The 114,575-nt window shown below is 66.2% G+C and carries 99 protein-coding genes (1 of these 99 running past the window's edge); 45 read left to right on the top strand and 54 right to left on the bottom strand.

Annotated features, from left to right (window positions below; genetic code table 11):
* Window positions 1-408 carry the 5' portion of an oxidoreductase gene (locus tag ACFTSF_RS32655; protein WP_380158360.1) on the bottom strand. Its footprint begins 582 nt before the window's first position, so only the first 408 of its 990 coding nucleotides appear in the window; it begins with the start codon at window positions 406-408; its stop codon lies beyond the left edge, outside the window.
* 158 nt (window positions 409-566) lie between these two features.
* Here ACFTSF_RS32655 and ACFTSF_RS32650 point away from each other — a divergent pair, with 158 nt between their 5' ends.
* Entirely contained in the window at window positions 567-878 is a 312-nt protein-coding gene (locus ACFTSF_RS32650) for a hypothetical protein (RefSeq protein WP_344162006.1), read from the top strand.
* 103 nt (window positions 879-981) lie between these two features.
* On the opposite strand, the gene ACFTSF_RS32645 is transcribed toward ACFTSF_RS32650, so the two are convergent.
* The 9 genes from ACFTSF_RS32645 to ACFTSF_RS32605 form a co-directional block, all read right to left on the bottom strand.
* The gene (locus tag ACFTSF_RS32645) at window positions 982-1,329 is read right to left on the bottom strand and encodes a hypothetical protein (RefSeq protein ID WP_344162003.1); all 348 of its coding nucleotides are present in this window, start codon (window positions 1,327-1,329) and stop codon (window positions 982-984) included.
* Window positions 1,330-1,373: 44 nt separating this feature from the next.
* Window positions 1,374-1,565, bottom strand: a complete 192-nt coding sequence (locus ACFTSF_RS32640) for a hypothetical protein (protein ID WP_344162000.1) — start codon at window positions 1,563-1,565, stop codon at window positions 1,374-1,376.
* A 353-nt stretch (window positions 1,566-1,918) separates the two neighbouring features.
* Window positions 1,919-2,404 carry a hypothetical protein gene (locus ACFTSF_RS32635; RefSeq protein WP_380158358.1) on the bottom strand — a complete coding sequence of 162 codons (486 nt, stop codon included), beginning with the start codon at window positions 2,402-2,404 and terminating at the stop codon, window positions 1,919-1,921.
* On the bottom strand, window positions 2,404-3,675 hold the full coding sequence (locus ACFTSF_RS32630) for a hypothetical protein (RefSeq protein WP_380158356.1): 1,272 nt from the start codon (window positions 3,673-3,675) through the stop codon (window positions 2,404-2,406). The genes ACFTSF_RS32635 and ACFTSF_RS32630 overlap by 1 nt, the downstream gene beginning before the upstream one ends.
* A 6-nt stretch (window positions 3,676-3,681) precedes the next feature.
* Window positions 3,682-3,942: a hypothetical protein gene (locus tag ACFTSF_RS32625; RefSeq protein ID WP_132414728.1), complete on the bottom strand. Its 261-nt coding sequence runs from the start codon at window positions 3,940-3,942 to the stop codon at window positions 3,682-3,684.
* 17 nt (window positions 3,943-3,959) lie between these two features.
* Entirely contained in the window at window positions 3,960-4,637 is a 678-nt protein-coding gene (locus ACFTSF_RS32620) for a hypothetical protein (RefSeq protein ID WP_344161988.1), read from the bottom strand.
* Window positions 4,634-7,426, bottom strand: coding sequence for an FtsK/SpoIIIE domain-containing protein (locus tag ACFTSF_RS32615; RefSeq protein ID WP_344161985.1), 2,793 nt, complete (start codon window positions 7,424-7,426; stop codon window positions 4,634-4,636). Before ACFTSF_RS32615 ends, ACFTSF_RS32620 begins: the two co-directional genes overlap by 4 nt.
* Before the next feature lie 117 nt (window positions 7,427-7,543).
* Window positions 7,544-7,939 carry a VOC family protein gene (locus ACFTSF_RS32610; RefSeq protein WP_380158353.1) on the bottom strand — a complete coding sequence of 132 codons (396 nt, stop codon included), beginning with the start codon at window positions 7,937-7,939 and terminating at the stop codon, window positions 7,544-7,546.
* Window positions 7,940-7,946: 7 nt separating this feature from the next.
* A complete protein-coding gene (locus ACFTSF_RS32605) occupies window positions 7,947-8,144 on the bottom strand; it encodes a hypothetical protein (protein ID WP_380158351.1) in 198 nt (65 codons plus the stop codon).
* 93 nt (window positions 8,145-8,237) lie between these two features.
* Here ACFTSF_RS32605 and ACFTSF_RS32600 point away from each other — a divergent pair, with 93 nt between their 5' ends.
* From ACFTSF_RS32600 to ACFTSF_RS32590, 3 genes are all read left to right on the top strand, one after another.
* Window positions 8,238-11,351, top strand: coding sequence for a PD-(D/E)XK nuclease family protein (locus tag ACFTSF_RS32600; RefSeq protein ID WP_380158349.1), 3,114 nt, complete (start codon window positions 8,238-8,240; stop codon window positions 11,349-11,351).
* Window positions 11,344-14,745 carry a UvrD-helicase domain-containing protein gene (locus ACFTSF_RS32595; RefSeq protein ID WP_380158347.1) on the top strand — a complete coding sequence of 1,134 codons (3,402 nt, stop codon included), beginning with the start codon at window positions 11,344-11,346 and terminating at the stop codon, window positions 14,743-14,745. The genes ACFTSF_RS32600 and ACFTSF_RS32595 overlap by 8 nt, the downstream gene beginning before the upstream one ends.
* A gap of 66 nt (window positions 14,746-14,811) precedes the next feature.
* Window positions 14,812-15,660: a serine/threonine-protein kinase gene (locus tag ACFTSF_RS32590; protein ID WP_380158345.1), complete on the top strand. Its 849-nt coding sequence runs from the start codon at window positions 14,812-14,814 to the stop codon at window positions 15,658-15,660.
* On the opposite strand, the gene ACFTSF_RS32585 is transcribed toward ACFTSF_RS32590, so the two are convergent.
* Window positions 15,657-16,262: a lysine transporter LysE gene (locus ACFTSF_RS32585; protein ID WP_380158522.1), complete on the bottom strand. Its 606-nt coding sequence runs from the start codon at window positions 16,260-16,262 to the stop codon at window positions 15,657-15,659. The genes ACFTSF_RS32590 and ACFTSF_RS32585 overlap by 4 nt on opposite strands.
* Before the next feature lie 171 nt (window positions 16,263-16,433).
* Between ACFTSF_RS32585 and ACFTSF_RS32580 the strand changes: the two genes are divergently transcribed.
* Entirely contained in the window at window positions 16,434-17,057 is a 624-nt protein-coding gene (locus ACFTSF_RS32580; protein WP_380158343.1) for a DUF4291 domain-containing protein, read from the top strand.
* A gap of 117 nt (window positions 17,058-17,174) precedes the next feature.
* On the opposite strand, the gene ACFTSF_RS32575 is transcribed toward ACFTSF_RS32580, so the two are convergent.
* From ACFTSF_RS32575 to ACFTSF_RS32555, 5 genes are read right to left on the bottom strand one after another with little or no spacing between them, the layout of a single operon-like run.
* A complete protein-coding gene (locus tag ACFTSF_RS32575) occupies window positions 17,175-17,573 on the bottom strand; it encodes a hypothetical protein (RefSeq protein WP_380158341.1) in 399 nt (132 codons plus the stop codon).
* Complete coding sequence (locus ACFTSF_RS32570) at window positions 17,563-18,057, bottom strand: hypothetical protein (RefSeq protein WP_380158339.1); 495 nt, start codon at window positions 18,055-18,057, stop codon at window positions 17,563-17,565. Before ACFTSF_RS32570 ends, ACFTSF_RS32575 begins: the two co-directional genes overlap by 11 nt.
* Window positions 18,058-18,074: 17 nt before the next feature.
* On the bottom strand, window positions 18,075-18,479 hold the full coding sequence (locus ACFTSF_RS32565; protein WP_380158337.1) for a hypothetical protein: 405 nt from the start codon (window positions 18,477-18,479) through the stop codon (window positions 18,075-18,077).
* Window positions 18,479-18,751: a hypothetical protein gene (locus ACFTSF_RS32560; protein WP_344161951.1), complete on the bottom strand. Its 273-nt coding sequence runs from the start codon at window positions 18,749-18,751 to the stop codon at window positions 18,479-18,481. The genes ACFTSF_RS32565 and ACFTSF_RS32560 overlap by 1 nt, the downstream gene beginning before the upstream one ends.
* A complete protein-coding gene (locus tag ACFTSF_RS32555) occupies window positions 18,752-22,912 on the bottom strand; it encodes a DUF6531 domain-containing protein (RefSeq protein WP_380158335.1) in 4,161 nt (1,386 codons plus the stop codon).
* 206 nt (window positions 22,913-23,118) lie between these two features.
* On the opposite strand from ACFTSF_RS32555, the gene ACFTSF_RS32550 reads away from it, so the two are divergent.
* Complete coding sequence (locus ACFTSF_RS32550; protein WP_380158333.1) at window positions 23,119-23,745, top strand: DUF6308 family protein; 627 nt, start codon at window positions 23,119-23,121, stop codon at window positions 23,743-23,745.
* Window positions 23,746-23,749: 4 nt separating this feature from the next.
* Here ACFTSF_RS32550 and ACFTSF_RS32545 read toward each other — a convergent pair whose 3' ends face one another.
* The gene (locus ACFTSF_RS32545; RefSeq protein ID WP_380158331.1) at window positions 23,750-25,261 is read right to left on the bottom strand and encodes an LLM class flavin-dependent oxidoreductase; all 1,512 of its coding nucleotides are present in this window, start codon (window positions 25,259-25,261) and stop codon (window positions 23,750-23,752) included.
* 35 nt (window positions 25,262-25,296) lie between these two features.
* A complete protein-coding gene (locus tag ACFTSF_RS32540) occupies window positions 25,297-28,332 on the bottom strand; it encodes a BTAD domain-containing putative transcriptional regulator (protein ID WP_380158329.1) in 3,036 nt (1,011 codons plus the stop codon).
* Between the two features lie 96 nt (window positions 28,333-28,428).
* Here ACFTSF_RS32540 and ACFTSF_RS32535 point away from each other — a divergent pair, with 96 nt between their 5' ends.
* The gene (locus tag ACFTSF_RS32535; protein ID WP_380158327.1) at window positions 28,429-28,992 is read left to right on the top strand and encodes an NADPH-dependent FMN reductase; all 564 of its coding nucleotides are present in this window, start codon (window positions 28,429-28,431) and stop codon (window positions 28,990-28,992) included.
* Window positions 28,993-29,007: 15 nt separating this feature from the next.
* Window positions 29,008-29,544: a dihydrofolate reductase family protein gene (locus ACFTSF_RS32530; RefSeq protein ID WP_380158326.1), complete on the top strand. Its 537-nt coding sequence runs from the start codon at window positions 29,008-29,010 to the stop codon at window positions 29,542-29,544.
* Between the two features lie 57 nt (window positions 29,545-29,601).
* On the opposite strand, the gene ACFTSF_RS32525 is transcribed toward ACFTSF_RS32530, so the two are convergent.
* On the bottom strand, window positions 29,602-30,966 hold the full coding sequence (locus tag ACFTSF_RS32525) for an FAD-binding oxidoreductase (protein WP_380158324.1): 1,365 nt from the start codon (window positions 30,964-30,966) through the stop codon (window positions 29,602-29,604).
* Window positions 30,967-31,250: 284 nt separating this feature from the next.
* On the opposite strand from ACFTSF_RS32525, the gene ACFTSF_RS32520 reads away from it, so the two are divergent.
* A complete protein-coding gene (locus ACFTSF_RS32520) occupies window positions 31,251-32,321 on the top strand; it encodes an alpha/beta hydrolase family protein (RefSeq protein ID WP_380158322.1) in 1,071 nt (356 codons plus the stop codon).
* Here ACFTSF_RS32520 and ACFTSF_RS32515 read toward each other — a convergent pair.
* From ACFTSF_RS32515 to ACFTSF_RS32505, 3 genes are all read right to left on the bottom strand, one after another.
* Window positions 32,302-33,138, bottom strand: coding sequence for a methyltransferase domain-containing protein (locus ACFTSF_RS32515; RefSeq protein ID WP_380158320.1), 837 nt, complete (start codon window positions 33,136-33,138; stop codon window positions 32,302-32,304). The genes ACFTSF_RS32520 and ACFTSF_RS32515 overlap by 20 nt on opposite strands.
* 67 nt (window positions 33,139-33,205) lie before the next feature.
* A complete protein-coding gene (locus ACFTSF_RS32510) occupies window positions 33,206-33,892 on the bottom strand; it encodes a hypothetical protein (RefSeq protein WP_380158318.1) in 687 nt (228 codons plus the stop codon).
* A complete protein-coding gene (locus ACFTSF_RS32505; RefSeq protein WP_380158316.1) occupies window positions 33,889-34,242 on the bottom strand; it encodes a hypothetical protein in 354 nt (117 codons plus the stop codon). Before ACFTSF_RS32505 ends, ACFTSF_RS32510 begins: the two co-directional genes overlap by 4 nt.
* Window positions 34,243-34,394: 152 nt before the next feature.
* Between ACFTSF_RS32505 and ACFTSF_RS32500 the strand changes: the two genes are divergently transcribed.
* A complete protein-coding gene (locus ACFTSF_RS32500) occupies window positions 34,395-36,380 on the top strand; it encodes a histidine kinase (protein ID WP_380158314.1) in 1,986 nt (661 codons plus the stop codon).
* Between the two features lie 40 nt (window positions 36,381-36,420).
* Window positions 36,421-37,068, top strand: coding sequence for a response regulator (locus ACFTSF_RS32495; RefSeq protein ID WP_380158312.1), 648 nt, complete (start codon window positions 36,421-36,423; stop codon window positions 37,066-37,068).
* Here the strand turns inward: ACFTSF_RS32495 and ACFTSF_RS32490 are convergent.
* A complete protein-coding gene (locus ACFTSF_RS32490) occupies window positions 37,065-38,060 on the bottom strand; it encodes a helix-turn-helix transcriptional regulator (protein ID WP_380158311.1) in 996 nt (331 codons plus the stop codon). The genes ACFTSF_RS32495 and ACFTSF_RS32490 overlap by 4 nt on opposite strands.
* Before the next feature lie 61 nt (window positions 38,061-38,121).
* Here ACFTSF_RS32490 and ACFTSF_RS32485 point away from each other — a divergent pair, with 61 nt between their 5' ends.
* Entirely contained in the window at window positions 38,122-39,252 is a 1,131-nt protein-coding gene (locus tag ACFTSF_RS32485) for an epoxide hydrolase family protein (RefSeq protein ID WP_380158309.1), read from the top strand.
* Between the two features lie 250 nt (window positions 39,253-39,502).
* Here ACFTSF_RS32485 and ACFTSF_RS32480 read toward each other — a convergent pair whose 3' ends face one another.
* The 5 genes from ACFTSF_RS32480 to ACFTSF_RS32460 form a co-directional block, all read right to left on the bottom strand.
* Window positions 39,503-39,859, bottom strand: coding sequence for a hypothetical protein (locus ACFTSF_RS32480; RefSeq protein ID WP_344161900.1), 357 nt, complete (start codon window positions 39,857-39,859; stop codon window positions 39,503-39,505).
* Window positions 39,860-39,869: 10 nt separating this feature from the next.
* Entirely contained in the window at window positions 39,870-40,943 is a 1,074-nt protein-coding gene (locus ACFTSF_RS32475) for a helix-turn-helix transcriptional regulator (protein ID WP_380158307.1), read from the bottom strand.
* A 378-nt stretch (window positions 40,944-41,321) separates the two neighbouring features.
* Complete coding sequence (locus ACFTSF_RS32470) at window positions 41,322-42,008, bottom strand: hypothetical protein (RefSeq protein WP_380158305.1); 687 nt, start codon at window positions 42,006-42,008, stop codon at window positions 41,322-41,324.
* 1 nt (window position 42,009) lies between these two features.
* Complete coding sequence (locus ACFTSF_RS32465; protein WP_380158303.1) at window positions 42,010-44,346, bottom strand: hypothetical protein; 2,337 nt, start codon at window positions 44,344-44,346, stop codon at window positions 42,010-42,012.
* Entirely contained in the window at window positions 44,343-45,368 is a 1,026-nt protein-coding gene (locus ACFTSF_RS32460) for a ribbon-helix-helix domain-containing protein (protein WP_380158301.1), read from the bottom strand. Before ACFTSF_RS32460 ends, ACFTSF_RS32465 begins: the two co-directional genes overlap by 4 nt.
* A 574-nt stretch (window positions 45,369-45,942) precedes the next feature.
* On the opposite strand from ACFTSF_RS32460, the gene ACFTSF_RS32455 reads away from it, so the two are divergent.
* The 3 genes from ACFTSF_RS32455 to ACFTSF_RS32445 are packed head-to-tail and all read left to right on the top strand — an operon-like array spanning window position 45,943 to window position 49,674.
* Entirely contained in the window at window positions 45,943-47,874 is a 1,932-nt protein-coding gene (locus ACFTSF_RS32455) for a hypothetical protein (RefSeq protein WP_380158300.1), read from the top strand.
* Window positions 47,871-48,824, top strand: coding sequence for a hypothetical protein (locus tag ACFTSF_RS32450; protein ID WP_380158298.1), 954 nt, complete (start codon window positions 47,871-47,873; stop codon window positions 48,822-48,824). Before ACFTSF_RS32455 ends, ACFTSF_RS32450 begins: the two co-directional genes overlap by 4 nt.
* Window positions 48,817-49,674 (top strand): DUF6339 family protein, encoded by an 858-nt coding sequence (locus tag ACFTSF_RS32445; protein WP_380158296.1) that lies wholly within the window; start codon window positions 48,817-48,819, stop codon window positions 49,672-49,674. Before ACFTSF_RS32450 ends, ACFTSF_RS32445 begins: the two co-directional genes overlap by 8 nt.
* Here the strand turns inward: ACFTSF_RS32445 and ACFTSF_RS32440 are convergent.
* Window positions 49,661-50,119 (bottom strand): very short patch repair endonuclease, encoded by a 459-nt coding sequence (locus ACFTSF_RS32440; protein ID WP_380158520.1) that lies wholly within the window; start codon window positions 50,117-50,119, stop codon window positions 49,661-49,663. The two genes, ACFTSF_RS32445 and ACFTSF_RS32440, sit on opposite strands and share 14 nt — an antisense overlap.
* A gap of 74 nt (window positions 50,120-50,193) precedes the next feature.
* Between ACFTSF_RS32440 and ACFTSF_RS32435 the strand changes: the two genes are divergently transcribed.
* Window positions 50,194-51,303, top strand: a complete 1,110-nt coding sequence (locus ACFTSF_RS32435; RefSeq protein ID WP_380158294.1) for a DNA cytosine methyltransferase — start codon at window positions 50,194-50,196, stop codon at window positions 51,301-51,303.
* Window positions 51,304-51,822: 519 nt separating this feature from the next.
* Here ACFTSF_RS32435 and ACFTSF_RS32430 read toward each other — a convergent pair.
* Genes ACFTSF_RS32430 through ACFTSF_RS32420 form a run of 3 tightly spaced genes read right to left on the bottom strand, consistent with a single transcriptional unit; the run spans window position 51,823 to window position 53,882 of the window.
* Window positions 51,823-52,272 carry a dCMP deaminase gene (locus ACFTSF_RS32430; RefSeq protein WP_380158292.1) on the bottom strand — a complete coding sequence of 150 codons (450 nt, stop codon included), beginning with the start codon at window positions 52,270-52,272 and terminating at the stop codon, window positions 51,823-51,825.
* Entirely contained in the window at window positions 52,265-52,954 is a 690-nt protein-coding gene (locus ACFTSF_RS32425; RefSeq protein ID WP_380158290.1) for a RibD family protein, read from the bottom strand. Before ACFTSF_RS32425 ends, ACFTSF_RS32430 begins: the two co-directional genes overlap by 8 nt.
* Window positions 52,947-53,882: a hypothetical protein gene (locus ACFTSF_RS32420; RefSeq protein ID WP_380158289.1), complete on the bottom strand. Its 936-nt coding sequence runs from the start codon at window positions 53,880-53,882 to the stop codon at window positions 52,947-52,949. The genes ACFTSF_RS32425 and ACFTSF_RS32420 overlap by 8 nt, the downstream gene beginning before the upstream one ends.
* A 243-nt stretch (window positions 53,883-54,125) precedes the next feature.
* On the opposite strand from ACFTSF_RS32420, the gene ACFTSF_RS32415 reads away from it, so the two are divergent.
* The 9 genes from ACFTSF_RS32415 (at window position 54,126) to ACFTSF_RS32375 (ending at window position 63,328) form a co-directional block, all read left to right on the top strand.
* Entirely contained in the window at window positions 54,126-55,265 is a 1,140-nt protein-coding gene (locus tag ACFTSF_RS32415) for a phosphotransferase family protein (RefSeq protein WP_380158287.1), read from the top strand.
* 50 nt (window positions 55,266-55,315) lie between these two features.
* Window positions 55,316-56,566, top strand: coding sequence for a methionine adenosyltransferase (locus ACFTSF_RS32410; protein ID WP_380158285.1), 1,251 nt, complete (start codon window positions 55,316-55,318; stop codon window positions 56,564-56,566).
* Window positions 56,566-57,492 (top strand): aminoglycoside phosphotransferase family protein, encoded by a 927-nt coding sequence (locus ACFTSF_RS32405; RefSeq protein ID WP_380158283.1) that lies wholly within the window; start codon window positions 56,566-56,568, stop codon window positions 57,490-57,492. The genes ACFTSF_RS32410 and ACFTSF_RS32405 overlap by 1 nt, the downstream gene beginning before the upstream one ends.
* Complete coding sequence (locus ACFTSF_RS32400; protein WP_380158281.1) at window positions 57,489-58,091, top strand: histidine phosphatase family protein; 603 nt, start codon at window positions 57,489-57,491, stop codon at window positions 58,089-58,091. Before ACFTSF_RS32405 ends, ACFTSF_RS32400 begins: the two co-directional genes overlap by 4 nt.
* Before the next feature lie 78 nt (window positions 58,092-58,169).
* Window positions 58,170-59,462, top strand: coding sequence for a serine--tRNA ligase (serS, locus tag ACFTSF_RS32395; RefSeq protein WP_380158279.1), 1,293 nt, complete (start codon window positions 58,170-58,172; stop codon window positions 59,460-59,462).
* 182 nt (window positions 59,463-59,644) lie between these two features.
* Window positions 59,645-60,484, top strand: coding sequence for a hypothetical protein (locus ACFTSF_RS32390; RefSeq protein WP_380158277.1), 840 nt, complete (start codon window positions 59,645-59,647; stop codon window positions 60,482-60,484).
* Window positions 60,485-60,570: 86 nt separating this feature from the next.
* Complete coding sequence (locus tag ACFTSF_RS32385) at window positions 60,571-61,455, top strand: hypothetical protein (protein WP_380158275.1); 885 nt, start codon at window positions 60,571-60,573, stop codon at window positions 61,453-61,455.
* A gap of 186 nt (window positions 61,456-61,641) precedes the next feature.
* Entirely contained in the window at window positions 61,642-62,847 is a 1,206-nt protein-coding gene (fxlM, locus tag ACFTSF_RS32380) for a methyltransferase, FxLD system (RefSeq protein WP_380158273.1), read from the top strand.
* A 70-nt stretch (window positions 62,848-62,917) separates the two neighbouring features.
* Window positions 62,918-63,328, top strand: coding sequence for an immunity protein YezG family protein (locus ACFTSF_RS32375; protein ID WP_380158271.1), 411 nt, complete (start codon window positions 62,918-62,920; stop codon window positions 63,326-63,328).
* 29 nt (window positions 63,329-63,357) lie between these two features.
* Here the strand turns inward: ACFTSF_RS32375 and ACFTSF_RS32370 are convergent, their stop codons facing one another.
* Window positions 63,358-64,101, bottom strand: coding sequence for an alpha/beta fold hydrolase (locus ACFTSF_RS32370; RefSeq protein WP_380158270.1), 744 nt, complete (start codon window positions 64,099-64,101; stop codon window positions 63,358-63,360).
* Window positions 64,102-64,237: 136 nt separating this feature from the next.
* Here ACFTSF_RS32370 and ACFTSF_RS32365 point away from each other — a divergent pair, with 136 nt between their 5' ends.
* Complete coding sequence (locus ACFTSF_RS32365) at window positions 64,238-65,212, top strand: aldo/keto reductase (protein WP_380158268.1); 975 nt, start codon at window positions 64,238-64,240, stop codon at window positions 65,210-65,212.
* A 73-nt stretch (window positions 65,213-65,285) separates the two neighbouring features.
* Here ACFTSF_RS32365 and ACFTSF_RS32360 read toward each other — a convergent pair whose 3' ends face one another.
* Both ACFTSF_RS32360 and ACFTSF_RS32355 read right to left on the bottom strand, forming a co-directional pair.
* Window positions 65,286-66,743, bottom strand: a complete 1,458-nt coding sequence (locus tag ACFTSF_RS32360; RefSeq protein ID WP_380158518.1) for a plasmid pRiA4b ORF-3 family protein — start codon at window positions 66,741-66,743, stop codon at window positions 65,286-65,288.
* 98 nt (window positions 66,744-66,841) lie between these two features.
* Window positions 66,842-67,729, bottom strand: a complete 888-nt coding sequence (locus ACFTSF_RS32355; RefSeq protein WP_344161848.1) for a LysR family transcriptional regulator — start codon at window positions 67,727-67,729, stop codon at window positions 66,842-66,844.
* A 141-nt stretch (window positions 67,730-67,870) separates the two neighbouring features.
* On the opposite strand from ACFTSF_RS32355, the gene ACFTSF_RS32350 reads away from it, so the two are divergent.
* The 4 genes from ACFTSF_RS32350 to ACFTSF_RS32335 all read left to right on the top strand — a co-directional run bounded on the left by ACFTSF_RS32350 (window position 67,871) and on the right by ACFTSF_RS32335 (window position 70,624).
* Window positions 67,871-68,476 (top strand): DUF6318 family protein, encoded by a 606-nt coding sequence (locus ACFTSF_RS32350; protein ID WP_380158267.1) that lies wholly within the window; start codon window positions 67,871-67,873, stop codon window positions 68,474-68,476.
* A 443-nt stretch (window positions 68,477-68,919) separates the two neighbouring features.
* Entirely contained in the window at window positions 68,920-69,381 is a 462-nt protein-coding gene (locus ACFTSF_RS32345; RefSeq protein WP_380158265.1) for a PKD domain-containing protein, read from the top strand.
* 62 nt (window positions 69,382-69,443) lie between these two features.
* A complete protein-coding gene (locus ACFTSF_RS32340) occupies window positions 69,444-70,208 on the top strand; it encodes an SEC-C domain-containing protein (protein WP_380158263.1) in 765 nt (254 codons plus the stop codon).
* Between the two features lie 2 nt (window positions 70,209-70,210).
* Complete coding sequence (locus ACFTSF_RS32335) at window positions 70,211-70,624, top strand: hypothetical protein (RefSeq protein WP_344161830.1); 414 nt, start codon at window positions 70,211-70,213, stop codon at window positions 70,622-70,624.
* Window positions 70,625-70,627: 3 nt separating this feature from the next.
* Here ACFTSF_RS32335 and ACFTSF_RS32330 read toward each other — a convergent pair whose 3' ends face one another.
* A complete protein-coding gene (locus tag ACFTSF_RS32330) occupies window positions 70,628-71,650 on the bottom strand; it encodes a hypothetical protein (protein ID WP_380158261.1) in 1,023 nt (340 codons plus the stop codon).
* Complete coding sequence (locus ACFTSF_RS32325) at window positions 71,620-73,584, bottom strand: BTAD domain-containing putative transcriptional regulator (RefSeq protein ID WP_380158259.1); 1,965 nt, start codon at window positions 73,582-73,584, stop codon at window positions 71,620-71,622. Before ACFTSF_RS32325 ends, ACFTSF_RS32330 begins: the two co-directional genes overlap by 31 nt.
* Before the next feature lie 173 nt (window positions 73,585-73,757).
* Between ACFTSF_RS32325 and ACFTSF_RS32320 the strand changes: the two genes are divergently transcribed.
* The gene (locus ACFTSF_RS32320; protein ID WP_380158257.1) at window positions 73,758-74,558 is read left to right on the top strand and encodes a L,D-transpeptidase; all 801 of its coding nucleotides are present in this window, start codon (window positions 73,758-73,760) and stop codon (window positions 74,556-74,558) included.
* Here the strand turns inward: ACFTSF_RS32320 and ACFTSF_RS32315 are convergent.
* Both ACFTSF_RS32315 and ACFTSF_RS32310 read right to left on the bottom strand, forming a co-directional pair.
* Window positions 74,534-76,402 (bottom strand): PQQ-binding-like beta-propeller repeat protein, encoded by a 1,869-nt coding sequence (locus ACFTSF_RS32315; RefSeq protein WP_380158256.1) that lies wholly within the window; start codon window positions 76,400-76,402, stop codon window positions 74,534-74,536. The genes ACFTSF_RS32320 and ACFTSF_RS32315 overlap by 25 nt on opposite strands.
* A 5-nt stretch (window positions 76,403-76,407) precedes the next feature.
* Window positions 76,408-76,788 (bottom strand): winged helix-turn-helix transcriptional regulator, encoded by a 381-nt coding sequence (locus tag ACFTSF_RS32310; protein WP_380158254.1) that lies wholly within the window; start codon window positions 76,786-76,788, stop codon window positions 76,408-76,410.
* Between the two features lie 110 nt (window positions 76,789-76,898).
* On the opposite strand from ACFTSF_RS32310, the gene ACFTSF_RS32305 reads away from it, so the two are divergent.
* A complete protein-coding gene (locus ACFTSF_RS32305) occupies window positions 76,899-77,780 on the top strand; it encodes an NAD(P)-dependent oxidoreductase (protein WP_380158252.1) in 882 nt (293 codons plus the stop codon).
* A gap of 84 nt (window positions 77,781-77,864) precedes the next feature.
* Here ACFTSF_RS32305 and ACFTSF_RS32300 read toward each other — a convergent pair whose 3' ends face one another.
* Genes ACFTSF_RS32300 through ACFTSF_RS32265 form a run of 8 tightly spaced genes read right to left on the bottom strand, consistent with a single transcriptional unit; the run spans window position 77,865 to window position 86,652 of the window.
* Window positions 77,865-79,265, bottom strand: coding sequence for an amidase (locus ACFTSF_RS32300; RefSeq protein ID WP_380158250.1), 1,401 nt, complete (start codon window positions 79,263-79,265; stop codon window positions 77,865-77,867).
* 48 nt (window positions 79,266-79,313) lie between these two features.
* Window positions 79,314-80,072 (bottom strand): SDR family NAD(P)-dependent oxidoreductase, encoded by a 759-nt coding sequence (locus ACFTSF_RS32295; RefSeq protein ID WP_380158248.1) that lies wholly within the window; start codon window positions 80,070-80,072, stop codon window positions 79,314-79,316.
* A gap of 14 nt (window positions 80,073-80,086) precedes the next feature.
* Window positions 80,087-81,520 carry an aldehyde dehydrogenase family protein gene (locus ACFTSF_RS32290; protein WP_380158247.1) on the bottom strand — a complete coding sequence of 478 codons (1,434 nt, stop codon included), beginning with the start codon at window positions 81,518-81,520 and terminating at the stop codon, window positions 80,087-80,089.
* Window positions 81,517-82,377, bottom strand: coding sequence for an ATP-binding cassette domain-containing protein (locus ACFTSF_RS32285; RefSeq protein WP_380158246.1), 861 nt, complete (start codon window positions 82,375-82,377; stop codon window positions 81,517-81,519). The genes ACFTSF_RS32290 and ACFTSF_RS32285 overlap by 4 nt, the downstream gene beginning before the upstream one ends.
* The gene (locus ACFTSF_RS32280) at window positions 82,370-83,374 is read right to left on the bottom strand and encodes an ABC transporter ATP-binding protein (protein WP_380158244.1); all 1,005 of its coding nucleotides are present in this window, start codon (window positions 83,372-83,374) and stop codon (window positions 82,370-82,372) included. The genes ACFTSF_RS32285 and ACFTSF_RS32280 overlap by 8 nt, the downstream gene beginning before the upstream one ends.
* Window positions 83,371-84,189, bottom strand: coding sequence for an ABC transporter permease (locus ACFTSF_RS32275; protein ID WP_380158242.1), 819 nt, complete (start codon window positions 84,187-84,189; stop codon window positions 83,371-83,373). Before ACFTSF_RS32275 ends, ACFTSF_RS32280 begins: the two co-directional genes overlap by 4 nt.
* Window positions 84,186-85,136, bottom strand: a complete 951-nt coding sequence (locus tag ACFTSF_RS32270; RefSeq protein WP_380158240.1) for an ABC transporter permease — start codon at window positions 85,134-85,136, stop codon at window positions 84,186-84,188. The genes ACFTSF_RS32275 and ACFTSF_RS32270 overlap by 4 nt, the downstream gene beginning before the upstream one ends.
* A gap of 4 nt (window positions 85,137-85,140) precedes the next feature.
* Window positions 85,141-86,652 (bottom strand): ABC transporter substrate-binding protein, encoded by a 1,512-nt coding sequence (locus ACFTSF_RS32265; RefSeq protein WP_380158238.1) that lies wholly within the window; start codon window positions 86,650-86,652, stop codon window positions 85,141-85,143.
* Between the two features lie 188 nt (window positions 86,653-86,840).
* Between ACFTSF_RS32265 and ACFTSF_RS32260 the strand changes: the two genes are divergently transcribed.
* Window positions 86,841-87,596: a FadR/GntR family transcriptional regulator gene (locus ACFTSF_RS32260; RefSeq protein WP_344161787.1), complete on the top strand. Its 756-nt coding sequence runs from the start codon at window positions 86,841-86,843 to the stop codon at window positions 87,594-87,596.
* Here ACFTSF_RS32260 and ACFTSF_RS32255 read toward each other — a convergent pair.
* Window positions 87,593-88,099: a hypothetical protein gene (locus ACFTSF_RS32255; protein ID WP_344161784.1), complete on the bottom strand. Its 507-nt coding sequence runs from the start codon at window positions 88,097-88,099 to the stop codon at window positions 87,593-87,595. The two genes, ACFTSF_RS32260 and ACFTSF_RS32255, sit on opposite strands and share 4 nt — an antisense overlap.
* A 105-nt stretch (window positions 88,100-88,204) precedes the next feature.
* Entirely contained in the window at window positions 88,205-90,757 is a 2,553-nt protein-coding gene (locus ACFTSF_RS32250) for an MXAN_6230/SCO0854 family RING domain-containing protein (protein WP_380158235.1), read from the bottom strand.
* Between the two features lie 393 nt (window positions 90,758-91,150).
* On the opposite strand from ACFTSF_RS32250, the gene ACFTSF_RS32245 reads away from it, so the two are divergent.
* Window positions 91,151-92,395, top strand: coding sequence for an MFS transporter (locus tag ACFTSF_RS32245; protein WP_344161778.1), 1,245 nt, complete (start codon window positions 91,151-91,153; stop codon window positions 92,393-92,395).
* Between the two features lie 113 nt (window positions 92,396-92,508).
* Here the strand turns inward: ACFTSF_RS32245 and ACFTSF_RS32240 are convergent, their stop codons facing one another.
* Window positions 92,509-92,706, bottom strand: coding sequence for a DEAD/DEAH box helicase (locus ACFTSF_RS32240; protein ID WP_344161775.1), 198 nt, complete (start codon window positions 92,704-92,706; stop codon window positions 92,509-92,511).
* 120 nt (window positions 92,707-92,826) lie between these two features.
* On the opposite strand from ACFTSF_RS32240, the gene ACFTSF_RS32235 reads away from it, so the two are divergent.
* On the top strand, window positions 92,827-94,158 hold the full coding sequence (locus ACFTSF_RS32235; protein ID WP_380158233.1) for a diguanylate cyclase: 1,332 nt from the start codon (window positions 92,827-92,829) through the stop codon (window positions 94,156-94,158).
* 3 nt (window positions 94,159-94,161) lie between these two features.
* Here the strand turns inward: ACFTSF_RS32235 and ACFTSF_RS32230 are convergent, their stop codons facing one another.
* Window positions 94,162-95,136, bottom strand: coding sequence for a zinc-binding dehydrogenase (locus ACFTSF_RS32230; RefSeq protein ID WP_380158231.1), 975 nt, complete (start codon window positions 95,134-95,136; stop codon window positions 94,162-94,164).
* 135 nt (window positions 95,137-95,271) lie between these two features.
* On the opposite strand from ACFTSF_RS32230, the gene ACFTSF_RS32225 reads away from it, so the two are divergent.
* The 3 genes from ACFTSF_RS32225 to ACFTSF_RS32215 are packed head-to-tail and all read left to right on the top strand — an operon-like array spanning window position 95,272 to window position 100,284.
* Entirely contained in the window at window positions 95,272-98,055 is a 2,784-nt protein-coding gene (locus ACFTSF_RS32225) for a DEAD/DEAH box helicase (RefSeq protein ID WP_380158230.1), read from the top strand.
* A complete protein-coding gene (locus ACFTSF_RS32220) occupies window positions 98,052-99,266 on the top strand; it encodes an SWIM zinc finger family protein (protein WP_380158228.1) in 1,215 nt (404 codons plus the stop codon). Before ACFTSF_RS32225 ends, ACFTSF_RS32220 begins: the two co-directional genes overlap by 4 nt.
* 10 nt (window positions 99,267-99,276) lie before the next feature.
* The gene (locus tag ACFTSF_RS32215; RefSeq protein WP_380158226.1) at window positions 99,277-100,284 is read left to right on the top strand and encodes a hypothetical protein; all 1,008 of its coding nucleotides are present in this window, start codon (window positions 99,277-99,279) and stop codon (window positions 100,282-100,284) included.
* A gap of 271 nt (window positions 100,285-100,555) precedes the next feature.
* On the opposite strand, the gene ACFTSF_RS32210 is transcribed toward ACFTSF_RS32215, so the two are convergent.
* Genes ACFTSF_RS32210 through ACFTSF_RS32200 form a run of 3 tightly spaced genes read right to left on the bottom strand, consistent with a single transcriptional unit; the run spans window position 100,556 to window position 103,062 of the window.
* Complete coding sequence (locus tag ACFTSF_RS32210) at window positions 100,556-101,248, bottom strand: hypothetical protein (RefSeq protein WP_380158225.1); 693 nt, start codon at window positions 101,246-101,248, stop codon at window positions 100,556-100,558.
* Window positions 101,245-102,225 carry a GDSL-type esterase/lipase family protein gene (locus ACFTSF_RS32205; RefSeq protein ID WP_380158223.1) on the bottom strand — a complete coding sequence of 327 codons (981 nt, stop codon included), beginning with the start codon at window positions 102,223-102,225 and terminating at the stop codon, window positions 101,245-101,247. Before ACFTSF_RS32205 ends, ACFTSF_RS32210 begins: the two co-directional genes overlap by 4 nt.
* Window positions 102,226-102,264: 39 nt before the next feature.
* The gene (locus ACFTSF_RS32200; RefSeq protein ID WP_380158221.1) at window positions 102,265-103,062 is read right to left on the bottom strand and encodes a TrmH family RNA methyltransferase; all 798 of its coding nucleotides are present in this window, start codon (window positions 103,060-103,062) and stop codon (window positions 102,265-102,267) included.
* Between the two features lie 265 nt (window positions 103,063-103,327).
* Here ACFTSF_RS32200 and ACFTSF_RS32195 point away from each other — a divergent pair, with 265 nt between their 5' ends.
* From ACFTSF_RS32195 to ACFTSF_RS32165, 7 genes are all read left to right on the top strand, one after another.
* Window positions 103,328-104,518 carry a hypothetical protein gene (locus ACFTSF_RS32195; protein ID WP_380158219.1) on the top strand — a complete coding sequence of 397 codons (1,191 nt, stop codon included), beginning with the start codon at window positions 103,328-103,330 and terminating at the stop codon, window positions 104,516-104,518.
* Window positions 104,515-105,132 (top strand): hypothetical protein, encoded by a 618-nt coding sequence (locus tag ACFTSF_RS32190; RefSeq protein ID WP_380158218.1) that lies wholly within the window; start codon window positions 104,515-104,517, stop codon window positions 105,130-105,132. The genes ACFTSF_RS32195 and ACFTSF_RS32190 overlap by 4 nt, the downstream gene beginning before the upstream one ends.
* Entirely contained in the window at window positions 105,125-105,802 is a 678-nt protein-coding gene (locus ACFTSF_RS32185) for a hypothetical protein (RefSeq protein ID WP_380158216.1), read from the top strand. Before ACFTSF_RS32190 ends, ACFTSF_RS32185 begins: the two co-directional genes overlap by 8 nt.
* The gene (locus ACFTSF_RS32180; protein WP_380158214.1) at window positions 105,799-108,915 is read left to right on the top strand and encodes a chromosome segregation ATPase; all 3,117 of its coding nucleotides are present in this window, start codon (window positions 105,799-105,801) and stop codon (window positions 108,913-108,915) included. Before ACFTSF_RS32185 ends, ACFTSF_RS32180 begins: the two co-directional genes overlap by 4 nt.
* A 108-nt stretch (window positions 108,916-109,023) precedes the next feature.
* Window positions 109,024-111,765 (top strand): AbfB domain-containing protein, encoded by a 2,742-nt coding sequence (locus ACFTSF_RS32175; protein WP_380158212.1) that lies wholly within the window; start codon window positions 109,024-109,026, stop codon window positions 111,763-111,765.
* A 1-nt stretch (window position 111,766) separates the two neighbouring features.
* Window positions 111,767-113,587 (top strand): glycoside hydrolase family 76 protein, encoded by a 1,821-nt coding sequence (locus ACFTSF_RS32170; protein ID WP_380158210.1) that lies wholly within the window; start codon window positions 111,767-111,769, stop codon window positions 113,585-113,587.
* A gap of 198 nt (window positions 113,588-113,785) precedes the next feature.
* The gene (locus ACFTSF_RS32165) at window positions 113,786-114,436 is read left to right on the top strand and encodes a hypothetical protein (RefSeq protein ID WP_344161734.1); all 651 of its coding nucleotides are present in this window, start codon (window positions 113,786-113,788) and stop codon (window positions 114,434-114,436) included.
* Window positions 114,437-114,575: the final 139 nt, after the last annotated feature.

Below are 114,575 nucleotides of genomic sequence, written 5' to 3'. Positions count from 1 at the left end.
GAGCTCGCAGGCCACCTTCGCTTCGCCGTACTGCTCCCGCTCGACGACGTCACTCTCGGAGGGCGCCCGTAATGCCGCGCTCTCATCTGCTCCCGGTGTATCGAACTTCTCGTACACGTTCACCGAGGACACATACGTCCAGTGCTTCGCCCGCGGCCCGAACGCCGCCAGCGCCCCGCGCACGAACCCCGGCTGCCAGGACACCTCGAAGACGGCATCCCACTCGCGCGCCGGCACCGCGTCGTACGCGTCCGGAAGGCTCCGGTCGACGGCCACCAACTCCGCCCCCTCGGCCACCCCGCCGCTCTCACCCCGTGCCACACAGGTCACCGAATGCCCACGCGCCAGCGCCTGCGTCGCGAGCTCACGCCCCAGCCATGCCGTCCCGCCAAGGATCAGAATCTCCATGCAGGTAAGCCAATCAGGCCCCGCCGACAATTCCCAAGTCCCTTAGCCGAGGGCAGAAAGCATGCCGTAAGGCCCGAACCCTTGCCGACGGCCCGATCCGGGCGCAGTGTCGGCAGTGAGCGGCATCCGAGAACGGGTGCCTTGGGCAAGGGGGAGACATGGCTGGTTTCGTTCAGATCATCGAGTACCGGACCTCGAAACCGGACGAGGTTGCGGCGCTGGCCGATGACTACCAGGCAAAGCGCGAAGCGGGCGGCGACGGTCCGCGCCCGATCCGCTCCATCATGTGTTCGGACCGCAACGAGTCCGGACGCTACTTCGCGGTCGTCGAGTTCGCGTCGTACGAGGAAGCGATGGAGAACTCGGCCCGTTCCGACACCGGCGAATTCGCCGCCGGCCTGATGGAGCTGTGCGACGGTCCGACGACGTTCTACGACCTCGACATCGTCCGCGACGCCAACTTCAGCTGAAGGGCTCGGGCCCAGCCGGACTCGCATTCGGCTGGGCCCGAGACTGGGGGCGGTGGTACCGGCCCGGATCCGCGGCGCCGGACCCGGACCTTGCTTTGTGGGTTCAGCGAAAGACTCGGTACGACGACCAGCTGCCCGGCGGCGCACCGCCGTACGAGCCCTGGTCGCGCTCGTGGTGCAAGGGGTCAGGGTCCTCAGGCTCAGGCGCCGAGTGCAGATCCGGCCAAGGTCGCGCCGCCAGCGTCTCCCGCGGCGGCAGCGCCGGCCCCGGATCAGGCCCCGACTCGTCATCAAGCCACTCGACCTCAGTAGCCCCGCCATGCCCGTGGATCGCGACAACGGACTCGATCCCGTCCCACACAGTCGTGGTCGGATAATCGCCGTACCACCGCAGCGCCACCGCCCCGTCGGTGAACTGCACCCCCTCGGCAACCGGCCCGGTCCCACTCACCCCGGAAACATCATGATGCCGAATCAGCCGAAACCGACGAGAGCTCATTTCGGCGCAACCTCCCACAACCGCTCCCCCGGCAACGCCCGGTACTTCCCCGGATCAGCCACCGGAATCGGATCGCTGGTCACCTTCAACCCAGCGAACCGCCGCGCCATAGCCTCCGCATACCGCTCGGCCAACTCGGCCTCGGCACTGTAATCCGCGACGACGTGGTCCCCGAACCACACCCGCACGCGACACCGTTGCGGACCAGGATCGCCGGCCATCTCAATGCACCCGGCGAGTCAAGGTCGTTCCCATCAGCGGCTTCCAAGACCTACGGTTCACGTCGATCACTTCCACTTCCCTGGAGGGATGGGTTCACAGGAAGTGACGGCCCCCACACAGCTTTATGACGCGATCCCCCAAATCTTTTTCAACCACCCCACCCGAACACCCCTTCGAACCCGCCCCGCCCGCGTCCTGCGGACCGCCCCCACTCACCAACCTCCGCCCCACCAACTCCCCCACGCTCACCAACCCGCCACCACCCGCCCCCAATCGGACTTGGTGAGTGGCACACGTCCGCCCCACCCCACCGAGGTCGCTAGCGCCCCTCGCGCCAGCCACGCACCCAAGGGCGCCAAGTCTCCAGGTGCGGGTAGTCGGGACTGATGGACTCCTTGAAGTCGTGGGTGCCCGCTCCAGGCAGGTGGGCCGCAGACAGTCTCGACAGGTTCTCGACGAGGAGCATGGGAACCTCGGGGTGAGCGGCTACGAGGCGGTCGAAGATCGCCCGGCACTCGCGGCGCTGGACGTCCTCATCCTTCGGCCCGACCAGCCGCACATGCAGGTCAGCGGCGTAGTCGTCGATCGCCGAGATGTCCTCGGGCTCCGGGTCGACGTCCCCGTAGTTGTTCGGCGCCAGCAGGAGCGCCAGCTGCCGATCCACCGTGACGGCGTCCACGACGAACAGTTGCTCCCCCGGGTCCAGCGACGAATCCTCGACCGGTGCCGCTCCGAGGGTCGAAGGCAGCCAGACCGCGACGTCCTCAACTGCGACGTCGAGAAAGACGTTGTCGTCGGATGACATCACTGCTCCTTTGTCCAGGTGACCATGCGACCGTCACCGAGAATGACATGGATAGGGCCCCAAACGGAGGTGCCGGGCTGACCACAGGCGCGCCGGAATCCCTGCTCGGCGATTGCCTCCCGCAGGTCGACTGCCCGGCCGTCGATGAACACCTCGCCACCGGAGTCGATGTCCTTGAGCTGCTTGAGCGCAGTATGGATGCTACGTTTCACGGCCGTCGTCGACGCCTCCCGCAGGGTCTTGAACTCGATGATGTGGCCTTCGTCGGCGCGATGGCGGCGAAGGGTGGCGTCGGGATTCGCCCTCCCCTTCACGGTGTAGTCCTCGGGACGGGCATCCACTCGCCACCCTTCTTCGACGAGCCGTTCGGCGAGGTAACGCTCCTTCGGCAGGAACTGCCCATGCCGATCGTGGACTCCCGGGGCGAAGTCGAACTCCAGGGGGCGGAGGTCGAAGGCTGGGTCGAAGTCGGGTACGTCGGGCTTGAGGGGCGGGAGGTTGATGTCTACGACTAGGGGTTGGGGCTTGTCGTGTTCGGGGTAGTCGAAGGTGGCTTCGATGGTGGTGGGGGTGATGGTGAAGGTGGCGTGGTCCCAGGACTGCTCAGCGGACTCGGCCATGGCTTCGAGGAGGCGTTTGACGGGTTCTTCGAGGTCGATCAGGAATTCGTGGTCGGCGAGGAGGCGTTCGTGGCGTTTCTCCTCTTCCTTTTTTTCCTTCTCGGTGCGTTCTTCGATCTCGAACTCGCCGGTTTCGGTGACGAGGATCTCGACCTCGAGGGGTTCTTCGGGGTTGGGGTTCTGCTCGTCGTCCTTCTCGTGGTCCTTGCGGAACTTCTCGAAGGCTTTGCGGGCGACCGCGATCAGGGGCGGTTCGTTGTCGTCGGCAACTTCTATGTCCTCGAAGGTTGCGGTGAGGCGTTTGGTGCGGCCGCGGGTGTCGCGTTCGACCACGTCACCAGTACCACCAGTCGCGCGATTGCGGTCCGCCGAGTCCGACGACGGCCGATCCGTACCCGACCCACCCCCGACCAACCGGTCAGCCCACACCCGCGCCTTGGGCGGCGCCATCGACAGGTAGTGCGCGGCCGCCTCACATGCACGCGCCGCAGCATCCAACTGATGCGCAGCCACAGTCGCACCACCCTGCGCCGCTACCGCCGCGTTCTCACGGCAACGGACAGCGACCCGCTGCAGATGCAGCAGCACCTGCGGTACTTCGTCCAGGCAGTCGACCAGCCCACGGGCTACCCGCTGCAGGTCCGAGGGCATGTGAGATCAGATCTGGTCGGCGTAGCTCTTGCATCCGGCCGAGGCGATCTCCAGCGCCTCCGCGGCCTGCTCCACGGCCTTGCCGGCGGCATCCAGGATCTCCGAGATGTCGCGGTCCACCCCGGTCGCCGTACCAGCGATCAGGCTCTCGACCTGCTGGCTGTGCTGGGTGAACCGCAGTTTGAACCCGGCCAGCCCGCCCGCTGCCTGCTTGGCCTCCATCGAGACCTGAAACAGCTGTTCCTTGAGCCGCTGTACGTCGGACACCTGAACCCACTCCTATGTCAGTTGCGCTTTTTCGGCAGCACGATCGCCGTACCGGCCACGACCACCGGTACCAGGATCGCAAGCCACCAGGGCAGCCCTGCCGCCATCGCGACCACGACCACGCCCGCACCGCCCCATCCCCACCATCGAGCACCTGGCAGCCTCGGCAGCCCCAGCACTCGTGATGCGGCCAGCATGGTGACCGCACCGATCGCCGCAGCCTCGACACCGGCCAGGAACGAGCCGGTGAGGATCCACACCAGCACGAACCCGACCAGCGTCAGGACGGCGCTGATCGTACGTCGTTTGCGTCGCTCCTGGAGCGCACGCCCCTGTGCTCGGACTTCCTCGAGCTGGTCGACCGCCTCGCCCAACTGCTTGGTCAGCCGAGCAGCTGCCGATTCCAGGTCAGTCAGACCGCGGATCTCCGGCGACGGGATGTTCACTCGCCGCCCGTCAGCAGGCAGCCCAGCGCGCTGCAGACTGACCGCAGCCTTCTCAGCTAGCGCATTGAGCCGCTCTTCGACCTGCCGCCCGCGCTCTGCCATCGCAGCGGCCTCGGCCTGCGCTGCGGCCTCGGCACGGGACTTGGTGGCGGTCAACCGGTCCTGCGCCTGCTGTGCGTCCGTACGGGCGCCTGCGACGATCCTGAGGGCGCGTGCGTACTCGGACCACTGCTGCTGTTCCGTCTTCATCGCCGCACCAACTCCACTGCACGCTCTACCTCGTCAGACCGCAGCGCGGCGAACGGTACGACGACCTGCGCCTCCGGATGCAGTCCGTCCCACAGCAACCCACGATGTGGTTCCGAAGCCCACCGGACCAGCGGACCGCACACCGCACGCACACCGTCCTGCGGATGCCGCAGGAACAGGTGCGTGGCGACGTTTGCCCGGCCGTAGCCGAGGTGTTCGGTGCAGACGTGCAGTCTGTTCCACCAGCCGAAGGTGATGAGCCCCTGCGCCGGACCGTCGCGCACGATGTCCTGCAGCGCGTTGGCCGGGCTCTCGAAGAACCCCTCCGCATGCAGCTGCATCCGCGGCACGCCATGGAAGCCAAAACCGAGCAGATACGTCTGACCGCTGACCTGCCCGTCCCGTAGCGCGTTCCGCAGTGTGAACAGCCGGGGCGCGATCTCGTCGTGCTTGTCGATCGTCTCCACGTCACAACCGAGCGACCGCAGCGCATGGATCAGCGCACCCTTGCCGTCCGCAACAGCCGGCGACGAGTCGGTCCCATCCATGAAGATGAACCGCGGCGGTTCCACCGCAGCCCCAGCCGTCGACAACGCCAGCCCGCTCAGTACGCCGAGCGCGTCTGCCGGACCGTCGCCCAGAACCAGTACGCCGGCTCCCGGCTCGGGCCGGACCTCGACCTGCACCGGCTCTTCGGTCACTGCGATCGGCAGACCGGTCCACGGTCGTCCGAGCTCCGGCTTCACCGCAGCGGCCGTGTCCGTCAACCGCGCCGGCTCCGCCAAGTGGAACACCCGCGGCGGATGCACCGCCGTACCGGCTCGTTGCCATAGCTCACGTCGCAGGTCGTCCAGCACGGACTTGTCCGCAAAGCTGACCAGCACGTGCTGGTTGTCATCTGGTGAGCCGAAGTTCGCGTTCAGCACCGCTTCACCGCGGAACTGCAGCTCTGCCGCCGCAGTGTTCCCACTGCGCAGAATCGCCTGCGAGTCCGCCGGAGTGGTCTTCAGAGCGATCCGGTACGGCACCTGTCCGAAGATCGAGTCGCGCCGCGTCGACAGCCGCTTGACCCCTTCGATCGTCTGAGTCGCCAGTACGACGTGGACGCCGTACGCGCGTCCTAGTCGCACCAACCGCTCCAGCAGCTTGGCCGCCTCGTCCGCCAGCTCGTCGTCGTCCTCCAGCAGCACCTGGAACTCGTCCAGCACCACGAGGATCCGTGGCGGCCGGTCCGGTCCGGGAGCCAGCTCAGCGATATCCGCCACGTTGCCGTGCGACTTGAAGATCTCGCTCCGCCGCGCGAGCTCATCCGACAGATGCCGTAGTACGGCGAGACCGAACGCGCGGTCACTGTGGATCCCTAGCACCCGCACGTGGGGCAGCCAGTGCTCACGCTCTCCGGCCGGGCCGAGCGCAGAGAACTCCACACCGTGCTTGAAGTCGAGCAGGTACATCTGCAGGTCGACCGGGTCGTACCGCGCGGCCAGTCCGTGGATCAGCACGAGCAGCAGGTTCGACTTGCCCTGACCGACCGCACCACCGACCAACACATGTGGCAGCGCTGGGTTGCCACTGCGCAACCGCACCAGCGCCGGCGTGCGATCGTCGTACCCAATGACTGTGCCGATCTCGTCTGTGACCGGCTGCCACCAGGTCGAGCGGTCTGGCAGCGTCCGGTCGAAGTCGATGGTCGGCAGGACTGCGATCTCCGCCAGCTCGGCCACGACGTCACAGATGCCAGCGGCAACGTTCGCATCGAAGGCCGGGTCCAGCTTGGCCGGTACACCCGGCAGCGTCGCAGCCTCGACCCTGTCGCCGGTGACCACCACTGCGTCGAGCAGGTCGAGCAACTGCTTCGTGTCGACGTCACTCTCGGCCGGAGACGACGGGTCGTGGTGGACGAGGAAACAGATGCCCCGCTCACCTGCCGTCGCAGCGAGCCGCAGCAGGTCGCGCTGCGCCAACTGATCGATCCCAGACGGGTAGTCGAAGAGGACGACGAGCCGGTACGGATCGGTCACGCGACCGGTCTCCCGGATCAGGTCCTCGAACCGCTTATGCCCGAGCTGCGCCTGCCTGCTGGCGCGCAGCGACGACACATCGACCAAGCCGGACAGCACCGAGTGCAACTGCTCCGCAGTGTGCGTTGCCCTGGGCACCAACTGCGGGTACTTGGTGGTCAGATGGCCGAGCAACCCCATGGTGCCGGTCAGCTTCGGGTCGAACGCGTCGATGCGCAGCCGGAACGGCTCGGCCGCCGCGACCAGCCGCAGTGCGACGCTTTGCAGCAGTCTGCGCGCGGACTCGTTGCGGTCCGCAGTCACCTTCCACCCGTTGGTCCGCAGCAGCGGTACGGCGACCGGTACGCCGCCGTCCAGCTCACCGACCCGGATGTACGGCGGTGCTCCCGCGCCCACGAGTTGCCGCGAACGCCAGCGCGCGTCGTTCGGCGGGATGGAGGCTAGTCCGGGCGCCAGGCGGTGTGCGAGCAGCCGTGCGGCCGGCTCGGCCTCAGTCAGCGCCTCGGCTGTCTTGGCATCGACCTGTGCCCGGGACTCGCGCCGCGCGATCGCAGTCTGCTCCTGGAGCTGCCGGTGCTGCTGCACAGCACGCTGGTGTTCGCCCTGGGTCAGCCGACGCGCATGCTCCAGCAACTGCCCCAATGCGTGCTGGAGACCACGGATACGCGCTTCCAGCAACTCCGGTGCCGGATCGTTCTGCCGTGCTGCTTCTGACTCTCGCGCCGAGGCCGGTCCGGGCGCACTTTCCCCGTCAGGCTTCTCCGTCACGAGCACCGTCCTTCCACCTCTGCCCCGCGACCCCTACTGCCTGGACCAACTGTGTCACACCAGTAGTCCCAGTGGTCACTCCAGGCATCAGTAGTCTCACGCATCAGTCACGCGGCCTCAGTTGGGGGCGACGAGCTCCAGCTCGTACCCGTCCTCGTTGTGCAGGAACGCGGCGTAATGCTGCGGCCCACCGGCATACGGATGCCGGTCCGCGAACATCAGCGTCCAGCCGTTCGCGGCTGACTCGGCGACGATCGCGTCCACCTCGGCGCGGGAGGCGGCGTTCAGCGCGAGGTGGTTCATCCCGGGGCGGAGCCGGTCGTGGACGTCGGCCGACATCGCGGGGCTCTGTTCGACCACGACGTAACTGCCGTCGGAGGCGATCCAGGTCATCCCGCCGGGCCAGCCGTCACCGTCCTTCCAGCCCAGCCGATTCAGGACCCAGCCCCAGCTGCTCTGGGCTCGTGTCAGGTCCGGGACCCAGATTTCGACGTGATGCACTGCAGCGACCATCGGAGCATTATCTGTGCTGCTCGAAATGGTTCGTCACGGCCATCGAGATCGACCCCGACACGATCAGCCAGACCAGCGCCGCGACCATCCACGGCCACCACTCCCGGCCCTGTGCGGCCTCGGCGACGCCCTTGCCGGACAGGCCGCCGGACGGTGCGAAGACAGCCACCATCAGCACCCGCGCGATCGCCGTCTGCCTGGTCATCTCTTCATTGTCGGAGCCTGCTGCGAACCCTGCAGAAACTCCTGCGTTTCGCGCCGTTTCGAAACTTGTCCGTGGCAGGGTCTACCGTCTGCGGTGACAGTCGAGAGATCGGGGGACGTGGTGAATACCACCCGGATCGAGAGTACGGCGTACGGCGCGGCCGCCCTGGACCGCCTGCATGCCGTCGTGACGCGGCTCAAGGCCGACGATCCGATGACCCCTGTCACCCTGCTCCTACCCAACAACCTGGCCGGTGTCGTCGCCCGCCGGCAGCTCGCCACGACCGGGATCGCGGGGTTGTTCCTGGCGACTCTCGAGCGGTTGGCCGAGCAGCTCGCGGCGAGTGTGTTGTCACCGCGCCGGCCGGCCACGCGCCCGATCGTCGCGGCGACCTGGCGGACCGCATTGTCCAAGGCACCGGGCATTTTCTCCGATGTCGCCGACCATCCGTCCACCATCCAAGCGCTTGCCTCAGCTCATCGTGAGCTGCGCGATCTGTCCGAGCCCGCGTTGAGCAAGGTCGCCGGCGCTTCGGTGCTCGGCCCGGATCTCGTTCGGCTACATCGCCAGATCAGGTCCGATCTCGGCACCGATTGGTACGACGAGACCGACCTGCTGCGGGCTGCGTCGGCACGCGTCGATGCGGAGCCGGCGATCGTCCGCGAGCTCGGCGCACTCGTGCTCTACCTCCCGCAGGAGCTCACTCAGGCCGAGGCCGCTTTCGTCGAGGCGCTCGGGGCCGCGGCGGCCGACCTAACGGTCATCGTCGGACTCACCGACGTACGGCGAGCCGACCGGGCCGTGCGTCGTTCGCTGGAGCGGATCGGGCTCGACCTGCCGATGTCGATCTCGCGGAACTATCCGGTCGCGACCGAAATCCTCAACGCATCCGACGCCGACGACGAGATCCGCTGTGTCGTGCGGGACGTGGTCGAGTCGCTGAAGAAGACTCCGGCCCACCGGATCGCCGTGCTGTATTCGGCCATCACGCCGTACGCGCGTTTGCTGCACGAGCACCTCGCGGCGGCGGGGATCGCCGTCAACGGGCCGGGGACCAGGCCAGTGCACGAGCGAGCGATCGCGCGGACCCTGCTCGAGGTGCTCGCGCTCGTCGACCAGGATTTGCCCCGAGCTGACGTGTTCCGCGCACTGGCGAACGCACCGACCCGGGACTTCACCGGCGAGCGCATCCCGGTGCCGCAGTGGGAGCGGATGTCGCGCGCGGCCGGTGTGGTGCGCGGGGACGACTGGGACACCCGGCTGGCGCGGTATGCGGAGTCGGAGCGCCGGACGGCCGATCAGGAGGAGGCGGCCGAGGATCCGCGACCTGCTGCGATCCGCCGTGCCATCGCCAACGCTGAGCGGGCTGAGCGGCTGCACGGCTTCGCCTCCGAGCTACGGCGTCGGCTGAAGGCGATTGCAGGCCTGGAGAGCTGGTCTGCGTTGGCCGCGGGAGTTCTCGAGCTCTTCCAGGATCTGCTCGGCGATGACTACTCGTCCCTGCCGATCGAGGAGCAGTACGCCGCCGCGGCCGTGGAAGGGTCGTTGCGCGGGCTGTCCACGTTGGACGAGCTCGGGACACCAGCGAGTTTGGCGGTGCTGCGCGACGTACTGGATCTGGAGTTGCAGCAGTCGTTGCCACGGGTCGGGACGTTCGGGACCGGCGTACTGGTTGCGCCTCTGTCGGCGAGTGTCGGGCTGGCGGCCGACATCGTGTACGTCGTTGGGCTGTCGGAGGACCTGTATCCGGGGCGCGTGCACGAGGATGCACTGCTACCGCACCGGGTTCGGGAGGCGGCGGCTCCGGAGTTGGCGTCGTTCCGGGATCGGCTGGACGAGAAGCAACGGCATCTCCTGGTCGCGTTCTCGGCCGGTGCAAAGAAGGTGGTGGCTTCCTTCCCGCGCGGCGACCTGCGGCGATCGTCGCGCCGGTTGCCGACTCGTTGGTTGCTCGGTTCGATGCGGGAGCTGAGTGGCGACCACGCGCTCGCCGCGACCGCCTGGGACCAGGGCGCGTACGGCGATCGGCTCCGCACCTCGGCGTCGTACGCGGGATCGTTGACGACGGCAACCATGCCGGCGAGTGAGCAGGAGTGGCAGGTGCGGTCCGCGGCGGCCGGTCTGTGGCTGAGTGACCGGGTGCTCGTGCGGGCCCGAGAGATGCTGCGGGGGCGCGGTTCGCCGGCGTTCACGCGGTTCGACGGCGACCTGTCCGGCGTACCGGGGCTGCCGGAGTATGCGGTGGAGGATCGGATCGCGTCCCCGACATCGTTGGAGGCGTATGCGACGTGCCCGCATGCGTACTTCGTCGAGCGGCTGCTTCAGGTGGAGCCGCTCGAGGCGCCGGAGGATCTGCTCGTCATCTCACCGATCCAGATCGGGAATCTGATCCACAACAGCCTCGATGCGTTCGTGTCCCGGTTGGCCGGGTCGCTGCCGTCATGGGGCGAGCCCTGGTCTGCTGAGCAGCGACAGCTGCTGCTGGCGATCGGTGCTGATCTGGCCGACCAGTTCCAGGCCGAGGGGCTGACTGGTCATCCACGATTGTGGCAGCGCGAGCGGCTGCGGATCCTAGGTGACCTGATGGTGCTGCTGGCCGACGATGACCGGTGGCGGGCGTCGCGAGACGCGTCGGTGGTCGCCAGCGAGCTGCGGTTCGGGTTCGACGGTGAGCCGCCGGTGGAGATTCCGGTGCCATCGGGGCGGGTGCTGCTGCGGGGTTCAGCCGACAAGGTGGATCTCGGGCACGACGGGACGATCTATGTCACCGATGTGAAGACAGGTGGGTTCTCGCGCTACGAAGGCATCGAGAGCGACCCGGTGGCAGGTGGGACCAAACTCCAGCTGCCGGTCTACGCCTATGCGGCGCGCGCCCGGCTGGGCGAACCGGATACCCCGGTCGAGGCGTCGTACTGGTTCGTCCGGCGCGGCGGCAAACGGATCCCGGTGCCGCTCACCCCCGAGGTCGAGGCCCGGTACGTCGAGACGTTGGACGTGATCGTGTCGTCGATCGCCGGTGGGTTGTTCCCGCCGAAGGCGCCCGAGATCCCGGACTTCTTGTGGGTGCAATGCCCGTACTGCAACCCGGATGGGCTCGGGCACAGCGAGGTGCGCGCGCGTTGGGATCGGAAGCGGCATGACCCGACGCTGGAGCGGCTGGTGCGACTGATCGACCCGGTGGTCTACGAGGAGGCGGGCGATGAGTGAGCAACTGCTCGACGGCCCTGCCCGCGAGCGCATCAAGACCGACACCGACGCGACACTGTTCGTGGAGGCCGGGGCCGGGTCCGGGAAGACGCATGCGCTGGTCGACCGCGTGACCACGCTCGTCCTGCGCGACGGCGTCCCGCTGCGGACGATCGCGGCCGTGACGTTCACCGAGAAGGCCGGCGCGGAGTTGCGAGACCGGTTGCGGGTCGAGTTCGAGAAGGCGCGGAAGGGACCGGCCGGACCGCTCGCGGACGAGGCACTCGACGATCTGGATTCGGCCTCGATCGGGACGCTGCATGCGTTCGCCCAGCAACTGCTGTTGGCCCATCCGATCGAGGCCGGGCTGCCGCCGCTGATCGACGTACTGGATGAGGTCGGGTCGTCGGTCGCGTTCGAGGAGCGATGGGCCGAGCTGCAGCAGCAACTCCTGGATGACGACTCGATCGCCGAGCCGCTGCTGCTCGCGATGGCGGTCGGGGTTGAGCTGAAACACCTGCGATCGCTCGCCAGGTTGTTCGGCAACGACTGGGACCTCATCGGCGAACGTGTCCTGATCGATCCGCCGGAGCTGGTCGCGATGCCGGATCTGACCGGGCTGGTCGCTGCCGCCGCCCAGCTTGGCGCGGCCTCCTCGTCGTGCCTGGATGCCGAGGATCGGTTGCTGCCGAAGCTGCACCAGATCCGCGAGCTGGGGCTGATGCTGGACGCGGCGACCGATCAGGAGACGCAGCTCGCCGTGCTGCAGACGCTGCGTGGGTTGAAGATCGGCCGGATCGGCCGCAAGGAGAACTGGCCCGACATCACCAAGGTGCGCGGTGACTGCACCGAGGTCGTCGAGGTGGCGGGGTCGCTCGTCGAGCTGCTCCTCGATGCTTGCCTTCGGCACCTTTCGCACTGGATCGCGGAGCGGGTGCTGGAGTCGGCCGAGGTACGGCGGGCCGAGGGGCGACTGGAGTTCCACGACCTGCTGGTGCTCGCGCGCAACCTGCTCCGGCGGGATGCCGCGGTTCGGTCGGCGCTGCACGAGCGGTATGAGCGGCTCCTGCTGGACGAGTTCCAGGACACCGATCCGATCCAGATCGAGCTCGCGGTGCGGATCGCGGCCGGCGCTGACGGCGACGCGTCGGATTGGCGGGACGTTGAGGTTCCGGACGGGCGGCTGTTCGTGGTAGGCGACCCCAAACAGTCGATCTACCGGTTCCGACGGGCCAACATCGCGACGTACCTGACCGCGCAGGACCTGCTCGGCGAGACCGTCACGCTGACCACCAACTTCCGCACGGTCCCGCCGGTCCTCGACTGGATCAACCACGTCTTCACGACGCTGATCCAGCCTCAGGATGCGGCCCAGCCGACGTACCACGCGCTGACGCCGCACCGCACGACCACGCCGACCACTGCCCCGCCTCCGCCACCCGGTCCGCTCCCTTCCAACGTCACCCGTGACGCCGACGACGAGCTCACTCTCTTCGACTTCCTGGACTCCTCGGAGCCGTCGGAGCCTGCGTTGGCCACGGTGCTGCCCTTCCGGCGCGCGGGCGACACCACGCCGGCCGAGCCCGAGCCGTACGACGACTCTGTCTCTGGTCCCGCGGTCACAGTCCTCGGTGCTGTCCCCCATGACGACCTGCCGCGCGCTCAGGCCTCGGTTCTGCGCGAGCGCGAGGCGTCCGATGTCGCGGCGACCGTCGAGCAGGCGCTCCGCGACGGCTGGCTCGTGTACGACGAGCGCACGTCGGCCTGGCGACCGGCGGCGGCCGGGGACATCGCCGTACTGGTTCCTGCGCGGACGTCGCTGCCGTTCCTCGAGGATGCGTTGGATCGCGCGGACATCCCTTATCGGGCTGAGGCCAGCTCGCTGGTCTATCAGACCGCCGAGGTCCGTGACCTGCTCGCTTGTGCCCGCGCGCTCGGCGATCCGAGCGATCAGCTCGCGCTGGTCACCACCTTGCGTTCGCCGCTCTTCGGTTGTGGCGACGACGACCTGTTCACCTGGAAGCGCTCAGGCGGTTCGTTCACGCTGACCGCGCCGGTTGCGGATGACTTGCTGGCCCATCCGATCGGCGAGGCGATGGAGTGGTTGCGCCGCACGTACTACGCGTCGCGCTGGCTCACACCGAGCGAAGTGCTCGCCAAGATCGTCGCCGACCGCCGCATGCTCGAGGTCGCGGCCATCGGGCCGCGCGCTCGCGACACGTGGCGACGGATCAGATTCGTCGTCGATCAGGCGCGCGCCTGGTCCGAGGTCGAGCACGGCGGTCTCCGCTCGTATCTCGCCTGGGCCGCGCACCAGGGCGAGGAGACCTCGCGCGTTGCCGAGGCCGTTCTGCCCGAGACCGATGCGGACGCCGTGCGGGTGATGACGATCCATGCCGCGAAGGGACTTGAGTTCCCGATCGTCATCCTGTCCGGCATGACCGCCGCGCCGAACCGTCAGCGCGGTGTGCAGGTGCTTTGGCCGCCGGACGGCGGTTATGCGGTGAAGCTCAAGGCGTCGGTGCAGACCGAGGACTTCGATCTCGTCCAGCCCGTCGACGAACAGATGGACGACTTCGAACGCCGCCGCCTCCTGTACGTCGCCGCGACCCGCGCCCGCGACCACCTGGTCATCTCGCTGCACCGGTCGGGCACGCGCCGTCACTCGAGCAACGCCGAGCTCTTCGCGTCCGCCGGTGCTGCGGAGGTCCCGGGCATCACGCTGTTCGACGGTCCGCCGGCGGCCGATCGCGACCCGCGGTCGACGTCGGAGATAACGCCGCCGATGACTCGCCGCGACTGGGACGAAAAGATCACCGCCGCCCGCCAAGCCAGTCGCCGACCCTCGGCCCGAAGCGCCTCCGGCCTCGAAGGCACCGGTCCCGCGTTGGCCGAGGCGGACCCCGGTACGACGAAGGCTCCGCGCGATCTCGAGCTACCACCTTGGTCGAAGGGCAGGTACGGAACCGCGATCGGACGTGCGGTCCACGGCGTACTGCAGGTCGTCGATCTGTCCACCGGTGCCGGTCTCGAGTCTGCTGTCGCGGCCCAGTGCCTCGCCGAAGGTGTCCTCGAGTACACCGATGTCGTGACTGCTTTGGTCCGGTCGGCCCTCGCCGCGGAGGTCGTACAACGAGCCGCGGCGCGTGACCACTGGCGCGAGTCGTACGTCGGCACCGTGCAGCCCGATGGCACGGTTCTCGAGGGATTCGTCGACCTGATCTACCGCGAGGACGACGGCCGACTCACGGTCGTGGATTACAAGACCGACGCCGTACCGGCGGCCGCGTTGGACAGCCGGGTCGCCTACTACGCCCCGCAATTGCAGGCGTACACAGAGATCCTGCCCAACACCGGCCCACCGGTCCTGCTGTTCCTCAACCCGGCCGGGGCGGTGGCCCGCATGTTGCCCTAGGCAACTGCGGGTTTGGCGGCGTACCGTGATGGGGTACTGGATGCGGATAGACCCCGGGAGCTGGCCATGCGCATCGCGGACAGGTACGAGCTGGAGGCGGTTGTCGGGCGCGGCGGCATGGGTGAGGTCTGGCGCGCGACGGACACCGTGCTGATGCGGCCGGTGGCGATCAAACTCCTCGCTGACCACCAAGCCGGCGCGCGGTTGCGGCGCGAGGCACAGGCCGGTGCCGTGATCAACAACCCGCATGTGGTCGACGTCCACGACTTCGGCGCGTACGACGACTCGCACTATCTGGTGATGGAGTTCGTCAACGGGACAACGGTCGCGGGCGAACTGCGTCGTACCAGCCCGCTGCCCGTGCCGACCATCGTGCGGATCGTCGCGCAGACAGCTGATGGCCTGCTCGCCGCGCACCACGAAGGCGTCGTCCACCGCGACATCAAACCGGCCAATCTCCTGCTCGGCGACGACGGCACCGTCAAGATTGCCGACTTCGGTATCGCACGCTTCCTCGACGACACAACCGACGACGGCGAAACCCGCGACCACCTCCTCGGCACCAGCTTCTACGTCGCGCCCGAACGCGCCCGCGCCTATCCCGCCGGCCCGGCCGCCGACATCTACTCACTGGGCTGCGTCCTCTATCAACTGCTCACCGGTGCCCCACCTTTCCTGGCCGACACCCCGACCGGCGTGCTCCGGTGCCACGTGAGCGGCGTGCCGACCGTCCCCTCAGGCGTGGAGCCCGCGGTCGGTCGCCAACTCATGCGCATGCTCGCCAAGGACCCTGACGACCGCCCCGACGCCCAGGAGATCATCACCTGGTGCGACCAGACCCGCTGGTCCGATTCGCCCTTGGCTTTCAGGCCGAGGGCAATGGAGTTGGCCGAGCGGACACAGGCGATCGCCTAGACAACCAGGCGCACCGCCAGCACCACGATCACCCCGCTCGACGCCAGCGCTGTCACCAGTCGCCCGACATTCCCGGTCAGCACGCGCCCAAGCAGTACCCCGCCACCAGCCAGCAACAGTTGCCAACTAGCCGACGCCAGGAACGCCGCCCCCACGAATAACGGCGCCGACCCAGTACCAGAGCCGCCAAGCACCAGCGCTGCGAAGTAGATCACCGTCATCGGACTGAGCAACGTCATCCCGAGCATCCCGAAGTACGCCGTACTGCCACGCACCGGCGCCTCCCGCGTAACCCCGGTCAGCCGCCGCGCCCGATACCGCCGTACTCCAGTAACCGCGCCCAGCACCGCCAGCCCAATCAGCACCACGACGGAAACCCACCGCAACGGCACCACCACCGGAACCAAAACCGGCGCCAACGCAGCCCCCGCAACAGCAGCCACCAACGCATAAATCCCGTCAGCCGACGCAATCCCCATCGCCGCACAAACCGCAACCCGCGCCGAACTCCGCGCACTCAACCCCACCAAATAGGTCCCCACAGGCCCAACCGGCACAGCAATCCCATACCCGGCCAGCACCCCGGCGACCACCACCTCCATCACGACCGGAAGCGGCTAGACCCCCACCAACGACCACCCTGCTGCTGAACCCCAGCCGCCACGTCGGCAACCGGTCTCGTCAGCAACACTCCAAAGGTCGTAGTCATACCCCCATCATCCGAACCACCCCCACCCACCTCAACCCATTTACCGCAGCCCTACCGTCCTCCCATGGAGTCAGCCCCGCGCCGCCAGATCCGCGCCCTCTACGACGACGACACCATCGCCGTCTACCAGGCCTACTCCCCCGAGATCGCCGTACCGGCCCTCGCAGCCCAAACCTTCGTCGCCCCCTTCGGCTTCTCCCGCATGACCTGGATCAAGCCGTCCTTCCTCTGGATGGCCTACCGCTCCGGCTGGGCCACCAAACCAGGCCAAACCCGCGTCCTCCGCATCCACCTCAAACGCCCCGGCTTCGAATGGGCCCTGGCCCACAGCACCCTCTCCCACTACGACCCCGCCCACCACACCACCGAAGAAACCTGGCGCACAGCCCTAGCCGCCTCCCTCGTCCGCATCCAATGGGACCCAGAACAAACGCTCTCCCTCAAGCCCCAGCCCACCGTCCGCTCGATCCAAATAGGCCTAGCCGCCCAGGCAGTCACCCACTACGTCAACGACTGGATCACCAAAATCGAAGACGTAACCCCCGTCATGCACCACATCCACACCCTCACAAAATCAGACCCCACCGCAGCCCAAGCCGCCCTCCCCGACGAACGCCCCTACCCCCTCCCGCCACCCCTAGCCACCCACATCGGCGCCACCCTCACCCCTCCAGCTCAAACTCGGTAGGGCACTCCACCGCCCGCCATAGCCACTCATAGAACGAAGGCAACGTCTCCCTCAGTTCGTACCCCGGGCTGGCGAAGTCATGAATGAGCAAAACCTCCGGCGTCCCGACGGTCCACCTCAGTCGTCGATCGCCACGCGAGCCGACGCCGCACGGACCCGCATCGAACCCCAGTCACCCGCCAGCGCATACACGCCATCCTGCAGCGTCATCGTGTCGACATGCCCGTAGTCGACATCACCACTGGCATCCGTCGCAGGCGGCGCACCCTGCCCTGCCCAATCCAACTCGGTGACCCCGTCGAACCTGAGCTCCCCAGGCCGGTAACACAGATAGACACCAGGGCCAGGCTCCTCATAGGCCGGATGCTCGGGCGTCAGTACAACCTCCAGCCGAAACCTCACGACACCAGGCTCCGCGTTCACGCCCAACACATACGACTCCTCAAGGACGTACGACCCAAACCCCGGCAACTCGTCGTACGACGCCCTCACCTGCTCCGGCTGCCTATTCGACATCAGCCAGCCCTCGCGAGTACCGCCTAAGCATCATCAGGTCCTCGTCATTCACCGGCGGCAACGGCGAGTCAGGATCCAGCGGACACGCAAAGTTTCCTTCGGCGGTCATCCACGCCAGAACACCACCCGACATGCACTCTGGGTCAAACAGCTCAGGCGGGTCACAGAACGGAAACCCCTCAGCAGCAACCCAGGCAACCCGACAACCCGCCGAGATCACTGCCTCGAGAGTCTTCCGAATGGCCAGCACGAACTGCTCTCCCGTTGGCCAAACAATCACCGGCAGATCCCAGTTCGGTACCTCCCACGCCATCCCATGCAGCATGTAGAGGTTGACCGCCGAACCGCCCAGCCACGCATCCGCCGGCAACACCAAGCTCCCGAGACCGCCGCGCTCGACCAGTCCGTAAAACGAAAGCCCAGGAACCTCGTCTCCATCAACGATCACGACCGCCGCATCCCGAGCCAGCCGATCGCTCCCCATCAGATCTGCCCAGACACTCAGTCCACGACCTGAACGTCAACGCCGTATCGCGCCGCGAGGTCACCAGCAAGCTCCGGCCCAGCCAGCCGAGGGATCCCCCGCTCCCACCACCCACCGTCGGCTCGACGCTCGAGGTCGACGAGCAACGCGGCATACCTTGCGTCAAGCGCCTCGATCTCCGCGCGCACCCAGCCCATCTGCTCATACCCCCGAAGCGTCGGACTCTGCAGAATCCGCTCGATCAACCCCCGCACCGAGAGGTCGTTGTCGAACTCCTCGATGTTGTCGTCATACCCTTCCTCGCACAGCTCCACAAAGAGCCGCCAACTGCCGACGACAACAGTTGGCGTCAGCCGGCGCCCGCTCCCCGACGACTCCGCCGTCTCCCGAAACGCCGCCAGAAAATCTCGCGTCGCCGCCATCAGCCCGGTCCCGCCTCGCGCACCGACCCATCACCCCACGGCTTCCCGTCGGCGACCCATTCAGTGCGATACTCCTCGAACGAAACAGGTCTCGCAGTCCCCGGGTTGTCGTCGTTCCCGAACTCGAACCCGCACCGAGGACAAACCTCGTACGACGGCGCGCCCAGCACCAGCTCATACGGAGGGTTCAGTTCAGCGCCCTCCGGCGGTGGCCACAGGGCGTAGGGCTTCACGGTGAGGTAGCTCTCTCCACACACCGGACATTCGTACATCTACCTATCCTGTCTGGTTAGAACCGTCACGAGGTCGAATGTTCCGTCTCCTCGCGGCGAGATCCGAATCCCCAACTGGAACGTCCCGGAGCCGTTTGCCTTCGGGAACGTGCCGACGATGTCCTCGATTCCATTGTTGAGCTGCGCCGTCGAGGGCCGACTCGCCAGTTCCTGCAGGTAGCCAACCCACTGATCGGTATTTCCCGCCGGATCAATCGTCTGCAGTGAGTGTCTCCCACTTCCGAACACATGCTTGTTCAGGTGCTGTCTCGTGAGCCCCCATCGGGGGTCTGCGGACTTCGGCCGGACGTTGATGGTTCGGGTGCCCGCGCCGGGCACAGATTCGAAGCCCGTGAAGGCTCGCACGGCCCTCGCGTTGGAGGCGGCATGACTTGCAGCGCCAAGCGCCGGCAGCCGACTGGCAAGGAGACCAACGGCGACATCCGCTGCGAAGGCTGAGCAGTTGCCTTTTACTACGCAGGCTTGGGAGTCGAGGATGCCGGCGGTGCCTGCGGAGAGGACGCCGGTGGCGGCGGAGACCTGCATGGCTACGGGGATGGCGGGGGCGCAGGCGCGGACGAAGGTGCAGGTGATGGCTACTGCCAGGGCGCCGGTGGAGACGTAGCCGGAGACGTGGGAGACGTCGGTGAGGGTGCCTTCGGCGTCTGAGAGCCCTTGGAGGTCCGTGGACTTGAGGGGGTTGCCGGAGGTGTAGGCGTAGGGGTTTGGGGAGCCGGCTTGGTCGGGGGTTAGGAAGGTGGCGGTGGTGGGGTTGTACTCGCGTTGGTTGAGGAGGTAGTTGCCTGAGGGGAGTTGGAGGGCACCGATGTAGCCGGGGGTGGGTTGGGCGGCGGGCTCGGTGGTGGTGCGTGGGAGGCCGTAGGGGTCGTAGGTGTGGTGGGTGGGACTTGCAGTGGCGGTGGTGGAGACGGAGCCGTCGGGGGTGGCGGTGACGGGGGTGGGGGTTCGGCCGGTCTGGTGGGCGAGGAGGCTGGCGCCGTAGAGGTAGCGGGTGGGTGGGGCTTTGGCGGTTGAGGTGTTGAGGATCTGGGGCGAGAGCGGGTCCCAGAGGTACCTCGTGGTCTGGGACCCGGTGGTGGAGGACGCACGGCGTCCGTCGCCGGTGTGGGTGTAGGTCGTCGTGGCGTTGCCGGTGGTTGAGGTGACGGGCTTGCCGGCAGCGGACCAGGTGTAGGAGGTGGTTCCGTCCGACGTGAGATTGCCGTCGGCGTCGTAGCTGTGGGCACGGAGTTTCGGTCGGCTTGCCGGGAACGCCGGTGTGGTCGTCAGCGAGCCGACTAGCTCGCTGGCCGGTCCGTACATCGACCAGGTAGTCGCCTGCGGGCGTTGTTCCCAGATGCGGTTGCCGATGCCGTCGTAGTCGTAGCGGATGTAGTCCTTGGCATTCGCCTCGCATTGGTCGACGTTGTAGCAGACGGCGGTGAGCCGGTTCAGAGCGTCGTAGCTGTACGACGACTTCCCGGCGACCGAGTCGTCCGTGCGGACCACGTTGTCGGCGCTGTCGTATGTCGAGGTGGCCGTGCGCAGCGGTCGACCGCTGCGCTGCACTGCCAGCGAGGTGGTGCGGCCGCGGACGTCCAGGGTGCGTGTCTCGACCAGGCCGCCGGGGCGAGTGCTGGTGATGTTCCCGCGCCGAAGGTCATATCGGTATGACGCCAGAGCCTTGCCGTCCACCGACGCTGAACTCAGCCGATCGCCGATGTCCCAGGTGTAGGTCTCGGTATGACCGGCCGCGGACCGTGCAGCGAGATTGCCCGCGGCGTCCCAGCGGTACGTGACGGTGCCACCCGGACCGACGACCGAGCTCAGCTGATCAAAGGCGTCGTACCCGAACCGTGTGGTCCCAAGTGCATCGGTCATCGACGTACGGCGGCCGACTGCGTCCCAGGTGAAGCCGACGGCAGGGGTCTTGTCCGAGTAGACGACCTTGGTCACCGCTCCGCGCGGATCCAGCGTGAAGGTCGCTGTCTTGCCCGAGGGCAACGTCGTTCGGGTCAGCCGGCCGGCCTTGTCATAGGCAAAGTGCCACGTGCGTCCGCCGTACGTCGTACTGGTTGTCCGGCCAGCGCCGTCGTACTCGAAGGTCTGGGCACGCCCACTGGCGTCAACCTTCTTGACCAGGCGCCCGGATAGGTCGAACTCCGACGTCGCTTCACGTAACGACGGTCTGGTGACGCCGACGAGCTCGCCTGCCTCGTTGTACCGCAAGTTGGTCGTACCGCCGCGGCTGTCGACCAGCGCCGAGAGGCGCCCCTGCCCGTCGTACGTCTGCCGCGTGGTGACGTCGAGAGGTCCGTGCTGCTCAACCGGTTGGTCGTCTGACGTGTAGGTGATGGTGCTGACAGCACCCCGGGGTGACGTGACCTTGATCGGTCTACCCCATCCATCGACCTCGTACTTCGTGACCAGCGCAGCCGGATCGGTGACGGACATCAGGTCGCCATCAGCGGAGTAGCTGTATCGGGTGGTCCTGCCGAGCGCGTCGCGTGATGCTGTCACGAGCCCGCGTGCGTCGTAGCTGACGGAGGAACCACGACCGGCATACGCAGCGCTGATCAGGTTGCCGCGCTGGTCGTAGTTGTACGTCGCTCTCCGCCCCAGCGGATCGGTCGTTGTCAGGAGATCGCTGGTGCCGTTGTAGGTCCGCCGAGTGATGTTGCCAGCCGCATCCTTCGAGGAGAGCACTCGCCCCGCCGCGTCATAGGTGTGCCGGGCGCCATGGCCGAGACTGTCCAAGACCCGGAGCAGATTGCCGTCGACGTCGTAATGGAACGACACCGACGCACCGGTCGGGTCGACTTGGCGCACGAGCCAGTTCCGCTCGTACTGGTTGATCCACTTCCCGCCCGTCGGATCCGTCATCGTCGACGTTCCCCGAATGCCGGCGCCCTCCCAGGACCACGTCGACTTCCCACCCTTGGCATCGGTCTGGGCGACCACTCGCCCGCCAGCGTCGTACTCCGTCAGAAAGGCCGGTTTGGCCGCGTCTCCGACAGTTTCCGATTTCAGGCGACCTTCGACGTACTCGTACCGCGTTGAAACTCCGCCGGGCGAGGTCACCCCGGCCAATCGGCCATCGGTGTACTCGTACCGAACCGTGCGCGGCTCGACTCCCGGCCCGGAGAGCCGGACAGCGCCGATCAGCCCGAGCTCGTTGTAGTCGTACGACAGTGACCGCCGCCCGTTCGTCACCGTGGCAACGCGACCTGCCACCCGCTCGATCACGACGCCTTGCCCGCTGCGGTCCTGGATCGAGCGCAGATCCCCCGCGGCCGTGAACCGCATTCGCAACTGATCGACGCTCGTCAGCATGAACTCGGCCCCGTCGCGGGCGAGTCTGAACCGCGCAGCGCCTTTCTCGATGACGAACGCCGTCCCCTGCCGCCGGAAGCCGATCTCGCGCCCATCGGACGCGAGGTAGCGCGCTCCCGCAGCGTCCAGTGCGAGGCGATCGGAGTACGACGGACGCCAGCCCGGGCCGAGCGGACCGGACGACTGGTCGCCGGAGTTGTACGTCCGGGCCACCGTGAGCGGAACACCCACACCGGCCACGGCAGCATCTGTCTCGGCAGCGACCATGGCTCCGGTGAGCGAGTTCACCGGGTCGGACTGGAGTGCGAAGGGGCCGAACAGGCCGCGTGCCTGTTTGTCGGGCAGCACGAAGCCAGGGGTTCCGGCATAGATCCGCACGTTGCCACTTGCTGCGGCCTTGCCGTTTGTCAGGGATGCGGTAAGCAGGCCTGGTGAGGCGACCACCTCGCAGCCGAGCGGGAGATTGACCGTGAAGCTCAGCGATTGCGTCCGGGAGGGCGGCGGCGCCGCCATGTTCTCGCAGGGCCAGACACTGACCTTCCACGACCGCGCATCGGTCACCGGGAACGCACAGATGTCGGAGGCCGCGGGAAATGTTCGGGCCTGGAAGGTGAAGGTCTGTCCGACCCCGGCGTGGCCGAAGCCACCGTCGTGAGAGATCTGTGGGCCCTTGCTGATGACCTCGCCGTCGACGCTCACCTGAACGTCGACGTGCAAGCACGAACCCGAATCCCGAGGTGGACCCGGAACACCAACGGCCGGGCCGATCGGAGCCAGCAACAGGACGCCGGACAGCAGGAGGGCGAGCAGTCGCCTGGGTCGGGTCATGTGCGCCTCCGTTCGGTGGTGAGCCTGTTACGGAGAGTTTATGGAGATTCGGGGCGTTTCGGGGCGGATGGTTACAGGTTGTGGATAACGGGAAGTGACCCTGGCGTGTGGGTGAGCGTGGGGTCGCCTACGATCTGCGGAAACGCTGTGAGGAATGATGGTCCGCCTGCTGGCGGGTCTGCCACCAAGAGTGTGAGGGTGTGGCCATGAACATCGGTACTCGGAAGATCGTCGTCGACGAGGCGATCGCCCAGCTTCGGATCTATGCCGAGAGCAACGGCGCTGTGCTGCAGTACTACGACGGCCTGCCGGGGTTTACGAATGTCGGTGGCAGTGACCCGAGCCGGGTGACGCTGGAGGATCTGGCGCGGACCATGGTGATCGGGTCCGACCTGCGGGCGCTGGACATTCCTTGGCTGCTCGAGGTGGATGCCGAGAAGGAGTTCGCGGCTGTGCCGGTCGATGCGCGGCTGGAGGATGCTGCGCCGGGGAGTGCGCTGTTCGAGGCTGCGATGGAGCTCGATGAGAAGTTCTCCGGGCACCGGGGGTTCGGTCAGGCGAAGAAGTCGAAGCTGCTGCACCTCAAGCGGCCGTATCTCTTCCCTGTCAGCGACAGCTTCATTCGGATGACCTACACGAACGCCTCTGCCGGTGCGGAGCTGCTGGGCGCTGTGCACGCCGATCTGGTGAATCCGGCGAACGTGCGCGACTTCAAACTGCTGCAGGTCCGCCTGAACGCCGAACCGCCGACGTCGGCGGCCCGGCTGCTGGGCGACGCTCCCACGCTGCGCCTGCTCGACATCCTCGCCTCACTGCTGGGTGAGGCGAAGTAGTCCGCTACATCACGCCCAGCCGGGCCAGTGGCTCGACGAGCTCGCGTTCTTCGTAGGACAGGTGCGACAGCAGCGTGTCGTCCAACAGGTCGACCGCTGCGCGCAGTCCGTCGATATTGCCGGATCCGCCGACCAATGCGACCAGTGCCTTGTCCACGCCCTCTAGTACGTCGTGGATGACCAGGTGCTCCTCCTGCAACCGGTCCACGACCGGGACCAGCGCCGGGTCGGCCCGGCGTAGCTGCGGGAACAGCGACGCGTCCTCGATCGAGTGATGTGTAGTGACGAGCCGGCAGTACGACTCGCAGTACGTGCCGAGCGTCCAGTTGTTCTGCCGCATGGTCATCGTGTTGATGTGTGAGCGCGCCTGACCAATGCCGATCGAACCAGCCGCCACCTGCTCCACCAGGTCGTGAATCTGCTCGAGCTCTGCGCGCAGATGGTCGTGTACGTCGATCAGGTGCTGCCCCGACGACAGCTGGTACGGCGTGTACGCGCGCTCTGGATCAAGCGCCGGCCCCGTGGGTCGCTCCGACTCGTCGAGCACCTGTACGGCGCTTCGTCGTACAGCTGGCGGTGGAGTCGGTACGACGGCGAACCCGGACGACTGCGGAACCACCTCCGCTGGAATCGCTGCCCCGGCCCGTGCACCCTCCACGGCCTCGCGGACGCCTGTCGCCACCTCAGCGAAGCGGCGGATGTCGGTCGGGTCGTCAGAAGCGAGGATGTAGGTGCTCATCCCCTCGCCCAGGGTCAGCTCGGTGAGCTGCTCGATCCATAGCTCCTCCGGACCCTCCAGGAACCCGCCGCTGCCCGCGAATCGCCCCGACACGTTGTACAGCCGCCGTACAGATGCTGGGTCACGTCCTGCATCGACAGCCGCCTCGTCGATCAGCTTGTTCATCGCGGCGAGCTGATCAGGGCCGGCGTACCCACTGCTGGGCAGCCAGCCGTCAGCAAGTCGACCGGTGAGGGCCAGCATGCGCGGCTTGTAGGCACCCAGCCAGATCTGTACGTCGTGCGCCGGCTGCGGGCCACGTTTGGCGCCGGCAACGGTGTAGTGCTTGCCAGGAAGCCTGATGCCGCCACCAGTCGGCGTCCAGACCTCCCGGATGATCGCGATGGCCTCTTCGAGCGCACTGATGCTCTGACCGGTCGTGAGGTGTGGTCCGGCGTTGGCCGCAACCGCCTCCAGGAATCCACCCGCCCCGAGACCCAGCTCGACACGTCCGCCAGTGATCTGGTCGAGAGTGGCCACGCTGCGCGCCAGCACGACCGGGTGCCGCAGGGGCAGGTTGGCGACGTTCGTAGCGACTTTGACGCGCTGGGTCTGCGCTGCGACGACAGACAGCAGCGTCCAGGCGTCCATCAGGCGTGGCTGGTACGGGTGGTCCTGGAAGGTCACCAGGTCCAGGCCGACCTGCTCGGTCAGTTGTGCCAGCGCGATCACGCGCGCCGGATCGTCGATCGCCGGGGTCAGGAAGGTCCCGAAGACCAGCTCGTGGCCGTAGTCCATGGCTCAAAAGTACTCAGGACAGCGAATAATCTCAACTACAGAACATCCTGGAGCAGATCGAACGCTTGGCGCGGGGTCAGCAGACCGCCCTGCGCGTAGGCCGACTCGTAGGCATCGGGGCCGAGCGCGCCGCGAACGGCCTCGACCGCGCGGGCCAGATCGTCCACCTCGGTCGCAGCGCTCAGATGCTGTTCGCGGGCTCGGGTGGCGGCGGCGGAGCCGAGGAGCTGGGCCGCGAGACTCTTGTCCGGCAAGCAGGCGGCAATGCCCTCCAGGGCCCAGCAGAGGCTGCGGACGGCGTCGTACCCGGCCGCGACCTCAAAGGCCTCCGCGTGGAGCTTCAGCGCCGTAGCCGGATCACCCTTGAGCTCGAGCACGTAGCCCAGCTCGTCGAGCACCATGGACAGGTAGAGCACTGCCTCGCTCTGCGATCGCGCAGCCGCCAGCAACAACCGCAGTCGACGCTCAGCGTCGTCCAGATCGCCAGTACGCCGGGCAGCGAAGGCCAGCACGATTTCCGCGAGCGCTTGCAGCGACCGCTGTCCCTGCTCAGCCGCCAGTCGGAGCGCACGCTCACCGTGTGCTCGTGCGGCCGAGTACTCGCCCTGTCTGACCGCAGTCCAGCCCAGCATCCCCAGTGCGCCGGCCACCTCGGGCCAGAGCTCCAGCTCCTCGGCAATCTGCGCGCACTCACCATGCAGCCGTGCAGCCTCGTCGAAATCGCCAGCGAGCTCAGCGGCCGCACCAAGCCAACTCGTCGTCTGCAGCATGCCCCAGCGATCACCCAGCGACTGGAACAGCCGGAGTCCCTCCCCTGCGTCCGCTCGCAACGCAGCTACGTCGGAGCGGACGTGTGCGTGCTTCGAGCGCTCCACCAACACCGCAGCGACGCCCCACGTATCTCCGTCAGCCTCGAAGGTCTTCAGGGACCGCTCCAAGAGCACCTGACCGGTCTGGAGCTCGCCCACGTCACTACTCGTGAATGCGATCCACCACTGCCCGCGTGCGTCTGCCGTCGGCAGCCATCGCTCGCGCTCAGCAGCTGCTCCGCTATCCGCCTGCAGATACAGGAAGCCCGCACGCCAAGCACCTGCGCGCTCCGAATCAGGCAGGGCGTTCAGGGACCGTGCTGCCTCTGCCAACCGCCCGCGCAGGAACCAGTACCACGCCATTGCGTCGACGAGCCGCTCAGCCAGGCCGGACTGCCCGGTCGCAATCGCCCGATCGAACGCCGTCCGCAGATTGGCTGCGTCTTCATCCAGAACACGCAGCCAGCGGGCCTGGCCTTCACCGAACAACTGCGCCGACTCGGCGAGCCGCACGTAGTACTCCAGGTGCCGCTGCCGCACAGACTCCAACTCATTGGCCGCAACCAGCTTGTCCGTGCAGTACGCCGCCACCGACTCCAGCAACCGGTACCGCGGTCCGTCCACCCCGTGCACCGGGACAACCAGCGACCTGTCGACAAGTCGAACCAGCACCTCGAGCACGTCGTCGTCACAGACGGCCGACGCGGCTTCCGCCGTACAGCCATCCGCATGTACGGCGAGCCGTCGCAGCACGACCTGCTCGTCGGGGCTGAGCAGCTCCCAGCTCCAGTCGATCATCGCGAGTAGAGTCTGCTGCCGTGGCGCAGCACCGCGATGCCCAGTCGCCAGCAGGCGGAAGCGGTCATCCAGGCGAGCAACCAGCCCACGAACGCCCAGCGCACGCACTCGGGTCGCAGCGAGTTCCAGCGCGAACGGAATGCCATCCAAGCGCCGGCACAGCACTGCGACGTCCGCAGCGTTGTCGGCGGTCAATGCGAAGTCACGAGCCGCAGCAGAAGCACGAGCCACGAACAGCTGTACGGCGCTGCAGTCCGCCACTGCACCTGGATCCGACGCCGCGGCGGGCACGTCTAGTGGCGGTACCGCCCACACCACCTCACCTGCCAGGTTGAGTGGCTCCCGGCTCGTGGCCAGCACTCTGAGCCCCGGTGCGGCCGCCAGCAGGTCGTCAGCCAGGTCAGCGACCTCAGCAATCACCTGCTCGCAGTTGTCGAGCACCAGGAGCCGTGAGCCTAGAACTGCGGCCAGGCGCTCGACGGTGGCTGCAGTCGAGCCCGCGCTGTCCCGCAGGTCCAGAGCGGCGTGCAGTGCGTCGGTCAGCGAGTCCCGCACCGAGATCGCGTCCGGGGTCACTGCGGCCAACTCGACGAGCACCACGCCGTCCGCGAACCGATCAGCCACTGAGGCAGCAGTCGCCAACGCCAGCCGGGTCTTCCCGACCCCGCCCGGTCCAGTCAGCGTGACCAGCCGAGACGTGCTCAGACTGCTGTTGATTTCCTCCAGGGCGTCCGAGCGTCCGATGAGCTCAGACAACTGGGCCGGCAGATTGCTGCGGGCCTGTGGCAACGCCTGGGCCAGAATCGACTGCTGCAGCGCCACCAGCGGCGGGCTCGGATCCAGGCCGAGCTCATCAACCAGGAGCTGCCGCAACTCCTCGAAACTGTCCAGTGCCTCGCTCTGCCGACCAGCGCGGTACAGCGCACGCATGTGCGCCGCCCTAAGTCCCTCACGCAGCGGATGCTCGGCGACGAGCGCTGTCAGCTCACTGACCGGCACATCCGCGCGCTCAAGCACAGCGAGCCGCTGCTCGGTCAACCGAGCCGCTGCGGTCTCGACGAACGCCTCATCCGCAAAGTCCGCGTACGCCGGTCCGCGCCACAGGGCGAGCGCCTCGCTCAGCGCCCCAGCCTCAACCCGGTCCGCAAACGCCAGTGCGTCGTACGACGACTTGTCGACCGCAATCGAGTAGCCGGCCGGCCCTGACTGCACCAGTGCGCGACTACCGGGCTCGGCGTCCTCGAAGGCTCGGCGGAGCTGCGAGACCTTGGCGGACAGAGTCCCGGCGGGGTTGCCGGGCAGCTGTGAGCTCCACAGGTCATCGATCAGCCGGTCCGCGGGGACCGGACGGCCCTCATGCGCGAGCAGGTCGGCCAGGAGCGCACGCACCTTGAGGCCTTGGACGACCACGGGCTCCCCCGCGTCAGTCCAGGCCGTCACCGGTCCCAGCACCCCGAAACGCATGGCCGCACCCTATCTTTCCGGTGGTCACCGCTCTGACCGGAAAGAAACCGTAAACGCCTTCCGGCAGAGTTTGGGTCAACAGGAAGGAGGCAGGAAATGCGACTGGCAGTCATCATCGGCAGCACTCGCCACGGGCGCTTCGGACCGACCGTCGCGCACTGGCTGGCAGAGCAGGCGGCAAAGCAGTTCACGGTCGACCTCATCGACCTCGCCGTCGCCGACCTGCCGACGACACTGCTGGATACCGACGACCCGACGCCCGCGGAGGTCGCAGTACTGGCTCCGAGGCTCGCAGCGGCAGAAGCGTTCGCAGTGGTCACTCCGGAGCTCAACAGCGGCTATCCGGCTCCTCTGAAGACCGCACTGGACTGGTACTACGAGGAGTGGCACGCCAAGCCGGTTGCGATCGTCAGCTACGGCCGGGAGAGCGGGGGCCTGCTGGCCACCGCGCAGCTGCGGCAGGTGTTCACCGAACTGCAGGCCGTCACCATCCGCAATACAGTCACGCTGCCCGACTACTGGGAGCAGTTCACCGCCGACGGGGACTGGCCACGTCCGTCCGCGGGCTATGAAGCCCAGGCCAAGCTCATGCTCGACCAGCTCGTCTGGTGGGCCCAAGCACTCCGGGACGCCCGCACCAAGCGTCCCTACCAACCCTGAGAAAGAGGAAGCATCATGCGAAAGCTCATCGAGTCCACCTTCGTCACTCTGAACGGCGTCATCAGCGACCCGCAGGACTACTCCGGCCCCTACTGGGACGAGGAGCACTTCGGCTACTCCGGCGCCCTGATGGCCGAGACCGAGGCCCTGCTGCTCGGCCGGCGCACCTACGAGGGATTCGCCGAGGCCTGGTCGAGCCGCGACGGTGAGATGGCAGACACCTTCAACAGCATCCCGAAGTACGTCGCCAGCCGCACACTGACCGAAACGACCTGGAACGCCACCCTGCTGCAGGGCGACACCGTCGAGGCGATCCGCGAGCTCAAGCAGCAGGACGGCGGGAACCTGCTCAAGTTCGGCACCGGAACGCTCTCCAAGACGCTGCTGGACAACAAGCTGGTCGACGAGTACCACTTCTGGGTCTTCCCGGTGCTGGCCGACGGCGAAACCATGTTCAGCGGGCAGGGTCTGGACATCCACCACCTGGAGCTGCTGGGCACGACGACCTTCAAGTCCGGCATCGTCGTCCACAAGCTCGCACCGAAGTCCTGACAACACCTGCGCGGCCCGGTACGACGTACCGGGCCGCAGTGCTGTGTCCGTAGCTGTCTAGGGAACGATGTTCTGGTTGAGGTGGAAGAGGTTGCCCGGGTCGTACTTGCGCTTCACCTCGACCAGGCGGTCGTAGTTCCCCTTGTAGTTGTCGCGGATCCGCCCCTGGTCGTCGTCGGCCATGAAGTTGACGTAGCCGCCGGCCTCGGAGTGCTGTGCGATGTCGTCGTAGTAGGACCGCACCCATTCGGTACCGGACGCGTTCTGCGCCGGGTCCGGCCACATCCCCGCGATCACCGTGGCGAACTTCGCGTCGCGGTAGGCGAACGCCGTGGCGTCCGGTGTGACCCGATGACACGCACCGTTGATCGGATAGATGTGCACGGTCGAGTTGACGGCAGGCAGACCCGTCGCGTGCCGCAGGTGGGCCTGGATCGCTTCGTCGGTGAGCTCGGTGACGAAGTTCGCCTTCCAGTAGTGCTGCAGCCCGGCCGGGACCAGTCCGTCGAACGCGCTGTTCAGCGCCGGGTACGGCATCGGGCCGACGTGCTCGGCAACTACCGGCGCGAAGTCCCGGAACGCCGAGATAGCGCTCTCTCCCGCGTCCGGATCGCCGGCCCAGCAAGCCACGATCAGCGTGAACGGATCGCCGTGCCGGTCCTCGGGGATGAACGGCAGCGGCGGCGCCAGCTGGAACGCCGGGAACCCGCCGAGCTCCTCCGGCGCATCCTCGATCAGATCCCGGAACCCCGCCAGTACGGCGGCCGCGTCCGCCATCTCGAACAGCATCGGACCGCCGTATACGGTGGAGACCGGAGCCAGCCGGAACTCGAGTGCGGTGACCACACCGAAGTTGCCGCCACCACCGCGCAGGGCCCAGAAGAGATCGTCGTTCTCCTTCTCGCTCGCGATCAGGAACTGCCCGTCCGCAGTCACCACATCAGCGGAGATCAGGTTGTCGCAGGACAGGCCCAGGCCGCGGGCCAGGTACCCGATGCCGCCGCCGAGGGTGAGCCCGCCGACGCCCGTGGTCGAGATGATGCCGCCTGTCGTCGCCAGCCCGAACGCGTGCGTGGCCGCGTTGAAATCACCCCAGGTCGCTCCGCCGCCGGCTCGTGCGGTTCGGCTGATCGGATTCACCCGGACATTCCGCATCTCGTTGAGATCGATCACCACACCGCCGTCGACGGTGCCGAAACCCGGCACGCTGTGCGACCCACCACGTACCGCCAGCTCCAACTCGTTCGTCCGGGCGTAGTCGACCGCGGCCATCACATCGCCGGCGTTCTCGCAGCGCACGACGACCTCCGGCCGCTTGTCGTGCATCGCGTTGTAGACGCGGCGTGCGTCGTCGTACCCGTCGTCGCCGGCGGTGAAGATCTGCCCGCGAACGCGCTCTCTCATGTTCTCGATGGTGCTCATACCTGCTCCCCGACCGTCGCTGCTGATGCCACGACGCGGCCCGCGCCCGACAGACGCAACACCGCCAGATCGGTCGTCGCCGGGTGCAGCGCGAACCCCTGAGCATCCCCCCGGCAGGCGGCCGGTCTTCCCCCAGACCCGCCCACTTCCCCCGACCCTCCTCCCGCACACCCGGTTCGTCAATGCCACGGGCCGCGCTGCCACGGCGTCAGGCGAGGAACCGCTCGCGCGTTGCGGCCAGCGCTTTCGACCGGTTTTCGATGCTGAGCGGCAGACTGGAACGCATGGAGCGGCGGACGGCATTGACGACACTCGGTGCGCTCGTGGTGGCAGCCGCTGTCGGATGCAGCAGCAAAGACGCGGCAACCCCTCCGACCAACCCGGGTATCACCGGGACCACGCCGTCCGCCGGGCCATCGACCCCGCCTGCCAGTACGACGCCGACTCCCGCACCGACGCAGAGTCCGGCACCGCCGCCGAGAACGCCGGAGAGCGCTCACCCGGTGTCTCTCCCGGCATTGATGGCGAAGAAGTACGACGGGCGCGACCTCCGCCTCGGCCGGGTCCTGGCCCGGAATCCGGCTTACACCCGGTACCACGTGACGTATGCCAGCGGCTCACTCACGATCTCGGGGATCCTCAACGTGCCGAGTACGCCGGGTCCGCATCCCGCGCTCGTCCTGAACCACGGCTTCATCGACCCGGCCGTCTACACCAACGGCCGCGGCCTCGCCCGTGAGCAGGACTACCTCGCCCGCCGCGGATACGTCGTACTGCACACCGACTACCGCAATCACGCGCAGTCGTCCGATGATCCGCGCGCCGAACTCAACCTGCGACTCGGCTACACCGAAGACGTGGTCAACGCCGTCCTCGCGCTGCGAACCTCGGAGTACGTCGACCCCGACCGGATCGGAATGCTCGGCCGATCGATGGGTGGCGGGATCACGTACAACACGCTCGTCACCCAGCCCGGTCTGGTGAAGGCTGCGGTCGTGTTCGCGTCGGTGAGCGCTGACACCGTCGACAACTTCAACCGCTGGACGCGACCGAACCGTGCTGTCGCGACCGCGATCCTGCGCGCGTACGGCGAACCTGCGCAGAACCCGGCGTTCTGGCGAAACGTGTCTCCCGTGACGTTCTTCGACCGGATCACCGAACCGGTGTTGATCCATCACGGCGAATCAGATTCGACCTGCCCGATCGCGTGGTCGCGGAGAGCGCTCTCTGCGCTCACCGCTGCCGGGAAGAAGGCAACGCTGTACACGTATCCCGGCGAGGAGCACGCGTTCGGCCCGGCCTGGCCGACCTCGATGAGCCGAACTGTTGCCTTCCTCAAGCAACAGGGGCTTTGACCGCACTCACGGCGTACATCGTCAACGACAGATGGAACGCGCCACGATCGGCAGCCTCGACAATGCCCTGCGCGAACGCCTCAGCCTCCGCGGCCGTGATCGCGCCGCTCTGCTGAGCGCGGACGTGCATCATCGACACGAATCCCTGGCGTGCGCCCGACTGCGGCTCGAGCCAGGTGGAAGCGCTCTCTCCGATGATCTCGAGACCGGCGTCGGCGAGTTGCCCGCGGAGCAGACGGCCCGAGTACGGATTCGCCGCCTCAGCGAGGAAGCTGGCGACCATTCTCTGGAGAACCTCGGGATCAGCCGGGTGCACGATCGCTGTCTGCCAGTCGGTGTCGATGAGCACGATCCGGCCACCGGGACGCAGGATCCGCGCCATCTCCCGCACCGAGCCGGCCGGATCGTCAACGTGCTGGAGAACGCGCTCACAGCGCACGACATCGACCGACTCGTCATCGAACGGCAGCTTGTCCGACAGCCCGTCCACGAACTCCGCCTGGCTGTCCGGCCAACGCCGTACCGCTTCCGCCCGCAGCCCCGCACTCGGCTCGACGCCAATCGCACGCAACCCCAGCTCGGCGAACGCGGCCACGTCCTCGCCGGTCCCCGATCCAACGTCGACCGCGGTCTCCCCGGCGACCGGCGCGAGCTGTTCCAACGCCCACGCCTTCAAGGTCTGTACGGCGGGCTGCAGCGCCATCTGATCGAGCACGAACGCCATCCCCGCGGTGTCGCTCTGCGCTGCGTCGGCAATCTTGAAACTGCCGATCTGAATCTTCGCCCCAGGCTCGCCCGGCGCTGTCATCTCGCTCATTCTGCTATCCCCCTTCAGCAGCTCGAGACTAGCGCCGGACGAGCCGGCTTGTGGGTACGTCGGCCCTTTAGGGCAACGGTTCCCAGTCCTCGTCACGCAGTCGCAGGATCGCCCACCCCACCGCGGCGAACCCGACTGCTTGCAGCCCCCAACCGACCAGATCCAGCGTGTGACTGACCACGACAACTGCCGCGATGAGGTGGATCGGCTGTGAGATCGCGACCGCGATCGCCGCCCAGCGCGGCACCATCCGAGAACGCCAGAGAGCGATTCCCAGCAACACCGTTCCGAGCAGATGACCGACGACGAAGATCACGGCAGCCGCTCCGACCGACCCATGCGCCACCTCGGCAGCCTTCGCGATCGAGCCACCATCCAGCCCCGCCTGCCCGGCCGACCAGGTGAACGCATCACCAGACGCCATCCACGGCAGCGCCAGATACCCCGGTACGACGAGGATCAGGGAGAGCGCTGTCAGCAAAGGCACCCGCGTGCGGATCAGCCGGCCGACGAAGTACGCACCCGGAACCAGCGTGAGCAGCGCAATGAACCCCAGCCACAGCATCAGCGACGTACGTCCGGGATCGGCCAGCAGCTTGCTCGTGATCGTCGCCGGATCATCAACCGTGTCGTACGGCAGGAAGTACCGCAGCAACGCGACCGCCGCCGGGCCGATCGGCAGGATGAGCGCTGCGATCCACCGGGACGCCGTACGGAGGTCCGCCCGCGGCGCGGTTGCGACCGTCTGGCTCATGACACACGGACCGGGGTGCGTGCGGGCATCAGTACCGCGATGACTCCGAAGATCGTCGCGGCGACTCCGACGCCGGCAGCTGCTACTGCGCCGGCCGGTACGTCGGCCACGAAGAACGCCGGTACCGCGAGCAGAGCCGACGCCAGCCGCAAGGTGATCAGCGGCGCGAGCACCCAGCGCTTACCGCGCCAGCCCAACACGATCAGCACGAGGCTGATCAGGCCGACCACAGCGGTACCGATCGCGACCGCCATCGGCGGATGCTCTCCGTCGCTCAGCAGCGGCGTGAGCAGGTCCGCTACCGACACCAGGCCGAGGACTACGAGACCGGCCTTGTTGATTCCAGACATTTCAGTACTCCCTCCAGTTCGTCTGGAACCACCGTCGCGACTTTCGCCGGAGAACACCTGAGAGCGCTGTCCCGCGTTCTCGGGCGGTTCCCCGGCCGATCCGGGATCGTGATCCCGAGACGCCGGGACACTCTCAGGAGCACACTGCCGGTATGACAGATGGCGTGATCCCGGAGAGAGCGCGTTCTCGGCGCGTTCTGGCCGGCGGCCTGGGCGCGCTGGTGACCGTGGAGGTCGTGCTCGGGCTGGTGTTTTCAGCGGTGGCCGGATGGGGCTGGCAGGAGATGCTGGACGGGTTCGTGCTGACGAACGGCCTGATGGGAGTCACGTTCGGTCTGTGCGGCGCGGTGATCGCCTGGCCCCGACCGAGCAACCCGATCGGCTGGCTGTTCATTGCCGACGGCATCGGCCACGCGACGACCGCCCTCTGCGGCCCACTGGCTCCGGTGCTGGCCGACGCCGGTGCCTCGCTCTCCGCGCAGCGCCTGGTCGTCACCGTCGCCCTCTGGGCCTGGCCGTGGTCGATCGGCCTGTTCCTGCCGCTCGCGCTGCTGCTGTTCCCGACCGGAAGAGCGCTCTCTCCGCGCTGGCGCTGGGTCTCGCTCGGCGTCATCGTCACCGCTCCGCTGTTCGTGATCGAGATGGGCGCAAGCGGCGAATCGATCTCCAACGGTCTCCCGAGCGGGTACCTGGCGATCCCCTCGTACGCCGACCTGCAGCCACTGTGGACCGCCACCGAGATCCGCAATCTGCTCGCGCTCCTACTGGCGATCAGCTGCCTGGTGATCCGCTTCCGCCGCGCCGACGAGACCGGCCGCCGTCAGCTCCTTTGGTTGCTCTTGGCATCGGTCATCGCGCTGCTCTTCGTCACACCCTGGGGCCTGATCGCTGGTACGCCGATCTTCGTGCTGCTGGCGATCCCGTTGATCCCGATCGCCGTCGCAGTCGCGATCGTGCGCCACCAACTGCTCGACATCCGGCTGGTCGTGTCCCGCGCGCTGACCTGGGGTCTGCTGACACTCGTGGCGATCGGTTCCTATGCGGGTATCGCGGCGATCCTCGGTTCGCTGATCCCGTCGCGGGTCGGGCGCTCGGCAGCGGTCACGGTTCTCGTGGCGCTGATCATCGCCCCGATCCTGCCGCGTCTCCAGCAACTCGTAGATCGCGCTCTCTACGGTGATCGCCGCGATCCCGCCCGAATCGCGTCCCGGGTCGGCGAACAGCTGTCCGCCGGACTCCCCGGCGTCGTCGCCGCGATCCGTTCCGGCCTCCGGTTCCCGTACACCGCGCTCGCGGTCGACGGCACAGCCATCGCCGCCGACGGCACCCCGCCACAGATCGTCGTACCGCTGGATCTCGAGTACGCCGGTACGTCGGTCGCCCAACTGCTGATCGGAGTTCGCTCCGGCGAGAAAGCGTTATCGGCCGCGGATCGTGATGTGCTCGCATTGGTCGCCGTACCGCTGGCTGTCGCGGTTCATGCGACCCGCCTGTCGAGCGAACTGCAGTCGTCCCGCGAGAAGCTGGTCGCGGCACGCGAAGAGGAACGGCGCCGGATCCGGCGGGATCTGCACGACGGACTCGGCCCGACGCTGACCGGGGTCGCGTTCACCGCCGACGCAGCTGCGAACCTCATCGAGACCGATACCGGCAAGGCTCGCGATCTGCTCACGACGTTGCGGACTGATACCCGCACGGCGATCGCCGACGTCCGGCGCCTTGTCGACGACCTCCGCCCGCCTGCCTTGGACGAACTCGGGCTCGTGGGCGCCTTGCAGCAGCGAGCGGATCAGCTCGCGTTCCGCGCCGATGGCGCGTCGATTCAGGTCGAGGTCGCAGCGGATGGGTTGCCGACACTGCCCGCGGCATTGGAGGTAGCGGCGTACCGGATCGCCACGGAAGCGCTCACCAACGTGGTCCGGCACTCCCGTGCGACCTCCGCGGTACTAGCGTTGCGCTGTGGCGACGACCTGGAAGTCGAAGTGACCGACGACGGCCCACCCAACGGCGCCTGGCGCCCCGGCGTCGGCCTCCACGCCATGCGCGAACGAGCCGCCGAACTAGGCGGCGCCTTCGAAGCCGGCCCAACCCCCACCGGCGGCCGAGTCCGAGCAAGCTTCCCCCTGGAAACCCCATGACCCCCACCGCGCCCACAGAGAGCGCTTTCTTGGGATCAGCATGGTGATCCGGGTGGTGTTGGCTGATGACCATCCGGTGGTTCGGGCCGGGTTGGCGGCGTTGTTGACGTCGTTGCCTGGGATCGAGGTGGTCGGGGTGGCGGCGACCGGGCGGGAAGCGGTCCGCGAGGTGATCACCAACCGGCCGGATGTCGCCGTACTCGATCTGCAGATGCCTGACCTGGACGGGTTCGCGGCCACCCGTGAGTTGGCACGGTCGGCACCCGAGGTCGCCGTACTGGTGTTGACGATGTTCGAGGACGACGACTCGGTCTTCGCGGCGATGCGAGCCGGGGCGCGCGGTTATCTGGTGAAGGGCGCAGAACAGGACGAGATCGCCCGGGCGATCCGCGCGGTCGCCGCCGGTGAGGCGATCTTCGGACCCGGCGTGGCGCGCCGCGTGCTCGGGTTCTTCGCCGCACCGGCGCCCGCAGCCGAACCATTCCCGGAACTCACCAGCCGAGAACGCGAGATCCTCGATCTCCTCGCGGCCGGGCTGTCCAACCCGGCGATCGCCGACCGCCTGCACCTCGCCTCGAAGACCGTGGCCAACAACGTCTCCGCGATCTTCACCAAACTCGGCATCGCCGACCGCGCCACCGCGATCATCCAGGCCCGCAACGCCGGCCTGGGTACCGACGCCAGCTAGGAGATCGCCCGGAGATAGCGCTCTCCGAGGATCTTCAGGTGGTCGACCAAACCGGCCGGCCCGTCGACGCGGAAGTCGAGTCCGAGCATCCCGACGTAGATCGCGATCATCTCCAGTGAATCCGAGCCGGTAACGAGCACACAGGTCTCTTCGTCGACCGACTCGACGACTCCGACGGCTGCGTGGATCCGGCTCAGTACCTGCTCGGCGGGCGCGAACACCGTGATCCGCGCGTGCACGTTCCACCCGGTCGACGCGACATCGCGCAGTACGAAGTCGGTGTAGTCGTCGCCCGGCATCGGCCTCGGCACATATCGCATACCTGTTGCCATCCGCAACGACATCCAGTCGGCGCGATAGGTCCGCCACTCGTCGTGCTCGTCGCGGGCGACGACGTACCAGAAGCGGTTCCAGCTCACCATCCGGTACGGCTGCACGAGCACCGGAAGATCCGACGTACGGGCAGATCCGGCGTCGCGAGAGAGCGCTCCCTGGGGGATCTCGTAGTCGAACCGCAGGTAGTGCTCGTCGCGGATACACGCCGCGATCGTGCTCAGGAGAGTCGGCTCGATCTGCGGCGCCTCGACGTTCGTCCCGGTGTCATCGGGTCCCTTCGTCGTCGCTTGATGCACCGCGTTCACCTGACGCCGGAGCCGATGCGGCAGGACCTGCTCGAGCTTCGTGAGAGCGCGCACGCTGCTCTCCTCCATCCCGGCGAGCCCGGCACCGGTCCGCAGCCCGACCGCGACCGCAACCGCTTCCTCGTCGTCCAGCAGCAGCGGCGGCAGCTTCGCGCCCACCCCGAGCTTGTAGTGACCGGCCGGCCCGCGCGCCGCATCGACCGGGTACCCGAGCTCGCGCAGCCGGTCGACATCGTTCCGGATCGTCCGCGTCGTCACCTCCAGCCGCTCGGCCAACTCCGCCCCAGTCCATGCAGGCCGCGTCTGCAACAGCGCCAGCAACGAGAGCAACCGCGACGACGTCTCCAGCACTTCCCAAACTCCTCGAGTAATTAGGAACCTAATGTTCCTATACGGATCATACGGTGAAGCCATGACAACGAACGAGAACATCCGGACCTTCACCGTCGACATCGCCCAGAGCGACCTGGACGATCTGCACGCCCGCCTCGAGCGGACGCGGCTGCCCGAGCCGGCCCCCGGCGACAACTGGGACTACGGCACCCCGAACCACTACCTGCGGGAGACCGTCGACCACTGGCGCAACGGTTTCGACTGGCGCGCCCAGGAAGCGCGGATGAACGAGTTCCCGCACTACCTGACCGAGATCGACGACCAGACCGTGCACTTCATCCACGTCCCGTCGAAGGTCGAGGGCGCGACGCCCCTGCTGCTGGTGCACACCTACCCGGGCTCGTTCGTCGACTTCCTCGACATGATCGGCCCGCTCACCGACCCGGCGGCGTACGGCGGATCTGACGAGGACGCGTTCTCTGTCGTCGTACCGTCGATTCCCGGCTTCGGCTTCAGCACCCCGCTGGTCGACCGCGGCTGGACGATGGCCCGGGTCGCGAAGACGTTCGACACCTTGATGCGCCGGCTCGGGTACGACTCGTACGGCTCGCACGGATCCGACGGTGGCGCGATGGTCTCGCGGGAGCTCGGCGTACTGAATCCTGAAGGCTTCCTCGGTCTGCACGTGCTCCAGCTGTTCTCGTTCCCGTCGGGTGACCCGGCCGAGTTCGAGAAGTTCACGCCGGAGGACTACGCGGCCCTCGAGCACCTCAAGTGGTTCCAGTCGGTCGGCGGCTACAACGCGATCAACTCCACCCGCCCGCAGACCGTTGCCGTCGGCATCTCCGACTCCCCCGTCGGCCAGCTGGCCTGGAGCGAGCTCTTCAACAGCTTCGGCAACGGCACCAGCCTGGTCTCCCGCGACCAGATCCTGACCCAGGTCTCCCTCTACTGGTTCACCAACACCTCGGCCGCCGCCGGCCGCTACCACTACGAAGAGGCCAACGCCGGCACCGAGCCTCAGCCCAACCTCGCCCCCACCGGCGTCGCAGTCTTCGCCGACGACTTCAAGACCATCCGCCCCCTCGCCGACCGCGACAACCCCAACATCGTCCACTGGTCCAACTTCTCCGAAGGCGGCCACTTCGCCTCCCTCGAGCGGCCCGCCGACGTGACCGACGACCTGCGCAAGTTCTTCCGCAGCCTGTAGAAACACCAGAAGGGGCCGGTCCGCAACGGACCGGCCCCTTCTCAATGCCCGATCTCCTTCGGGCCGGCCCTGTCAAGCACGAGGATCCCGGCCGGAAGAAGTCTCGGTTGGAGGGAGCCCGGGGTGCCGGGCACTCCGGGCTCCTTTGGGCTCCGCCCATCCGGAGGGTATTCCGGGCAGAGCTTCCTCTGACGAGTCACCCCGCCGTTCGACTCCGACGCTACTCCGCCCCCAACTCGCCCCACAACGTTCAAACGCTCCCTTGGCTACCCACCAGAAACGCCTCGATCTCCTCCGTGTTGTCATCCACGGTCGCCCGCTGCACCTCCAGCGAATCCGCCCCGATCGTCAGCACCACCCGCTCCGGACTCTTCCGCCGATGAATCCAGTCCCGCAACGCCCCCACCACCGTAGGAGCCGCCCCACCCGCAAGCCCCACCGCAATCGCCTCGCCCGGCATCTCCTGCGTAGCCAAGTCCTGCTCAGCCAACTCCTGCCGAAGAAGCTGCAGCGCCTTCCCCTTCAGCCCATCCCCCGCCCGCACCAACACCCAACGCCCTTCGCCCATCCAGTCCTCCAGCCCTGTGGATACTTCCCACACTGACACAGCTTGGACGCTAGTTGTGGTTGCGCGCCGCCCGGTGGTAGCGGTCGCCGACCGCGCGGACTGCTTCGGCAAGCTCCGGAGCATCCAGTACTTCGAAGTCCGCATCCATCAGGCCGAGCCAGAGCGCCAGCTGATGCGGGTTGTCGGAGCCGAGCTCCACAATGCACGTGTCGTCGTCAACCACCTCAGGCTCAATCGGCATCGGCATCCGGTTCCGCACGTAGAGACTCGACGCCTCCACCTTCACCCGCGCCCGGTAATGCCACGACGCCTCGCCGACAGACCGCCGTACCAGATCTCCCGCCTCTTCTTCGCCGAGCTCCCGCGGCGCGAACCGAGCCCCATTCGGACTCTTGATCCGCATCCCGTCAACCCGATACGAACGCCACCCCTCATTGCCCCAAGCAACCAAATACCACCGCCGCCCCCAAGCCACCAACCGATGCGGCTCCACCACCTCAGCCAGCCCCACGCTGCCCGCCGGCCCTACGTTGTCTGCCGGCGCTACGTTGTCCGCCGGCGCTGTGTCGTCTGCTTCGGCCCGCCCCTCGCGCGGACTACTCCCGTCCTGCGCCGTCCCCCAAGCCCCACCCGCCGCCTCAGCCACATACTCGAACCGCAGCCGCTCCCGATCCCGAATCGCCCCAGCCACCGCCGTCAACACCTCGGCATCAACCTGCGGCCCACCCCCACCAACCGCCACAGTGGCCGCCGAAATCGCCCGCACCCTATGCCGCAACCGAGAAGGCAACACCTGCTCCAACTTCACCAACGCCCGAACAGACGTCTCCTCAATCCCCGCAATCCCACCCCCAGCCGCGGTCCGCAACCCCACCGCGACCGCCACCGCCTCCTCGTCATCCAGCAACAACGGCGGCAACTCCCCACCAGCCCCCAACCGATACCCACCAGCCACCCCAGGCCGAGCCTCCACCGGATACCCCAGCACCCGCAGCCGCTCCATGTCCGTCCGCAACGTCCGCGTAGAAACCCCCAACCGCCCCGCCAACTCAGCCCCACCCCAATCCCGCCGCACCTGCAAAAGCGACAACACCCGCAACAACCGAGCCGACGTCTCCAACATCCCCCAATCATCCCACCAATCGCGGCAGGTTCACTTCCGCAATCAGAACCGCAACTCCCGTATCCGCGTAAGCGTCTCGAATCAGTGGCGCCGGATGTCCGCAGACTGGCCCTCTCGTCCACCGACCCGAGTCATCGAATTGCGGGCCGCTGCACGAATACATCTTCGAGCGCAGTCGTCTCGCAGTGGCTGAGAGAGCCAACGACCTGATGTCGTTGGCGAATCCTCACGGTGCGTATCGGCAGGTGGGGCTCTGGCGGCGCACTGTGGTCGCGATGTAGGCAAGGAGGGCGAACCTATTCAGCCGACATCTCCTGCTGCGAACGGACTAGCTCCCAGGCAGCGGCAGCAGATTGATCAAGTGAAGACGCATTCACCCTAGAACAGGCGATCTTGGGATTGAGGCAACCGCTTGCCCCTCGAGGCAGTGGATCTCTTGCCACGACCGAACGCGGCATGCTCTACCAGAATCGCGTCCGCAAGCTGGACGGTAGATGTGACCGAACCGGCACAAATCACCAACAGATCGCTCCGGGCAGGGTCAATGTCGAAGCGACATCCGGCTCGCGCCACTAGTGGCTCCAGCGCGCGCGCCCGGAACTCATCGATAGCGACAAGCACCACCGGCCGCTCAGACCAGGCTGTGGAGCCAAGATGACCACGGCAACTCGCGGCTGGGAATGCTCCAATGGCCGACAGTGCATAAACAAGGCCGCCCACGCCGAGATCGAGACCGTCTAAGAACGGCCCGGCGTCACCGAGTAGTTCCTGGAGACCTCGCTGCTCGACAGACGCGAATTCCGAGCCATCGACGTCATAATCCTCGATCGCCGAAACTATCAGGTCGAACTGTTCCTCGGACGTAGCGAGGCCGCTAACGGAGGCGAGAATGCTCTGTTCTGCCTCGAGGTATGACCTCGCCTCGCCGGCTGGCGTCCGGAGGATCGGCCAGACATCGCGGAAGAAACCAAACCCATCCTCGCCGATATCGCTTGGCCTTGGTGTCCAGAACGTCGCCTGCGGTGGGAGCGCGGTATAGCCTGAAGGCTCGTGGTGGGGAATCACGTTAGTCCTCCAGCTCTCTGGCCAGGCGGTCATATTCCGGCATTACGCTGAGGACGGCGCGTGCTGCTGCCCGTTGGCCAGCGCCAACCGCCGCTTCATCCATAGGCCTACCTGCTTTCTGGCTCTTGCGTGCATCTTCGTCGATAACAAGGAGGGCAACTCCAACGCCGACGGCGTAGCGGTCACGCGTCGCCTCCTTCCCCTCGTCGGTCAGCTCCGCAGCACGTGCGGCGGTGTATGTCTTCAGATGCGAGTATGTCCGGTTGAGCACGACGGTCGGTATGTCTCCATCGACAGAGGCGAGCTCCTTGTACTCCTCCCTCTGCTCTGCGAGATCCTTGGCTGGAACCATTTCGATCTGGCCGACAGTCGCCGGAGTCCAGTCCTCCATCTCGGCGTCACTCTTCCAAATCATTGCTACGAGACCACCGTCTCCGGACCCGTGCTTGCCGGAGCCCTGACCAGATGTCGCGCCACTATCCTTCGGCTTGATGACCTCCTGGATATCTAGTTTGGTGGTCCAGTCGAAGCGCGGCCCCAACCCACCTGCAGACTTCGACCATGGGGCTATCTCGGCGTTGATCATGTACGGACCAAGGTCAGCACCATCCGGCACGGCGATAGACACACGGACTCGACCCGATCGTAGCTCGCCGACAGTGATCTCATCGGCCCCAATGTCGGGATGATCGCAGGTAACGACGAGCTGTCCGCGGCGATCGCGACCGAGGAATCCGTCCTTTGCATTGAGCTTGAAGTAGAGGCCTTTGACCTTGCCAGGTTGAGCCTCCAACGTTGTCGGGCCTTCGAAGTGCGTGGGGTCGTCATAGAGGTCTTCCGGTGGCGTCGGTTCCGGCGTCTTCCGACCCCGCCCGCCACTCCCTCCGACTCCAGTGCTGCCGATAGTGAAGCCCTTGGCCTTGAATGCACGTGCAATCTTCTCCGCGATCGCGATCGTCGGGCGGCTGTTGTTGTCGCCGGTGATGGCCTCCCGAATGAGGGCTCGGTTGGCATCATTGAGAGCCGGCCATTCATCGAGGAAGGCGGCAATTTCCTTCTCCAGACGCAGCGCCACTGGGCTGCTGACGAGCTGCGCGCGATCCGCCGTAAACAGCTCTGTCCTCACCTCGATCGGAAGGGCATCACTTTCAACAATGACGAGAATTCGATCATAGAGCTTATTGAGGCGAGTGTTCTGCTTAAAGCCCAGCGGTGTCCAATGAAAATGAGCCTGCCCATTGGACGTGACAAGAAGAGAGTGCCCGTGAGCCACAAAGTTCCTTCGCTCCCCCTTATCATTTCTCTTAGCGAATATTCGAAATCGAATCGGCAGCTGATAGGTGAGACCTTCATGATTGAACGGAAGCGTGTCCACACCTTCCGAACCTGGCTCACCCGGGTTGTCGTTCAGTCTTCTCTCAAGCCCACCGAGCACCTCGTCTCGATTCGCTCGCGTGATGTTGTTGCGATACCTTGTCGGAAGAACGGGACGGTAGAGTCGGGTGTTGAGAATAGTATCGAATGACTTTTCGTCACCAGAGCGCCGACCAAACCCTTCCGTGTCAAACGAAATTAGGGCCAAGTGCGTTCCCGGCTCAAACGAAGGATACTCAGAAGCCCGAACTGAGAAGGGTACAGAGGAGCTCCAGGTAGCTGGGTCGTCTTCATCCCATGGCTTCGTCACGAGATAAGATGCGTTAACAGTCGTTCGAACTCGATTCCACTCAACAATTGCAACTGAGATCAAGTCTGCCTCGTTGCTCTTCAACAGATCCGGGTGACGTCGCGTAACCAGCACTACGACCCTTGCATTTCTGTAGGTAGTCGCCCCACCTAAGCCGAAGGTTCCTTGCTGCCAGTCGCATCCATCCTTGTGCTTCGATCCGACTCGAAAGATTCCCTGCGGCACCTCGGCAGGCGTGATTCCACAGCCCTGGTCTCGCATCACAATAGTGACCCGCTTCTTACCTGTCCGCTCAGCGGCTCGATCAATCGAAACCGAGGACAACTCCGCCTGCTCCTTCTTCGTCATCCCGGAGAACAACGATTGCGCCGCCTCATGCGGCGTTGCGAACGGCGCTGCCGCGCGAGATTTGTACTTCTGAACAGCGAATCTCTCAAGAACAGCATCTTGCATATTTGTCACAACTTCGAGCGCCTTGTGATCGTAGCTCGCGCCGCTGCCTGTGAGAATTCCTTGGTTATTCCAGGTGTTACCAAGCGGCCGCTGATTCCGTGCACCGATAGCTGCCTCGATCATGCGCTGGACCTCTAGCGCCTCCGCTTCAGTGCGAGCCGCTAGCGCAAGTTCGACGATCCGGCGTCTATTGACAGTCATGGGTGCACTCCATTCAGTTGATCGAGACCAAGAGGTGTGAGGTGATACTTCGCTTTGACTTGCTTAGGCTCGACCAGTCCCCACTCCCGCGCTCGAGCGATATAGCCGGCGGCATTCGTAGAAAGCTCGCTCTCTGTCCATTCCGGCCATCCTCGAGACAGACTGTCAAGCACACCCTGACGACTTGCCCCGTCGCGCCCAACGGCCCGGAGCACCGCCACGAATCCAGCCCAATCCGCAGGCGCGTGCAGGGCAAGGTGGTCCAGGAACGCCGCTGACTCGTGGGCCTGATGCGGCTCGGCGATCGTCAACCCCGCTATAGCAGCAAGCAGTGACAGGCCGTCCGGAGTCACCCCGATCAGCGGTCCCTCAGCTCCGCCAGGAATCAGGGCAGCAACACGCCACTCGAAGAGCGGACCACTTGTGACGACTTTCCCGCGGTCGTCGTAACGGTAGCCTCCGACAGCAAACGTCTGGAATCCCATCTCCGCAGCCTTCTTCTTCGCCCGGTTGGTGGGGAACAAGGCTGTCCTCTTACCTCCAAAACGCCTCTCGATCTCGAGTAAGAGTTCGCCAAACTTCCACGCCTCCTCGGAGACCTCAGTTAGATAGGCCTGAACTGGCATCGGAACGGTCGCGGTGAGGTCGGCAAGGCGCGACAAGGCCCACAGCGAGGGAAAGTCTCGATTGTGGAGGCCGAACAGGGCCTGCCCCTCCGGCATGGCAAATTCGCCACCGGGCGAGACCCCTGCGCCAGACGCGGGCCGCGGCAGCGCAGTCATCGATATCCCGCTGATGGCCACCTCATGTGCACCCGACGTCCCCGCAACATACCCGCGGGACGGCTCGGCGGGGCTAGCCGGCGGCGGACCCGAGTCCTCCTCCTGTTCGACCGTCAGATCGAGGACACGCTCCTGGATTGCATCCACGATGAACTCCGCGCGAGTGGTGTACCCACCCACACCCTTGAGGATCACGGCATCCATCTCGCGGATCAGAGAGACCGGGAGCGGGATCCGCATGACTCGTTGGTCAAACTGGCCCACATCCTCACCTCCTTCGCTGTTCTATACCGAACATACTTGCCGAGCCCGTCAGGTATGTCAAGCATATATGGTATATAGGTTGATCCATCTGTCCCTGCGAGGCTATATATCTGACTATACTCCACGCGAGCATGCTGAGAGGGGAGCACGAAGCCCTGCCCCGCACCCTCGCGCGCCCGCCCCGTCTCACGCTCAGGCGGGAACACCGCGACCCGGGGATCCGGTCGTCAGCAGGCTTCAACCAACCTCAGGCTCGGGCGACGACGCCGGATCTACGCCGGCCGGCTAGCGACGTCCGACTGGCCAGCCGGACCTCCGCGCCGGCCACACTGGGTCAACCGCTAGGGACAGGTAGTTGTTGACCTGGTCGGAGAAGTGTTCAAGGATCATGGCGGCGCTACAACATGAACGAGCTCTCATACGACGCGTCGACGGCGACGCATATTCGAGGCAGATGCGGCAGGATATGTCCGGATTGTCCGCCAAGATTCTGGCGGACAATCCGAAATAGTGGATCCAGCGGATTGACGACGCAGGGAGGGCGTAATCAATGGCCTTGATCTGGCTGTGGGATAGGCAGAAACGAAACTACGGAAATTTTGGCAATGCGAATCAGTGGACCGTGAATGCTGGTCTTTCATCATTAGCACGGGAGAGCGCACAAAATACGAATGACGCCAGACGAGATGATCAACCAGCAGATCTCGTCTACACATTCGTACGCCTAACCGGCGACCAGCGACGCGACTTCGAGACAGCTGTCGGCTGGAATGGCGGCCTGCATACGCATTTGACGGCCATGGGGGATGCAGCAGGCGGAGCGGTTGCCGCCGGGCAAATCAAGGCTGGTTTGGAGGCTCTGGACGAGAGCAAGGCCCTCTTACTGCTAAAGATCTCCGACTATGGCTGCCACGGATTGACCGGACCGGAGTTCGCCGGCGATGGCCTCATGCCAGACGACTACGGGAACTTCATCAAACTTTGTAGGCTTGATTTGTTCAGCGGCAAAGATAAGGCCGCTGGCGGATCCTTCGGACTCGGAAAGGCTGTCTATTGGCGATTTTCACGACTACAAACCGTGCTGTTCAACTCGGTCCTGCACAAATCGTCGGCTGTGGCCGGGCGAACCGAGAACCGCGTCTTCGGCGTGAACCAGGGTGTTGATCACCATGTCGACGGACAAGGCTATGTGGGCCGCGGCTACTTCGGCATCCCTGACGAAGATGACGTCGCCTCCTTTTGGGACACGAACAGCGACATCGTCGGACAGTTGCACCTTGCCCGTGCGGACTCGCGGCCGGGAACCACAGCGTTGCTTGTCGGGTTCTACGATCCAGATGAACCCAACAAAGGTCTTGAGGGCGGAGCCGAGCTGATCGATCTCGCCAAGGAGCTTCGCCGCGGCGTCGAGGAAAGCTTCTGGCCACTCCTCACCCGGGGAAGATTGAAAGTCAAGATTCAGGTCATCGACGACGGTCTCATTTATGATGAGATGGTCGACCCCGGCGAAACCTTTACAGAGTTGGTACGAGCACTGCAGAGATTCGACGGGGGTCTTATCGACCCTACTCTGGACGAGCCAAATTCGGTCGTCGTTCGCGACATACCGATTAAGGTTTCGGCCAGACGCGACTCTGGCGACCCTCATGACTCTTTTGTGCATATTGCAAAGCTCGTCGTGACAATGTCCGATGATGATCGGGACACGCTCGAAAATACTGTCTGCTTCCTTCGCAGGCCGGAGATGGTGGTACAGACCGTCGGCCGCGAATTTGAGGGACGCGTTTATCACGCTTTTCTGCTTGCTGGTGCCGCAATCCGTCCTGATGCGCCTTCAACCGAAGACCTGCGCGCCGACGACTTCCTCCGGTTTGCTGAGCCACCAGCTCATGACCGGTGGATTCCGGGTGCCGGCCGAGGGCAGATATCACAGGCCAACCTGACTGCACGATATCTTGCCCCCTGGCTGCCGAACCTGAAAAGCGTTGGCGACGAGGTTCTAAAAGCCCTCTTCGAACTCTTCGACACCGTGCCAACCTCGGACGAAAAGGGACCAGAGGCGATCTTCCGCAATCTACGCTTTCTGCAAGGCGAGGCAGGCATCGGCGGCGCCGGTGGAGCACTCAGACGCCCAGAGATTCGAGTGACAGATTGGCAAGTCGTCGAGGACTGTTGGAATGTGATATTCGAGATTCGAGCTAGAAATCGTCCCGAAGGCTGGAGCATCGAACCCCATCTCTGCCTCGTGGGTCTTGACGGTCGGGGCGACAGAATAAAGTGGGAGGAACTCGATGTATTGTCCGGGGCTGTCGTTGACGACGACGGAATCAACCTATACCCCGCACGACGTGGCCGCACTCTCACTGCGGTGATTCGAGGAAAGTCTGGACGGAACCTACCGATTCCCGCCGCGGAGTCTTCTGTCGATGTCCTGATAGGTCGTTGCTCTCCGCTTGTAGAGCCGATGGGAGTCGGCGAGTGACGCTCAAGTTTGCATGGCCACAATTCCGCGAGGCATGGCAGCTCCAGCTCGAGGTATTGCGTTTGGATGGCAGCCCGTCTGAGGCAACAGTTGACAATGAAAGACGTCGGATTAGGCTCGACGCAGTGGCGGACTGGACCGAGGTCGAACTGGAGGCGACGGCCTCGACGACGGAGCGCTGCCCGACTACCATCGGCGAGCTCGCCGCCCACGTTCTTGTTTCTTGCAGTGGGACTAACCTTCGGCTTCCGGTTCCCCTCGATCAACAAGATCAGACCCGCTTCAACGGCATCATCGTGATCCCGCGAGCGCTCGTCGTCGGCACCATCGACATCCGACTTGAGGTTGTAGGCGTCAGTGAGCTCTCACGTCTGGTTGGTCAGTCCGAGCCATGGACCCTCGTTGTGGACAGCTCACAGGTGCCACCTGCTCCAGGCGTTCCTCCGTTCCGCACGATCTGGATCAATTTCAACGACTCGAGTGCCCCAGCAGCGGCCCGCGAGGCGCCGACCTCCCATGCCCTGATGGACCTGACGACGCCCGAACCGATCTTGCTGCTCAACTCCGGAGTCGACGGGTTACATAGCCTGCTCAGCTCCAAGAGCCCAAAATTGGAGAGGCGCCGCCATCGGGACAGCATCGCCGCAGGAATCGCCCGGTACGCTGCGAGCACGCTCTTCAGGGCGGCTGCTGGCGAGGTGTCCGCAACGGATGACGAAGCGCCTGCGCCTCCCGCAGACCGCCTGGGCCGACAACTCTGCGAAGCGATCTCTGCGGAGATGCTGCGAGTCTCATCTGTCGATGAGCTGTATGACGAATTGGCACGGCAGACGCGGATGACAGCCATAGATCGAGCCTACCTTTGGACAGACATCGATTCGGCGATCGACCGCCTCACGAATCACTCAAAGGTGATCGCTGGAATTTGCACGGAGGTACTCCATGTCTGACCGGAGAGATGCGCATCGATTTACCCGGCAATTAAGCGATGACGATCGCCGAATATTTCGCACTGGCACTATCCCTGCGGGAGTGCATGAGGAGCCCGTGACTCGGTCCAACGGCCAACCGATTTCATTGGATGTGACTCGAGACCTAATGTCGAAATTCGAGCAAGAGCGGCGCAGTGGAAAGTGGGACAAAGACCGCGCCGTGAGCGATCGATGGCTTGCTCCGCGGCTGCACCACGCGCTACGTCTCACGAGAAGCCAGGCATCCGACCGTGGCCTGTGGCATTGGCTTGCCCTCGTGGTCTGCTCCGACTATTCCGAGTGGCGATGGACGGGAAAAGGTGGAGTTGCTGCAGACCGGTGGTACGGCCCCATCCATAAACAGTCATTGGCTCGCCTATGGTGGGGGGCCGAAATATTTCGAGATGGCGCCGACTATTCGCCTGTCGAGCGAGCTTTTATCCGTCAGGATTTGCCGAACAGCTATCTGCATCGACCTATAGTTAGGTGCAGGTCACTCGCCCTCGGAATTGTCGAGGTCATCGCACCGACCGACGGAACAATTGTTTTGTCTTCGGATCAGGTGAACGACCTCGCACGCGTCATCAATCTCTGCACATCTGGCCGGCCACCCGAGGCCGAAGTTGGATACCAGGTCGATGATCACATCGCCGCCTTGGGATGGGCAGACGAGGATCCAGCGGCACCCAACGATTGGACGCATCTTCCTTTGGGTCCCCGTGCGGTTGACACGACCGAGAGATCGGTCGTCGCAGGCAGGGGCATCGCTGCTCGCAGCCTGCGATATGCAGAGGGGAATCTCTATCCGCCAGATGCTACTTCCGCCTAGCGCCGCGCTCCGCGGATGCATGCCGCACTGCTCGAGCTATCACAGCTGCCGCTTCCGCGACATGTTCGTGCTCCCAGACCCTAATGACAGTCCATCCCAGCCCGTCAAGGTGAACGTCGGTCTCGCGGTCCCGCATGCGGTTTGCCTCCAGCTTGCTGCCCCACCACTCTGAGTTGCGCCGAGGTGAGGTTGCATGCTGGGGACAGCTGTGCCAGAAGCACCCGTCCACGAAGACCACAACCTTCGCACGCGTGAAAGTGATGTCGGCGCGGCGGCGCGGCAAGCCTGGAAGGGGATGGTTCACTCGATAGCGCAGCCCCATAGCGAAGAGCTTGCGCCTGAGCATCAGCTCAGGCTCGGTATCCCTTCGTCGTTGCGTAGACATCCTTCGGGACACAGCTTCGTCTGCGGGCCGTACCCCACTGTCCACGCTCACAACAACCATCCTCGCCGATACCACAGTTAGCGGCACCATCACTACAATCGCACCGCGCTCGCGCGCCGGCGTGCGATTTGTCGATGCCAGCACATAGTGTGCGGGGTGTGACTGACGCACGCACGCCGATACGCCTCCTTGACCTGTTCGCTGGCGCTGGTGGCCTCACGTCAGGCTTCCGTGCAGCCACGAAACGTTACCAGGTGAGCAGGGCCGTCGAGAGCGACGTCGCAGCTGCTGCGTCGTACTCAGCCAATTTCGGTGCAGACCATGTATACCAAGGCGCCATAGAAGATTGGCTCGCCAACGAGTCAGTCCCCGAAGTTGATGTTGTGATAGGCGGTCCTCCCTGTCAGGGGTTTTCGCTCCTCGGGAAACGTGATGCACTCGACAAACGGAACGGCCTGTGGGCTCACTACGCCGAGACCTTAAAGAGGGCGAAACCGAGGTACTTTGTGCTAGAAAATGTGCCCGCCTTCTTTCAGTCCGAGCAATTCGAGCAGCTACGCGAATCTACCTCGCCCGGCGGCCTACTCGAGGAGTACGACTTCCATGCCGAAGTAATGAACGCTGCGGATTTCGGAGCTGCTCAGATCCGAAAGCGCGTACTTGTGATCGGGTGGCATCGGGACCTAAAAGCGCCAGCGAAACTACAGAAGACACATCTCGACCATCATGTACCCATATCTGAGGTTCTTGCCAAGGTGCCACAATCAGCAAGGTCGATTGACCTACCTGACAGGCTGACAACTGCCTTCGGCAGGTCAATTCGCGGAGTCTTCAAGACATCAGATCTTCACTTGTCTCGAAGGTACGAGAAACTGTCTATGGAGAGATTCTCACACATCCCCCCGGGGGGGAACCGATTCAATCTGCCGGATCATTTAAAGGCACCATGCTGGCTAACTCACAAATCGGGCTCCGGCGACGTGATGGGTCGCCTGCATTGGGATCGACCATCGGTTACGATCCGCACAGAATTCTTTAAGCCAGAAAAGGGCCGCTATCTACATCCCACCGAGAACCGGGCGATCACACACCTTGAAGCGGCGTTGATTCAAGGATTCCCGGTCAGCTACAAATGGTGCGGCAGCAAGGTCGCGATTGCTAGGCAGATCGGCAATGCGGTACCGATCAAGCTAGGTCAGGCTATAGGGCGGACTATCAGCGCCGAGTTCGATTCTCAGAGTTGACGTCTCCGAACCTTCGTCTGGAAGAGGCAGACGATCGACTGGCGTGCCGGAGCGTTCAGACAGACCGTACCCAACGGGGACCTAGTGCACCTCCTGATCGCAGGGCGATACTCAGCCCACGACTCGCTGGTTCGGAGGCGATCATGTCGATCTCGACGAGGATCCGATCTCGTGGCGCGGACCTGAAGATTCCGCACCGCGGAGCCCGGTTCATGTCAGCCCCACCACCTTTTGGCGACTCACGCGACTCACGAGCAGCGAGTGTGAAGGCCCCCTCCTTTCACGCTGCCTCGAACCGGGTCAACCCAGCCCGTACGCAGTTGACGTTCTTGCCCGATGTGGTCTTCGCGCGACTACCTCCGAGCCTGCCTGCCCTCCTTGTCAGTGCCGCATCGCTGTGGACCGGGATTGGCACCAATAGTGGGTGTTAATCCAATTGCCTGCTCGGCTCGAACGGCCAGCTTCGCGCTGGCTTGGAGCGCCGTTTCGCGAGGTGCATCGATACCGGCTGGCGCTGAGTTACCGGAACAGGTGGGCGTTGACGTGACGGGCGGCGTTTGCGAGGTCTGTGAGTTCCTGGACCTCTCTGCCTGCGGCGGTTAGGAGTTCCGCGCCTTCGCAGTCTACGAAGAGGAGTGGTTCTCGCCAGGCTAGGACTACTCGGGGGATGGTGGTGGCGAGGATTAGTTCGGTGCAGGTTCGGGGGCGGGACGCTCGTTTGCTGCAGGGTTCGAGGGTTGTGTAGATCGTTGCGGTGGTGAGGCGGGGGTCTTGGGGGTCTAGCTTGGCTAGGGCGATCTCTTCGGCGTGGTCGTGGGGGTCTGTTTCCCGGGAGTAGCCGGTCGAGATGATGTCGCCTGCGGGGCTGACGATGATGGCGCCTACGGAGAAGGCGGTCGTTGATGGTGGGCAGGAACGGGAGAGGTCGATCGCCTGCTCCAGCCAGTAGTGATCGTCGAGGTCAGGCATCGGTTGCGGCCTTGGGGAGGTAGCGGAGGAGGACGACGTCGCCGATCTGCCGTACCTCGGCGAGAGCCATTCGGTTTGAGGGGTTCTGAGGGAAGGCCGCGTCGTTTACGAAGCTAGGCGCGGTGCTGTCGCCTACAAAGAAGGGCGCGACCACGAGGTGAATCTCGTCCGCGAGGCCTGCCGATAGGAATTGGGTGTGGATCGTGCCACCGCCCTCGACCATCAGGCGGGCGACTCCTCGCTTCGCGAGGTCCCGGAGGACGTGGTCGGGCTGCACCGTTTCGCCGGCGTCGACGACCGTGCTGACCTGGCCGACCTGCTCGTTGGCCTTGGCGGCTGCAGAGGACGGGACATAGACGATCTTCTCTACGTCTCCAGTGCTGAAGAACTTCGACGAGGGATCCAAGTCGCCGGATCCGCTGATCGTGACTTTGATCGGGGACTCGGTCTGGCCGGCATTCAGACGGGCCTTGCGGCGATCGTCCGAGCGGACGAGCAGGCGAGGGTTGTCACGCCGGATCGTGTTGGCTCCTACCAGGATGGCGTCGACGCCGGCGCGGACGTCGTCGACTCGGTCGAAGTCCTCGTCGTTGGACAGGAGGAGACGCTGATCAGTGTTGTCGTCGATATAGCCGTCGATTGATGCCGCCACGGACAGCAGGACGTAGGGACGATCAGACACGTGGTTCTCCTTCGGTGTGTACGACGTTGTCGAGCAGCTCGACGAAATCGTCCGTCATCTGCTCTATGTCCATTGTGCTTGCCCCGGAATCAAGGCTGGCGCAGCTGTCCAGCTTCGCAAGCTGGTCACTCGAGATCCACGAGGTCAGCGGCGGGTGACGCCGTACCTGTTGGAACATGGCTCGAGCGGTGCCGCCGCTGGCACCATACGGCAGGACGCGCTTGCCCAGCGCGATGGCAAGGTCGGCTTCGGCTCTCGTACCCGATCCACCTCCGACGACTACGACGTACTCAGCGTCGGAGATGACGTTTCGGCGCCCGAAGATCGCGACCGCACCGCGGAGGCCGGGCGGCTGGTAGTGGTCCGCGATGTGAGTCATGACCTCGATGCCTACTCCAACAGGCCCATGATTGACCCGCAGTCGACGGACCATGACGAGTCGGGCCAGCGCGCGGACGGCGGCGTCGACAACTGAGTCGTGAACGCCCGACGTGCGACTCCCACAAATCGCGATCCGGGTGCTGCCGGGCTCAGAACCGTCCAGTCTGCGACGCTCCTGGTCGGCCGGCATTCTGGCGGAATCCGCCATCTCACGCTCGTCGCGGATTGACGACATCAATGCGTCGGCAGGGGCGAGGCCCATCAGCATCCGGGCGGTGTCAGGCAGGCGAAGTCCTTCAGCGATGCGCGTCAGCACGCCGATGTCCGACACCTGGCCGTGCCGTGCTCCGCGGACCCAGTTCGACACGTCGGATCGATCATGTTCGGTCAACAAGGCGAGTTGAGTCTGGGTGCAGTCGTCGAAGGCGGCCAGATAGCTCCGAAAGAGTGCTCCGATGTCGCGTCGGGCCAGTGCGGTCTGCACGTCGTTCCCGCGCCAGAAAGAGATCGGTACTGCGTTCGGATCGAACACCTTGCGGCGGGTCACGCAGCCTCCTCCCTCCCCGATGACACACCGAGCGTAGCGGGATGGAACCAACCTGTGGACTGAGACCACGGGTTCAGTCGATTTCGCTCCGTAGTCACATCGCCAAGTATGAGGTATCCGATTGCTGACCTGGAGTGACTGATATGGCGACTGTTTCCTGGCCGGTCCAAGGCCGTGCTCGTTGTTCACTGCCGACCGACCGCCGGGTCTGTGTGTGGTTCGGCGAGCACCTCATCGTCGACTATGTCGCCGACCTCGAGTCAGCTGCCGCCTACGAGACTGCGATGCGACGACGCTTCTCCAGCCTGCGTGTTACCAACGAGCCAGCTGCTTCACCGCCGCGGACGTTCCCACCACTCCAAGGAGAAGCGAAGCGAGATGTCTGAGGTCGAGCCAAGTCTGCGCGCTCCCACGGACCAATCACCCCGGGACGCTGGCAGTCCCCTGAGCCAGCGGGCGGGCGTACTGGTCCCTGCGCCTGCGTCTGCCCGCTGTTCCAAGCAGATCGGAGTTTCCGACTGGGCCGAGTTGTTGCCTGGAGTGCGGCGGGAGGTTGTCAAGCCACTCTCGATCATGCGGTGGGGTGATCCAGGCTGGGTCTGGAAGGTCTATCGCGGGTTTGAGCCGTACGAGCGGCTCGGTCGCGAGGCCGAGGCGGTGCGGATGGCCGCTGGGTGGGGAATCGCTGTTCCGAGGGTGCTTGCCACAGGACTTCACGAAGATGGGCCATGGAGCGTCTTCAGCGTCGTGCCAGGGACACGACGGCCGCTGCGCAGTGAGCACGATGTCCGCCGGCATCTACGAGATGTGCGCAGGTTAGTTGAGACGCTCGGAGCGAACTCCGTCGGTCTTGCGCCAGGTGCTGGCTGGGCCAAGTCCTCTAGCGATGCCCCCACGGGACATCGGCAGTTTCTGCTTGAGCAGCTGTCTGAACGGTGCCGAGCGTATGAGTGGTGGGGCGCTCTCCACAGAAGTCTGCTGATCATCGAGTCGGAGCCCACCGTCTATCTTCACGGCGATATGAAGGCCGAGCACTTTCTGATCGCCGAGGATGCGGCCCATGTTGTCGATTGGGAGGCGTGCGGTCGAGGGCCTGTGGCCTGCGACCATGCCGACGTTGTCTTTCATCTCCTTCGCGATCTGATTCACGACGGGGTCGCGGTTCCGTCGACTGTGGTCGCCTTGCTTGCCGAGCTTGGAAGTCCTGGAGCTGTCCTGGCCTGGCGACTGGTTCGATGGCTGGACCGACGCCGGCCTGAGGATCTTCTTCTCGTATCACCCCGAGAGGTGACTGAACTCGCTGTTGAATCCGACGCGGCCGCTGCCTGTCACAGGCTCTTGCAAGTCATGACAGCTCTTCGCGCCAAAGGCGTCCCCCGCTGACGACGTACTGGCGGCCGTCTACCTACTTCGACTCTGAGATTGGAACTGCTATGCCAAGAACCAGTACGGCGATCGGGCCGAGCCACGTCGTTATCGACACCGGCGTTGCCCGCCCGGATTCAACGACAATCGTTGAGCGCAAAGGTCTGGGACATCCGGACACGCTTGCTGATCATCTCGCAGAACGCCTGTCACGCGCCTACAGCTCCTACACGCTAGATCATTTCGGGGCGGTCCTGCACCACAACTTCGACAAGCTTGCGCTCTTGGGTGGTGGATGCGAGGTCCGCTACGGCGGTGGTCGCATGACCTCTCCGGTACGAGTCCTCGTGAACGGTCGGGCGGCGCGGGTGTGTGGCGACGAGGTTATTCCGGTGGCGGAGCTTGTTGACGCCGAAGTCCGAGGCTTCTTCGCCGAACGACTTCCTGAAGTGACGAACCATCTCGACATCGTTCACAACATCACCAGCAACTCCAGTCCGGGCGCGGTGATCACGGGCGACTCTGTCCCGGAGCGTGTCCGGTGGTTCAATCCGCGGTCGATCGAGGACCTTCGCGAACGGCGGGTGCGGTTGTCCAATGACACGTCGATTGGAACGGGCTGGGCGCCTGAAAACCGCTTCGAGTCGTTCGTGCGGGAGCTCGTCAACCGTTTCTCCGGACGGAGCGAGTTCACGCTCGCGCATCCTTGGTGCGGGTCAGACGTGAAGCTCATGGGTTACTCGGACAAGGATCTCGCCGATGTTGTTCTCTGCGTGCCGCAGAAGTCCAGGTTCGTTGGCAGCCGGGCAGAGTACGTTCGCAACCTCGGAGTCGTGCGCGAGGAATGCCACCGGCTCGCCGCCGTTCGCCTGCCCGGCGTCAACGTGCGATTCCGGCTCAACGCCCGGGACGTACCCGATCGGGATGAGCTGTACCTGACCCATACCGGCAGCTCGATCGAGTCGGGGGACGAAGGGGTCGTCGGTCGAGGCAATCGTGTGAACGGCCTGATCACACCGCTACGGCCGATGAACCTGGAAGGTGCCAACGGCAAGAATCCCGTCTATCACGTGGGCAAGTTGTACAACGTCGTCGCGCAACGGCTGGCACAACGCCTCGCCGACGAGACCGGGGATCACGCTGAGGTCCACCTCGTCAGCCTGACCGGCCAGCGTCTGGATCAGCCTTGGCGTGTTCTGGTTCGGCTCTCGAACGAGAGCGCCGATGTGCACAAGGTGCAAGCGCTTGTCTCCGATGCGCTCTCGGAGTTCCCCGCGCTGACGGACGAACTGGTCACGAACGGGATCGTGCTGAGTTGATGGATCTTGGTGAGGTTTCAGCGGACTGCCGTCAGCGATTGGTCAGACACTACGGTGCCAGTGCGGATAGCTGGATCGCACGGGCCCCTGCGCTGCTACAAACAGCTGCCAGACGTTGGGGGCTCACCCTGCTGACCTATCACGACGTCGGCCACGCATCTGTGATCGCAACGGCGACCAGCAAGCAGGGGCGACCGTTGATCCTCAAGGCATGGACCGATTCGACCCGGTACCGGCACGAGGTCTCGGCCCTGCGCCACTGGTCCACCGGCCCGGCGGCCGAGGTCATCGACGTCGCAGACGATCTGGCTGTCGCAGCCCTGGAGATGGTTGGTCAGTGTCCAGGCGGAACTGATCGTCCGGCATGCGAGTTCGAACAGGTCGCGGAGGCACTGAACGTGCTGCACGGCCTCAGCGACACAGGTGCGCTCGCCGACCTCCCGCGGCTGGCCGATCACCTGCGGGAGGAGTTGACGCCGAGGGTTTGGTCACGACTACGAGTCCAGGACCTGGGCCGATGGGATCCGGTCGCGCGCGTTGGTCTGCGTGCGCTGGGGGACGCGCTGGGCGAGCCGTTGAGCCGCGACGGACGGCAGACGTTGCTTCACGGGGATCTCTACCGGGAGAACGTGCTGTTCTCAAATGCCCAGGGCCCGATCTTCGTGGACCCGCTTCCCATGGTGGGATCAGCCGCCTTCGACTGGGCGTTCTGGGTCGTGTACTACGAGGTCGAACGTGGGTTCCAGGACCGGATGACGCTCGCCGTACGGACGTCGAATCTCTCGGAGCGAGAGATTCGTCGTTGGTGCGCTGCCCTGCTCCTTGACGGACTGCTGTATTACCTCGAGACCGAGGACCCCAGAACAACACTGTTTGGTGATACCGCCGTCAGGTTCGCCCTGGATTGCGAGAGGAGTACGCGATGATCAACCTGATCTACCGCCATGGGCACACGGACTACAGCGTGCAGCACCGGGTCAACGGCGACCCCTCCTTTCCAGTTCTGCTGAGTCGCGTCGGGTGGCAGACATGCCGGCGAGCACAGGCGTCCATGCCATCGGCGAACGTTCGGACCTGGATCAGCAGCGAGTTCCCCCGAGCACGGCAAACGACCATGGTTCTCATGGGCTCGTCGTCGACCGAGCCAGTAGTTGAGCCACGGTTGAACGAATTGGACTACGGCGTCTTCGAGGGCACGCCCTTCCTGTCGTATGGCGGCTGGCTGACTCAACGGGGTCCGGATCAACGGCCCGAAGGAGCAGCAGAGTCACAGCGACAAGGCATAGTGCGAATGCTCAGCGGGCTCTCGGCAGTTCTCAACCACCCAGGCGACCGGGTGATAGTCGGCCACGGTCTCCTGACTTCTGTTCTGACCTGGGCAGTCAACGCACCACGGCACGAAACACTTCCGCTCTTTCTGCCCGAGGCGCCGTACGTCGAGCCGCTTGTCCTTTCCGACGACGAACTGACCGACTTGCTGGCGATGCTGGCCGATCGGATCGCGCCGTCCGACGTCGCCCAGTGATGTCTGCGCATCGCGATCGCCAGGTGGCTGCTAACTTCAGCGGCACCTGTCCATTGCTGGAGATGAAGGATTCTCGCTATGCATGATGCTCGTGCTCTCATCGAGATGGGACCCGAGGCGGTTCGTCGGCTGGCTCGTCGCGGCTACAACCTCGACCTGTCCGCGCTGCAGGATCTGCAGTCCCGGCGGAATCGGAGTATCCACTCGATCGACGAGCTGAGAGCAGAGGCGAAGCGGGTTGCCGCCGAGGTTCAGCAAACGGCGCGCGAGGGCGGAGATATCGCGGCTCTGAAGGAAACCGCGCGCAAGCTCAAGGAGCAGATCCGCGAGATCGAGGTTGAGCAGGAAGAAGTGCAGGACGAGCTCACTGCTCTCCTGCTAAGCATTCCGAACCTGCCGGATGATCGGACGCCCGAGGGTGATTCGGACGAGTTCGCGACGGAGATCAGGCGCTTCGGAGCTCAGCCCGCCTTCGCGTTCGCGCCGAAGGACCATGTAGATCTCGGCGAGGCGGCGGGAATTCTCGACTTCACCCGGGCCACCAAGCTGTCCGGACCACGCTTCGCGGTGACCCGTGGTGCGGGGGCAGCGCTGGAGCGTGCGCTAGGCACGTTCTTCCTCGATCTGCACACCCGACGCCACGGCTATGTGGAGCACTCGGTCCCGTACCTGGTCAGCCGGAAGACCATGACCGGAACGGGCCAGCTGCCGAAGTTCGAGGCCGACCTGTTCAAGACGGGCGTCGCCGAACGCGATCTGTTCCTGATCCCGACGGCCGAGGTCCCACTGACCAACTTGTACGCCGACGAGATCATCCCGGCCGCCGAGCTTCCGGTCGCCTTGACCGGCCAAACGCCATGCTTCCGCTCTGAGGCAGGGTCCTACGGCCGTGACACCCGCGGCCTGATCCGGCAACACCAGTTCACAAAGGTCGAGATCGTTCGGATCGTAGATCCTGAGCAAGCAGACAGCGAGCTCGAGAACATGCTCGGCCACGCCGAGGCCTGTCTGAAGGAACTCGGGCTCGCGTATCGGGTGGTCATGCTCGCTGCCGGCGACACCGGCTTCTCAGCACAACTCACCTACGACATCGAGGTGTGGTTTCCGAGCCAGAACACCTACCGCGAGATCTCTTCGGTCTCGAACTTCGGAAGCTTTCAGGCTCGTAGGGCCAACATTCGCACCCGGGGCGCTGATGGCAAACCGACGCTAGTGGCCACGCTGAACGGCTCCGGACTCCCGGTCGGCCGGACGCTGGCCGCGCTGATCGAGCAGTACCAGCAGGAGGACGGTTCGATCCTGATTCCGCAAACCCTTGTCCCCTATCTCGGCTTCCGCCGCATCGCGGCGGACGGATCACCGGAGGAATAGTGCTTGTCGGCGTCTGCGACTTCCCTAGTGACTACCCGTTCCCGCCCGCCGCCTACGGCGGCATAGAACGCTGGCTCTGGGCGGTCGCTGTTGGAGCTCGAACCGCAGGCGCCGACGTACACCTTCTAGGGCCAGGCTGGATCTCGGATCTCGATCACGAGTGGACCCGCAAGCCGCTCCGCTTGGAAGACATCACCGCTGGCTCATTGGCGGAGCGGGAGCTGCGAAGCTCGGCGTACGACCTGCTGGTCGTCGGTCATGAATATCCCTCGCAGCCCGACTGGGTCCGCACCTGGGATCGGATGGACTGCGACGTCGCCACGTTTCAGCACTCGCCGACCTTCAGACACTCCGCGGACGCCTTCGACGGCAAGCGATCACGCCTCTACTGCTATTCGCCAGAGATGATCGAGCGCTATGAAGATCATCAACCGATTGCCGAACTCGCCGTCCACCTCGGCATCAATGAGCAGGAGCCGCAGGCCACCGCTGGCGATGACCTCGTGTGGCTTGGAAGAATCGACGGCGACAAGGCCCCGCACCTTGCTGCCAGGGCAGCGCAGATCCTCGGCCGGCGCATTCGCATCATCGGTCCTATCTTTGACGAGTCCTACGTCCGGGCACATGAACGTCTGTTCGGCGCTGAGCACGTCGACCTGACCGGCGAACTGGGTGGGCCGGCCAAGATAGCGGCGCTCCAGGCCGGCTCCGTGTTCGTCTACACCTACGCACGAACGTATGTAGAGGCCGGTGCCGCCGTTTTCGGAGAGACACTGCGGGCCGGAACTCCAGTGGCGGCGCTGACCTGGCGAGGAGGCACTTGCGCCGCCGCGGCCACTTGTGATCAAACCGGCGTCGTTGCGGTAGCCGATCCCACCGAGGACGATGAGGCGGCGTCTCGCCGACTGGCAGAGGCCATCGTCCAAGCCGAGGAACTCGATCACTCGACCGTACAGGCAATCGGGCAACAGAGATTCGATCCTGCGCGTCATTTCGAAGCGATGGCCACCGGGAGGTGCTGATCCGAGAGTTGGCGGACTGGATCCCCGGTTCGCTCCATCGGACTCTTGGGCCAAAGTGGGATATCCGTGTCGACGGTGATCAGCTGATGATCGTGCACCGCGATCACTCCGAGTACTACTCGCCGCCGCGACGGGCCCTGCCGTTCAGCGAGCTAGTCGACGTACTCGAGACCAGCTTCGCGGCGCATGGTGTGCCCCGCGCACGACCTCTGCCGCTTCGGTGGGGTCGCGACACCGACCTCACGGTGTCTGCGGTCCAGGCACTTGACCCCCTCATCAAAGACGGTCGGGACTGGGTCTATCGGTCTGGATTCCTGCCTCAGCCCGTCGTTCGCCTGACCGGGCAGCGCGACGACGGCGGTCAACTGCGCGATGGGTTCCTCACCTCATTCGTCAACATCTCTCACATCCAGCCGATCAGGCGCCATGACGAGTTCTCAGAAGTAATCGACATCTGGCTGTCCGTTCTCGCACGAGTCGGGCTGCACGCCCGGCACCTCAGCCTGTTCGGTCGTCTGACGACCTGGCAACGCGCCTCGGTTCGGGGCGTAACTTTGCGCTTCAGGCACCTAGATCTGACGCTGGGCGACGTCAACCTCCTGTGGAACGCCGATCAGCCCCACCGGATGGCCGTGGACCTTGGCAGCGGCCTGGAGCGGTTGGCCTGGGCTAGATCCCGAGCCAATTGGAATGATCTTGTTTTCGGTCCTTTCGCAGATGCTGCGCCACCAGCAACGCTGGACGCGATCCGCACCGCGACTCTCCTACTGGGTCACGGCATCCGCCCAGGACCCAGAGGCGCAGGAGGCACTACCCGGCGAATGATCGGTACCATCTCACCCGAGTCGGCGCCCCTCGGTGTAGACGCCATGGTCCGCTTCTCACATCGCTACTGGCATTCAATCGCCCCACTCCGCCTTGAATGGCCGGCCACCGCCTCCGCGATCGAAGACGAGCGATCGCGACACTGAAGAAGTTCTTGCCAGACAACTCCGGCACCCGTCCTGATGCGATGTGACACGACTCCTCGATTTCGCGCTCCGACAGTCCCAGCACACGGTGTCCTGATCGGGCTGCAAGCACCCGAGAATGTCCGTCCGCCCAACTACGATCGGGCTTCCGCCATGTCCCCTGACCCCGGCTTCGCGAAGGAACCAATGAGTACCATCACTGACTCGCCCGAGATCCTGCGCGCGGCCATGGTTGACAGAATCCGCGCCGTCGGCCATGCCGGCGCTCTGACAGTGGAGGAGGCGATGCGGACAGTACCGCGGCACAAGTTCGTGCCCGAGGCCAGCATCGAAGACGCGTACGCCGACATTGCCGTCATCACCAAGCGTGCCAGGGATGGCGTCGCGCTCAGCTGCGCCTCGGCACCCATCATCGTCGCCATGATGCTCGACCAACTGCAGGTACAGCCCGGCAATCGCGTCCTCGAGATTGGAGCGGGCACTGGCTGCAACGCAGCCCTCCTGACGCAGCTCACTGGTCTTGGTGGTGCGGTCACAACTGTCGATATCGATCCTGAGGTGACAGCCGGTGCTCGACGCGGACTTGACGCGACAGGTAATAAGCACGTCGACGTCATCACTCGCGACGGATCGCTCGGCGCGCCCGAGAACGCGCCGTACGACCGCATCATTTTCACCGTCGGGGCATGGGATCTGACGCCGGCATTCTGGGAACAGCTGGCTCCCGGCGGCCGCCTGGTCGTGCCGCTGCGCTGGCGCGGTCAAACCCGCAGCGTCGCATTCGTACGAGACGGCGACGCGCTCGTTTCGGACTCACTGGAACTGTGCGGCTTCGTCCCCATGATCGGACAAGACGGTGAGCGCAGCGGCGCCATCGACGCCGACGGCCTGGTCACCCTGTACTGGGACGTCGATCAGACGATCGACGTGGCAAAACTGAGCGGTGTCCTCGATCAGCCCAAGGAGACCATCTGGTCCGAGGTTCTCGTTGGGCCGCAGGAGCCCTTCGACGGCATCTGGCTGCGCATCACCGGTCACGACCGCCGCATCTGTCGCATCGCAGCCGACCGCGCTGCAGTTAACGCAGCGGTGTGCACGCCTGCTATCCCCATCCGCAGCCCTGCCTTGGCTGAAGACGACAGCCTGGCCTACCTCGCCTTCAGGAAGGTCGAAGAGGGCAGGTTCGAGCTCGGCGCCATCGGCCATGGGCCGTACGGAGGACATCTCGCCGGGCTGCTCTGCAATGAGATCGAGGCCTGGAATCACGACCGCAACGCTCGGCCCACCGTGCGGGCTTACCTCGTGGCGACACCGGTGCCCTCCTTCGGCCAGTCAATGACCCACCAGACGATCGAGAAGGTTGCATCGCGATTAGTCCTCAGCATGGAGTGAGGTGCGTACGCCACAAGGCTGCTAGCGGCGTCATCCTCGACAACAACCCGAAGCAGAGAGGGCTCCACTCATGATCGGTGAAGCACAGGACCTGCTGACTGCGGTCGGCCGCTCGCTGGCTCGATCGGGGCCTAACGGCTGGCGGGAGCTGGAGCTCAAGATCTCGGCCGCCGGCCGGGTGACCTCAACCACCGTGAGCGCCACCAACGCGGACGGCAGTGTCGATCTCGACAGCGAACTGGACGATGACGGTGATGACGCCGCAGCCGAGCTTCGTGAGGCTATGTATCAGGAGGACAAGGGCACCTGGTACAACGCGCGGGTGAGCCTCGACAGCTCAGGGCAACTGGATGCCGACTTCGATTACGACCACCCGCCGTTCGACGGGCAGGCGGCCCCAGATCTGTTGGTCGAGGATCATCGCTTGTTTCCCCGCGACCAAGCACAGTTGCCTTCCTGGCATCCGTCGCGATCTGGATAGACGTCTGCCTGACCGGCGACGGGAAGTCCTCAGCTCCGCCGGGCGAGGTCGATGAGGGTGTCTATTGAGTCGGCGACGATGGTTGGGTCGTCGGATTGGATGTTGTGGCCGCCGTGGCGGGCTACTTTGTGGGTGGCGGCTAGGTCTTTGGCTAGGGATTGTTGGTGGGATTGCCAGCGGGTGTCTAGTTCGGTGGGTGTGAAGGGGTGCCAGCGGGTGAAGTCGATGGTTTCGTCTTCTAGCCAGTGGCCGGGGCGGCTGGCTATGACGGTGGTGGGCATGGCTAGGGGGCGTCTGCTGCGGGTTACGTCGGCGACGCTGGCCGGGATGTCGAAAGTCAGGTGGTTGCCGTCGTTGGCGGTGAGGATGGGGGTGGCGACGTCCAGGTTGAGGTGGATGTCGGAGGTGTCGACGAGGAGTAGGCCGGCCGTGTCTTCGGGCCAGGTAGCTGCGTAGATGAGGGCGATTAGGCCGCCTAGCGAGTGGCCGACCAGGATGAATGGGCCTGGGAGGGTGGACGCGGCTAGTAGTTTGCGTAGTTCTTCTGCGGCGGCGCCTAGTGTGCGGGACGTCAGGTCGGGGGTGTCGCTGTCGCCGATGCCGGGGCGGTCGTAGGTCAGGCGGGTTGTTGGGGAGCGCAGTACGGCGATGGCTTCGTCCCAGGCGTTTCGGCCGCTGCCTGCGCCGGAGATGAAGACGACGGTTGGCGAGCCCTCCCCTGCGATCTCAGCTGCGAGTTTGTAGCCGCCAACGTCGAACTTGGTGATCGCCATGCGCCGAGCCTAGGAGGTCGGCGGGACCGCGACCTGGGCGCGCGACACGCCGTACGGGACTTAGAACGTGTGGTGATGGGACTGAGTGGATTCTCCTGTTGGACAGCTTGCACCGGCTAGGAGGAGGTTGGAGGGTATGGAATTCACTCATCTTGGCCGGACCGGCCTGACTGTTAGCCGTATCTGTTTGGGCACGATGAACTTTGGGCCGCACACGAGCGTTGACGACTCGCACGCGATCATGGATGTGGCTCATGAGAAGGGGATCAACTTCTTCGATACCGCCAACGGGTACGGGCGTTCGATCTACCCGGGGCGTACTGAGGAGATCGTTGGCGAGTGGTTTGCCAAGGATCCCAAGAACCGCGAGAAGACGGTGCTCGCGACGAAGGTCTATGGCGACATGGGTTCGGATTGGCCGAACACCAACAAGCTGTCGGCGCTGAACATTCGGCGGGCGCTCGATGCGAGTCTGAAGCGGTTGCAGACGGACTATGTCGACCTGTACCAGTTCCACCACATCGACCGGGCGACGCCCTGGGACGAGATCTGGCAGGCGATCGAGGTCGCCGTACAGCAGGGCAAGATTCTGTACGCCGGGAGCAGCAACTTCGCTGGTTGGCACATCGCGCAGGCGCAGGCGGCTGCGGCGAACCGGAACTTCAATGGGCTGGTGAGCGAGCAGTCGATCTACAACTTGATCGTGCGCGATGTCGAGCGCGAGGTGTTGCCGGCTGCGCAGGAGTATGGGCTCGGCGTGATCCCGTGGTCGCCGTTGCAGGGTGGGCTGTTGGGTGGCGTGATCCGCAAGGAGAACGAGGGAGTGCGCCGTACTGAGGGGCGCGCGAAAGAGGCACTCGAGAGGTTGCGGCCGCAGATCGAGCAGTACGAGGCGTTTGCGGATGAGCTCGGGCATGAGCCGGGCGATGTCGCGCTCGCGTGGTTGCTGCACCAGCCGGCGGTGACTGGGCCGATCGTTGGTCCGCGGACGATGGAGCAGCTGGAGTCCGCCGTACGGGCGGTCGACGTGAAGCTCGACGACAAGGCGCTGGCCAAGCTCGACGAGATCTTCCCGGGGTACAAGACGGCTCCGGAGGACTACGCCTGGTAACACCGTTGGTTTGAGCGGCTCGGAAAACAGCCGGTACGCCGAACGCTCGGCGTACCGGCTGTTTGCGTTGGGGCTACGCCGTCGGCAGCCAGGTAGTCAGGGCAGCCTTGGCGAACAGCGTCCCTTGCGGCGTGGGGTTGTCGTCCCAGCGATGGATACCCGGCTCATTGGTGAAGGCGCCGAGCCGACGCAGTACGAAGCTGGTCTCCCGTGCCGCAAGACGGGCCATCACCGGCGTCATGCGTGTTCCGTCGATGTCCCTCCAACCGATCGCATCGAGAATCCGGGCGACCGACGGGTAGGGGTCATCCGCTGATCCTCCGGCAAGGGCGAGCAAGAGGACGAGTCCGGCATGGATCTCGCAGAAGTCGTCCATGTCTGGCGGCGTTTGTTCAGCAAGGTGCCACCACAGGGCGAGCGGATCGTTGCGGAGCTTGCGTCCTAGCTTGCTGAGGACGAGCGCTCCGCGGTACTTCCGCAGCAAACCCATCGCCTGCGCGGATTCCCGCAAGGCAAGAACGGGAACTGTCTGCACCTCGCGGTTGCCCTTGCCGATCCACTCTTCGCCCAGCCCGAGCTCGGCCATGGCGGCCTCGACGTGGGCGGGCGGCAGGTAGCCGGCACCGGTCAACTTTATGCCGTCCGTCCCGACACGGTTCAGCAGCCAGTTGTACGGCGCGACCATCTGGGCTGCGATGTCAGCGTCGATGTCGACCGGCGTGTCCAGATCTGCCATGGCGACCATCTGCTGGAAGTGCTGTCGATCAGCCGCCGAGTCGATCGCGTGGGCGAGCGCTTCGAGCAGACCGAAAGATTCTGCGTCGTTGCCAGTGGACATTGCCAGCGTCGCGTTGATGCTGTCGAGATCGAACGGCGTCGGCGGAAAATCGTCGAGCTCAGCGTCATCGCCGAACATGCGAGCATAGGCGGCGGCTGCGGCTGCGCTGTCCGGATGATCGATCGCGTCGCAGATCACCTCGTAGCCCCACACGCCTCCGCAGTCCTCCCCCGGTCCCGGACGCTCACCGGCGACGCAGATGGCTCTTGGCGCTGACTCGTCGCGGGGCAGCACGGCTTCGATCTTGATGACATGCATCCAGTCGTCGCCGAAGTCGTACAGGTAGAACAGTTTGCTGCCACGCCTCGCCAGCACCTCGTCCAGGCGCACCTCGTCCTCCGGTACGCCGGCCGCGCCTTCCTCAACCTGGAACGGGCACAGGTAATGCTCGCTCTTGCGACTGTAGTAGCTCGGACCTGCCGCGAACTCGTGCAGGTGGCTGTCCGTCCAACCGAACGCGGCCTGAATGATGTGGTGGACTTCGTCCAGAAAGAGATCGGACGCAAGTTCCAACCGCCTCCACAGCGGGGACCGGGTCCCCTCGAGTTCGACCCGCACCTGGTAGGTGACCACAGTCTTGCGGCGTGGACTTCGACAGGACGGGCCTGGCGGCCGCTGCCCAAACGGATCGAGTCCCGCTCCGAGCAGATCCGGAATCACCGGTCTCGGGTCGTCGACACTCGTCCCGGACATGTGCGCGTGGAGCTGCCCAAGCAAGGCAGCAGCCGCATCCAGATAGGGTTCTTGCTTGCGTGCCACAGCGGCAAACTCTAGCGCCGCCGCTGCTGCGATCAGTTGTGGACTGCGGTGGTGGGGAGCATGCCGAGGAGGGCGTCGGCGGCTAGGGAGGCGGCGGTGCCGGTGGGGACGGCTACCGAGACCTGCCAGTCGGCGGCGCTGCCTGGTGTGAGGGGGACGGTGACGTGGTCGCCGCGCTTGGCCGCGATGCGCTCGGGGACTAGGGCTACGCCGAGGTTGTGAGCGACCAGGGCCAAGAGGGTGTGTACGTCGTTCACCTCGATCGTGACCGGGTGTGCGACGCCGGCGGTGGTGAACGCTCGGTCGGAGATGGTGCGGGCGCCCCAGGTCGGGTCGAAGTCGACGAAGGACTCGCCTGCTAGGTCGTCGAGTGATACGGGGCGACCGGCGGATAGGCGGTGGTCTGGGGCGCAGACGAGGACCATTGGTTCGCGGGATAGCGAGCGGAGGTCCAGGCCTTCGACGGGGTCGCCGGCGGTGGCGACGAAGGCGAGGTCTAGGCGACCGGAGGCTAGCTCGTCGAGCATCGGGGTGGAGCCGCCTTGGCGGACCTCGATCTCAACGCCGGGATAGGCGGAGCGGAACTTGGCGAGGAGAGCCGGTACGTCGACGACGCCGAGGCACTGCTCTAGTCCGACGGTTAGGTGACCGCGGAGGAGGCCTTGTACTGCGGCTACTGCGTCGCGGGCGGCTTCGGCGGCGGCTAGGGTACGGCGGCCTTCGCAGAGGAGCGCGCGTCCCGCTTCGGTGAGCTCGACGCTGCGGGTGTTGCGGACGAAGAGGGAGGCGCGGAGCTCACGTTCGAGCGCGCGGATCGAGGCGGACAGGCCGGACTGCGAGATGGACATCGCCTCAGCCGCGCGCGTGAAGTGCTTCTGCTCGGCGACGGCCACGAAGTGTTCCAAGTGCCTGAGCTCCATGACTAAGAACTCTAGTCGATCGCCGCAAGGTCATTCTGCTGTGCGAAATGTTGCCGAGTTATCCACAGCTGCATCAACTGACATCACCGGCTGGTACCTACTCCGTTTACGATCAGAGATGACTACGGAGAGGTGAACTCGGTGACAACCCGCAACAAACCGGCCTTCGGCGCTGCCCTGTGCCTCGGCGCGCTCCTCCTCACCGCCTGCGGCCCCGGCAGCCCCGAAGCCGGCCGCCCGAACACTGCGCCGCCGCCGAGCCAGCCATCGGGCAGCACGTCGGGCCCTGGCACGAGCGCTCCCACGACGGACACGCCCACCGCACCACCGACCCGCCCAGCACCCGCAGTCGGCTCGAACCTGGCGGCCGGCGAAGCATTTATCGGGTTCTACGTAGACCTTCTGAACTATTCCTATGTCACAGGTGACCCTGCCGGTTTCCTTGCGGAAAGCGACAAGGGGTGCGTCGGCTGCAACGCGTTGGCCGACTACGTAAAGAAGGTCAACGCGAGGAACGGAACACTCAAGGGCGACTTCCAGGATCGCTTGGTCGACGTCAAGGAGATCCACAAGGGCGAGAAGGACCACCTCGGCGGCTCGGCGACACTCAAGACCGGAGCCTACGAGGAGATCCAATCTCCAGGCGGCAGCCCCGTACCGCAGGCGGCGGGCACAGGCACCATGGAGTTCACGCTCTCGCGGAGCGGCGACAACTGGGTCATGTACGAAATGCAGATCGACGAATGAACGTGCGGACGGCACGACTCGGGGCAATCTGCACTGCGACAGCAGTGCTCGGCTCCGGCCTCATCGCCATCGCGGCGACAGACTCGGCGTTCGGCCAGGCAGAGTCGTTCCCGTCCGCCGTCGTCACGAACAAGCCGAAACCGGACGTCAAGGGTCGGCACTCCCGGTGGGGCGTGACTCTCGATGGCAGGGCAACCACTCGGCAACGGCAGAACAAGGGCAAGCCTCCTCGGCGCAACCCGGCCGTCAGCAAGGGCGGCCACAAGCCGGCCCGAGCCAGAACAGTCGTTCCTCCATCGCAGAAACCGCGCCGCCCGTTCCGGCTGAACATTGGAGTCTGCGGTCGCATGGGACCCGACGGAACGATCCCAGGACCGACTCGCTGCCAGCCGACCGGTCCGATCGAACCTCGGCCTGGACGGCCGGAAACGCCGCCTCCGGTTGTGCAACCGCGGCCCGAGGATGTCACGTGGAACCAGGTACTGGCCGAGTCGAAAGACGTGCTGTTTCCGAAGCTGACGGTTCATGTGCAGCCCAAGGACCGCACGCTGATCAACATGGAAACAATCGTCTACACGGATGACAACGGCGTGACCACTGTCCCAGTAGTGATTCTCGGGTTCCCAGTCATCGTGAAGGCGGTGCCTACGACCTACACGTGGCACTTCGGTGATGGGACCAGCAAGACAACAGATTCTCCAGGCAGGCCGTACCCCTCCAAGGAGATCACCCACAAGTACATGAAGCGCGGCGACCTGAGTCTGTCGGTCACCGTCAACTATGACGCGAGCTTCGACGTTGCCTCAACCGGACCGCAATTCGTCGGGCCGGTGCCGATTACTGGGCCCTCGACTCCGCTGCAGGTGCGCGAAGCGGTGCCGGTGCTTGTCGATCCGCCGCGTTGAGGGTTATCCACAGGTGTGAAAGTGGTGGTTCGGCGGGTGGGCGTTCTCAATATGTTCCAGGTATGGATGACTTACTGACGGACGATTTCGACTGCGACGACGAGGAAGACGACCTGCCGCCTGGCGGTGCCTCCGATGTGATGACGCGGTGGTGGGCAGCGGATGCGCACGAACGACGGGGTGAGTATGTGGAAGCGCTGATCTTGTACTCACAAGGGTTCGATCTACTGAGCGAGGATGAGATCCGCTGCTCGAGGTGGGCGCGATTGCTGGTGAACGCCCGGCGGCGAATGAAGCATGCGCTGGGCATCGAGTTGGACAGCCTCGACCGGACGGGTGAGATGGGATCGGTCGAGCGAGCCAACCTGTACTTCGACGCGCTGGACATCCTGCGGGAGCCGGAGGTCAGTCACGGGCAGGTCCACGTCTGGAGCCGGTCCGAGCTCGTTGGCGCCCACGAGGTCTGGCCTGTGCGCATCAGTCTCGACAGCATCCGGGACTACTACCACGAGGTCGAACGCGGACTGCGCCGGCACAACTCGCCGGTCCTCGTCATGCACCGGTCTGTTCGCTTCTTCTTCGACCGGGTGAAAGAGGCTCAGCCACTGCTGGAGGAGCCTGGACAGACCTTCATGTCGATCAAGTGGCCACGGGACGATGCGACTGGGGTTGCCTGGCCGCCAGGACGCAATCAACCGTGCTGGTGTGGGTCCGAGGTGAAGTACAAGAGATGCTGTGGCGCGGCGGCGTCGCAGAGCAACGGCGACCTAGGCTGGGGACTTATCTGGTTGCGTGCGGGGGCGGGGTTGGCTGTCTGTAGGGTGTGATCATGGCGGATGAGTTTCGGGTTGAGGTCGTGCTGGGGAGTGACGAGCACGGGTTGACGTTCTGGGATCGGTTGCGGGCGCTGGATCTGGATGACGATGCGCGGAAGCGGCTCGGGAGTCTGGTGACGGTGACGCGGGACGGGAACCGGATGCTGCTGTACACGCAGACTCTGGAGGATGCTCAGGAGGCCGAGCGGACCGTCAAGGAGCTTGTTGCCGATGACAACCTGACGGCTGAGTACACGGTGACTCGGTGGAACGCGGCCGAGCAGGAGTGGACGGATCCCAGTGTGCCGGTGGGGGCGCATGACGAGGCCAGTGACGAGGCGAAGAACGCTGGTATGGAGGTGCCGGATCCGCGGTACGTCGTACTGCAGGCGTACAAGCCGGAGTTTCTGCGGGACCTCGGTCTCTGACGGTTAGACCGGGATGTAGCCGCTCTGCTGCCGGAATTCGTCGGCGGCAGACTGGTGTACGGCGGCCTGTTCGGGGTTGCCGAGGGTGCGGTAGCAGTCGGCGATCAGGGCGTTGACGTGGTACTGGCCGACGCCGTATTCGACGGCCTGGAGTTCGGTCAGGGCGGTGAGCGCTAGTTCGAGAGCGCTTTCTGGGTCTCCCGCGCGGAAGATGCAGCACGCCTGCCAGCTGTGGGCCTCGGCCAGCATCGTGCCGAAGCCGCCCTGGTGGGCCAGCGCTTCGGCCTGGTCGAAGGACGAGCGAGCGGACGGGATGTCGCTTGCCGAGACGTGGATTTCGCCGATCACGAGTCGGCTGAAGCATTCGTGGTAGCGCGAGGTGATCTCGAGGCTGCTCTCGAGTGCCTCGGCGGCGTGTGCGAGGGCGGCCGGGTAATCCTGGCGGTTGCGGTCGAGTTCGGCCAGTGACAACCGCCAGCCGATCACGTCGAGGCGGTTTTCTCCCGGGATCAAGGCTAGGTCGGCCTCGGCCTTCGCGTACTCCCCCAGGTCGGTGTACGCCGCCGCTCGGTTGACTCGGGCGATCCAGCTGCTCCCGTTGGACAGGTCGAGGCATTCCGTCGCGCAGTCGATGGATTCGTGGAACCGGCCGAGGTGCAGGTAGTTCAGCGACTGGTTCAGCAAGGCGACGGGCAACCGCGAGGGCTCGCCGAGAGAACGGAAGAGAGCGATCCCCGCGGCGAGCAGCTCCGACGACTTCCGCAGTTGGCCGCGGTCGTTGTAGGCGACGCCGAGATTGCAGAGGAGTGCGGCTTCGCCGAGTGCGAAACCGCTCTCTCGGTACAGCTCGATGGCTCGCGCGCTGTGTTCTGTGGCGCTCACCGCGTCGCCGGTGATCCGCGCGAGCACGCCGCGCGCGTGCTCGATCGCGCCGCGGCCGCGGGTGTCGGGCCCGGCGGCTGAGCCTAGTTCGACGAGGTTGCGCCACAGGCTGATCAGGCTGTGCTCGTACAGGTAGGGGCGCACGATGTCCGCCAGCAGCCAGACGGTCTCGGGCGGTCCGATCCGGAGCGCCTCGGTGGCGATCGCCTCGACATTGGCGAGCTCCCCCTCGAGCCAGCTTTCCGCGGGCCGGGTTTCGGACTGCCTGGTTTGCGGGTCGCCGGTGGCGACGGGGTCGTACGGCGGGATGGCAGTCGGACTGCGGTTGGGAACAAGCGGCTGATCGCGGCGTCTGCCGTGTGCACATACCAGCTGCACAAGGTGTTCCAGGCGTTGAGGTCGGGTGGGGCGAGTAGGCCGGCGTACTCCCTGACTAGGTCGTGCATCAGGTAGCGGCCGTCGCCGACGGGCTCTAGGAAGCTCGCGGCCTCGAGGCTGGTGACGACGTGTTGGTGGTCGGCGCCGACTAAAGCCGCTGCCGCATCGCGGCCGAATTCGGCGCCGGGGAACTGGGCGAGCAGGCGGAAGCCGCGCTGGACCGAGGGTTCTAGGAGTTCGTACGACGTCTGGAAGGCAGCGCTGACTGCGACTTCGTCGTCGATGGTCAGTGTCGGCAGGGCGCCGGCGGTTCGCATTCGGGCGACGTACTCGGCGACTGAACCACGGGCCGCGTTGGCACCGGCGATTCGCAGAGCCAGCGGTAGGCCGGAGCAGGCCGCAACCAGCGAACGAACTGCGCCATCATCAGGTGCATCGAGCAACAAACGGATCAGTACCGTGCTGTCGTCGTCGGTCAGCGTCGAGACGCGCAGACCGATTGCTCCGTCGAGCGCGATCAGGCCGCCGAGGGCGCTCCGGCTTGTCACGAGAACGGCGCTTCCGGCGCGACCGGGCAGCAGCGGACGGACCTGAGCCGCGTCTCGCGCGTCATCGAGTACCAGGAGAACGCTGCGATCCGCCAGCCGCGCACGGAACATCGCGGCCCGGTCGTCGAGATCGTCGGGGATCACGGAAGGCTCGACGCCCGACGAACGCAGGAGCTCGGCCAGTACGTCGCCTGGGCGCCGCGGCTGTCCTGACGCGCCTCGCAGCCGCACGAACCATTGACCGTCAGGGAACTGTTCGACCAGCTGATGCGCGGCGCGAACGCAGAGAGCGCTCTTTCCGACTCCCGGGGCGCCGGACAGCACCACGACCGGTACGCCGTCGGTCGTGCAGACCAGCTTCGACACTTCGGCCACCAGGTCGTCCCGGCCGATCAGCTGACGGACGTCGAGCGGGAGCTGGTTCTGCGGATGCCAGTCGTCGGGAGTCGCGGCCGTTGTCAAGGAGGATGTCAGGATCGCCTGCCGCAGCTGGCGGAGTTCGTCGCCGGGGTCGAGGCCGAACTCCTCCGCGAGCCGAGCGGCGATCGCGTCGTACGCCGAGAGGGCTTCGACCTGGCGTCCGCAGCGATAGAGCGCGGTCATCAGCTGACCGCCGAGGCGTTCGCGCAACGGTTCTTGAGCGGCGAGTGTCTGGAGATCCGGCAGTACGTCGGCGTGATCGCCGCGAGCCAGCCGGGCGTCGTAGTACTGCTCGGTCGCGGCCAATCGTTCTTCGTTCAGCCCCACAGCAACGTGCGGATCGACAGAGAGCGCTCTCCCGCGCCACTGATCAAGAGCCCTTTGCAGATGCTCGATCTGGCGCGCGGGATCAGATGCGGCCTCGGAAACGGCAGCGCGGAAGACCGCGAGATCGCAGGGCTCAGCGGCCAGCAGATAACCCTGACCGCGAGTCCGGAGAACGTCCGCACCGACGATCTCGCGGAGGCGCCGTACATAGGTGTGCAGTGAGGCTTTGGGATTCGCGGGCTGGGTGTCCTCCGGCCACAGGCGGTCGATCAGTTCGTCGACGGAGACGACGCGGTGCGGGCGCAGGAGGAGGGTCGCGAGAAGAGTCTGCAGGCGCGGCGCCAGCGCGGGAATCGCACGTCCGTCGACGACGATCTCGAGCGGGCCGAGGATGCGGAACTCCATCGGCCCAGTCTGGCAGGGCGAGGGCTCGCGATGGCTGCCTTGACAACGGTTCGGTGACGGGAGAGCGCATTCACACGACGATGCCTCCCCGGCCGACTAATCTCGGCGGGTCGCTGCGCGCTCACTCGGCGTGGTTCTGCAACTCTTGAAGGTGCTCGAGGGAGAGGGGAATCATGTCTCGTCGACATGGTCTGGTGGCCGGTGCAGTCGTGCTGTCGTTCGTTCTGGCCGGGTGCGCCGATGTGGCTGCCAGCGAGACACAGGCGACCACGCCAACTCCCAAAGCCGGCGGTACGACGACCAGTCCCCCGAGCACCACGCCGACTCCGTCCGCTAAGCCCACGGTCAAGCCGACGGTGAAGCCCACGACGAAGCCGAAGAATCCGCACAATGCGCAGTACTACGCGTTGAAGGTGGAGCAGAAGCTGGAGAAGCTCGGTTACCCGGTCGGCGATGCCGACGGCAAGATCACCGTGCGGGCCCGGCAGGCGTTGTGTGCCTGGCGTGAGACGCAGGGTCTGCCGATCAGCCGCAAGGGTCTGACGCTGGACGACGCCTACTCGGTGATCAACGCGACCGCGAAGCCGACGCCGAGCCGCGCGGACGGCATCTACGTCAACAAGACCTGCCAGATCATGTACCAGATCGTCGGCAAGCAGTACAAGCGGATCGTCTGGATCTCGACCGGCGCTCCCGGCTACGACACCCCGAACCGCACCGGCAAGGTGTGGCGCAAGTGGGCCGGCGCGCACGAGAGCAGCCTGTACGACGACGCGTACATGTACGACTCGCTCTATTTCCTCAAAGATCGCCCGGGGATCGCTCTCCACGGATCTCGCGTGAACTCGCTGATCAAGCCGTACCCGGCCAGCCACCGTTGTGTGCGCGTGCTGCGGCCGGCGATCCACCAGATCTTCGACGAGACCCCGATCGGTACGACGGTGTCGGTCTACGGCAAGTTCGTCTGGAGCTGACCCGCACTGCCGCAGACGTAAAGCGCTCCGGTGGTCGGGTCTGCGGCGAGTTGTGGTGCGTTGTGCCACTCGCTGGCCAGGCCGGTCAGAATCGTTGTGGTCGACAGATCTGGTTCGACCTGCAGTACTGCGTCTTCGGTCGCGAGGTAGAGGTGATCGTCGACCGACACCAGTCGGCCCGGCTCGGATCCGCCGACGTGGCCGAGTGCGACGAGTTGCTGGGTGTCGGGTCTGGCTGCGAACAGGCGACCGTCGCGGGTGACGCCGTACAAGAGGTCTCGGTGCCAGGCGAGACTCGTGTACTGCGTGACTTCGTCGAGCGGCTGCCAGGTCCACAGGAGCTTTCGCTCGATCAGGTCGAATCCGGCGATCACCGCGTTCCCGCTCTGCGCAGGCAGCCCGTCGGCGATCGTCTCGCTGCCGATGATCACGGTCGTGGATTCTGGGCCGCTGGAACGCAGTGCGAGAGAGGAGAGAGCGCTTTCTCCGAGGAGATCGTCGTACCGGTCGATCGTGCCTGTTGCCGGCGTGAGGACGGCGAGCGCGCCGCCGCGATGGCCGTACTGGTTTCGGGTGACGACCAGGATGAGGTCGCGGTCGGGTGACCAGGCGATGTCGTGAGGGCGGTTCGACAGGCCGCCGATCTTTCCGATGGGAGTGACCTTCTGCGTCTCGCGGTCGTAGCGGCAGATTCCGGCGCCGGGGTACAGCGCGAGGTAGACGGCGTCGCCGGTCGACACCATCGCCTTGGGTTCGCCATCCACGACGTACCGGCGCATGGTCCGCTCGGCCGGCCGATGGACGCAGAGCCCGAAGTTGCCGCCCACCAGTACGTCGTCCTGCACTGTGCACACGGATTGCGGCGGCTCGACGTGGGCCGGGAGTCCTTGCTGGCCGAGGTCGACGACTGTCGTGCTTTCGCCTGCCCAGCGCCAGGATTGTCCACCGCCGGAGATTCCGGATACGCCGTCGGGGTTGACCGCGAGACTCCGGGTTTCTTGGCCCGGAAGCGGCGTACAGACTCGATCTAGTTGGCCGGTTGCGATGTCGTAGCGGAAGAGGGAACCGCTCGGCCTGCCGGTGCACCACAGCACTTGACCATCGATGGCGATCGCGTCGATGGTTCGTTCGTCCGTTTCGATCACGTCGTAGCGGCCGGGCGTCTGGCGGTCGAGGACTATCAGCAAGCCACCAGGCTCGGTGCCGACGGCAACGAAGTCGCGGGTTACTGCGAGCGAGTAGACAAAGTCTTCGCGGGCCAGTTCGGGGATCGGTATCTCCTGCGTCTCGCCCGTTGCTGGGTTCAGTGTCAGAAGGCGTGCCGGGCAGCCGGTCCCCACGTGGAGCAGCTCCGGATCGGCCGCGAGAGCGCGGACATAGGTTGCTGACGGCAAGGGAGAGCCGAGATCGCGGATCATCCCGGTGGCGTCGTCTAGCTCGTACACCTTGCCGCCGGGGTAGGTTCCGGCGTAGAGCCGATCGCCGGGACCTTGGGTCAGAGCGAAGACGAACTCCTCCTCGCCGAGTCGGCCGAAGGTGGAGACAGCGCCGGAGTGAACATCCCAGCGATGCACGTTCGCGGTCGGGTAGGTGCCGACGAACACTGCCGAGTCGGAGGTGGCGATTCCCCAGCCGCCGTGACCGTTCGGCAAGCGCACACGTCGCCGTACCCGGTGGCCTTCCTGCAGCTCGAGCTCCGCGACAGTGCACGGTGCGAGACCGCGGCTGACCACGTATCCCCGAGCGGGACCGCCATTCATTGCACCGGCGAGCGGCGTACCGGTGACGGCTGGGCCGAGCGGCGTGATGATGCCCCCGGCCGGCTCGAATCGATAGAGGTCCATCCGCGTCAGGGGCGGGGCATTGCTGCGGCGTCCTGGTGATCGACCATCTGGATGTGCTGGCTGCGGATCCGCGATGATCCCCACGCGCCGAGCGGGGTGAGGGCGGCGTTGAGCGAGCGACCTTCGTCGGTGAGCGAATACTCGACGCGCGGCGGGACTTCGGCGTACACGGTGCGCACGACGAGGCCGTCCTGCTCCATCTCGCGCAGGTGCTGGGTCAGCATCTTCTCGCTCACTCCGGGGAGTCCGCGCCGCAGTTCGGCGAAGCGGCGGATGCCGTGCTCGTCGAGCTCCCAGAGGATCAGGCCCTTCCACTTGCCGCTCACGACGTCCATCGCGGCGTCGATACCGCAGATGTACGGGCCTTGCCGCGCTGACCTCACCATGCGAAACCCCCACTAACCAAAAAGTAAGTACCGCAGTAATTAGTGCGTACTTCCGCGTTCTTAAGTGCCAGTCAAGCATGGAGGTGAACACCAAACAACCAAGGAGTCTCATGCCCCGCACTCCCGTCACACTCATCGGTCTCGGGCCGATGGGACAGGCGATGGTCCGCACGCTGCTCGCGGCCGGACACCCGGTGACCGTCTGGAACCGGACCCCTTCCCGCGCCGCCGGCGTCGTGGCCGACGGCGCTGTACTCGCAGAGAGCGCTCTCCATGCCGTCGAGGCCAGCGAGCTCGTGATCTTGAGCCTGACTGACTACCAGGCGATGTACGACGTACTGGAATCTGCCGCTGGTTCGCTGGCCGGCCGCACCGTGGTCAACCTCAGCTCCGATACTCCGGATCGCACGCGGTCGGCGGCTTCGTGGGCGGCCTCGCATGGCGCGACGTTCTTGACCGGTGGAGTCATGATCCCCGCGCCGATGGTCGGGACCGATCAGGCGTACGTCTACTACAGCGGCCCGAAGGAGGTTCTTGAGCTACACGAGATCGCGCTCTCTCAGATCGGAGCGCCGCGGTATCTGGGCGAGGATCCGGGTCTGGCCCAGCTGATGTACCAGGCTCAGCTCGATGTGTTCCTGACGACACTTTCGTCGCTGATGCACGCGACGGCACTACTCGGTACGGCGGGGGTTTCCGCGGCCGAGGCCTTGCCGGAGCTGCTTCAGACGGTGCGCGGTATTCCGGAGATGCTGGACGCTGGTGCTGAGAATCCCGGGGCGGATATCGATGCCGGTAAGCATCCTGGGGACCTGAGCACGATCACGATGATGGGTGCGACTGCGGATCACATCGTTGGAGCGAGCGAGGCGGCTGGGATCGACCTCGGGCTGCCGCGGGCGGTCGCGGCGCACTACCGTCGCGCGATCGAGGACGGCGACGGTGGCGACAACTGGACCCGGATCATCGACGGAATCCGTAGTCCTCGCTGACTCCTGATGCCGCTGTCCTGCGTTCCGTGTCCTCCGGAGCGATCGGCAGCGAGAGCGATGGCTGTCTCCCCCGGCCGCCCAGCGTTAGAGCTGGGTCGGCCAGGGGCGGTGGTGTGAGAGAGCGCTATCTATGTAGCCCGCGAGGGCGAGAGCGGTCATGTCCTGGTGGTGCGGTACGGCGATCTGGGCGCCGATGGGGAGTCCGGTGGTGGACCAGCCTGCGTTCAGAGTGGTCGCCGGGTGGGCGGACATGTTGTAGGGAACGGTGAAGGCGATGTGCTCGAAGGGCTTGGCCGGGTCGTCGGTGGGATAAGCGAGCTCGGCGGGGAACGCGGTGATCGGGGCGACTGGGGACAGGATCACGTCGTATGACTTGAAGACGGCGGTGACTGCGGCGGCCATGGCGCCCATTTGGCCGTAGCCGTGGAAGACGTCGGAGCCGGTGAGTTCGCCGGCGGTGGAGACCCAGTCGCGGATCTGCGGGAGAACTTTGGCTCGGCGTTCTTCGGGGAGTGCGGCGATGTCGGTCGCGGACCGGATCCGCCAGAAACGGTCGAGGCCGTCGAGCATCTCGCGGGTGATGATCGGTTCGATCGGTTCGATGATGGCGCCGGCTTTTTCGAGAACGGCTGCTACTGCGATGACGGCTGCGGTGATCTCGGGGTCTACCGGGAGGCCGAGGCCGGCGTCCAGGAGGAGAGCGACACGGAGGCCGGGGCGGGGAGCGCTCTCTGGCGATCTTGCCGCGTTCTCGGGTGCGTTGTCAGGTGGGGGTGGGTATGAGGTGTGGTCGCGGGGGTCGTAGTCGGACATGACCGAGAGGGCCAGGGCTGCGTCGGCTGCGGTTCGGGTGAGGGGGCCGATTGCCCTGCCTGGGTAGGGGTTCCCGACGGCGATTCGGCCGTGGGTCGGTTTGAGGCCGACGAGGCCGCACCAGCCGGCTGGGAGTCGAATCGAGCCGCCGATGTCGGTGCCGATGTGGATGGGGCCGTACCCGGCTGCGGCCGCGGCTGCGGCGCCGGCGCTTGAACCGCCGGCCGTTCTTGAGGTGTCCCAGGGGTTGCGGGTCAGGGGGTGGAAGGTCGAGACGCCGGACGAGAGCATGCCGTACTCCGGCATTGTCGTCTTGCTGAAGATGACGGCGCCGGCTGCGCGGAGGCGCGCGGCTGCTGGTGCGTCTTCGGTGGCGGGGATGAGTTCGGTGGCCGCTGTTCCTTGTGGGACTGGGGTTCCGCGGGTGGCGATGTTCTCTTTGACGGTGACCGGTACACCGTCCAGTGGGCCTGCCGTGTTGTCGCGCCAGCGCTCCTCGGATGCGCGGGCCGCGGTGCGGGCGCCGTCGGGATCGAGGGCGTAGGTGGCGCAGAGGTGTGGCTCGAATTGGTCGACGCGGGTGAGTACGTCCTCGAGTACCTCGACGGGCGACAGAGAGCGCTCTCGGTAGAGCGCAAGTAGCTCGGTCGCAGTCAGGTCGGCCAGACTCATCCACGCTCCTCAGAAATCAACTGCTCAGGAATCGGGTTATTCGGGCGGTCAGGTTGGTGGGTCGAAGCGTCCGTCTACTGCGGTCCAGCCGCCGTCTACGGCTAGGACGCTGCCGGTGACGAAGCTGGCTGCATCGGACGCTAGGTAGACGACTGCCCCGGCGAGTTCGCTTGGTTGGGCCCAGCGGGAGAGCGCTCCCTTCTGGGCGTAGGCGTCGTACCAGGCTGGGTCTGCCTTGATTTGCGCGGTGAGGGGTGTTTCGACGACACCGGGGGCGATTGCGTTGGCGCGGACGCCGGAGGGACCGAGCTCTGCGGCCGCGGTTCGGAGGAGTTGGACGAGACCGGCTTTGGTGGCTGCGTAGACCGATTGGCCGGGCTCGACCGTCGTACCGCGGATGGAGCTGAAGCCGATGATGCTGCCGCTCCCCCGCTGGGCCATGTCCTTGCCGAAGGCACGGATCAGCTGGAAGGACGCCCGGAGGTTGAGCGAGACCACGCGGTCGAACTCGTCGCTGGTGTAGTCGAGGATCCGCTTGCGCACGTTGGTGGCGGCGGTGAAGACCAGGACATCGACGGGGTCGAGTTCGGTGACGGCTCTGGTGATCGCGTCGTCGTCGAGGATGTCGAGCTCGTACGCCGTTCCTGCGGCAGTGGCTTCGGCGGCGGCGAGATCGCGGTCGGCGCAGGTCACCTGAGCGCCGTGGGCAGCTAGGGCGAGAGCGCTTTCTCGGCCGATGCCGCTGCCGGCTCCGATCACCAGGGCGTGCTTGCCGTCGAGGCGGAAGAGGTTCGCGTAGTCCGTCACAGCTGGTTCACCTCTCAGGGACGGGGGCGGATGATCGCCATTCGGGTGGTGGTCAGTTCCTCGATCGCGAAGCGTGGGCCCTCGCGGCCGATACCGGAGTCCTTGACGCCGCCATACGGCATCACGTCGGACCGGAAGCCTGGGACCTCGTTGATGACCACTCCCCCGACATCAAGTTGGTCGATCGCCGTGAACGCGGTGTCGAGTGACGCGGTGAAGACGCTGGCGTGCAGGCCGTAGCGGGATGCGTTGACGACGGAGAAAGCGCTCTCTAGGTCCGGAACGGAGCGCACCGCGATCACCGGGCCGAAGATCTCTTCATCCCACGCCGGTTGTCCGGACGGTACGTCGGTCAACACGATCGGGCCGAGGATGTCGCCCTCGGCGGCGCAGGCGATCGTGGCGCCGGCGTGAACCGCGTCCTCGACCCACTCGCGGACCCGGGCGGTCGAGCGCGGGTCGATGAGAGCGGAGACCCGGGTCGCGGGGTCTCTGGGGTCGCCGACTACGACGGTGGGCAGGCGAGCGCCGAGTTTCTCCAGCAGGGGTTGGCGAATCGACTCCACCGCGAGCACTCGCTGGACCGAGATGCAGGCTTGGCCTGAGGCGTAGTAGCCGCCTCGAATGATGGCGTCGGCGGCTGCGTCCAGGTCGGCGTCCTCGGCGACTACCAGGGCTGAGTTCGAACCTAGTTCGAGGAGGACCTTGGTGGGTGCGGCGTCGCGGGCGATCTGGTGACCGACGGCTGCGGAGCCGGTGAAGGAGACGGCTCCGATCCGGCTGTCGGTGGTGAGGGTCGCGCCGACGTCCGGTCCGCCGGTGAGCAACTGGAGAGCGCTCTCTGGTGCTCCGGCTTCGAGAAGCGCAGAACGCATCAGGTGCACGAGCCAGAGAGTTGCGAGCGGGGTCTGCGGTGCCGGCTTCACGATGATCGGGCAGCCGGCGGCGAAGGCTGGAGCGATCTTGTGGGCGGCGAGGAGGAGCGGGTAGTTGAAGCCGGTGATGCCGACGACGACACCGATCGGCTTGCGGACCCAAAAGCCGCGTAGGCCCTCGCCGCTCGGCAGGAGGTCCAGCGGGACGGTCTCGCCGTGCAGGCGGGCGACCTCCTCGGCTGCGGTCTCCAGGGTGAGCAGGGTTCGATCGATCTCCACTCGGCAGTCGATCAGCGGCTTGCCGGTTTCCAGGACGAGGAGGTCGACGAAGGCGTCACGTTCGGCTCGGACTGCGGAATGCGTTGCCTGTAAGACGTTTCGGCGTACGTATGACGGGAGGCGGCCGACCTTGTCCTTGACGGCGATCGCGTGGTCGAGGGCCTGGCGGGCGAGGGCGATGTTGCCGACTGGGGCCTCGGTGATCGTGGAACCGTCGTACGGGAAGACCACCGGGGCGGTTGCGGGTGCCTCGACCCAGGATTCGCCGATCGGCAGGCCGGATGGGAACTTCACGCGGTTTCTCCCTTCGCTAGCAGGTCTGCGGTGGTGGCGCCGGAGAGCGCTCTTTCCAGGGTCGGGATCGCGGAGACCAGGCGTTGTGTGTAGGGGTGCTGGGGAGCGGCGTACACGTCGGTGGTGGGGCCGGTTTCGACGATCTGGCCGGCGTTCATGACGGCGACGCGGTCGCAGACGTGCTTGACGACGGAGAGGTCGTGGGAAACGAAGATCAGGGTGAGGTCTAGTTCGTCGACCAGGTCGGAGATCAGGTTCAGGACCTGGGCGCGGACGGAGACGTCGAGAGCGCTCACTGGTTCGTCGGCGATGAGGATGCGGGGGCGGGGGGCCAGGGCGCGGGCGATGGAGATGCGTTGGCGTTGGCCGCCGGAGAACTGGTGCGGGTAGCGATCGCCTGCGTCTGGTGAGAGTCCGACGGCGTCCAGCAACTCGCGAACGCGCTCTCCGGAGGCGGGATGGCCTTGTACGACGAGGGGTTCGGCGATGATGTCGCGGACGCGCATGCGGGGGTCGAGTGAGCTCATCGGGTCCTGGAAGACGAGCTGGAGGTTCTCGCGGAGGAAGCTCAGGCGGCGTTCGGGGAGGTTGGTGATGTCGTTGCCTTCGACAAGTATCTGGCCGGAGGTCGGGTGGTCGAGGGCGGCGATCAGGCGGAGCAGGGTTGACTTGCCGCAGCCGGATTCGCCGACGATGCCGAAACGTTCACCCTGTTCGACTTCCAGGCTGACGCCGCGGAGAGCGTGTACTACGGGGGCGGCGCGAAGGAGCGACGTACGGGGGCGGGGGTAGTCGCGGACCAGGTCGATCACTTGGACCGCGGCGGGTGGTGTGGGGTGCTCGGGCTGCTCAGGCATGGGGGGCTCCGGCGGGGTGGTGGCAGGCGTAGCCGGTGGTGGGGGTGCCGGACCAGGTGGGGGTGGTGGCGCAGCGGTCGGTGGCGTGCGGGCAGCGGTTGCGGAAGACGCAGCCGGAGGGGAAATGGCCGGCCGCGGGAACCGTGCCGGGGATGGTGGTGAGGCGCCGGCGGGACGGGGTGCCGGCGCGCGGCGCCGTGCTACCGGAAGCGGGGACGTTGTCGAGGTTTGAGGCGGCTAGGAGGCCTTGGGTGTAGCGGTGGCGGGGGGTGGTGAAGATTTGGTGGACGGGGCCTGACTCGACTACTCGGCCGCCGTACATGACCAGGACTCGTTCGCAGATGGTGGCTACGACGGCTAGGTCGTGGGTGATGAAGAGGAGGGCTGATGACCTTGCCAGCACGCCTTGGAGTATGAGGTCCAGGACCAGGGCTTGGACTGTGACGTCCAGGGCTGTGGTGGGTTCGTCGCAGATCAGCAGGGCTGGGTCGTTGGCCAGGGCGATGGCTAGGACTATGCGTTGGCGTTGGCCGCCGGAGAGTTGGTGGGGGTAGGCGCGTAGCAGGTCGAGCGGGAGTTGTACCCGGTCCAGGAGGGCGGCGGCTGCGGTGCGGGCGGCGGTTCGGGTTGGTTGGGTGTGGTGGATCAGCATGGACTCGGCGATCTGGTCGCCGATGCGCATGGTGGGGTTGAGCGCGGTCATGGGTTCCTGGAAGACCATGGCGAGATCGCGGCCGCGGATCCGAGATAGCGCTCTCTCGTCGGCGCCGATCAGGTCGTGGTCGATGCCGGTCAGGCGGACCGAGCCGGACGGGACGACGTCGTCCGGGAGTAGGCCGAGGATGCTGAGGGCCGTGAGCGACTTACCTGAGCCGGACTCGCCGATCAGACCGACTCGCTCCCCCGGACCGACAGTTAGGTCGACGTCGGACACGAGTTGGGTGTCGCCAACGGAGACGTTGAGCCCCTGGACACTGAGTACGTCGGAGGAGGTCATCGGCGGTCTTCTAACTTAGGGTCGAAGCGGTCGCGAAGGCCGTCGCCGAGCAGGTTGAAGCCGAGGACGGCCACGGCGATGGCGATACCGGGGAAGACCGCCAGCCGTGGCGCGCTGAACAGGAATTCCTGGCTCTCTTGAAGCATGCGACCCCAAGACGGCGTGGGCGGCGGGGTTCCGTAGCCGAGGAAGGAGAGCGCTGCCTCGGCGAGAACGGCGATCGCGAACGAGACCGACGCCTGGACGGTGATCAGGCTCGTCACGTTCGGCAGGACGTGCCGGGCGGCGATCGGGAGCGGTTTCCGGCCGGCGGCACGTGCGGCCAGCACGTACTCGGTCCGCATTACCTGTAAGGCTCCGCTCCGGATCACCCGCGCGAAGCTCGGCACCGAAGCGATGCCGATGGCAACCATCGCGGTGAGTGTGCTCGCGCCGAACACCGCGCCGAACATGATCGCCAGCAACAGCGCCGGAAACGCGAGCATCAGATCGTTGGTGCGCATGATCAGCTCACTCGGCCACCGCGGAGTCATCGCGGCCAGTACCCCGAGCGGTACACCGATCACAGCGGCCACTCCCACTGCGACCACTCCGACGAACAGCGTGGTCCGCGACCCGACCATGATCTGGCTGAGCACGTCCCGCCCAAACTTGTCCGTCCCGAACCAGTGCTCCCACGACGGCGACGCCAACCGCCCCGACGGGTTGACGAGCGTCGCGTCGTACGGCGTCCAGACGAAGGACAGCAGCGCCATCAGCACGATGACAGCGACGATGACGCCGCCGACGACCAGACTCGGGTTCAGCCGCCTCATCGCGACCCCGTCCGGAGTCGCGGGTCCAGAGCGACGTACAGGAGGTCGACTAGGAAGTTGACCAGCAGTACGGCGACGACCAGCACCATGACTACGTCTTGCACCAGGATGAGGTCCCGCTGGGACACCCCATCCAATAGCAGGCTGCCGAGACCAGGGATGACGAAAACGCGTTCCACGACCACAGCGCCGATCAGCAGCGTTGCGAGCTGCAGACCGAGCACCGTCACCACCGGTACGGCGGCGTTGCGCAGACCGTGTCGCCACAGCGCCGGAAACGGCCGCAGCCCTTTCGCACGCGCCGTACGCAGGTAGTCCTCCCGCAACACGTCCAGCACCGCACTGCGCACGTACCGAGTCAGTACGGCGCCCTGGACCAACCCGAGCGACAGTGCCGGCAGCACGAGCTGCCGCAGGAACTGAACCGGATCCTCAGCCGGTGGAGTCCACCCGTTCGCCGGGAGCCAGCCGAGCTTCACTGCGAACACCATGATCAGCAGAATGCCTGCCAGGAAGGCCGGTACGGCGACGCCCACCTGAGAGAGCGCAGAGAGCGCTACCCCGGACAGTCGCCGGTGTCGTGCCGCCATCACCGTGCCAGCCGGTACAGCGAGCACCAGCGCGATGAGCATCCCGGCGACGACCAGTAGCAGCGTCACCTGGAGCCGATCGAACACCTGCGGTCCGATCTCCGCCTTCGACACGTACGACGTACCGAGGTCGCCACGGAGCAGTCCGCCGAGCCAATCGACGTACTGGGTCGGTAGTGGGCGGTCGAGGCCGAACTGGCGTCGCAGTTCGGCCACTGCCTCGTCCGACGCGTTGACGCCGAGTGCGACCCGGGCCGGGTCGCCGGGCAGCACGGCCATGAATCCGAACACCAGTACCGAGCTGACTCCAAGACTGACCAAGAGCACAGCGGTGCGCTCGATCAGGCGAAGAATCACGGTGTCACGACCGGGCGAGGCGGGACAGGTCGAAGTTCTCGGTGATCGCGTTCTGCGGCAGACCGGTCAGGTTCTTGTCCGCCACGATCAGGTTCGGCAGCAGGAACAACCAGTCGCCCGCCGCCTGCTCGGACAGCCGCCGGCCGGCCTTCTTCATGTTGTCGAGCTGCGCCGCCTCGTCACCTGCATCGGCCGCGGCCAGGTACTGCTGCAGCTGAGGGTCGTTGTAGCGGGTGTAGTACGTCGGGCTGAACACCGCACCGAGGTCACGCGGCTCGACGTGCGCGATGATCGACATGTCGTAGTCGGCGCTCTTGAAGACCGTGGTCAACCACGCCGCCGGGAACTCCAGCTGGTCGCTCTGCACCTTCAGCCCGACCTGCTCCAGCTGACTCTTGACCACCTGACCACACGACGTCGCATACGGCAGGGTGGGCAGTCGCAGCCGCAGGGTGGCACCGGCCGCGCCAGAGGCCTGCAGCAGCGCCTTGGCCTTGGCCACGTCGTACGGCGCCACAGTGGTGAGGTCCTCGTACCACGGGTCGGTCGGCGGAACCATAGAGCCGATCAGCTTGCCTCGACCGGCGAAACACGTGTCCAGCAAGGCCTTGTGGTCGATTGCCTGCCGGATCGCCTGGCGGGTGCGGATGTCGCGGAAGACCGGCTTGGAGTTGTTGAACGACAGCAGTACCTCGCCGTTCGTGGTTCCCTCGATCACCTGGTACTTCGCGTTGCTGGTGAACTGGGTGAGCGCTTCTGGCGCCTGCACCGTGGTGATCACGTTGATGGTGCCGGTCAGCAGCGCGTTGTTCAGCGCGGTCGGGTCCTTGAAGTACTTCAGCGTGATCTGCTGGAAGTGCGGCTTGGTCCCCCAGTAGCCGTCGTTGCGCTGCAGCACGATCGAGTCGCCGCGGTTCCACTTCGAGAACTTGTACGGGCCGGTGCCGATCGGCGCGGTGGCCAGCGCAGCGACCCCGGTCTCGGAGAACATCGCACCGATCCGGGTCGTCATCCGGAACAGCCAGCCGTTGCTCGGCTTGGTCAGCGTCACCTGCAGCTGCGTCGGCGACAACGCCTTGGCGTCCGCGACGACGTCCATCGCGGACTTCAGCGAGGTCGTCCAGGCCGTCTTCACGCGGTTGATGCTGAAGACTGCATCGGCCGCCGTGAACGGCTTGTCATTGGTGAACTTCGCGTTGTCGACCAGATCGAACGTATAGATCTTGCGGTCCGGTGACACCGTCCACGACTTGGCCAGTGACGGCACGATCTTGCCGGACTCGTCCTGCTTGACCAGGCTCTCGTAGACGTTGCCGAGCAGCACCTGCGGAATCGCCGCACCATCGGTCGTGGTGAAGTCGAGGCTGGCCGGCTCCGCGACCAGGCCGAGCGACAGCGACTGATCAGCGCCGGTGGACGAACCGCCCGACGTACTCGAACCCGCCGAACAGGCGGTGAGGGCGAGCAGGGCGGCGGAGGCGACGAACGCGACCGCTCGGGTGGTGTACGACTTCACGCGAACTCCTCCAGATCACCGGACTCTCGCCGCATTCTGCCGACCCGGCCCACTCCGGCCGGCAGCGGGCACGCAGTACGGCGGTGTTCGCCGTCCAGCTGTGACTGGTCCGACCAGTGGACTAGGTGTCACTGGGCCACTAGGTTTGTCGCTACGCAGGGGTCTGTCAAGGCAAAGGGGGTGACCGAATGGCCGAGGGACCACGGTTCCAGCCGGTCCAGCCCGTCCGCGCGTACCAGCGGATCGTCGAACAGGTCGAGGAAGCGCTCGTCCGGGGCGATCTCGCGCCCGGTCAGCGGCTGCCGAGTGAGCGGGAGCTCGTCGCCCAGTTCGCGGTCAGCCGGTCGACCGTTCGGGAGGCGTTGCGCGTGCTGGAGAGCAACGGCGTCGTACGGTCGCGGCCCGGGGATCCGAATGGGCCGGAGATCCTGCCGTTCTCGTCGACCGCGTTGCGCAAGCAGGTGGACCGGCTGGCGCGAGTGGATCAGCTGACCCTGGCCGAGCTGATCGGGTTCCGGATGATCATGGACGGCGCCGCGATCCAGGTCGCGTGCAAGCTCCGGACGGCGGAACAACTCGCCGAGCTCGAGGACACGCTGGTCGCGATGCGCGCAGCGATCGACGTCGACTTCGCCGCGTTCAGCGAGGCCGACCTGACCTTCCACGACCTGATCGCGCGGATCGCCCGCAACTCGCTGATCGAGACCTGCAACGAGGTCGTCCGTGGCGTCGTCCTGACGCTGATCTCGGACAAGATCGCGCACGCGTCGAACAGCCGGGCGCTGATGCTGGAGTCCCTGCAGCACCACGCTGAGGTGGTCGACGCGATCCGCTCCGGCGACGGGCATGCCGCGGCACGGATCGCCCGACAGAACATGTACGACTACTACGCCGGCTATGTGCCCGAAGACGAACGTGCTGCACTCCGGGCACTCACCGACTAATTATCGTGCTCGAGAATGCGGACTCTGGGCACCTTGAGCAGTTTGCGGGCCTTGGCGGCCCAGTCGGAGCACAGGAAACTGGCCGCGGTCTCCGGCCAGGCGACCACCACGACCTCCTGGCCGCCGGTGCGCATGACCAGCGACTTCAGGGCGAGCAACACCTCGCCGTGGGTGATGGAGACGTGCACCGGGTAACGACTCGCAAGACGTAGCTGACGCGAGCTGTGCTCGATGACCGAAGCCATGTCGAGATCTGGATCGGCAAGTGCTGTCGCTGTGGATGTTGCGGACGGGGCGCTCCCCGGTGGGCTGCTCAGACCAGCCACATCGTCGAACGTCGTACCCAGTAGTGCCATCGGTCCACCGAACCCGCGCTCCGGATGGCTGGAGACGAGCAGGTGGTAGTTGACGGCTTCTTCGTACCTTGCGTGCAGGGCGGCAACGCGGCGCGCGTCGCCCTCACTCATCTCCCGCTCGATGAGCACCACCACGTCGTAGGTCATGCGTGGCTCCCTTCGCAGTCACTTTCCGTTGTACTCCTGTCCCCGACCAGTCCAAAGCTTTTGGCGCGGCAGCGTCACGGAATTGTCAAACTGCTCTCAGGATTCTCACAGCTTGACCGGTGCGTGCGCCCGGCTGTCCGGTGCGAGTGCACTGAGCAGGTACGACGCGTCGACGAGCGCGAGCGTGGTTGCGTCGAGCAGGTGCGGGTGGAGCGCGTAGACCTGTGTGCCGGCGCGTGGGGTGAGGTCGCCGCGGAGCACCCCGACGAAATCGGCGCGGGATGCCGCGTCCTCGTCCCACACGCGGTCCGGTTCGAGTCTGGCGATCAGGCGCCGGGCGAACGTCGTCACGTCCTCGGCCGGATCACGCAGGTAGCCGACGACCGAGCCGTCATCACAGCGGACGGCGATCTCGTCGGCGCGGGCCGCTGCGTGCCAGCAGCAGACCTCCCACAGGCTGACGCGATCGCCCGAGCCGTACACGTCCTCGAGTGCAGCGGACATCAGCGCGAGGTGGCCGCCGTACCGGGCGATGTTGTGACCGTAGCCAGCCGCGCTGAGGTTGATGTCGTACCAGCGGAGCTCCTTGGTGTGCAGGTCGACGCCGAACGGGAGCAGGATCTTCGCCGGGCCGGACAGGTCGAACCGCTCCTCGACCGCGGCCGGATCGAACAGTCCGGTCGGCTGCCGCATCACTCCGACGAAACCACGCTCCAACTGGTCGAACGGGACGTTGTTGTAGCTGAACACGACAGGCAGCACGTAGCGCCCGCCCGCTCGACGGAGCTGGCGCAGGTCGAGATCCACGAACTCACTCGAGCCCTCGGGCCCAGGAGCAGACGTGAGATCACCCGAGTGCACCAGCGCCTCCTGGTCGAAGCGCAGTTGGGTGTAGTCGCACAGTCCGACGAAGTCCCACTCTTCGCCGAACACTGCGACCGAGAGATCCAGGTCGACTCGTTGTCCGCGCGGCTCGACCCAGTGCAGGAACAGCCGCAGCAGGTCCTGCGGCGGGATCGGTACGGCGCTCCCCCGCGTGATCCGGCGCAGTGACGCCGACGAGCCGCGCTCCGAGCCCGGTGCGGCGAGTCTGGCGAGGTCCTCGTCCAGGAACGCCCGCTTCCACCGCGGCAGGTCACTGGCTCGCCGCAGCATCTCTCCGACCAGTACGCCGGACAGTGCGGCCGCGAGCTGGGATGGCAGCGGCTCCCGGGCGTCGACTGTCGTCCACACTCGCGTGTTGCCGCCGCGCGGGAAGAACAGGCGCAGGTCACCTGGCGGCGTCCGCACCTGGCCGAGCGCTGCCGTGATGACAGCCGGGGACACATCCGAGACCGCAGTGCCGACCGCACCGACCAGATCGGCGTGCTGGTCGGCCGGTAGCTCGCGGGCGAGCTGCACCAGTCTGCGGAGCAGCTCCCCTGGCCGCTGCCGCAGCAGATCGAGCGCCAGCCCCGGACGGCCGTCCACGAACGCACCCTCGACGCGCGAGGCGAAGGTGCGGATGACCAGCCGCCCCTCCTCGAGCCGCACGAACGGATGTCCCGCCGCCTCGCTCAGGATCGCCTGACCGACCGCAGACTGCGTTTCGAGATCGGATCGCCGCAGTACGGCGAAGGCGAGCGCCGCGCGCGGATGCCGGGTCGCGAACTCGAACGGGTGCAGCACCTCACCCATCCGCTTCCACGCGCGCTCGTGCCGCAGCATGTCCTCGATCAGCGTGTCCGCCGGCAACCGGTCCAGCCGAGCCAGCAACAGACGCCGGGTGGCGCGAGACAGCGACGTACGGCGAACAGGTGGTGTCCGCAGACCGGGGTCGGCGTCCATCAGCGTGTAGAGCAGTCGCAGTACGTCGGTCGCTGTCCGGGCGCGGTCGATCACCTCGGGCTCGTCAGCGAGGAAGTGTGCGATGACCACCGCCTGGGTCTCGCGGACCGGGATCTCACTCGGCAGCCAGGACAGCTCGGTCAGCGGCAACAGCACCTGCAGGTCGGCACGATCCACGGCCGCCGGCGGAGTACGCCGTACCAGTAGGGACTCGACTGTGGCGCGGACTGCGTCCGGACCGGCCAGCGAGAGCAGGCGCAGCCGGTCGGAACGGACCTGACCTTGCGGCACCCCGTCGAACGACGGCTGCAGGAACGGGTCGCTCGGATCGATCCGGTGCAAGCACAGCGGGCAGGCGCTGAGGTCTGCGCCGTCCCAGCACGTGCGGCAGACCAGATGCGCACACGGTGAGACCGGATGCACCGACTTGGTGTCGCCACACAGCACGCAGGGCTGCTGGGGCTCTTGGAGTAGTCGGGCGAAGACGCGGTTGATGTAGAACGTGTCGGTGTCCGCCGGGACGGTGTCCGGGAAGCCGCGGAACAGCGGGATGTGCTCGGTGTCGTGACCCGAGTCGGCGTCCAGCAGCTCGAGCAGCGCACTGCCCAGACCGGCCAGTGCGGGAGCTGACAGGCCGGCGCAGTGCCGGTACAGACTGACCGAGAGCAGGAAGCCGCGCTGGATCAGGTCGGCCTGCAGCGCGGACATGCCGGCCTGGATGGTCAGCGGACGCCGCACCCACTGCCACGCCGACCGGCGCACGGGCGGAGTGAGAGCCACCGCGTCGACCAGCCGTCGGCGCCGCAACAGCACGGCCGCAGCCTCCTGCATCGCGTCCTCCCCGCAAGGCGTCATAGATGAGGGCGCCAGGGGCGGAGAGCGGACGCGCTACTTGGCCTGGTGAAGGAGAAGGAAGCACGTCCAGGAGCCGCCCCTGGCAAGAAGAACGCTACCGGGCTCCACCGACAGTTTCTGACGGTTCCGCGCCGGAACATGAGAAGTCCGGTACCAGGGTCGGGGCCGCCCCGCCCAGACCCCGGTACCGGAACACTCACAAATATAGAACCTTTGATCAAACCCGACGCCACCGGGTAGCCGTTTTGGCCGCAAGATGGCACTGATGCGCCGCCAGCAAACCCTTGATTCACCCCCTTTCGCGCAGGGAAACCCTTCCGATCACGCGGGGAAGGTGTGGGACTACGGATAGTGGTGAAAACTGCTCTCATGGAGGGTGGGGTGGTCGAGCGTGCGCGCTGGCGGGATGTCTTCGGACATGCCGAGTTCCGCGCGTTGTTCGTGGCCGGGGTGCTGTCCGTCGCCGGTGACCAGCTCGCGCGCGTGGCACTGGCGGTGCTGGTCTTCGACCGGACGGAGTCGGCCGGGCTGACCGCGCTGACGTATGCGCTGACCTACATCCCCGATCTGCTGTTCGGTCCGCTGCTGGCGGGCTTCGCGGATCGCTACCCGCGGCGTTCGGTGATGATCCTCACCGATCTGGCCAGGGCGATTCTCGTTGCTGCTATGGCGATCGAGGGTCTCCCACTGCTCGCGGTGATCCTGCTCCTGCTCGGACTCCAGGCGTTCGGGTCACCGTTCAACGCGGCTCGCGCGGCGACACTGCCCGCCGTACTGCCTGGGGATCACTATGTCCTCGGCAAGGCCGCCAACGACATGGTCGTGCAGTTCAGTCAGGTGCTCGGCTTCGGCGCCGGTGGCGCGATCGTGGTGGCTGTCGGCACGTCCGGCGGCCTCCTGCTCGACTCGGCAACCTTCCTGCTGTCCGCGGCGCTACTGGCAGTCGGAGTCCATCGCAGACCCGCTCCGACGGGTGGCACTGATGCGCCACGTCGGAGCTACTTCAAAGACCTGTCCGCAGGCCTCTCACTGGTTGCCCGTACGCCGAAGCTCCGGACGCTGGTCATTTTGGCCACCATCGCCGGGTTCTACGTGACCGTGGAGGGTCTGGCGATCCCCTATGCGCATGAGATCGGTCAAGGGCCGACCGCGGCAGGGCTCCTGCTGGCGGCCAGTCCGGCCGGTGCGGTCGCCGGGATGTGGCTGATCACGCTCTGGCCGCCAGAGCGTCGCATGCGACTCCTGGGGCCGTTGGCCGCACTTGCGTGCATCCCATTGGCCCTGTGCTTCCTCACACCGGGTCTGGTGCCCACACTGTTGCTGTGGGGGATCTCCGGGATGGCGTCCGCGTACCACCTGCCGACCAGTGCGGCGTTCGTCCAGGCTGTGCCGGACTCACAGCGCGGTCAGGCGTTCGGAGTCGCCAGCACGGCTCTCAAGGGCAGTCAGGGCCTGGGGATCCTGCTGGCCGGCCTGGTCGCCGAGGGTTCGTCCCCGTCGTTCGCCCTGGGGGTGATGGGCACCGTGGGACTGTGTGCCGCCGTGGCGGCGGGCGCCGCCTGGTCACGTGCCCGCCGCCCCGGGCCCGAAGTCGCGGGAACGAGCCCCGCATGACTTTCTGCTCGCTTCTGTGCACTGCTCGGCAAGCCGGCCGGAGATTCAGGGAATTACCTCCGGACAGCCCTCGGTAAATTATCGGTAAAGAAATTCTCGGGAGGTCTCGTGGATCACCATTCGTTACCGTTGGTGAACCATTCGTTGCCGCCCCCGGCCGGCCGGTTCAGCCACTCGTTGCCACTCTGCGTGAACCACTCGTTCCCGCCGTGGAACCACTCGTTCCCGCCGTGCAGCCACTCGTTGCCGCCGCCGGTCGAACGCTTGCTGGAACCGCTGAACCACTCGTTGCCGGTGCTGATCTTGGACATGGTGGGGATCCTTCCTTCGCCATCCGCCAGATGGAATAACGCGCGGGCCGGGATGACCTCGCGTGAACAGGCAGTTACTATTCAGGAATAACCGCTCAGGTCTATCCGTGTGAGGCCACCATGATTCTGATCGGTCGGAGCAAGTGGGTGCCACCCCGCCGATGGAAGCTCTGGTCGTTGCCACGTCCGGCGCTGAGCTATGTGCTCGGTGTCGACGCTGTCGCAGTCACGATCACCGCCTTGGCTCTGGCCTCGACGATCTCCGGTGCCCGTACCGGCGTCAGGCCCTCCGAGTGGGCCGCGTTCGCAGTGCTCGCGGCCGCCTCGGTCCTGCACCTGGAGTCTGCCCGCGGAATCGAGCGGCGACGCGAGATGGCAGCTAACAGTTCGCCATACACGAACTTGAAGAGCCTGTGGGTGTTCGCCGGCCTGCTGCTGCTCCCGCTGAGCCTGGTGATCGCCCTGATCGTCGTCTCGTACGGGTACTCCTGGATCCGCGTCTACGGACGGACCATCGCGCACCGCAAGGTGTTCTCCGCGAGCACGTTCATCCTGGCCAGCGCTGCGGCCGCCGCCGTACTGCGTGGGGGCGGTCTGATCGCGGAGCCGCGGGTACCGACCGGCCCGTTCTCCCTGCTGGTGGTGCTGGGTGCGGCGACCACGTGGTGGCTGGTGAACTTCGCGCTGGTGATCGGCGCGATTCTGCTGTCCTCCCCCGACGCCACTGCCCGTGGCGCGCTGGGTGACCTCTCCGATCAGCTGGTGGTGGTCGCGGGTCTGGGGCTCGGCGTGGCGGTGGGTGCGCTCCAGGCGTCGTACCCGTGGGTTGTGCCGATCCTGATGGTGACGGTGCTGACTCTGCACCGCGATCTGCTGCTACCGCAGTTCCAGCGTGCTGCTGGAACCGATGTGAAGACCGGTCTCGCCACTCCGGCGTACTGGGCGAACGCAGTGCCGGTGGAGTTGGCGCGTGCGGAGACTCTGCGCAGCACAGTGGGTCTGTTGATGCTCGACCTGGACAGGTTCAAGGAGATCAACGACACCTACGGCCACCCGGCCGGGGACCAAGCTTTGAAGGCTGTCGGTCAGAGCGTGCGTGCCGAGGTCAGGCAGGGCGATCTGGTGGCACGTGTCGGTGGCGACGAGCTGGCGGTGCTACTGCCCGGCGCGTCGGAGACCGAGGTGCTGGAGGTCGCTGAGCGGATTCGCGACCGCCTGAGCACGTTGACCGTGTCGGTCGACACCACGGCCGACGAGACCGCGCTGATCAGCGGCGTACCGGCGTCTATCGGTACGGCGGTGTACCCGGACGTCGCGAACACCATGGATCAGCTGGTGCTCGCGGCTGACAATGCACTGCTCAGCGCCAAGCGGGACGGCCGGAACCGCATCGTCGCGGCCCGGCCGAACCCACCTGCTGTCACTGACCACGCCGACCAGCCGGTCGACTGAGGGTCAGCGCACTCTGATCAGGGCCTTCCCGAGCAGTGCGCGCTGCTCGATGGCCGTGTGTGCGTCAGCCACGTGGTCCAGGTCGAAGACCCGATCGACCACTGGCACCAGGTCACCGGCTGCGGCCCGCTGCAGTACGAGCGCGTCGGTCACAGGCGTGGAGATGATGTCGACGCGCAGGTCGGCGATCCCCTTCACCGTGATGCCCCGACGCTCCGCGTCAGCCGGGTCGTAGGCAGCGAACCCGCCACTCGGCGCACCGTGCGCCGAGAACCAGCCACCGTCCTTGACCACGCCGAAGGCTGTCGCGCCCAGCTCACCACCGGCGCCTTCGCAGACCACGTCGGCGCCCCGGTTGCCGGTTGCTTCGAGCACCGCCTTCTCCCAGCCCGGCTGCGAGTAGTCGATCACCACATCCGCGCCCTGTGCCTTGCTGAGGTCCAGCTTGGCCTGCCCACGAGCAGCGGCGATGACATGCGCCCCGGCACGATGGGCTAGCTGGGTCAGCAGCAGTCCCATGCCTCCGGCGGACGCAGTGATCAGCACGTCCTTACCGCGCAGATCTGGGGCCAGCTGCTCCAGCAGGAGGGTCGTGAAACCGTCTCCGGTCACGGCGACGACGGTCTCCAGGTTCAGACCGGCCGGTACCTCGGTCAGGGTGTCGACTGCCGCGAGTACGAGCTCGGCATGCGCACCGAAGTCCACACCGCGTCCGATGACGGTCTTACCGATCCACGTCTCCGGTACGCCGGGCCCGGTCGCCCGCACTCGGCCACCAAACCGGCTGCCCGGTACGTACGGCGGTTTCACGTCGAAGAACCCGCCGTGCAGGCCACGGCGAATCGCTGTCTCGACGAAGATCATGTCGGCCACCTCGACCTCGACCAGGACCTGCCCGTCGGCCGGGACCGGGTCGGGCCACTCCTGGATCCGGATCACCGAGGGTTCGCCGAACTCGGTCACCACTGCTGCACGCATTCCTGCTCCTTCGTCGTCGAGAGTGCCTCCAGCCTTCTTCCTGAACCACGGTTGAGGTCAAGCCGATCCGAAGTTGTCCACAGGCCGGATCCGGCGACGCGAAAGTTGTCCGGGGTCCGGCGTACTCTGCAGGGCATGTTCGACGCCGTCTTCATCCCAGCCGACCCGCCACGTGCGGGCCGCTTGGCGTTGTACGGCGAGCTCGACGCGGCCGACGACAGCGTCACACTCGTGCTCCCACAGGGATCGCAGGTTCGGCGGCGGACTGTTCCGGCGCGACTGCTGACCATCTCGGAGGCACTCGCGCTGGCGTCGTCGCCGGTGCAGGGCGCCGCGAGTTGGGAGGCGTGGCGGGCTGCTGCCTTGGCCGGTCTGGGGCTGATCGCGCGTGGGCGGCTCGTGCCGGATCTCACCCCGAGTGGGTACGGCGGTTGGCGGGTCGCACCGCTGGATCCGCTCGACCGCGGCTGGCTGAAGCAACTCGTCGCCGCGATGCCGCCGTACGGGCATGCGTTGCCGGTCGAGGGGACGCGGCCGGTGCGCTTGGTCGATCCGGAGCAGCTGGTTCGGGCGTTCTGGGATGCGATCGCGGACACGCTGGTGCGGACGCCTGCCGCTGCCGTCGCCGTACGTGCTGGTGCCGCGGCGTTCGCGGCGGTGGAGCCGGTGGCGGTGACCGGACCGACCGCGTGGCTCGCCGAGACTGCACAGAGCGAGGACGCCGGAGCTCGGCTGGTGCTGCGGATCGAGCCGCCTGCGCTGGAGGGGTTGGACTTCCAGGCTGTGCTGCAGCTGCGGAGTGAGCTTGACCCGAGCCTGCTGGTCGATGTGGCCGATGTGTGGACCGCACCGGCGGCAGTGCTGGCGGCGCTCGGTGAGCGGGCGGAGACCGACCTGTTGCTGGCACTGCGGCGTGGTGCGCGGGTGTGGCCGCCGCTGTCGGCTGCATTACGGGACGCGGCGCCGGCTGCGGTTGAGGTCGATGACGAGGCGCTTGAGGAGTTGGCCGAGGGCAGTACGGCGCTGGAGGGCGCTGGTATCGAGGTGCTGTGGCCGGCTGAGCTCTTCGCGGGTGAGCTTGCTGTGCGCGGGACGGCCGGGACACCGACGCCGGGGGCAGTGACCGGTCCGGACTTCAGCCTGACCGAGCTGGTCGCGTTCCGTTGGCAGCCGACGCTGGACGGGCAGGAGCTCAGCGAGCAGGAGGTGGCTGCGCTCGCCGAGGCGAAGCGGCCGATGATCCGGATGCGTGGGCGCTGGGTGCGCGTCGACCACGACCTGGTTCGGAAACTGCGCCGCGGCGGGACGCACAAGCTGACCGGTGCTGAGGCGCTGGCGGCTGCGCTGACCGGGACTATCGAGGTCGATGGTGAGCTGGTCGCGTTCGACGCGGACGGCTCGCTGGCGGCGATGCTGGCTCGGCTTCGGTCGAGTGAAGAGACACCGGTGTCCGCGGAGCCGGCGGGGTTGCAGGCGACACTGCGGGACTATCAGCGGCGCGGTGTGGCTTGGATGGCGCAGCTGACTGATCTCGGGCTCGGTGGATGTCTCGCCGACGACATGGGGTTGGGCAAGACGATCCAGGTCATCGCGTTGCATCTGCTGCGGCGCGGGCGTGGGCCGACGCTCGTGGTCTGCCCGTCGACGTTGCTCGGCACGTGGGAGCGGGAGTTCGCGCGGTTCGCTCCTGATGTGCCGACTCGCCGATTCCACGGGGCGGGGCGGACCTTGAGCGACATCGCGCCGGACGAGGTGGTGCTGACGACGTACGGCGTTGTCCGCCAGGACCATCGGGTGCTCGGCGAAGTGCAGTGGGGGCTGGCCGTTGCGGATGAGGCGCAGCACGCCAAGAATCCGCTGTCCCGGACGGCTCGTGCGTTGCGAACGTTGCCTTCAGCAACCAGGATCGCGCTGACCGGGACGCCGGTGGAGAACCGGTTGTCCGAGTTGTGGTCGATCCTCGACTGGGCCGCGCCGGGGCTGCTCGGCTCACTCGAGCGATTCCGGCAGGACATCGCCGTACCGGTCGAGCGGTATCACGACGAAGAGGCGACGGCTCGGCTGGCGCGGATCACGCGGCCGTTCCTGTTGCGGCGGCGCAAGATCGATCCGGGGATCGCGCCGGAGCTACCGCCGAAGACCGAGCACGACCTCGTCGTACCGCTGACGGTGGAGCAGGCGACGCTCTATCAGGCAGTCGCGAAGGAGACGCTGGCCAAGATCGAGGCTGCGGAAGGTATCGAACGGCGCGGGCTCGTGCTGAGTCTGCTGACGCAGCTCAAGCAGATCTGCAATCATCCGGCGCAGTTCCTGCACCAGCCAGGTCCGCTGGAGCGGCGGTCCGGGAAGTTGGCTGCGCTTGACGAACTGCTCGACGTGATCCTCGCCGAGGGCGAATCGGTGCTGATCTTCAGCCAGTACGTCGAGATGTGCCGGCTGATCGAGGCGCATCTGGCGACACGTGGTGTGCAGTCGCTGTTCCTGCACGGCGGGATCGGGGTGCGCAAACGGGAGCAGATGGTCGAGCAGTTCCAGGCTGGTGAGTCTCCGGTGTTCCTGCTCTCGCTCAAGGCGGGCGGTGTCGGGCTGACGCTGACGCAGGCGACACATGTCGTGCACTACGACCGCTGGTGGAATCCGGCGGTCGAGGATCAGGCGACCGACCGTGCGTACCGGATCGGGCAGGATCGGCCGGTGCAGGTGCATCGCCTCGTCACGGAGAACACGCTGGAGGATCGGATCGCCACGGTCATCGCGGCGAAGCGCGATCTGGCGGATGCGGTAGTCGGTTCGGGTGAGGCCTGGCTGAGTGAGCTGTCCGATGCGGAGCTGAGCGAACTCGTCGAGCTGTCGACCGGACCGGCTCGGTCGGGTTCGGCCAGTGCGTACAACCCTTCTGCGGTGGGGAGGGCGCTTTGAACGAGCGGGTGCCCTGGCAGGGGTGGCGTGACAAGGGTGACGATGCGGGACTTCCGGCGGCTCGAGGGCCGGGGAGTCGGCGGCCGTTCGGTGCGACCTGGTGGGGGCGCGCGTGGTTGGAAGCGTTGGAACAACGGGCGCGGCTGGATCCGAACCGGTTGGCGCGCGGGCGTTCGTACGCGCGCCGTGGGAGCGTCCTGGAGCTGACGGTCACGCCTGGCGAGGTCGACGCGGTTGTGCAGGGCAGCCGGACGACGCCGTACCAGGTGGCTGTGCGGGTCCAGGCGTTCTCGAATGCTGAGTGGGATGCCGTGCTCGACGTCGTGTCGGCTCAGATTGGGCGTGTGGCGGCGCTGCTGGATGGGGAGCTGCCGCCTGAGGTGGTTGACGACGTCCGTGCGGCCGGACTGGATCTGCTGCCTGGTGCCGGCGAGATCCGGACGAACTGCAACTGCCCCGACTTCGCCGTACCGTGCAAACACTCCGCGGCTGTTTGCTACGTCATCACTGATGCTCTCGACAGCGATCCGTTTTCGTTGCTGCTGCTTCGCGGTCGGTCCAAAGACGATCTTCTGGCGGCCCTCCGCGCTCGCCGCGGGACCTCCGACACCGCGCCGGTCGTCAAGGCCGCTCCCCCGGGCATCCCGGCGCGCGAGGCTTACGCCGGTCGGATCGGCGTGCTGCCGGTTGTGCCCCGACCGTTGCGGTCGGCGCGACCACCGGCAGCGGTGCAGGCGCTGGATCCGCCTCGGGCGTCGGAGGTCGACGTACGGGATTTGGTTGCGTTGGCGACCGATGCGGCGCAGCGGGCTTGGGAGTTGGCCTCGGGTGATGGTGGGTCGGAGCTGACCTTTGACCAGGACCTTGCCCGTCGAGCTGCGGGAGTCGGTACGGCGGAATTGGCCGAGCTGGCGCATCGATCCGGCGTACCGGCTCGTCAGCTGACCAGCTGGGCCGCTGCGTGGCGCCTTGGTGGGGCCGGTGGTTTGTCGGCGACTCTCGACATGCCCGCGGACGCGGACCCCGACGCCCTCGCCGAAGCCGCCGCCCTCCTACCGAAGGCGACTGTCGCAGCCAACCGCGTCACCGCCGGCAAACTCCAACTCCGCCTCGGCCCCGACAACCTCTGGTACCGCTTCGACCAACACTTCGGCGACTGGACCCTCAGTCGCCCACCATCGCCCAATCCTCAAGACCTGTTGGGTTGGTAATTTCGCGGGTGTGACCGTGCGGATTTCGGCGTCGAGTTTTCCTACGCCTGACTTGGTGAAGACGACCAACAACCCTGCGCAGTGGGATCAGCTCGACCGGTTTGCGGCGGTTCAGGCGGAGGCGGCGAATGGGGCGCTTGAGTCGCTGGGTGAGCGGCTCGCGTCGGCTTCGACGGTTGAGGATCGGGCTGCGGCGTTCGAGGGTTTGTATCGGCAGTCGGCCGAGTGGCGGTATCGGTTGGCTGTTGAGGGGCGGGTGACTCGGCCTTCGTCGAATGCGGAGACGATTCGTACGCCGATCGGCGAGGGGTCGATGTCTTATCGGCTCAGTCCGTCGGTCGCTGGTCGTGAGAGCGGGTCGCCGGCGCATCGGGCGTTGACGAAAATGGAGCGGGTCGCGCTTGAGCAGTTCTCCGGGTCTGCGGATCGGGTGCAGCATCAGGTCGCGTTGCCTGATGGGCGCACGGTCAACGGGAATCTGTTGATGCGGACCGAGTCGCTCGGCGATCAGGCGGCGGATGTGTTCGGCCGTAGTACGGAGGAGATGGCCGCCGCGGCGCCCGCTGTCGCGCTCGACGAGACGATTACGGTCACTGCCTCGCTGGACGATCGCGAGGTGCTGCGCCGCGCGGCGTTCGAGCAACTGGCCGGCTTGGAGACCAAGCGGGCTGAGGCCGGTGGCCTGGATCCTCATGATCCGGAGAATCGCCAGGCGTTCGCGGACGCGACGTACTGCCTGTTCCAGGGGCCGGAGTTCCGGCGTGGGACGGACGCGACGATGCGGGTTTTCGTGGCTGCGGCACATGCCCGGGTGTTCGACGCCGCTCCTGTTGTGCCGCAGGGAGTCGATCTGGACGCCATGGTTCGGGACCAGCAGGGTTTCCGCGACACGATGCGCGATGAGATGCGGGTGATCCCAGGAGGCCAGACGGCGGGCCAGGAACGATCGACCTCGGCGGGCGAACGCGCTGCCGGTGCGCGTGACCAGGGCCGCGGATCGACCGGGATCCAGCGGTAGCAACCGGTACGGCGGTGATCCGGCGGGTGGTGAGGAGTGGGTCCAGCCGCGCTCTGCTGTAAAACCCTCGCCACGAGTCGGCGTTGCCGTCGTGACTGTGAGGCTCCTACTTACCCGCGGCTCGGCCACCCGCCGGATCCACTGATGGCGCCGGTACCCACTTGTCGGCGCTCGATGCAGGCGCTCGGCGTCGGGAACGACACGTAGTGGTGTGCTGCCAGTTCGGGTTTCAGGCGTGAAGGAGGCGGCGGGCTGGCCCTGGCGGGGACTACTACGTGTCCTTACCGACGCTTAGTGGGGTGAAGGGCATGGGGGCGGGCGTCGGGGCGCGGTCCCAGGGTTCGTCCAGTGGGGTGGGGCGCCAGCGCCAGGTGGCTGGGTTCGGGGTGCCGGGGATTTGGGTTCGGCCGGTGAGCCAGCGGAGGTTGAGCCAGGGGTCGTCGGTGGGGCGGGGTTCGTGGGGGAAGGCTCGGGCGAGGATGCGGGCGCAGAGATCAGCAGGTGGGTCTAGCGGGTTGGCTAGGGTGCTGGTCAGGTCAGCGGGTGGGGTGAGCGCCGCGCCCAGGGTGGTGGTGAGGTCGTGGCCATGGAGGAGCGACTCGACGCAGGCCATGGCGGTGAAGCCTTCGGGGTCGCCGATGCCCCAAGGGTGGTAGGCGCGGGTCTCTGGTGGGGTTGCGCGGACTACCAGGGCGAGGATGCGGCCGGCGGCTTCTACGAAGTCGAGGACGCCGGCGGGTGGGGCCAGTTCTTGGGCGGTGGCTGACCAGCGGACGTACTGCGTGGGTGCGGCGACTGCTAGTTGGCTTGCCCAGTGCAGGTGAGCTTGGCCGAGGTGTTCGGCGGTGGCGCGGCAGGTCCAGTCGAGTGAACCTGCGAGTGCCGACCAGTCCTGGTCGACGGTCGGGCGTAGGGCGTCGACAACACAGGTGACGGCGGTGTCGAGATCGTCCGGGGTGATCAAGAGCGAAGGCGCAGCGAGGTGGCGGCTGCGAGTGCCGGGATCAGCTGGTCGGCGATCTTGCGGTGACCGGCGACCGAGGGGTGGATGTTGTCGGTGCAGTCGGCCTCGGTGATCCAGCCGGTCGAGTCGATCAGTACGACGTTCAGATCGTCGAGGGTCTTGACCGCAGACGCGATCGTGTCCGCGTGCTTGCCGTTGAACGGGGTGAGCGCGACGACCGTCGTCGATGGGTACGCCGATCGCACGCGGCCGACGTACTCGGCGTACTGCTCCGTCGTCAGCGTCTCGTCGTTCACCGCGAGGTTGACGACCACCACGTCAGGCGCCTCGACCCGCGAGGCGGGCGAGCCGGCGAAGTTCCAGCCGAAGGACTCCAGCCCCGACGGCACCTCACCGTTCCCCGGCTTCACGATGCCTTGGCTGCCGAAACCGACCTGGTACGACGTCGCTCCGAACGCGCGGGCGGTCAGGTACGCGTAGGACGCCGTACCGTCGACGCCCACCGACTCGATCTCCGGGCTGAGCGCCCGCACGCCCTGGGTGATCGAGTCGCCGTAGAACTCCAGCCGCGGTCCGTCGGGGCGGCCGCTGAGCCGCAGGCGGGAGTTCACGTCGAGCACCAGACCGGCGAAGACCACCGCGCATTCGAACGGCGGGTTCCACCGGTTGGCGTGCTCGTTGACGTCCTTGACCGCCACCTCGACCTTGTGCCGGCCGGTCGGTGCGGTCAGCTCGACGACCGAGTCCTCGATCACGTGCAGGACCGGCTCATCGTCGTCGAGCGTGACCCATAGGTGCGGCGCAACCGTCAGACCGGTGGTGTCGAAGAGCAGTTGGACCTGCTCCCCCGCGAAGGAGAACGACAGCCGCGAACCGGAGTTGACGGTGATCGCAACACCGGGCTGGTGGCCCCACTGCCCCTCCAGCACGATCCGCGGGTCTGACGGGGCTACAACTTCACCCGGCTCGAACGGCACGTCTGAACTCCCTGTTAGTCGGTTGCGGCCGCCATTCTTTCACCACCCGTTCTTGTGGGCCCGCGCCTCGAACAGCAGGATCCCGGCGGACAGTGCGACGTTCAGCGAATCGGCCTGGCCGAGCATCGGGATCGACACGGCACCGAAGCCCTGCGCATGCCACTCCGCCGACAGGCCCGAGCCCTCCGACCCGACCACGAACGCCGTCGGTCCGTCGTACGCCGTCTCCCGGTAGCTGCCCTGAGCCGCCGGATCCGCCAGATGCACGCGGAAGCCGTGGTCGCGCAGCCACTCGGCCGCGGAACCGATCTCGTCGAACTCCAGGACCGGTGTGGACAGGATGGTCCCCCGGCTCGCGGAGTACACGGCCGGATGGCTCGGGCGGGCCCGCCTGCTGGTCAGGACCAGGCAGTCGGCATCAGCTGCGTCGACCGTCCGGATCAGGGTGCCGAGATTGCCGGCGTACTCGACTCCGTCCGCGACGAGGACCAGCGACTCCGCAGTGAAGTGGAGGGCGCGCGGATCCCAGATTGGGAGTCGCGCGATCGAGAGCAGGCCGTCCGAGCGGGTCTTGCGGGAGAGTCGGCCGAGCAGCTTGGCCGAGATCCGGTAGACCGCAGCGGCACGCTCCGCGATCCGGTCGACCGGGTACGTCGTACCGGCTTCGGGGCACCAGAAGAACGCCTCGAGCTCGGTGTCGGTGGCTAGCAGGCGGTCGTGTTCCCACGCGCCTTCGACGAGGATCCGGCCGGGAGCGGCGTCCTTGCGGACAGTGAGCAGGTCACGGACGGCTGGGTGCTGGGCGCCAACGGTCGGCGCAGCATTGTGCACAGTCATGTGCGGGACTCCGTACTGGAGAACTGAGCAGCGCACCGGGGACCCTGTCGCGGGTCGCACACCGGTGTGTGAACGTCACTAAAGCGACGTTGTGGTTCGGACGCGGTCTACCTGGACCGCGTCAGCCACGGTGAGGCTGTCTCATAGTCGCGATGGTAGGCAGGGCCGGCCGCGGTCGTCACCAGGTTTTCCACAGGCTCGGCGGGCCTGGTTTTGGTCTGTCGGAGTCCGTGACTAGAGTCCCTGGCACACGGGAGGAGTGAGCATGGACGCGACATTGCTGGACGCGGAGGCCGAAGCGGCCGTACTGCGCGTCTACCGGCAGGTGTTCGCCGTGCTCGCCCGCGAGGCCGGGGCGATGATCGTCGATCCGGAGTTGCTGGACGCCGATCAGGCGATCCTGGACGCGTTCGCGGAGGCCGGGAGCGACGGGTTGACCGTCGAGCAGGCGACGCTCGCCTGCCGCGCCTACCCGCACGACGTGATCGTCCGCCGCTTCGAGGTGCTCCGGCAGTACGGCGCGATCACCAAGCTGGTCGACCGTCCGAACGAATTGCGCCACCGGGCGGCCTTCGCGCCGTACGTGATGTTGATGTTCCTGCGGCGGATGTCGGTGCAGGGCGGTCAGGCAGAGCTCCACCAGCTGCTCACGCTGGAGGCGCACAGCGTCAGCGACCCGAAGTCCACGGAGGACGACGGGCTCGCTTCGATCGAGCGCCTCACCAAGGTCTTCCGTCTCCTCGGTAACGAGCTGGCGATCCTGGTCGCGACGAGTACCAGCGCCCAGCTCCGCGAGAATGCGCAGCTCGCCTGGGGTAACGAGCGTCTGATCGAGCAGGCCGAGACAGTCCACCGCATCGTTCTCGGCCGCTGGCCGGTGCTGCACCGCGCGTGCACGTCGCTGCGGATGTCGCTGGCCGCGTACGCCGATGCGGTGCAGCTGGCCGCGGGTCGTCTGGTGGAGCGAGCCGGTACGACGCGTGCGCTCGGGCTGTTGCCGATCGAGACGTGGGTGACGTTCACCCGCGGTAGCGAGCCGGACGTGCTGGCCGCAGTGCTGGACGGTCTGCTGTTCGACGCGGCCTCACCAGACTTCTCGCCGCAGACCATGGTCGAGGCGGTCGAGACAGGTCGCCGGTCCGGTACGGCGAGGATGGCGCCGCCGCGGCCTACCGCGGATGTGGACGCGCCCGAGTCGGCCGCTGCGACCGATCGCGAGGAATTGCGTGCCGAGGCTGAGCGGGTGCTGGCTGGACGGCCGTCAGTGGACATCGTCGAGGTGGTCGATGACGCGGGCGACTGGGTTACCGCGCGTCGCGTGCTGGCTGAGCTGACGGCTGCACATCTGCACGATGAGCTGGACTACGAGCTGGTCTGGTCGGACGGGATGCGGATCGACCCGGAGGCCGGGACGCCGTGGGCGACCGAAGGCGTGTTCCGGAGGGTCAGTCGATGAGTACGCCGTCTGAGGCCGTCGAGCGACGGCTCTACAACGCGCTGTGGTGGGCGAAGGTGCAGTCGGCCGGTCCACTCGCGGTGGACCCGGATACGCCGGCGGTGGCCGGTCTGACCCGCGCGGCCGAGCCGGACGGTTCCACGGTCTGGCTGGTGCCGACGATGCCTTCGGGCGCGGGCCACGCCGTACTGGATGAGCTGGGCACTCCCCCGGTCGCCGTCGAGCAGCCCAACGAGACAGCCCGCGTGCTGGCGATCGTGGTCGCCTGCTGCTGGACCGACCGCAGCGGTTCGGCTTGGCCGGGTGCGATCGGCACGCTCACCCAGGTCAGGGCCGTGTACGCCGGAATGCGGGGGCGGGCCGAGCAGTCGAGCGACCTGACCCTGATCATCGGCAGCCTGCGCCGCCTGCACGCGACCCACTGGATCCGCTGGAACGAGAAGGCCGCGGAGGTTCGTCTCGGACCGCGCGTGATCAATTGGAACGCCGCGGACCAGGCGATGCTTCGAGACCTGTGTCGCCACCTCCCCGACCCACCACCAGCAGTCCTCACCACCACACCTGACGAGCCGGCCTCGCCCGCGGACGACGTACTGGAGGCTGTGGATGAGTGAACTGCAGCATGCGTTGTTCGATCCGTTGTTGCAGGATCTGAGCGACCGGGCGCGGGACGAGGTGCTGGCGGCGTTCAGTGCGGTGCAGTATGCGGCGCATCCGGTGGCTGAGGTGCAGCTGGCCGGGTTGCGGGATGTGACGCTGCGACGCCAGGTGCAGAAGATGCTGAAGCTGATCGGCCGGGTGCTGGTGCAGGTCGACGGCACGCATTGGACCTCCGGGTACGCCGATGACATCGCCGCGGCTCTGACCGCGCAGGGGTGGCAACCGCTCTCGGTCGTCGACCGCGCCGTGCTGGTGCTTGTGCTGATCCACTCGGTCGCGATCCCGCGCAGCGAAGGCATCCTGACCGGCGACAGCTGGAAGTCGGCGCGACCGACGACAGTCGACGAGCTCCGGACCACCAAGATCAGTGGTGAAGAGCGACGGCTCGCCCTGCAACGACTGCGGGCGGCCGGGCTGATTCAGCTGTCCGGCGACCACTCCGGTGGTCCCAGTTACATCCCCGGTCCGCAGCTGCAACGCCTGACCCCCGCGGCCCGGCGCCGGCTACAGGACCAACTTATCCTGGCCGCCGCCCCGGCCAGTCCGATCGCCGAAGCCATCCGGGCCCGCAACGGATCGGCGACCGCATCGAGCAGTACGGAACAAGAAGAAGGAGTCGCATGAGCAGCACGGTGGAGGACGGTCCGTTCGACATCCTCGGGTCGAAGGTGCTGCTCGGTGTCCAGGTCGTCGACCTGTCCCGGCTATCCACGCACCCGATTCCGATGGTCGGCCAGGGTCTCGTGACGGTCGCCGGCCAAGGCCCGACCGACTCGAACGGCGCCGGCAAGTCGTCCTGGATCGCCGCGCTCAGTCTGCTGCACGCCGATGACCAGTGGCGGCTCACCAGCGGTGCGCCCGGTGCGGCCGAGCTCCTGTTCACCGCGGAGGCGGCCGGCCAGGAGGGCAACTGGTCGAACGTCGACCGCGGCTACATCGTCGGCGTCTTCTCCGACCCCGACCTGACCGAGCTCGACAAGATCGAGGCGGCCGCGATCACCGTCTGGATCCGCATCAACCGCAAGGCGTCGTACCTCGATCTGCGCTGGAAGAACGGCCTGCACGTCCCGTACGGCGCGACCGAGGCCGAGCGGGCTGCCGGGGCCGACGCGTTGTGGGCCGCGCTCCCGCACTCCAACGGCCGCACGGACTTCCACGCCAACAAGCTTTCGACCGTCCTGTACGGCGGTCAGGTCCGCTGCGTCTCGTTCCTGTCGACCTCGGTTCGGTCCAGCCCGACCGCGAACCTGCTCGCCGAACCGCTGAACGAGCTGGGCCCGGCCCGGATCTTCAACGCGATCGCCACTCTCACCGGTCTCGATCACGAGCTCGAGCAGGAGCAGGCGCATCGATCGGCCGAGCACACGCAGCGCGAGGCGACCAAGCAGGCGACGGCCGACCTGCAGCGCTGGGAGCAGGAGATGGCCGCGGTCGAGGCCGGCATCCTGCAGCGAGGTGCGGCTCGCGATGCGCTGGCCGCGGCGAAGGAGTCCTGGCAGGCGCGCAACGCGCGGCACCTGATCGACGGTGACGCCCGCAACGGCGAGATCCTGCACGAGCTCGGCGAACTCGACGAGCGGGTCGCCGAGCAGGAGGCCCGCCGGGAGGCGGTCGATGCCGCGATCGATGCCTTTGGCAACGAAGAGGTGCTGCTCCGCGATGTTCAGCTGACTCGCCAGGAGCGGGACAAGCTGGATGCGCGGGACCGCGATCTCGATCTGGCCCAGCGTTCCGTGCGTGAACAACTCGAGCGACTCGGGCAGGAGCATCGTCGACTGCTCGACGCCGGTCGCTCCGCGGACGGGCGCGATCTGGCGGCGGCTGGTGAGGAGCAGACCGAGGCGCGCGAGGCGCTGGAGGAGCACATCGGGCGCGACCATGCGGCCCGGTCCGCGGTCGATGTCGCGACCGCCGAGCTGCGTGAAGCGGAGAGCGGCCAGACCGTTTCCGCTGCACAGCAACAGGTCCTGGAGAACGCCGGGCTCGAATGCGGCGCGCTCACCGACATCACCGACCTGCCCGCGTCGGCGCGATCCGAGTGGGAGCCGCGACTGGCGCCGTACCGGGAAGCTGTTGTCATCGATGCCGGTGATGCGGCCGTCGCCTCGGCGGCGCTGGCCGACGCTGGGTACGCCGGATTCCTTCTGGTGCTGGCGAATCGGCCCGGCTCCAAGGGCGCTAAGGGCGTTCCGACCTCTGCCGACAAACGCTTCAGCCTCGACACCTTCTTCTCGACGCTGGCCGAGCGCGCCACCAAGGAGAACATCGACGATGTCGCCGGTGTCGTCGCGGTCGGCCAGTTCGACGAGCCGCTGACCGGCCGGACCGCGCGCATCGAGGCGGCTCGCCGCCGGGTCGAGGCCGCGGCGGAAGCACGCGCCGCAGCATCCACGGCACTCGAGCAGGCTCGCGCCCGCGTCGACCAAGCAGAGCGCCGTACGGCGGCCGCCCGGGCGCTCGCCGACGCGGAATCGGTGCAGGAGCAGATCCTCGCGCTGCGCGAAACGATCGACCGTCACGAGAACGATCGCGACTCGCTCGCCCCGCAACTCCAAGCAGCCAAGGAATCCGCAGAGGCTGCGGCCGGCCAGCAGTTGGTCCGCGACGAACGACTGAAGAACCTCGAGTCCACCCGCCGCGACCACGACCGGATCCTCGACGACCTGACCGGGCGTCGGCTGCGACTGCTCGAGGAGCAGACCGCGCTCGACCTGACCACCCGGATCACCGCCTGGGGCACGACGCCGGCCGAGGCGAACGAGTTCCTGCTCGAACTGCCCGACGACGCCCAGCGCCGTACGACGGCGGACTGGAATCACCTCGCCTGCACACAGCTCGACGACGTGATCCGCCGCTGTTTCCCGAACGCCCGCTCCCGCGAGGAGATCCCGGCCGAGCTCTGGGAGATCCTCAACGGTCCGGACGGCTGGACGGGCGGGACACTCGGCGCGCGCGTCGGCCTGGTCCCGGCACTGCAGCGGACGTTGAGCAGTCATCTCGCTCAGCACGAGACGTTCGACAGCCTGCAGCAACAGCAGATCGCCAACCAGCGCGCCGAGCGCAACGCCGCTTTGGAGCGGGCCCGCGAGGGTCTTGGCGAGGCCGAGAGCACGGCTCGCGCCCACCGCGCATCCCTTGCCGACGGCATCAAAGCCCGGCTTCGCCTGGTATCGCAGGAGTTCGACCGGCTCGACCAGCAGTACGGCGGGTACGGCGCGAAGCTCGAGTTCCCCGAGCCGGATCCGCCCGCCGAGCCCGACAAGCCGTGGCGATGGACGGTCACCCCGAAGTGGCGACGTTCGGAGGGCGGGCCGTTCTCGGCGTTCAACGTCAAGGGCAACACCGCGCAGATGGACGAGAAGGCGGTGAAGCTGGTCTGTGCCGCCGCGCTGGCCGGCGGATCCGACCGGCCGCTGCTGCTGATCCTGGACGAGCTCGGTCGAAACCTGGGTTCGCAGCACCGCCGGGAGGCCGTGGCGCTGTTCGAGCAGATCGGTCGCGACCGCAACATCACGGTCATCGGCGCACTTCAGGACGACATGGAGCGCTACGCCCTCGCGTCGTCGAGGCTGTACGTCAAGCTGCGCCGCAGCTCGGACACGATGGCCTACAACCAGGCGCCGGTCGTGAAGGGCAACGAGGAGTACGCCGCTCGCGTCGAGCTGCTGCGGTCGTGGCTCGAGTCCTACCGGGGCAAGACGCCGACGCTCGAGCTGGCTTCGCCGACCTTGACGTAGACAAACGCTTTCCGACAGAAACAATCATCCAGAGTCTTGATTTAGTCGGCTGAGTCTCCATACTGACGGGTGAGAGCGCTCTCTCCTACCGCCCCGAGGAGACTACAGATGACCTCCGGCCTGCTTCGTCATGCCTCCGTACGGCTCACTCTGCTGATCGTTCTCGCGATCCTCAGCGCTGCCCTGGTGGCGGCACCGGCCGACGCCTTCGCGCCGAAGCCGCCACCGTTGACCACGCCATGGACCAATCAGGTGTCGGTGACCAACCCGCTCCCGGAGTACCCGCGGCCGCAGCTGACCCGGACCGAGTGGCAGAGCCTCAACGGCGTCTGGCAGTTCGCCCCGACCAGCAACCTCAACACTCCGCCGATCGGCGGCACGCTCGCCGAGGAAGTGCTGGTGCCGTACCCGATCGAGTCAGCGCTGTCCGGCATCATGCGGCACGAGAACCGCATGTACTACAAGCGGAACTTCACCGTCCCGGCCGGCTGGTCCGGTCGGCACGTGCAGCTGAACTTCGGCGCGGTCATGTGGCAGTCCAAGGTCTGGGTGAACGGCGTCCTGCTCGGTACACACGAGGGTGGGTACGACGCGTTCTCGTACGACATCACCTCGGCGCTTCGCGCTGGGAGCAACGAGATCATCGTCGGCGTCTGGGCGCCGGTCGACGCCGAGGACATTCCGTCCGGCAAGCAGCGGCTCGACCGCGGTGGCATCTGGTACACGCCGTCGTCCGGTATCTGGCAGACCGTCTGGCTCGAACCGACCGAGGCGACCTGGATCAAGCGGCTCGACACCACTCCGAACATCACCGCCGGCGGGCTCGATCTCGCCGTACAGGCTTCATCGGCTGGTCAACCCGTCCGCGCGCAAGTGCTGTCCGGCGGTCAGGTCGTCGGTGAGGCGACCGGCGTCAGCGGTACGTCGTTCCGGGTGCCGGTGCCGAACGCCCGATTGTGGTCGCCCGACGATCCGTTCCTCTACGACCTGCGCGTCACGCTCGGGAGCGATTCCGTCGGTGGGTACTTCGGCATGCGGTCGGTCGGCAAGGCGATGATCGGCGGCTTCCTGCGGCCGACGCTGAACGGCAAGTTCGTCTACCAGCTCGGCACCCTCGATCAGGGCTACTGGCCCGACGGTCTCTACACCGCGCCGACCGATGCGGCACTGCGCTTCGATCTGGAACAGCAGAAGTCGCTCGGCTTCAACATGGTCCGCAAGCACATCAAGGTCGAGTCGGCCCGCTGGTTCTACTGGGCGGACAAACTCGGTCTGATGGTGTGGCAGGACATGCCCTCGCTGGTGGCCGGCCGCAACGCCTCCGCGACCGGTGAAGCGCGGTACGAGACCGAGCTGCGCGGGATGATCGACCACCACAAGCAGATCACGTCGATCGTGCAGTGGATCCCGTTCAACGAGGGCTGGGGCGAGTTCCAGGCCGGCCGCATCGCCGACCTGGTGAAGAGTCTCGACCCGACCCGGCTGGTCAACCACAACTCCGGATCGAACTGCTGCGACTCCGATCCGGACCCCGGCAACGGCGACATCATCGACGACCACATGTACGTCGGTCCTGGGATCGCCCGCGCTCCTTCGAGTACCCGGGTGCTGCAGCTCGGCGAGTACGGCGGGCTGGGCCTGCACGTCCCCGGTCACGAGTGGCCCAGTGGCAACAGCTTCGCCTACGAGATGCTGCCGACCAGCGATGCGTTGACGAATCGATACGTCCAGATCACCAGTCAGCTGCCGGATCTGATCAACGGCTCCGGGCTGTCGGGTTCGGTCTACACCGAGCCGACCGATGTCGAGGACGAGATCAACGGCTTCTTCACCTACGACCGCCAGGTGCAGAAGATGGACTTCGCTCGAGTGCGGGCCGTCCATCAACAGGTCCTCGCGGCCGCGAACGGTACGGCGCTGCCGACCGGGAAGCTGGTGTCGTTCCGGGTCACGACGCCGAACTACACCAACCGCTATCTGCGCCATATCGATGGAGTGGCGAACACCGAGGTAGTCGATGGTGGGAGCAGTCAGGGGTTGAAACAGGACGCCACGTTCTGGGTCCGCTCCGGGCTGTCCAATGGGAGTTGCTTCTCGTTCGAGTCGCGCAACTTCCCGGGTCAGTACCTGCGGCAGCGGGACCAGCGGGTCTACAAGGAGGCCAACACCGGCGGCACCTTCGCGGCCGATGCCACCTTCTGCGCCCGGCCGGGGCTGAGCGGCGGCGGTACGTCGCTGGAGAGCGCAGCTCGACCGGGTCAGTACCTGCGGCATCGGAACTCGGAGGTGTGGATCGACGCCGACACCGGTGGCTCCTTCCGCGATGACTCGACGTGGAACCTCGTACCGGCGTGGTGGAAGAGCGGTGCCTCGCTCAGCATCGGTCAGGCTCGTACGTTCCGGGTGACCACCCCCGGCTACACGAACCGAGTACTGCGACACCGCGACAGCCTCGCCCGGACAGATGTCGTCGACGCCGGATCCGCGCTCGCGGACCGGCAGGACGCGACCTTCGTCGTACGGGCTGGTCTGGCTGAGAGCACCTGCTATTCGCTGGAGTCGGTGAACTTCCCTGGTCAGTACCTGCGGCACAGCAACTACCGGCTGCAGAAGGCCACTAGCGATGGCGGCGACACCTTCCGGCGGGATGCGACGTTCTGTGCGCAGCCGCCGCTGGCTGGTGGTGCTGGAAACGTGTCGCTGCAGTCGATCAACTACCCGTCCTACTACGTGCGGCACGCCAGTGAGCTGGTGTACATCGCCACGGTCAGTGGACCGAACGCGTGGGACGGTGGCGGCAGCTACAACGCCGACGCGACCTGGACAGACCAGTCCGGACTAGGAGGCTGACATGCGCTCGCTGCTCGTCGTACTGGCGTTGCTGGGTACGACGCTCGCCGTACCGACTTCCGCCCAGGCCGAGGCCGTTCCACTGGCGCAGGTCTGTTCCGTGTCGTGTGACACGCTCGATCCGTCGCGGGCACAGGAGGAGACCTTCCCAGTACCGGAGAAGGTCATCAACGGACGCCGCGTCGTACTGCACGTGTCCGACAAGGACTCGATGGCCTGGGGCAGCATCGACAACGGCGTCACCAACGACGCGGTGTGGCTGGACCGCAGCTGGGACGGCGGTGCGACCTGGGAGGGCCTGCTCGGCAAGGCCTCTATCCCCAGCGGCTGGACCGGTACCCGCACGCTCATGTACAACCTGGCCGACCCAGGCGGCCACCGCCGCGGCATGATCCGGGCCTGCGGCGACGCGGCCGGGGTCGACTGCACCGCCTGGGTGTACTCGGCTGTCTGCGCTGCAGCCTGCGACGGCAGCGACGGCCCGTCCGGCGACAACCAGCCGGTCCCATCGGCGACGCTGTCCGGCCGCCGGATCGCACTGCACATCGACAACCGCGGGATGGCCTGGGGCACGATCGACACCGGCCGCGCCGGCGACGAAGTCTGGCTCGACCGCTCCTGGAACGAAGGCGCTTCCTGGCCCGGCGGCTCCTCCCTCGGCCGCGTTGGGGTTGGCTCCGGCGCTGCCGCGGCCCAGACCAAGCTCTACGCCACCGCCGACCCGCGCTCCAAGCTGTACGGCGGCGCCGTCCGCGCGTGCGGCCGCGCGGTCGAAGGCCAAAACGGAGCCTGTACGGCGTGGGCCCGGCCCGCCTCGGACCGGGCATCCGCAGCAGCCGACGCGCTGATGTATTCGTACCAGCCCTATACCGCCTGGTGGTTGTCGAGCTGGTGGAACTCGGCGGTCGCACTCACCACCGTGATGGACTATCAGCAGCGGACCCGGCGTACCGATCTGCGCTGGATGGTCAACGAGATGTTCGACAAGAACAAGGGTGTGTTCCCGGCCGGGGTGAAGAGCGGCGACGCACTGGAGGGCAACTTCATCAGCCGGGCGATCGACGACACGGAGTGGTGGGCGATCGCGTGGATCCAGGCGTATGACCTGACTGGCGAGCGGAAGTACCTGGATATGGCGGTGACGATCGCGAACTATGTGCACGGCTACTGGGACACCGGCTCGTGTGGCGGCGGTGTCTGGTGGGACCGTGAGCGCACGTACAAGAACGCGGTCACGGTTGGGCTCTACATCCGGATGACGGCCGCGCTGCACAACCGGCTGCCTGGCGACTCGGTCTGGCTGCAGCGAGCCACGACCAGCTGGAACTGGTTCACGAACAGCGGCATGATCAACTCCGCCGGCCTGGTGAACGACGGGCTGACGGGGTCGTGCACCAACAACGGTCAGACCGTGTGGACGTACAACCAGGGGCTGGCGATCGGCGGGGCGCTCGAATTGTGGCGCGCGACCGGGGATGCCGCCGTACTGGCGAAGGCTCGGCAGTTGGGTGATGCGGCGATGTCGTCGACGTTGCTGAGCCCGGGCGGGATCCTGACGGAGTCGTGTGATGCCGCAGGCAACTGTGATGACAACCAGAAGCAGTTCAAGGGAATCTTCATGCGGTACCTGATGGATCTGGCGGACAGCACCGGCGATGCGTCGTACAAGACCTATGCCCAGCGGCAAGCCGACTCGATCTGGCAGAACGGCCGCGACAGCCTCAACCGGCTCGGGCAGCGGTGGGCCGCGGGCGGCGTCCGGGATTGGCGGACGCAGGCCAGTGGGCTTGGTGGACTGCTCGCGGCGACGCCGAAGAGCTGAGGTACTTCGGATGCTTGTTTACTAAAACCGGACCCCGGTGGTCACCTCCGAACCACCGGTGCCGCAGACTGGTCGGGTGGAACTTCCAGAGAACCGCACGGGCTCTGTACGCCGGGTAGGCGGAACTCTGGCCAACCATCCGGACACCGGCGTACCGTCTGCTGCGCAGGATCGGCCGGCTCACGATCGGAGGGCGTGATGGCATCATGGCTGCTACGCGCCCAGTGGGCTCACCGTGACGAGACCGTAGAGCAACGCGCACTACGGGTGGACCGCACGCTGACTGCTGTCGCGGTCGCGTTCCCCGACGTCCATGCCTGGACGCAGGACGAGCGGTGGGGGTACCACGTCCTCGAGGCGGATGGTTCGATTCCGCTCGAGGAGATGGTCGAGGCCACCACGAAGGTGCTCGCCAACGGTTCCAGTACGACGCGGCTGCATCTCCAGAGCACTGGTGAGCTGCCGTGGCTGTTCGACCTGTCGATGGGCGGGACGCTCACGACGGTCTCAGACCAGGTCACGCTGCACTGGAGCGACGACGAGGCGCTCGTGCAGTCGGACCGCTTCGCGCAGGTCCTGCGTGCGGTCGTGTCGATCTGGGAGCCGGAGTGGGCCAGCATCGCCGATACCGAGCTCGCGGCTGCTGCGGGAGTCTTCCGCCGGGGGATCCCGATGATGGGGTGGCTCACGTACGTCCGCGGCATGGTCGCCGGCGCTCACGGCATCGACATCCAACTCACGCCGTTCGAGCGGGGAACGCTGCTCCAGGCGCCGGTGTCGCCGGCTGACCTCACGCCGGTGCACATCTGTGCGGCGGCAGCGCTGGTGGGCATCGCCCCGGAAGGCTGATCTGCTTTTTTGTGCCTAGACATATGTTAAGGGCCACCCCGAGTGGGGTGGCCCTTAACAGTGTGAAAGTCCGGCGGCGTCCTACTCTCCCACGACCTCCCGGTCGCAGTACCATCGGCGCTGAAGGGCTTAACTTCCA

Origin of the sequence: Kribbella sp. NPDC056951 (assembly GCF_042674205.1) — a bacterium.
Lineage (GTDB): Bacteria > Actinomycetota > Actinomycetes > Propionibacteriales > Kribbellaceae > Kribbella > Kribbella yunnanensis.
Note: the sequence above shows the minus strand (reverse complement) of the source record. Positions and strands in the feature narration are given on the sequence as shown.

What these genes read in the sequence shown, in the direction of transcription:
- ACFTSF_RS32650 (WP_344162006.1), top strand. Translation starts at nt 567, where the DNA reads ATGGCTGGTTTCGTTCAGATCATCGAGTACCGGACCTCGAAACCGGAC.
- ACFTSF_RS32635 (WP_380158358.1), bottom strand. Translation starts at nt 2,404, where the DNA reads ATGTCATCCGACGACAACGTCTTTCTCGACGTCGCAGTTGAGGACGTC.
- ACFTSF_RS32630 (WP_380158356.1), bottom strand. Translation starts at nt 3,675, where the DNA reads ATGCCCTCGGACCTGCAGCGGGTAGCCCGTGGGCTGGTCGACTGCCTG.
- ACFTSF_RS32620 (WP_344161988.1), bottom strand. Translation starts at nt 4,637, where the DNA reads ATGAAGACGGAACAGCAGCAGTGGTCCGAGTACGCACGCGCCCTCAGG.
- ACFTSF_RS32610 (WP_380158353.1), bottom strand. Translation starts at nt 7,939, where the DNA reads ATGGTCGCTGCAGTGCATCACGTCGAAATCTGGGTCCCGGACCTGACA.
- ACFTSF_RS32605 (WP_380158351.1), bottom strand. Translation starts at nt 8,144, where the DNA reads ATGACCAGGCAGACGGCGATCGCGCGGGTGCTGATGGTGGCTGTCTTC.
- ACFTSF_RS32595 (WP_380158347.1), top strand. Translation starts at nt 11,344, where the DNA reads ATGAGTGAGCAACTGCTCGACGGCCCTGCCCGCGAGCGCATCAAGACC.
- ACFTSF_RS32590 (WP_380158345.1), top strand. Translation starts at nt 14,812, where the DNA reads ATGCGCATCGCGGACAGGTACGAGCTGGAGGCGGTTGTCGGGCGCGGC.
- ACFTSF_RS32585 (WP_380158522.1), bottom strand. Translation starts at nt 16,262, where the DNA reads ATGGAGGTGGTGGTCGCCGGGGTGCTGGCCGGGTATGGGATTGCTGTG.
- ACFTSF_RS32580 (WP_380158343.1), top strand. Translation starts at nt 16,434, where the DNA reads ATGGAGTCAGCCCCGCGCCGCCAGATCCGCGCCCTCTACGACGACGAC.
- ACFTSF_RS32575 (WP_380158341.1), bottom strand. Translation starts at nt 17,573, where the DNA reads ATGTCGAATAGGCAGCCGGAGCAGGTGAGGGCGTCGTACGACGAGTTG.
- ACFTSF_RS32570 (WP_380158339.1), bottom strand. Translation starts at nt 18,057, where the DNA reads ATGGGGAGCGATCGGCTGGCTCGGGATGCGGCGGTCGTGATCGTTGAT.
- ACFTSF_RS32565 (WP_380158337.1), bottom strand. Translation starts at nt 18,479, where the DNA reads ATGGCGGCGACGCGAGATTTTCTGGCGGCGTTTCGGGAGACGGCGGAG.
- ACFTSF_RS32560 (WP_344161951.1), bottom strand. Translation starts at nt 18,751, where the DNA reads ATGTACGAATGTCCGGTGTGTGGAGAGAGCTACCTCACCGTGAAGCCC.
- ACFTSF_RS32555 (WP_380158335.1), bottom strand. Translation starts at nt 22,912, where the DNA reads ATGACCCGACCCAGGCGACTGCTCGCCCTCCTGCTGTCCGGCGTCCTG.
- ACFTSF_RS32550 (WP_380158333.1), top strand. Translation starts at nt 23,119, where the DNA reads ATGAACATCGGTACTCGGAAGATCGTCGTCGACGAGGCGATCGCCCAG.
- ACFTSF_RS32545 (WP_380158331.1), bottom strand. Translation starts at nt 25,261, where the DNA reads ATGGACTACGGCCACGAGCTGGTCTTCGGGACCTTCCTGACCCCGGCG.
- ACFTSF_RS32540 (WP_380158329.1), bottom strand. Translation starts at nt 28,332, where the DNA reads ATGCGTTTCGGGGTGCTGGGACCGGTGACGGCCTGGACTGACGCGGGG.
- ACFTSF_RS32535 (WP_380158327.1), top strand. Translation starts at nt 28,429, where the DNA reads ATGCGACTGGCAGTCATCATCGGCAGCACTCGCCACGGGCGCTTCGGA.
- ACFTSF_RS32530 (WP_380158326.1), top strand. Translation starts at nt 29,008, where the DNA reads ATGCGAAAGCTCATCGAGTCCACCTTCGTCACTCTGAACGGCGTCATC.
- ACFTSF_RS32525 (WP_380158324.1), bottom strand. Translation starts at nt 30,966, where the DNA reads ATGAGCACCATCGAGAACATGAGAGAGCGCGTTCGCGGGCAGATCTTC.
- ACFTSF_RS32520 (WP_380158322.1), top strand. Translation starts at nt 31,251, where the DNA reads ATGGAGCGGCGGACGGCATTGACGACACTCGGTGCGCTCGTGGTGGCA.
- ACFTSF_RS32515 (WP_380158320.1), bottom strand. Translation starts at nt 33,138, where the DNA reads ATGAGCGAGATGACAGCGCCGGGCGAGCCTGGGGCGAAGATTCAGATC.
- ACFTSF_RS32510 (WP_380158318.1), bottom strand. Translation starts at nt 33,892, where the DNA reads ATGAGCCAGACGGTCGCAACCGCGCCGCGGGCGGACCTCCGTACGGCG.
- ACFTSF_RS32505 (WP_380158316.1), bottom strand. Translation starts at nt 34,242, where the DNA reads ATGTCTGGAATCAACAAGGCCGGTCTCGTAGTCCTCGGCCTGGTGTCG.
- ACFTSF_RS32500 (WP_380158314.1), top strand. Translation starts at nt 34,395, where the DNA reads ATGACAGATGGCGTGATCCCGGAGAGAGCGCGTTCTCGGCGCGTTCTG.
- ACFTSF_RS32495 (WP_380158312.1), top strand. Translation starts at nt 36,421, where the DNA reads ATGGTGATCCGGGTGGTGTTGGCTGATGACCATCCGGTGGTTCGGGCC.
- ACFTSF_RS32485 (WP_380158309.1), top strand. Translation starts at nt 38,122, where the DNA reads ATGACAACGAACGAGAACATCCGGACCTTCACCGTCGACATCGCCCAG.
- ACFTSF_RS32475 (WP_380158307.1), bottom strand. Translation starts at nt 40,943, where the DNA reads ATGTTGGAGACGTCGGCTCGGTTGTTGCGGGTGTTGTCGCTTTTGCAG.
- ACFTSF_RS32465 (WP_380158303.1), bottom strand. Translation starts at nt 44,346, where the DNA reads ATGACTGTCAATAGACGCCGGATCGTCGAACTTGCGCTAGCGGCTCGC.
- ACFTSF_RS32460 (WP_380158301.1), bottom strand. Translation starts at nt 45,368, where the DNA reads ATGCGGATCCCGCTCCCGGTCTCTCTGATCCGCGAGATGGATGCCGTG.
- ACFTSF_RS32455 (WP_380158300.1), top strand. Translation starts at nt 45,943, where the DNA reads ATGGCCTTGATCTGGCTGTGGGATAGGCAGAAACGAAACTACGGAAAT.
- ACFTSF_RS32445 (WP_380158296.1), top strand. Translation starts at nt 48,817, where the DNA reads ATGTCTGACCGGAGAGATGCGCATCGATTTACCCGGCAATTAAGCGAT.
- ACFTSF_RS32440 (WP_380158520.1), bottom strand. Translation starts at nt 50,119, where the DNA reads ATGGTTGTTGTGAGCGTGGACAGTGGGGTACGGCCCGCAGACGAAGCT.
- ACFTSF_RS32435 (WP_380158294.1), top strand. Translation starts at nt 50,194, where the DNA reads ATGCCAGCACATAGTGTGCGGGGTGTGACTGACGCACGCACGCCGATA.
- ACFTSF_RS32430 (WP_380158292.1), bottom strand. Translation starts at nt 52,272, where the DNA reads ATGCCTGACCTCGACGATCACTACTGGCTGGAGCAGGCGATCGACCTC.
- ACFTSF_RS32415 (WP_380158287.1), top strand. Translation starts at nt 54,126, where the DNA reads ATGTCGCCGACCTCGAGTCAGCTGCCGCCTACGAGACTGCGATGCGAC.
- ACFTSF_RS32410 (WP_380158285.1), top strand. Translation starts at nt 55,316, where the DNA reads ATGCCAAGAACCAGTACGGCGATCGGGCCGAGCCACGTCGTTATCGAC.
- ACFTSF_RS32405 (WP_380158283.1), top strand. Translation starts at nt 56,566, where the DNA reads ATGGATCTTGGTGAGGTTTCAGCGGACTGCCGTCAGCGATTGGTCAGA.
- ACFTSF_RS32400 (WP_380158281.1), top strand. Translation starts at nt 57,489, where the DNA reads ATGATCAACCTGATCTACCGCCATGGGCACACGGACTACAGCGTGCAG.
- serS (WP_380158279.1), top strand. Translation starts at nt 58,170, where the DNA reads ATGCATGATGCTCGTGCTCTCATCGAGATGGGACCCGAGGCGGTTCGT.
- ACFTSF_RS32385 (WP_380158275.1), top strand. Translation starts at nt 60,571, where the DNA reads ATGATCGTGCACCGCGATCACTCCGAGTACTACTCGCCGCCGCGACGG.
- fxlM (WP_380158273.1), top strand. Translation starts at nt 61,642, where the DNA reads ATGAGTACCATCACTGACTCGCCCGAGATCCTGCGCGCGGCCATGGTT.
- ACFTSF_RS32375 (WP_380158271.1), top strand. Translation starts at nt 62,918, where the DNA reads ATGATCGGTGAAGCACAGGACCTGCTGACTGCGGTCGGCCGCTCGCTG.
- ACFTSF_RS32370 (WP_380158270.1), bottom strand. Translation starts at nt 64,101, where the DNA reads ATGGCGATCACCAAGTTCGACGTTGGCGGCTACAAACTCGCAGCTGAG.
- ACFTSF_RS32365 (WP_380158268.1), top strand. Translation starts at nt 64,238, where the DNA reads ATGGAATTCACTCATCTTGGCCGGACCGGCCTGACTGTTAGCCGTATC.
- ACFTSF_RS32360 (WP_380158518.1), bottom strand. Translation starts at nt 66,743, where the DNA reads ATGTCCGGGACGAGTGTCGACGACCCGAGACCGGTGATTCCGGATCTG.
- ACFTSF_RS32355 (WP_344161848.1), bottom strand. Translation starts at nt 67,729, where the DNA reads ATGGAGCTCAGGCACTTGGAACACTTCGTGGCCGTCGCCGAGCAGAAG.
- ACFTSF_RS32340 (WP_380158263.1), top strand. Translation starts at nt 69,444, where the DNA reads ATGGATGACTTACTGACGGACGATTTCGACTGCGACGACGAGGAAGAC.
- ACFTSF_RS32335 (WP_344161830.1), top strand. Translation starts at nt 70,211, where the DNA reads ATGGCGGATGAGTTTCGGGTTGAGGTCGTGCTGGGGAGTGACGAGCAC.
- ACFTSF_RS32325 (WP_380158259.1), bottom strand. Translation starts at nt 73,584, where the DNA reads ATGGAGTTCCGCATCCTCGGCCCGCTCGAGATCGTCGTCGACGGACGT.
- ACFTSF_RS32320 (WP_380158257.1), top strand. Translation starts at nt 73,758, where the DNA reads ATGTCTCGTCGACATGGTCTGGTGGCCGGTGCAGTCGTGCTGTCGTTC.
- ACFTSF_RS32315 (WP_380158256.1), bottom strand. Translation starts at nt 76,402, where the DNA reads ATGGACCTCTATCGATTCGAGCCGGCCGGGGGCATCATCACGCCGCTC.
- ACFTSF_RS32310 (WP_380158254.1), bottom strand. Translation starts at nt 76,788, where the DNA reads ATGGTGAGGTCAGCGCGGCAAGGCCCGTACATCTGCGGTATCGACGCC.
- ACFTSF_RS32305 (WP_380158252.1), top strand. Translation starts at nt 76,899, where the DNA reads ATGCCCCGCACTCCCGTCACACTCATCGGTCTCGGGCCGATGGGACAG.
- ACFTSF_RS32300 (WP_380158250.1), bottom strand. Translation starts at nt 79,265, where the DNA reads ATGAGTCTGGCCGACCTGACTGCGACCGAGCTACTTGCGCTCTACCGA.
- ACFTSF_RS32285 (WP_380158246.1), bottom strand. Translation starts at nt 82,377, where the DNA reads ATGCCTGAGCAGCCCGAGCACCCCACACCACCCGCCGCGGTCCAAGTG.
- ACFTSF_RS32280 (WP_380158244.1), bottom strand. Translation starts at nt 83,374, where the DNA reads ATGACCTCCTCCGACGTACTCAGTGTCCAGGGGCTCAACGTCTCCGTT.
- ACFTSF_RS32275 (WP_380158242.1), bottom strand. Translation starts at nt 84,189, where the DNA reads ATGAGGCGGCTGAACCCGAGTCTGGTCGTCGGCGGCGTCATCGTCGCT.
- ACFTSF_RS32260 (WP_344161787.1), top strand. Translation starts at nt 86,841, where the DNA reads ATGGCCGAGGGACCACGGTTCCAGCCGGTCCAGCCCGTCCGCGCGTAC.
- ACFTSF_RS32255 (WP_344161784.1), bottom strand. Translation starts at nt 88,099, where the DNA reads ATGACCTACGACGTGGTGGTGCTCATCGAGCGGGAGATGAGTGAGGGC.
- ACFTSF_RS32250 (WP_380158235.1), bottom strand. Translation starts at nt 90,757, where the DNA reads ATGCAGGAGGCTGCGGCCGTGCTGTTGCGGCGCCGACGGCTGGTCGAC.
- ACFTSF_RS32245 (WP_344161778.1), top strand. Translation starts at nt 91,151, where the DNA reads ATGGAGGGTGGGGTGGTCGAGCGTGCGCGCTGGCGGGATGTCTTCGGA.
- ACFTSF_RS32240 (WP_344161775.1), bottom strand. Translation starts at nt 92,706, where the DNA reads ATGTCCAAGATCAGCACCGGCAACGAGTGGTTCAGCGGTTCCAGCAAG.
- ACFTSF_RS32235 (WP_380158233.1), top strand. Translation starts at nt 92,827, where the DNA reads ATGATTCTGATCGGTCGGAGCAAGTGGGTGCCACCCCGCCGATGGAAG.
- ACFTSF_RS32230 (WP_380158231.1), bottom strand. Translation starts at nt 95,136, where the DNA reads ATGCGTGCAGCAGTGGTGACCGAGTTCGGCGAACCCTCGGTGATCCGG.
- ACFTSF_RS32225 (WP_380158230.1), top strand. Translation starts at nt 95,272, where the DNA reads ATGTTCGACGCCGTCTTCATCCCAGCCGACCCGCCACGTGCGGGCCGC.
- ACFTSF_RS32200 (WP_380158221.1), bottom strand. Translation starts at nt 103,062, where the DNA reads ATGACTGTGCACAATGCTGCGCCGACCGTTGGCGCCCAGCACCCAGCC.
- ACFTSF_RS32195 (WP_380158219.1), top strand. Translation starts at nt 103,328, where the DNA reads ATGGACGCGACATTGCTGGACGCGGAGGCCGAAGCGGCCGTACTGCGC.
- ACFTSF_RS32190 (WP_380158218.1), top strand. Translation starts at nt 104,515, where the DNA reads ATGAGTACGCCGTCTGAGGCCGTCGAGCGACGGCTCTACAACGCGCTG.
- ACFTSF_RS32185 (WP_380158216.1), top strand. Translation starts at nt 105,125, where the DNA reads ATGAGTGAACTGCAGCATGCGTTGTTCGATCCGTTGTTGCAGGATCTG.
- ACFTSF_RS32180 (WP_380158214.1), top strand. Translation starts at nt 105,799, where the DNA reads ATGAGCAGCACGGTGGAGGACGGTCCGTTCGACATCCTCGGGTCGAAG.
- ACFTSF_RS32175 (WP_380158212.1), top strand. Translation starts at nt 109,024, where the DNA reads ATGACCTCCGGCCTGCTTCGTCATGCCTCCGTACGGCTCACTCTGCTG.
- ACFTSF_RS32170 (WP_380158210.1), top strand. Translation starts at nt 111,767, where the DNA reads ATGCGCTCGCTGCTCGTCGTACTGGCGTTGCTGGGTACGACGCTCGCC.
- ACFTSF_RS32165 (WP_344161734.1), top strand. Translation starts at nt 113,786, where the DNA reads ATGGCATCATGGCTGCTACGCGCCCAGTGGGCTCACCGTGACGAGACC.